This is a genomic window from Virgibacillus oceani (genome assembly GCF_041521345.1).
Classification (GTDB): Bacteria; Bacillota; Bacilli; order Bacillales; family Amphibacillaceae; genus Virgibacillus_N; species Virgibacillus_N oceani_A.
The window spans coordinates 57672-156454 of sequence record NZ_JBGOHB010000007.1 but is presented as its reverse complement, the minus strand read 5'-3'; the positions used below and the strand labels follow the sequence as shown (position 1 = coordinate 156454).

The following is a 98783-nucleotide window of genomic DNA, read 5'->3' as shown; positions in this document are numbered from 1 at the left end:
CATACCGCGCTTCCCATTCTATTCTTTTGTCTTTTAGAGTCATCGCATAACCTCCTGAATTCATTTCTAAGAAGATTATCGCATGGATGACTTTCTGATTCTATGTGTGTTTTATTTGACGCTTACGAATGACTTCAGAATGCTGTTGATCATTGGCCCCATCATTCCCTGTGCAGTAATATCCAAGTTTCCGGTCATTTTTATTTTGGAATCGGATATTTCTTCTGCACTAAAATATCCGTCTCAACGCCTTACACCGCAACCTACATGGCAAGTCAGTTAACGAGGATCTCCACGACTGGACCTTATGTTGAGAACCCTTATAATGTATAGCTGGTGCTAGTGGCTGTCTGAAGATGTTCGATGAGTTCCTTGATGTGATTGTGAATCCAGATTATGAGGGTATGAAACAGCATGCAGAGTTTTGGGGATTTTAAAAATGTAATGGTGCAATAGTGCCAGCAATGTGGCTGCCCGCTACACTGATATTGTAAATGATATGAACAGGCAAAAGCTCACAATCACGTTTACTATTCTTGAAATGGGAGGGTGAGGACAGCATAACTCATTAGTAATGAGGAATAAGATTTAAAGTTATATACAAATCGTTTTACCAATACAAATAGTAAAGCTCAGCAGAATAGCTCTCTGCTGAGCTTTCATTGTTAATGTTCCTTCGAATGCTTTTCTTCTAATTTTCGCTCGATATCATTCAATGCATCTTTGTCTTCAAGCAAAGCCTGTTTATTTTGCTCAATAAGTTCTTCCATATTTCTATGTTGTCCTAGCATTAATATTCACTTCCTTGGTCAGACTATTTCAATTATACTATAAAAATAACTTGAATAAATATGTGATTGTGACAAATATGTGAAAATTCCTCTTTTGTGTATATTTAAAAGAGTTGCTTTTAATTTATTTTAAAACGAGATGACTTGCCGTTTTTGCTAGCTTTGTCATCATATAGGCGGTAATAGTACACCAAGGGGTCTGTCCCCAAATCACCAATAATAGTAACAAGCAGATATACAGATGATATATGAAAGATAATGATTATGACGACTTAATCAAAATTTTCATGGATTTCTTCAAACTCTTTCAGGTTTTGATTCGTTGCAGCATATTGTATGTTATACTTAATATTGCGATAGTTCAGGATAACTCAAGGGTGGTCAGCGCACTCCCAAAAGGGGGTGATGCTGTGACAGTATTCGAGGCTTTAATGTTAGCAATAGCATTTGCAAGCCTAATGTTAGCTCTGTCAGATAACCAAAAAAAATAACCCACCCTTGAGTTAGCAGCCCGGTGGATTATTCTTATCACTTGCGCTGACCCCCTTGAAGGGATCCAAGCTATTGCATGCCGTTAGTGTTGCGAGCACTAGCGGCTTTTTCACATTATATGTTTTTCTTCTTATATTATACCCTAAATCCCTTCATTTGCAAACCGCACCACGATACTGGTTTAATTTGTAGAATATTATAAGAAATTGACAAATTAAATTGTTTACTGTATATTTAAAATCATCAAAATCAACGTGCTGATTGTCGACAATGAATTTTGAGTTTAGTTTTAGATCTTATGTTCAGTGTTCATCTTTATACCAAAATAATAGCGTTGCCATTTAAAAGGCTATTTGTAAACTTGGGGAGGTTTTTTGATGGATCCTTATGTAATGAAAGATATTGTTGAAGAGATAGATCCAGAAGAGGTGGCTGATATAACAGAAAGGTTAATAAAAATTGAATCTCATAAAGAATCCGTTCAGAGAGAAAGCACAGTGGCTTATTGGATCCGAGATTTTTTTATAGATCACGACATTGAAACATGGATAGAAGAAATACAGCCAAACAGGCCAAACGTCTATGCAAGAATAGGAAAGGCCGATGCGTCCTATAAAAGTGTTATGCTTAATGGCCATATCGATACTGTTCCTGCTTATACGATGGAAAATGCTTTTCAGCCTCAAAGGAAGGGGGATAACTTATATGGTAGAGGAGCAGCTGATATGAAAGGGGCTATAGCAGCCATGATGGTCGCAATGGTTACCTTAAAAAAATATCATACAAATTTGTCAGGAGAAGTTATCTTTGCTGGCGTTATTGATGAAGAAGAAACGGTGCAGGGAGCAAAGCAAATTGCGGATGCTGGTGAATTGAAAGCAGACTTTGCCATTGTCGGTGAACCAACAGAACTGAACATAATGCCTGCCCATAAAGGACTGGAGTGGATTGAATTAATATTTATTGGGAAGGCTTCACATGGCAGTACACCGGATGCAGGGATTAATGCTGTCTACCATGCTACGGAATTTATCAGGCTAGTGCAGGAGAACCTTTTGCCGGAATTGGAGAAAAGAGTACATCCGAAATTAGGTTCACCTACGCTTAATCTAGGTAAAATAAGTGGGGGATCTAATCCGAATGTTGTTCCTGACGAATGTATTCTGCAATTTGATCGCAGATGGCTTCCTGAGGAATCAGCGGAATCAATAATTGAAGAGTTTAACAGCTTAATTCAATTACAGAAAAAAACAAATTTATCTCTCGATGTCTCCGTCCGTCGAATGACTGAGGCAACTGGATATCAACCGCCATTGGATACAGCTTTTGACCATTGGGGCGTTAAAGCACTTGAAAAAGGAATAGCAGACTTATTTGATCGAAATGCTGATGTGCAAGTATTTCCAGGCTGGAGCGACGGTGCACAGCTAGCAAATGGTGGAATCACATCCGTTGTTTGCGGACCGGGATTACTGGAAGATGCTCATTCAGGAACAGAAAAAATAAACATACAAGCGTTATTTCATGCTGCTAAGTTATATACTTATGTTGCTCTTGATATAACAGGGAGGAAAAAAGATGAATCAAGCGAATGAAACAAATGATAAAAAAAGCAGATTTAAAATGCCTCATACATATGTTTTGTTATTTGGTGTTATCGTCTTCGCTGGTCTTCTAACGTACGTTTTGCCAGCAGGACAATTTGACAGGTATGAAGACCCGGAAACAGGGCGTGAGCTGGTGGATGCTGCAACTTACGGTACCGTTGAGGCAAACCCGCAAAATTTATTTGATATGTTAATGGCTGTTCCTAAGGGGATGGAAAACGGCGCCTACATTATCTTCTTTGTTTTTATTGTTGGTGGAGCTTTTGGTATTATTCAATCGACGGGTGTCATAGATAGAGGCATTAACGTTTTAATAGAAAAATTGAATGGCAGGGAAATTTGGGCCGTTCCTTTATTTATCATATTATTTTCTTTCACAGGAGCTGTCATGGGATTGGCAGAGGAATTGCTTCCATTCTATCCGATTATGGTGGTGCTGGCAATCCGAATGGGATTTGATTCTATTACTGGGGTATCGCTCGTGTTATTAGGCGCAGGTGCAGGATTTGCAGGTGCATTTTTAAATCCATTTACTGTCGGTATTGCACATGGCATTGCAGAACTTCCATTATTTTCAGGCATGGGATTCAGGATTATAATGTTCGCAACGATGGTTTTGTCAACAGCTATCTATATTATGATTTATGCAAAAAGAGTTAAAAATGATCCAACAATAAGTCCCATGTATGAATTAGATAAAAAACGAGATCTAGCCTTAGAAGATGTTGACGAAGATGCAGGGTTTTCAATACGGCATAAGATTGTGTTAACTGTATTCATCATTGGTCTCTTGTTCATAGCCTTTGGAGTTATTCAACTTGGCTGGTATATACATGAATTATCAGCTGCGTTCTTGTCTGTTGGGATAATTGCAGGCGTTGTCGGAGGGCTCGGTATAAATAAAACGGCAGAGGAATTTATTAAAGGTGCTGCCGGGATAACTTTTGGAGCCCTTGTGATTGGGATAGCAAGTGGGATTATCGTAGTGCTTGAAGAAGGAATGGTGTTAGATACTATTGTCTATTATTTGGCAGAATCAGTATCTGCATTACCATCGTTTATGTCAGCTATAGGAATGTTTTTTGTACAAATGATACTTAATTTCTTTATACCATCAGGTAGTGGACAAGCTGCAGCATCTATGCCGGTAATGGTTCCTGTCGCTGATTTAATAGGGATGTCCAGACAAACAGCGGTTGTGGCTTTTCAGTTTGGTGATGGTATCACAAACGTTATTAACCCTACAAGTGCTTACTTCATGGCAGGATTGGCACTCGCAGGCATACCTTGGGAAAAATGGGCTAAATGGGTATGGCCACTCATTCTGATGTGGATGGGGATTGCCATGATTTTCTTAATCATAGCAAGTATGATTGAGTTTGGACCATTTTAATAGAAAGCTACTATAAGACAAAGTGCCTTATAAAGGATTGTAAACTAAAAAGTGTAAGTGGGGAATTTATGCAGCTTCTACGTCACTATTTAGTTTACAATTCCGTATAATAATTAATCTTTCAATTTACGCCATAATGTGGTGCGATTGATACCTAAGCGCTTAGCGGTTTGTGTGTAATTATGATTTTCTTCTTTAAAGACTTTTTTAATGATTGCCAATTCTATATCTTTTAGCGGTTTATCTATCGGAATGGAATTAATAGTAGGCATAATTAACTCGTGCTCTTCCGAAATTCTTTCAATGTCCATTAAGTTTATAAATGGTCCATTTGATACTAATATCACTTCTTTAATAAATTGCATCAATTCATCTATATTTCGTAACCAAGGTTTTTTTTGCAATTCTTGTAATGCTTCAGGACGAATTCCGGCCACTTCTTTACCATACTCAAAATTAAATTTGTTGATAAATAATTTTACTAAGGTTTCAAAGTCTTCTTTTCGCTCGCGTAAAGGTGGTATTCGCAGTTTCAATGTTCCTAGAATAAGATTTAATTCGTGTGAAAAGTTCCCTTCCACTATCTGTTGCTCAATATTTATAGTAGAGGAAGAAATAATACGTGGTTTTGGTGTATCACTCTCTATAAACTCTAATAGTACTTTTTGTTGTTCTATTGATAGTTTATCAACTTTTTTGAGGTATACAGTTCCATTTAAATTATTATAAATAATTCCATAACCAACGTTTGGCCTTTGAAATATTCGCTTCCAATTATCTGATGATATGTTCTCACAATCAATAATCATCATGGGGTAATCAGATCTTCTGCTTCCTATATGCATTAAACTAGCAAGCCTTTCCTTTCCTGTACCTATTTCTCCATAGATTATTACATTTTCATCTTTAATGGTAAAAGTTTTTGCCTTTGATATGACATCTTTCATTATATTATTGTGAGCTGTAAACCAATTGAATGTTTGTAAAGGGTTGCTGCTTGATGCATCAAGGATCTTTAATCCGCTAATTTGAAGTTTCTCTTGTTTCGTTTCTATTGTGATCTCAAAACAGTTAAGTTTAGCATTATTGAATGATATTAAATAACCTTGTAATACTTGTATTTGGCCATTTTTTTCTAATAATCTTTCTATATTTTTCTTTTTTGATAGTTCATCTACCCACTTTTTAAGTTGCTGATGGCTAATAACATCCCCTAGGTTATAAGCTGATTTATTTTTATAGACAATATTCTCTTCATTGTCTAATACAATTAAAGCCCTATCCTGTTGATCCAACAAAGCTTTTGGCAGTAAATGATTATATTGTTCTGGTACCAAAATCTTTTCAAACTTAACTGCTTCTTCTAAAGCTTTTTGTACACTTTCTTTTCCGGATGTTAATAATAAACCGTTAAGCCCTAGTGTTTCTGCGCGATTTACAGTAATGGTATCTCCGACTATAATCTGATACCCATTTCGTTGTAACTCCTTTAATTTAGGCGTAACATCACTCTCATGTTCAATTGTGTACGAAGATATCTCCATTTCAATAAGATTTGAGATAGTCATTGCACTTTCAACAACATTTTTAAAACCTACTATAGCTTTTTTTTCACTACTGCCCTTTATTAAAGTAAAAACTCTTAAAAGATCATATGCTGATACCTCTATTTCTATTACGGGTATTTTTACATTTTTTTTAATTAATTTTGCAGTTCCGCCACGACTGATTAGAATATTTGCACCATTCATTTCTGCTTCTTTCGCTAATTTAACCCCTTTTTCCAGATCTCCAATTTTAATTTCAATATTTATATCTTTTACTTTTGGTTTTACTGTTTGAATGATTTCTTTCAACCCGTTATATGGAACTATCGCGACAACTTTCATCATTCCACCACCTGTTGCTTATTTAAACACATGAATTTATTATAACAAATTATATTAATTGTAGAAATTGTTTAGTTGATTTTATTGTATCCTAGGGGATAATAAAGGTTTTTAGTCCTTTTTAATACTAGGTAAATTATTTAGTTGTTCATTTTAAATTATATTTTAAATAATACATTTTAAAATTATGGTTGTATTTTGAAACGTTCTATCATATAATATCTGTAAAGAAAGCGCTTTTATTATTATTTTGTTGCAAAAGTAAACAGAGGGGGTATTTGATGTTTAAAGGAATAATACCAGCAATGGTCACACCGTTAGATCATAACCAAGATGTTAATAATCAAGCTGTACCTGAATTAGTAAATAAATTGATTGATGCAGATGTTGCCGGATTATTTATACTAGGCACGAATGGTGAATTTCATTTACTTGATTATAAGGAAAAAATTGCATTTACTAAATATGTTGTAAACGAAGTAAATAAGGATATTCCTGTTATAGCAGGAGTTGGGGGGAATAGTACAAAAGAAGTAATACAACTTTCCAAAGATGTTGAAGAAATCGGAGTAGATGCCTTATCGGTAATTACACCTTATTTTGTTGTACCTAACCAAACTGAAATGATTGAGCACTATAAAACTATAGCAAAAGAAACTTCTTTACCTGTTATGTTATATAATATTCCCTCTAAGACCGGCACTAATTTACATAAAGAAACGGTTGCCGAATTAGCACAAGTTCCTAATATAGTAGGGATTAAAGATAGTAGTGGTAATCTGGATAACATAAAGGGATATATTGAGGCAACACTAGATCAGGAATTTAATGTTATATGTGGAACAGATTCTTTAATTTTAGACGCACTTGAAGCCGGTGCTTCAGGGGCTGTGGCAGCCACTGCGAATATTGTTCCTGGGATCGTGAATTCCATTTATAAAAATTTGGAGGAAGGGTCTTTTGACAAGGCAAGAGAGCAACAAAGCAAATTATCTGAACTAAGGGAAACTTTTCAGTTAGGTACTATACCATCGGTATTAAAAAAATTAATGGAGTTAGCTGGCACACCTGTAGGACCACCGAGACTGCCAGTAAAAGAAGTATCTGGTGATACGATAAATGAGTTAAAAGAAATTCTTAAAATATATTTATAGGTATCGAGAAAAGGAGTGGCTTAATTAATAATGAACAATATACATCAATTCCAAACAGCAAACCATATTATTTTGGGAAATGATTCAATTAATCAAATTAACGAACATTTAAAAGTGATAAATGTTCAAATTCAAAGAGTGCTTATAATAGCTCAGCCATCAATGATAAGAATGGGTTTTGTAGATAGTATAAAAAATCAATTAGAGGCAGAAGAAATTAACATTGATATAACGACTGATATCCTTCCTGAACCAACTGTAGAGAACATTAATAAAGTATATCAAAGTATATCAAAAAATAAATACGATGTTTTAATTGGTCTAGGTGGAGGAAGTGTGCTTGATGCAACAAAAGTACTATCAATTATGTTCACTAATTCAGGTTCTGTTGAAGAGAAATTAGGTGCTAATTTAATTGAGAATAAGGGGATTCCAACAGCTCTCATTCCATCAACCTCAGGGACTGGATCCGAAGTTACCCCGAATGCAATTGTTACATTGCCAAAAGAAGAATTAAAAATAGGGATGGTAAGTAAATACTTACTCCCTGATCTTGTTATTTTAGATCCAAAATTGACTTTAAGCCTACCAGAACATATAACCGCAGCAACGGGCATGGACGCTTTTACGCATTCCTTTGAATCTTTTATTTCCAACAAAGCCAACCCAATCAGTGATATGTTTGCATTAGAATCAATCAGATTAATTTCAAGTAGTATAGTGGAAACATATCAAAACGGATCAAACTTATCTGCTAGAGAAAAAATGTTGGTAGGTTCAATGTACGGTGGGATGGCACTAACCAGTGCCGGTACTGCTGCAGTACATGCTTTGGCATATCCTTTAGGTGGGAAGTTTAATATCTCGCATGGTGTAGCAAATTCCATGTTGCTGCCACATGTAACAGCGTTTAATTTAGACGCTATTATTGACAGAATGTCTCCGGTAGCGAATGCAATGAACATTGATACTGTTAAAGTTAGCAGGGCAGAGGTGGCTAAGGCTGTAATTGATAAAATTAAAGAATGGATTAAAGTATTGGATATTCCACAGGATTTAACTGAATACGGTGTAACTGAATCAGATTTAAAAGATATTTCTATTGCTGCTTCTAAAGTGACACGCCTGTTAAATAATAACCCTAAAGAAATGTACTTAAATGATATAGAAAATATTTATAGAAAATTGTTAGTATGATAAAGAAGGTTTATAAATGAAAATTGCAATCATTGCCGATGATTTAACAGGAGCATGTGACACAGGGGCTCAGCTAGTAAATTATGATATAAAGGTATCAGTTGCCATTCAAAATCAAAATAGGTTTAATGCCGATGCAATTATATATAATACAGATAGCAGATCAATGGAAGAAAAGGAAGCGTATTTAAAGGTTAAAGAGGTATGCCAAGAAATTAAGAATGAACAATTTGATATTATCTACAAAAAAATAGATTCCACAATGCGAGGAAATATTGGTAGTGAACTTAATGCATTATATGATGAATTTTCACCTGACTTTGTATTTATTACACCTGCACACCCCAACAATGGGAGAGTTGTAAGAAACGGAGTACATTATCTTAATGGAATAGAGTTAAGTGAAACAGAGGTATCAAAAGATCCCAAAACACCTGTATATGAAGCAAATATATCGAAGATGATTCATCGTGCTTCTGGCAAGCAGGTGAAACATATAAGTTATGAGAAGTTGAGAAAAGGTGACGAATTTCTTTTAAATCTTTTAGCAAATTGGAAAAAACAAGGAATTAACTATATTACAATTGATGCAACTGTAGAAGAGGATTTGAAGAGGATATTGAATATACTTGATGAGAAATATTCAATCGTTTTATGTGGTTCAGCTGGTTTAATTAATTACTTGCCAGAAAAATATGGATACAAAATGATGAAAGGTAAAAATGAACTATCGGTTAGTAATTCGCCTGCTCTATTTGTAATAGGGAGTATTAGTAGAACTGGGCGAATGCAGTTAAATCACCTTATTAATAATACGGATGTAGTCAGGGTTGAAATGGATGCGGTAGAAATAATAAAAGGAGGAGCTGCTAAGGAGCACGAGCTGAAAAGAATATTTTCAGTAATTAAATTAGCATTAAAGAAAAATAACAGTGTTGCATTATGTTCTTCAAGCAATGTAGAAAGCACTAAAGCAATTGGTTTAGAAAAGGGCATATCAGCAATTGAAATTAGTAATGAAATATCAAATGAACTAGGGGATCTAACTATAGAGGTAATAAAGGAAAATAATATTAAAAATCTATTTTTGACTGGCGGTGACACAGCGCAGCAAGTTTTTGTCAAATTAGGGATAGAAAGCTATCGATTGGTTGGGCAATTAGAGTTAGGAGTACCTATAGGGAAAGCTAATAACTCTTCCTTATTAAACACAATAACAAAGGCAGGAAATTTCGGCACGATAGAGGTAATGACGAAAGCATTTCACTTTTTTAATAATCAAAGAAAGAAAATTAGGAATTAACAGTTAGAAAGGAGGATTTTATGAGACCAATAATAGGGATTACTATGGGAGATGTTGCAGGGATAGGACCAGAAATCATTATAAAAGCATTAAGTAATGAAAAGGTTTATAGTTTATGCCACCCTATTGTAATCGGAGATGTAAGTATATTAGAAAAACATGAAAAAATTATAAATTCCGGCTTGGGTTTTCATTCTATTGAAAATGTGGAAGAAGCTAAGTTTATATACGGTACAATAGACTGTTTGGATCTTAATTTATTTACGGATGATATCGAATTTGGCAAAATCTCCCCACGTGCTGGAAATGCTGCATATCAATATATATATAAAGCTGTAGACTTAACGAAAAAGGGGGAAATTCAAGCAATTTGCACAGCTCCTTTAAATAAAGCAGCATTGGCTAAAGGAGGGCATTCTTATCCCGGGCATACAGAAATTCTAGCAGACCTTACAGAAACTAGTGAATACTCTATGATGTTAAGTTCACCAAATTTAAAAGTCATTCATTTAACTACACATGTAGGTATAAAAGAAGCCATTGATTTAATTACTCCTAAGCGCACGGAGACGATAATTCATTTAGCAGACAGAGTTTTAAAGTCTGCTGGTAACAAAAAACCAAAAATAGCGGTTTGTGGCATTAACCCACATGCAGGGGAGAATGGTTTATTTGGTGAAAGCGAGGAAGAAGAAAAATTAATACCTGCTATTGAGAGAGCCCAAGCAGAAGGTATAGATGTTTCTGGTCCACATGCCGCTGACACATTATTTTTTCGTGCTTTCCGGGGTGAGTTTGATATAGTTATTGCTTGTTACCATGATCAAGGCCATATTCCTATAAAATTACTAGGATTAGAAGAAGGTGTGAATATTACTGTCGGATTAAACCATGGAGTTATTCGAACTTCAGTTGATCATGGCACAGCTTTTGATATTGCAGGTAAGAATATTGCAGATAGCAGAAGTATGATAGCTGCAATAGAAGCTGCTGTTGAATTAGTTCCCAAATAAATAAAAAGGAGCAGGAATAAATGACAAAATTGAAGTCGTTTAAACATGAAGCTAATATCCCTACTATGCACCCACATAATCATGCATCAAACATACATCTTTTGAAGAATGGAGACCTGCTGTGTGTATGGTTTTCTGGTTCAAGAGAGGGAAAACCAGATATTTCGATTATGTGTTCAAGACTAAAGAAAGGAGAAATAGAATGGAGCTCTCCTACTGTTCTATCTAATGATAGAGAAAGGTCTGAGCAGAATCCAATTCTATTTAATAACACGAACGGAGAATTATGGTTAATCTATACTGCCCAAAATAATGTACATCAAGAATCATCTATAGTCCGTTATAGAGTATCAAAAGATCAAGGTCATACATGGAGTGAAATAAGAACGCTGTTTGATAAGCCAGGTACATTTGTAAGAAACAAACCTATCATATTAGAAGACAATACTATAGTCTTGCCAGCCTATTATAGTATTAAATCAAGTAAGGGATTTTTAGGAAATGATTTCAGTGTTGTAAAAATATCAACTGACCACGGAAAAAATTGGGAAGAACATGAAGTTAGTAACAGTAAAGGTTTAGTTCATATGTCAATTGTTCTAGGGGCAAGTAGGGAATTAATAGGGTTTTTTAGAAGTAGGAAATCGGATTATATTTATAAAACGATATCTAGAGATGGAGGAAAAAATTGGTTTGAACCAGAAAAAACAGAGTTAATGAATAACAACTCATCTGTTCAAGCTACTAAGTTAAATAATGGTGACATAGCTATTGTTTTCAATAACGTAAATGCAGAAGTTGCTCCGCCAATTGAAAACAGACCACCTTGGTTTGAAAAGAGTGATATGGATCAAGTTGGCTTAGACAAAAATTTAACAAAACATGAGTCTATTTGGGGAGTTGAACGGAATCCATTATCCATAGCAATCTCCGAAGATGATGGTAAAACGTGGAAATATAAAAGAGATCTTATTGTTAAAAATGATGTATCAGTAGATAAACCGGAGTTTTCCTATCCATCTATCAAACAACTCAGGGATGGTAGTATTCATATCACATTTACTTATTTAAGACAGTTCATAAAACATATAATTATTACTGAAGAAGAAATTAAAAATTAAAAAAGGAGGAAAAAACATGCTTTCAATTAAATCTAATTTGTTCAGAAAAAAAAGTGTCAGTTTGTTCTTTAGCTTGTTTATTATTTTAACAGTAGCAACAGCCTGTGGAGACAGTGATGAATCCGGTGCAAGTTCAGATGGTAATGGAGAAGGTGATACAGTAAATTTGGTGGCAGCTACAATTAACCCTCAAGACACCTTGCTAGGTGAAGCATTACAAGCATTTGCGGATGAGATAGAAAATCAAAGTAATGGAGAGATTGAAGTGGAAGTTCACTTTGATGGAACGCTTGGAAATGCTTCAAGTATATATCAATCAGTAATCTCCGGAGATATTGATTTTATCTATTCTGATACAGGCTGGTTTGCGGAACACCAACCCACATTTGAGGTTTTAAGTAGTTACTATTTATTCAAGGATCAAGAGCATTTTGAATCAGTAGTGAACTCTGAGGATGATCTGTCGTACTTTGAAGATGGACTGTTAGATAGTCCAGGATTAAAGACCTTAATGTATATTGGCGGAATTGAACGAAACATCATGAGCACTTTCCCAATTGAAACTGTTGATGATTTAAAGGGGAGAGAAATGCGTAGCGGAACTGGTGCAACTGAATTAGAATGGTGGGAAAATTTAGGGGCAAATCCAGTAAGTATTGATTTTGAAGAAGTATATTCAGGACTGCAAACTGGTGTAGCAGAGGGGACGCAGAATAGCTTAGACTCCATGATTCATAATAGATTTGGAGAAGTCGGAGATTATGTAGCAAGAACTCAACATGACTTAACATTAGGTTTTGTTGTCATGAATAACGATCGCTACGATCAATTAAGTGAAAGTCATAAAGAAGCAATTGCAAATGCAGCTGAAATAGTACAACCAGAATATATCAAAATAGCATTTGAAAAAGCTGAAGAAGATATGCGTATTCTTGAAGAAGATTTCGGAATTACATTTACTGATGTTGAAGTAGATGGTTTTATTGAAAGATCTAGAATTCAGTTAATGGAATTAGCAGAGGAACATGATGTTGTTGATATTGTTGAGGATGTTTTCGAATAACTATGATTAGCTATTGAACACTTTCTGCTGGGTTATACTAAGTTAGATATCAACATCAAATTTACTAAACTCCAGTAGTGAAGTGTTCAATTTTACATTGATGGGGGTGAATGAAGTGTTTATTAAAAAAGTAATTACTGCTATAACAAAAGTTGCAACTATTATTAGTGTATTTATGATGATTCTTTTAGCTGTCACGCTTTTTGTGGGGGTAATTACAAGATATGTATTTTCAATATCTATACCCGAACTAGAAGTAATCAGAAATTTTTCATTGATATGGATGGTTTTTATAGGATCAGCTTTAGCAGTTAAAGAAAAGCAACATTTAGATATAGATATATTTTCTGAGTATATAAGTAAACGACTAAATAAATTAAGATTAAAATTAGTGCATTTAATTACTTTAATTGGTATAGTTATACTTATTTTTATAGGGATTGCAGCATTTCAATCAGGATTAAATAGAGTAGAGCTTGTTCCAATCAGATTTTTATCTAACCAACCATCGCTAATTTATTATTATTCATCTTTCTTAGTAGGATCAATATTAATGCTACTATTTCATCTGATGAATATTAGAGAGTTGTTTGGCAGAAATGAGGTTGAGAAAAAATGATTCTTTTCTGGATTCTATTAATATTTTTATTATGCTTGCTAATGGGGGTCCCTGTAGCTTTTAGTATTATAATTGCTTCGATAATTCCATTGCTATTTGAGCCGCTGGTAAGTATAACCCAGGTTAGTTCAATTATGATTGAATCATTTTCGAGTTTTACTCTATTAGCTATTCCACTTTTTATACTTTGTGGTGGCTTATTAAATTTAACAAAGGTTACTGATGATTTAATTTATATTTCTAAAGCTTTGGTAGGAAAATTGAAAGGCAGTCTGGCACATATGAATATAGTAACCAGTATTTTTTTTGGTGCTATTTCAGGTTCCTCTGTGGCGGACGTAGCTTCTTTAGGAAGAATTTTAATACCAGCAATGATAAAAGCTGGTTACAGTAAAGAGTTTGCAGCGACAGTTACTGCTGCTTCATCTGCTATCGGCTCTATTATTCCACCAAGTATTTTATTAATAGTTTATGGAGCCTTGGCTCAAACTTCAGTAGCTTCACTATTTATTGCAGGCGTCATACCCGGAATATTAATAGGTCTAACCCAGATGGTTTACGCCTATTTTTATGCGAAAAAACATGATGTAGGAGATATAGAAAATGAATTAATTGGCTTACCTAATGATCAAAAATTGTCTAAATCAGTAGCGTTAAAGAAAAGTATATTTCCGCTAAGTTTATTTTTTGTCGTGATTGTAGGTATAATGTCTGGTGTATTTACTGCAACTGAAGCAGCTAGTATTGCAGTGGTATATGTATTTGTAGTAGCGTTTTTCATAAAAAAACAAAGAAGTTTAAAGGATTACATACAAGTTACTAGGAGAGCCGTTATTGACTCTGCTGTTATCTATATTCTTATTGCAGCCGCTGCTTTAATGTCCTGGGTGCTTTCTTACTATAGAGCATTAGATCCAGCAGTCAATTTTTTGATAGAGAATGATTTTAGTCCAATCATGTTTTTAATTTTAATTATGTTTCTATATGTTTTTTTAGGTACATTTATGGAACCTAACTCTGCCATGTTAATATTTGTTCCTTTATCAGTGCCTGTTATTCAAGGGTTAGGTATTGATCCAGTTGTTGCAGGAATAGTTACTGTAATGTCAATTCGTCTAGGTACCGTAACACCACCATATGGTTTATCGGCTTTATTGGCCTCTAAAATTGCTGGAACTAACATGATTCGTATGATGAAAGAAATCCTTATTTTTGTATTGATTTATATGATATCAATTTTAATGATTATCTTTATTCCTCAAATTGTGACATTTCTACCTAATTTGTTTATGGAATAAGTAGTGTACAAAAATTTAATAGTAATGTCTGACTACCACTTTGGATTGAAAAAACCAATCCATATTTGACTCCAGTATTAAGGAAATCATTGTACCAGAAGAACAGAGCGTTTATTATCGATGAATATTTATTCTAGGGTGCCACCTTATACTACAGATGGAGCAGCAACAATAAGGCAGAGGAAGGACTGTATTCCATACACAGGTACATTAAGAAGAAAATTGATGGATAATTCTATTCAAATGGTTTATACTGCTTAGAGTTGGCGAACCGATCAAGTTTAGTGGTGTCTAGAATATTTCGATTGTTACTAGTTGAGGGAAAAGAGCCACCTTTGGCGAATTGGAGAGCCACTATAGAATAATCTCCTGTATAATAATAGTTGCATACAAACAAGCATGACTTCGAGCTTCATTTTTTATTAGTCTGTAATAAAATGATCGCTCCCAAAAAGCATGATGTTTTGTTTTAAAGCTTTTTTTGGTGATATGTTGGGATTTAGGTATTTTCAAATAGAACTATATTCGAAATGTTCTTAATTAAATTTTACAGATTTAAGCGAAAATATAAGTTGAGTCCTGATGTTACTGTGTAAAAGTATGGGGGGGTGTTCGAATATTAAGAAAGGCGTAACTATTTAAAATAACAGATCATGAGAAATAACAAATGAGATTTTGAAAGTTATATACAAAGCATTTTATCATACATACAACAAAGCTCAGCAGAATCACACTCCTGCTGAGCTTTAATGATTAATGTTCCTTCGAATATTTTTCTTCCATTTTTCGCTCGATTTCATCCAATGCTTCTTTGTCCTCGAGCAAAGCCTGTTTATTTTGTTCAATAAGTTCTTCCATATTTCTGTGTTGTCCTAGCATTAATTTTCACTTCCTTCGTCAGACTATTTCAATTATACTACAAAATCACTTGAATGAACAACACAATTATGACAAATATGTGAAAATTCCTCTTTTGTGTATATTTAAAAGAGTTGCTCTTGATTTATTATACGATGGCTTGCCGTTCTTGCTAGCATTATCATCTTACAGGCAATATTAGGACATGCTGATGGAGAGGTGATATCCGTGGGCAGGCGAGTAAAAAGAAGAAATGTCAATTTGATTTTTATAATAATAATAAGTTTTTCAGTTGTGAAACTTGTTGACTGGTCAACTACATTATCCATGTTTACGTGGGAATTAATCCTTGTAGGTATCATCGGGTTAATTTCTTATAAAAAATATGCAGCACAGCAACGGAAGTTAGAAGAAGCCGAGAGAAGAAAGTTGGAAATTAAAAGACAGGGAAACTTAGATAATTTAAAGAAAATGAATCCAAGAAAATTTGAACACTATATAAGTGAGCTATTCAAACAATTGAAATACGATGCCCACGTGACCAATCCAACCGGTGACGGAGGAAAAGACATATTTGTTTATAAAGAGAATTTTTTTGGTCTCGTTGAATGTAAACGTCTTATTAAATTAAAAGCTATCCGCCCTCAAATTCAAAAGTTTCATAGTGCGATTATCGATTGCAAAGCGGACAAGGGCTATTTTATTACAACAGGAGAATTTACTGCTCAGGCAAGTTCCTATATATTGGATAAATCGATAGAATTGATTGACGGACATAGATTGATTCGATTAATTGAAGAAATAACAAAAGAGGAAAATGAAGATAAACACTTTGATGGTATATTGGAAATCGTTTAGGAGTTACATTCTCTTGGAGCTGCTTGGGCTTCTTAGGCAGGAAATTATCACTGCCTATCATCCTCTGCCAAATTAATTCAAAACAATCCAACCTAAAATGCCACCAACCCTCCTTCTCTTTCGATTGTATTACTGAAAGAACAAAAAAGGAGGTTTTTTTCATGGAAAGAAAATCAATGACCGTAAAGGAAATGGCTGCCTACCTCGGTGTCCACAAAGACACTGTCTACAAGATGGTGCGTCAGGGTGAGATACCACATTACCGGATTCGCGGGAAGATTCTTTTTTCGCCTGACATTGTGGATGCCTGGATTCGGGAGCAGGAACTGCAGGGTTATTACGATATGCCGGCACAAGTAAACAAAGAAAATGAATAAAGGGGATGTAGGTTGAATGAATTATATGAAAGAATTGAATGCGTTTAGGAATTGGCTGCTGTTGCACAAATTATCTAGTGGATCGATTTTATTATGGCATACATTAATGTCCATCAATAATATGGCCGGATGGAAAACGAAATTTAATGCCAATAATACGGTGATCTACCAATTGACTGGCTTAACCAAAAATAATCTTATTACCGCGCGTAAACAGCTTCAGGAACATGATTTAATTGTTTATTATAAAGGAAATAAGAGCAGGGCACCTGTCTATCAAATGGTTTCCGTGAACGGGAAAATGAATCAAATGAAAGGCTGCCAAAGTCAGGATCAATATAATGCCCCATGTGACAACTCTTTTCAAGCTCCATTTGAGGAAGTAAATAAGTACCAACGCCAAAAATTTCTCCAAAACTTGCGATTATTAAATAAAACCATGCCATTTTAGCCCTCACCTTCCCCTGTAGTTAACTGAATTCCAACGACACCGATAATAATAAGTAAGATATACAATCCTTTTGCCAATATAAAAGTTTCTCCCAATAAGGTGAAGTCAATGATAGCAATTGCTGAGCCCCGGAACCTGTAAATGTAGCATATACAGAATCGGATGGAAGCACTTCGCATGCTTTTATAATAAAGTAGAAACTTAAAACGATAGCGATGATCGTTCCCGTCCACATCCAAAAGTTGTCAGCGTATTTTGAGCCACGATAATCGCAGCCCAAAGAACATATATCCAACCGATGAACGAGTCTCCTTTTTGTTATATAAGTCTTAAAACCTTGACGACTAATATCATAACGATAAATAAGCAATAAAGCCATCAAATCATTTTATATCTTTTTATAACACATGATTAATTACGAATAAGGTGAGAATGGAGAACTTTTTCTGAGTGGAAGGTAATGGTTGCTTTCCCTTTTCAAAACAGTTGGCAAGATAATGATGAAATAATGGCAAAGCTCCTGCGGGAAAGCAGTTTAGTTAATTTTATCGAATTAGTTGTGTACATGAGATTGTTTAAGAGGTGATTTTATATAGAGGAAAACATGTAATGATATCATTGATTAGGGTCTTTCTTCCCTTTAATAATCTAGCAAATATTTTCCAGATTAATCCAATTACAAGGGGGCCAGTATCCAAAACGTAAGTTGTTCTCATATGATCTCGATCGTCTTGTATGTAAAACCAAACTGAACACTTTATTAAATGAAAGGTATTTAAATTTTGGGATGACATTGCCTTATAGTGATCTTCCCATAAGTTCTTTAATTCTATTTTATATATCCCGCTAAAATAGTTATCTTTTCTAGGCTTTTAATCTTAAAAACTTAAAATTAGGATTAATTATCCCAAACCAAGAAATATTATATATATGATGTATTGGTCGTACATAAAAATATTACAAGCAGGAGGCAAATTTGACATTTAATTTAACTGTGTTAATGTATCAAATGTAAAATGAATTTAAAACATTAAATTCTATCTTAACAAACTAAATATTATAAGGAGGTGCTAAAATCTATTTTTTAGGGAAAGAAAAGCTTCTATGAAGCACTGTTTCGAATCATAGTAAAAAAACGACCAAAATTCAGGAGGTACATACATGTCAACTTTTCTTCATAAGAATTTTACGAAATTGTTTGTTGCAGCACTTCTAGTTTTCTCATTGGGAGGGACTGCATCTCCTATTAATGCACAGACAGAAGATAATCCGGAAAATTTAAATACAACTTTGGAAGAACCAAATTTGGTTTTTCCTATAATCAGCGACACACAACTCGGTCGAGCTGAAGGTGATCCGGAGAGATTTGAAAATGCTATGAAACAACTGAATCAATTAGTACCAAAACAAGATGCATTCGTTTTTATTGGGGATTTAACCAGTAATGGCTATGAAGAGGAATATGATACATGGTCATCCATCTTTAATAAACATGTTCAGCCTCAAGCGGAACAATTCATAGGTATTGGAAATCATGAGCATAGTAACGACCTCACACCTGAAGAAGCACAACAACGATTTTTAAATGAAACAGGTATGGAATCTCTTTACTATCATAAGAATATCAAAGACTATGACTTTATAATGATGGGTGAAGAGCGTGGTTACTTCTATTCAGAAGAGCAGATTCAGTGGTTAGGAAATCAATTAAAGCAATCAGAGCAGCGCGATCCGAACAAACCGATTTTCGTTTTCATACACCACGGTATGAAAGACACAACTTATGGCACGGAAGATTGGTATATCGAAAATGAGAACCAGAAACTGCTTCAAGAAACGCTTGAAAAATACCCGCAAGTAGTTTTAGTATCCGGTCATACACATTATCCCGTAAGTGATCCAAGATCTATCTATCAAAATGACTACACCGCTGTCAATGCCGGTTCTATATCCTATATGTGGACAGAAAAGGGATATCTTCAAGGTGAAGTTCCCGAGGCAGAGGTTAGTAACGGCCTTGTTGTGAAAGTCTATGATGATGAGGTTATCATCGAGCGCCGTAATTTTACCGGAAACCGATGGATACAGGATCCTTGGGTTATTGAAACACCGGTAAAAAGTAAAGAGGACTTTAAATACACAGATGATCGTGATCAGGAAAGCCCTTATTTTCATAGGGATGCGAATATTTCAGTCAGTCAAATGACGACAGACAGCTTAAACATATCTTTCCCACAGGCATTTGATAATTTGTTGACACATTCTTATCAAGTGACTGCCAAAAATCAACAAAACGGGGAGATCGTTAATCAGTACAAGGCCTTTTCGGAATATTATAAAGGAGAGGTGCCAAGCTCATTAGAATTTCCTGTGAATAATCTTCAACCAGCTACAGCATATCAAATTAATGTACAGGCTATTGATGCATTCGGAAATGTGAGTAATGAATTAACTACAACTGCAGCAACTTTAGCAGAAAGCGTTCCGGAAATGCAGGAAATAGTTATTCATTTTGAGGATGACGGAGCGTTCGTAAACAATGGAATTGTTCAATCATTGAAGGCTCAATTGAATACAGTAAACAGATTTGTAGAAAATAATAGTTCGGAAAAATCTATTAAACACATGAATAAGGTTAAGTCTTTATTGGACCATAGGAAAGAGAAAAATCAAATGTCCGATAATGCATACCACTATCTCATGACGAATGCTGACTATTTAATCAACAAATGGAAATAGTTTAATAAAGTCAAATACAGCTTTTAACCACGAAAAAAAGTGAAGCTAGAGAGGGATTCGTTCCTCTCTCTTTTTCAGTGTGCCAGGCATGCACACATTCTATAGGGTTCGAGTCCCGAATCGTGAAGGCAGTAGTAGCGATTAGCTTAAGACAAGGGTGTCTGGGGCGACCCAGAATCTGAAGGAAGTCAGCGGCAAATCTCCGCCCTTAGGAACACGAACTTCATAGGAGGCTGAGGTGCACTTGGATGAGGCTGCTGAACAAGTCAAAGTCCTTACTGCCGAAGGGTGCATCGGGTAAATGAAGTCGGGACATGGAGAGGAAGAATGTGTGCTTACCCTGGGAGGTCTGATAGAAATGCGGTGCACACGCCGTAACCGGGCATGTAAATGTTCGCTGAACTATCAGAAGTCAGCCGATGCTGTAGTACTGGATACTTCTAGAATATCCGGGAAGGGCTGAATCATTTAAGAAGAATTGTCACTTTGCGTACGCAACACTTGATGAAGCAGAAACATAATAACCTTCCTAATGGAGGAAACGGTGAATCCCGCGGGGGACATTAGAAGGGCTGAAAGTTGTTGCCACACAAGGGGGACGGACAATTCACGCAGGAGTTAGATATCATGTTGGGGAGAATCCTATCACGGGAATACTTAATACTTGCATTAAAGCGTGTTGAACGTAATAAAGGGAGTCACGGTGTAGATGAAATGCCCGTAAAACACTTACGAGCGCATATTATGGAACACTGGACTAGCCTGCGGGAAGAAATTCAAGAGGGAACTTATCAGCCTCAACCCGTAAGTCGTGTCGAAATCCCGAAACCCAACGGCGGGAAAAGGAAGTTAGGCATCCCTACCGTGCTGGACAGATTCATCCAACAAGCAATTGCACAAGTACTCGCAGAATCATATGACCCAACATTCTCAGATCACAGCTATGGTTTTCGTCCAAATAAACGAGGACACGATGCGGTGCGAGAAGCTAAAGGATATATCCAACAAGGATACCGCTGGGTTATAGATATGGATTTAGAGAAATTCTTTGATAAAGTGAACCACGATAGGCTCATGCGACACTAAGCAGGCGAATTCACGAACCCAACCTACTGAACCTGATTCGCAGATACTTGCAAGCAGGTATTAAGGAAGATGGTCTGGTTCGTCCGAACACAGAGGGAGCTCCTCAAGGCGGTTCTCTAAGCCCTTTACTATCCAACATAGTTTTAGACGAGTTGGACAAGGAATTAGAAGCTAGAGGTCTCCGATTCGTCCGTTATGCGGACGACTGTAATATCTATGTTCGCTCGAAAAGAGCTGGTCAGCGTGTGAAGCACAGTATCACAGACTTTATCGAGAAGAAACTAAAACTGAAAGTCAATGAAGAGAAAAGTGCTGTAGACCGCCTGTGGAAACGGAAATTCCTCGGTTTCTCTTTCATATTCCACAAAGGAGAGTTAAAAATACGAATTTCTCCAGGGAGTATCAAACGCTTTAAACAGCGTATCTGACAACTAACTTCCAGAAAGAGATCCATGAACATGAAGGATAGGATTGAGAAATTAAATCAATACCTGGTAGGCTGGCTGGGATATTATCAGTTAGCTGAAACACCTTCTATATTCGGTAGGTTGGATACGAAGAAGACTTCGGATGATACGGTGGAAAGAATGGAAGAAAGTGAAAACCAAGTATAGAAATCTTATGAAACTTGCAATTAAAAGAGGAAAAGCATGGGAATGGGCAAATACGAGGAAAGCATATTGGCGGATAGCCAAAAGCCCAATTCTGAGCCAAGCACTAGACAATCAATACTGGATTGCCCAAGGGCTCAAGAGTTTACATCGCAGATATCAAACTAAGCGTTGGACTTAAATGAAACCGCCGTATACGGATCCGTACGTACCGTGGTGTGAGAGGTCGGAGGTTAGTCACCTCCTCCTACTCGATTGAAAGGGTTTTATCGGATAATTTAAAATCCCTGTCGATTGAGCTGAATTGATGGACGGCAGGTGCTTTAACGATAAGCGTTCTGTGAATAATTTAGGAAGAATATAATTATAGTATTCGTTTTTTGCAGTGTTGCTTCACCATTTTACTGAAAATAGCAAATAAGGTAAAAATGGCAGCCACCCCATCACGGGGTGTCTGCCATTGTACATTCTATGCTAAATTTGATTCAGTTCGTTTATCACCCGGATCACCGCATGCTGACAGACTTTGAACTTCAGTTTTATTAATTAGTAGAGTTTGGCGGATCTTTAGGTAAGAATTCGAAAATTTCTTCTGATCGAATGCTGGATACCAGTCTTTCTAACCATCTATAGTATATTTTCGACCGATCAAGCATGACATAATGTGCATTTGCTTCTTCGCGAATTTCCTCAGCAATAGAATCATCATTTGCAATTTCCAGTAATTCCACTTCAGCCTCTTTGATTGCTTCCATGTTCATTTTTACTTCGCGATCCCACATTTGGCAGTAGAAGGCCATAAATGAATGAAAAAAATTTTTCTCCGCAGCGTACGCATGTTTTCTTGAACCACGCAAATATTTTTTTTTCACCATTTCAATTTCTTGAAGTTTGCGCACGCTTGTACTCATACTTGGTTTACTCATGTTAAGTTGTTCGCGCATTTCATCTAAGGTCATGTGATCATCAAATAACATCGTAGCATATAATTTTCCTGCCGATGGGGTGACGCCATATAAATCCATTGTCTCGGAAATTGCGCCAACTACAGTGTCTTTCGCGTTTTCCAATTTTTCCTTTGCTTTTTCATTTGACTCCATACCATTTCACCGCGCTTTTTATAAGTTTAACATCACTTTATACCTGTTATAAGGATGGTAATGATTTTGACCGATGTGATTAAAAAATATCACCTAAATGACATCGTTCAGTAAACAAAGGTCGTTCATTTCAATATGCTCCTCTATAACTATTTAGACAAAAGTCCTTAAAATCCTTTTTTCATTTATTTTAGTATAAAAGAATTGACAGCACAGCTAAAAATACTACTTAATAATTTAGTCTCTAAGCTTTACTACGAAAATTCCCTATCCTATTCCTTGTTATTTAGATGGGTCAATGAAATGTGGATTCTTTGGCAGTTCCAGCCCAATCTGATCACCTTTTTGATATTGCTTTGCATCGCGTGGATTGAATTCATCCACCATTACTTCTTGTTCACCAATACTAATGAAATAACGTGCAAAATTTCCATTATAAACCACATTGGTTAACGTACCCTGAATAGGGCTTTCCTTATTTATTGTAATTTGTTCTGGTCGAATGAGTACAGTGAATTGCTCATTCTTATTAACTTTAACAGCGTCATCAACTGGAAAACGGATGATATCTGTGTCAAAAAAAGTTTTATTCTCTTCTCGTGATATGCTACCAGTTAAGAAATTTGCATTTCCAACGAAGGTCGATACAAATTCATTTTTTGGATAGTTATAAATCACATCTGGTTTATCTAATTGTTGTATAGAACCGTCTTTTAATACTGCAATACGATCCGAAATACTTAAAGCTTCTTCCTGATCATGTGTTACGAAAATAACTGTTAGATTAAGTTTATCTTTAATTTTACGAATTTCTTCACGTAACACCATACGTAAATTAGCATCCAGATTAGATAATGGTTCGTCTAATAATAGTACTTTTGGTTCTAATACTAGACAACGTGCAATCGCGACGCGTTGCTGTTGGCCACCACTTAGCTCCCCAGGTTTTCGATCAGCATAGCCTTCCAATTCAACTTGTTCTAAAGCGTTCATAATGAGTTCATGACGGTTCTTTTTAATTTTTTTTTGTTTCAATCCATATGCGACATTATTGTATACTGTCATATGTGGGAACAAGGCATAATTTTGAAAAACCATGCCTGTTGCTCGTTTTTCTGGTGGCAACGTATCAACCCGCTCCCCATCCAGTATAATTTCCCCATGATCTTGATCATGGAATCCGCCGATGATTCGCAGCAATGTTGTTTTTCCACAACCACTTGGTCCTATAAATGATACTAGTTCCCCTGCATTAATGGAGATGGATATATCATCGACTGCCTTGACATCATCAAAGTACTTATATAAATTTTTTAACTCTAAAAATTGTTCTGTTGCCACGTAGCAATCCTCCTCATTCTACTATCTGTCGTGACGTTAAATTCGAACTCCACTTCTTCGTTCGATGATTTTCAGTAATACTAAACACATTAATACAATGACGATCATAATAAATGACATTGCTGAGGCTAAGCCAACTTTTCCTTGTTCTGCAAGACTTAAAATATAAACGGCAACCAGATTCGTTCCTGGTGAGATTAAAAAGACTACAGAACTAATAGATACCATCGCTGTCATAAATGCATACACAAAGCCTGCAACAAACGCTGGTGTTAATAATGGTACGACGATTTTTCCAAATGTTTTATACGGTCCTGCACCAAGGTCATTGGAGGCCTCTTCCATAGACGTGTCAATTTGATGCATTTTACTGATTGCTGCTTCCAAACCAACCCCGATTTTTCTAAATGTCATATTTAAGACGAGCAGTATAACCGTACCCGTAAGGAAAAATGGCGGCCCGTTGAAAATCAAAACATAGCCAATCCCCATTACAGTACCAGGAACAGCTAGTCCGAATAAGGTTAGGAATTCCAGCAATTTTTTTCCTGGGACGACTTTTCGAGCAAATAAAAACCCTTGCAATATCCCTAAACCAGCTGCCAATAATGCACTAACAAAGGCCACGATTAAACTGTTATATAATGAGTCCCAGCCAGTCTGGTTATTAAAGTGGTTAAGTGTAAATGTATTATTAACCCCGATAATTTGCACAAATGCACCGAGAACTACCATAACAAACATTAATAAGATGAATCCGGAGAAAATGGTGCTGACCGTTCCAGCAAACGCTTTAACCGGTTTAGACAATGGAACATTTGCAATTCCAGAATCCCCACTAATCGTTGCTAAGTCATTATCCTTCAAAATGTAAGTTTGGAAGATAAAGATAAGTAAACTTGGTAGAATTAAGAATACACCGAGCACAGCTGCTTGTTCTAAATTTTGCTGGCCTACTACTAACAAATAAGCTTCAGAAGCGAGGAAATTTTCCCCGCCGCCAATAATAAGCGGATTCGAGAAGTCAGCAAGTGCCATAACAAACACAAGTAAGCCGGCTTTAATAATGCCTGATTTTGCCAGTGGCAAGGTAATACCACCAAGTGTTTTCCATTGGTTGGCACCCAAGTCTTGTGAGGCGTGTTCCAAATTTGCATTCATATTACGAAATGTACTTTCGACTAGCATAAAGCCGATTGGAAAATAACCAATAATTTGCGCTAGTACTACTCCCCAAAAACCATAAATACTAAATTCCGTTCCAAATAGATCACCAAAGAAGTTTGTGACAACACCACTTCTGCCAAATAATATAATTAAAGCTAGTGAAAAAATAAATGGAGGGGCGACAAGTGGTAATAAAGCAATACCTCTATAAGATTTTGCAAAGATACTATTCGATCTTGTTACATACATAGAGACGATGATACTAATCGTTACAACAATTAATGTTGTAATCGCTGAAGATAGGACGCTATTGTAAAGTGCTTCTAAATAATAAGATCTTTGAAAGAACGCTTTATAATAGTCCAGGGTTAAGCTGCCGCTTCCAATACCAATACTTTTTAATAGTACCGCAAAAACTGGAGCAACAATAAATAATAAAATTGCGAGTGCTAATATAATGGTTAAAATAGCAAACCATGGTTCAGCCCAGAACCGTCTCCATGTTGATAGAGACGGTTTTGGCTGAATATTGGAAGGTTGCATAGATTCCAAAATTATACCTCCTTAGTCAGAAAATCTCTCACGCCATTCACTCATGAGTCGGTCACGGTTCTCTTCTGCCCACTCTGCATCATAATCAATTAAATGTTCTTCAATTCCATCAACCGTTCCTTCGATATCTGGTTTCGTTACCATGGAACGATGTTGAGCAGAACTTTCCATACCTTTTTCTGATCCAATAAAATCAATTACTTCTTCTACTGTTTCACGGTTTTCCGTATCTTTGAACATCCAAATAACATCAAGGTCATATCCAACCCCTTCTGAAGGATAAACGGCTTTTAGTGGGTACCCTTCATCAATACGGTTGTATACGGCTTGGTCCCATGTAATCCCGATTGCATATTCACCTTGGGAAACCATTTGTGCTGGTGCGTCACCAGATTTTGTGTATTGTCCAACATTATTATCAAGTTGCTCCAGGTATTCCCAACCTTCTTCTTCACCCATAATTTGCATAATAGCGGACATAAATAAATAAGATGTACCTGAAGTGCCTGGATCTGGCAGAACAATTTCTCCCTTATATTGCGGGTCGAGTAAATCCTCCCATGACTCCGGAACATCCAGCCCTTTATCTTCAACAATTTCTTCGTTAACAGCTAATAAGTTAAACCAGTAAGACCAGCCATACCATTTTCCTTCCTCATCTTTAAAATGGTCTGGAACATCGTCCCATGTTGGAGATTCATATGGCTCCAAATAATCTTCCTTTTCAGCTCTTAAAGCAATACTGTGTAACATACCCCATTGCATATCAGCACCAAAGTCTGGTGCTTCAGAGTCAATCCTGCTCCAGCCTTCTCCACTGGAAAGACGTAACACGTTCACATCAATTCCTGTTTCTGCTTGTAAATCTGCTACAAAATCTTGCATCTCTTCTGAATCATTATGTGAATAGACATCAATTTCTTTATTCGAGTCGTCTGAACTGCTTTCATCAGTACCTGAACTATCGCCGCAGGCAGCTAACGTAATAGATATCGTTAGGATAAATAGTACAAATAAAAATTTCTTCATTACAATAAAAACCCCTTTTTTATTTTTCTTCAAATGTAATAGAATCATAGTTATGAATAACATGATCAGCGTTAGTTAAATGATCTGTTTCTGAACTTGACTCTGCAGCGATGCCAATACTTGCGACAGTATTACTTTTCATTCCAAGTATCATATCGCCGTTCGAATCGCCTATGATGATTGCACGTTCTGGCTCAATCATCATATCCTTGCAAGCTTTGTACACCATATCTGGAAATGGTTTACCTTGCATTACTTGGTCATGTCCAATAACACTATTAAAATAGGAATCAATTTCCAGTTCCTGCAGGTGACTTAATGCTTGTTGCTGATTATCGGAAGTCACCACGCCAAGCTTCAGGTAGTGACTGTCTGCTTTCTGCAAAAAAGTTCGTAAACCACTAACTGGATTGATCGTTTTCTTCCACTCTTTTAATTGGTCAACTTTCATCTGTGCATTTGTTACTATCTCCAAGCTTTCATTCCACGCAAAACCATTTTGGTATAAATGTAATGCGCCAATGGTGATCAGCTCATCTAAGGAACCAATACATAATGGACCTTTTGGGTCCCATTTCCCCTGATCAAATTGAAATCCAATGGCATCTGCTAATCTGTGTTGATCCTTTTCAGGTAATTTGGCTTTAGACATAATGCTCAGGATAAATTTCTCTGCCCAAGTAACCCATAACGAGCTAAATTCAATAAGCGTTCCGTCTTTATCAAAGAGTATTCCATCAATGTCATATGCTTGTTCATTGATTATACATTTAGCCATTTTCTACCCCCCTTTTCTTATACGTGAAAAGGATTTATTTATGGTCTGATTGTATTGCTGTGCACTAAGATTCAAAACCTAATTCACCCCCTTCAATACAAGGACCATTAACTGGAAGTATATAGCGATGCTCCATGGAAAGTATTTTTGTTAATATTATTAAATAAAAATTTAATGTTATTAACATACTTTATACTTTTACACCATAACGTAAGTAAATGTTATCGTCAAATGAGGATCGTAGATATTTATGGAAAAAAACATGTATACTGAATTGCTTATCGAAAAGCTACATTATTATATAAAAAAATGATTATTTTCTAGAGAAAAATTAAAATAAAAACCTCTTTTTGACAAAAAGGATACTGCATGTTAAATTTAACTTTGTTTGGAACGTTAAGTGTTTTCTTAACAAATTTAATTTAAGTTAAGAGGAGGGATTATGTTGGATATAAAAAAACAATATATTAATGGGCAATGGATAGAAGCAATTTCCAATAAAACGAGAGAAATCATTAACCCCTATAATCAGGAAGTTATTGCGATTGCTGCAGAAGGAAATGAGGAAGATGCTAAAAAAGCAATCGTTGCTGCAAGAGTTGCATTTGATAACGGTGCATGGGCAACAATCCCTGCAATTGATCGGGGGGAAATTGTTCATAAAATCGCGGACTTAATTGAAAGGGATCGTGAAGAGCTAGCACAATTGGAAACATTAGATACAGGAAAAACAATGGAGGAAAGCCGTGGAGATATGGACGATATTGCTGGAGTGTTCCGTTATTATGCGGAAATAGCGGATAAAGACGGTGGCGAGATCATTGACTCACCAATCCCAAACTCCATAAGTAAAGTCGTAAAAGAGCCTGTTGGTGTTTGTGGTCAAATCACACCATGGAATTATCCATTGTTACAAGCATCATGGAAATTGGCTCCAGCATTAGTAACAGGGAATACATTAGTAATCAAACCTAGTGAAATTACACCTTTAACACATGTGAAAGTATTTGAATTATTGGAAGAAGCCGGTGTGCCTAAAGGTGTTGCTAACCTAGTATTGGGTGCTGGGGATACAGTAGGTGCAGAGCTTTCATCGAATACAGACGTTGACTTAATTTCTTTTACTGGTGGTATTCAAACCGGTAAAAAAATCATGCAGGCCTCAAGTGTGAATGTGAAAAAAATAGCACTTGAACTTGGCGGGAAAAATCCAAATGTAGTATTTGCAGATGCTGATTTGGACACTGCAATTGATCAGGCATTAAACGCTGTATTTTTCCATGCTGGACAAATTTGTTCAGCAGGCACACGTTTAATTGTAGAAGAAAGCATTCATGACGATTTTGTTGATGCACTTGTACAACGTGTCGAAAACATCAAAATGGGAAGTGGTTTCGAGGAAGATACCCAAATGGGACCACTTATTTCCGAGGAACACTTAATTAAAGTTGAGAATTACGTAGAAGCAGGAATAAAGGAAGGTGCTACAATCGCAGCTGGGGGAAAACGCCCGAAAGCCCCATCACTGCAACATGGCTTTTTCTACCTGCCAACGATTCTGACAAACTGTTCGACTGAAATGAAGGTGGTACAAAATGAAGGATTCGGACCAGTTATAACGGTAGAAAAATTTAGAACAGAAGAAGAAGCTATTCATCTTGCCAACGATTCTATCTATGGTCTATCCGGTGGTGTTTGGACAAATGACATTGCTAAAGCGGAACGATGTGTTGCGAAAATGCGCATGGGAACGGTTTGGATCAATGAATTTAACCTATACTTCCCGCATGCGCCTTGGGGAGGCTTTAAACAATCAGGAATTGGCCGTGAATTAGGTAAACTAGGTTTGGAAGAATATCAAGAAACGAAACATATCTTCCATAACTTAAAACCTGAACCAATACATTGGTTTTAGGTAAACAGGTAAAATAGGACTTATAAATATAATAATTATAGATAACCAGGAGGATTAACATTATGAGTTTAAACATGAAAGTAGAACATATGCATAAATTTCATACCTTTGAAATTCCAACAACAATCAAACATGGTATTGGATCTATCAAACATATCGGTGAAGAAGTAAAAAACCTTGGTGTTACAAAAGCACTTTTAGTAACAGATCCAGGAATCTATCAAGCTGGTGTTACTGCCCCTGTTGAAAAACATTTACAAGAGGCTGGTGTTGAAGTTATTGTCTTTAATAAAGTAGAACCTAACCCTCCAGTACGTTTGATTGCTGAAGGCGCTAAAGTATTTAAAGAACAAGGCTGTGATGGCCTGGTTGCAGTTGGCGGCGGAAGCTCGATGGATACAGCAAAAGGTATTGGGGTAGAAGCAACACACGAAGGTTCAGTACTTGATTATGAAGCCGCAGAAGGTAAAAAACCTTTAGAAAACCGTATTCCACCATTAACAACAATTCCAACTACTGCTGGAACAGGTTCTGAAGTAACACAATGGGCAGTTATCACTGATGAAGAGCGGGAATTTAAATTCAACACTGGGGGACCATTAATTGCAGCATACTTAACGATTCTTGATCCTGAACTGCATGTATCCATGCCCCCTCATGTAACAGCAATGACAGGTATTGATGCACTAGCACATGCAATTGAATGCTACACAATGCATTATGCTCAACCTGTAACAGATGCGGTTGCATTGTTAGCAATTGAGTATGTAGGCAAATACATTCGTCGTGCGTATGCTGACGGTGGCGACTTAGAAGCACGTTACGGTATGGCACAAGCTGCTATGTTAGCTGGTCTATCATACGGTAGTGAATCTGCTGGTGCGGCACACGCAATGTCCCAAACACTTGGTGGAATTATTCCAGTGGCACATGGTCAAGCTGTAGCAACAATGATGGGACCTGTAATGGAATATAATTGGAAAGGTCATCCAGCTAAATTTGCACGCATTGCACAAGCACTAGGTGTGGATACCTTCCATATGACAACAGAAGAAGCGGCAAAAGCAGCTGTTAAAGAAATGTACAAACTAGAAGAAGACTTAGATATTCCTAATCTGGAAAAACAAGGTGTTTCATCTGACATGATTGATCGTCTTTCAAAAGAAGCAATGAACGATCCGCAAACAGTTGGTAACCCGCGTGATCTTACTGAAAAAGATTACCAATGGATCTACAAACGCTGCTTCAAGTTAGTACCAAAAACAGTTTAATATGTTAAAAAAAGAAGCAGGGGGCCTTTTTAGGGCCTCCTTTTAATAATGGGGTCAGGCCTTCCCCGCCACAAAATTTTCGTAAAGATAGAGGCGTTCGTTAAATGATCAGCTGCGTTGTTTTCAGCATCTCAAGCAATGATTTGATACATCTTAGTCTCCCGCATCATCAATAGTAAGCAAGTCATAATTTACCGTTCTAGCCTGTTTTCCCTTGAAATTGGAAATATTGGAAGAAATGAAGGATTCCCTGATAGAAAAGAAGAATGCAAAAAGAAATAAAGATAGGTTTGTGATAACCAGAATAATGTTCATATAGCACGCCTTTTTTTATATTTTAGGTTTAATTGACGCTTCCCCCCTTAAATGGTATAACAAGCTCATAGGAATTATAATTTTTACATTATGATTATTAAATAAACTAGAATGAAATTGATCATTTGAGGTGGTGGAATGATGAGTGATCAAGTTAATTTATCTGCAAATGATGTTATGGAAGCACGCTTTAGACAATCCTTTCGAGGTTATAATCAATATGATGTTGATGGGTTCCTGGACACGGTTACTAAAGACTATGTGGCATTGAACAAAGAGATTGATCGTTTAAAACAGGAAGTAGAGGAACTAAAAAAGGGTTACGGCTATAAATAACATCATAAATAGAATTTTATTTCTCTATTTCAACTCACAGTTTAGAGACTACCAGAAAACAGCCCTCACAACGCTCCTTCTACTACTAACGATCGAGAGTTATGAAGGCTGAAAATCATTCAATTCCCCTTATGTTTCTTCCATTAACCGCTTGGTCTCAAAATATAAAACTTGAATGAATTTTTTTGTATTAACTCGTATTTGCGGAGATGATAGTGGTTTCTTATTTCCTATTTCATCCATTCTTTTTCGTACTACGGCAAAGTCAAAAAACTTGGATGCATATTTTTCAAATGATGGGTTCATAAAATCATCTAACCCAAGGGAAGCAAAGTGAGTCAATGAATGATAAACAGCCCTGCGGATACGCTGTTCAGAAGCTTTTATCTCGCGTTTTAATTCTTTTTGAGATGATGGTCCTTTTTTTTCTTTTGCCAGCTCTAAAGAAATGTCCTTTAAGTGAGGGAGGCCATGATTCAGTGTTTCTTCTTCTTCATATTTAAAAAGATAATCTAAAATATCCAATAAATCCTGATACCCATTTTCGCCTACTATACCTGCTTCTGATAAAAGCAACTGGGCGTATGATGTGAAATCTTGTGCGAAAGCATTATTTTCTTTTGGTGCAGGATGGCCTGGAAGTGTATCTCCCGCTAACTTATGGATATTATATATTGATTTCTCCAAATGAATGTTTTCTGTCACGTTTTTAATTACTGATAGCACTTCTATTTTATTGATTGGTTTAATGATAAAGTAGGCAATACCATGGGAATATGCCTGCGCAATCAATTCTTTTGATTCAATCTGGGAAATCATAATCGTTTTTCCTTTAAATATGGGCTTTATGTCATGGACAGTTTCAATCCCATCTTTATTCGGCATTAATAAGTCAATTAACAAAATATCTACCTTTCCTGATGTGAAAAGTCGTTCATCGAGCATAGAACCATTCTCTGCCTCACCTATCACTACCCCTAAATCGCCATCTTCTATAATTTCGGTTAACATGGCACGTGTGCCTTCATCATCATCCACGATATAAAATAGCATGATATCACCCGCCTTTCCATGTTATGTTTTTAATGGGTAATCGTATTTTATAGGAAGTTCCACTTCTTTTCCCGACACTGCTTTGCAATGAAATTTCACCCTCAAGACTTTCCACCAATCCCTTTACATAAGTAAGCCCAATACCAGTAAATGATCTGCCATCATGATCATATTTATTTGTAAATCCAGGTTTGAAAACTAAATGTATTTGATTTTGTGGAATACCGGGACCATTATCTTTGATTTGAAATTCAATTACATTTTGTTCCCTGCTTACATGTATAGCTACGCTGCCGGAATCTCTCATAGACTCTATCGCATTTGCGAGTATATTATTTATGATGGAGAGAATCTGATATACATGATAATAGGAATGGTCTTCTTGAATAGATGATGAAATAGTAATGTCTTTTCCTAATGCATTTGCATATTTTCTATTAGATTTTAAGGCGATATCTATTAGTTTGTTTATTTCCATATACTCCGAAAAACTTTTGTCTGTGATAAGCCTGGAGAGTCCGGAATGTATCCTTTGATTATCCTTTTTAATCTCATGTGTCTCGCCGGCAATTTTCAGAGCCTTTTGAGCTAAGTCAGTTTTATTTTCAGGATTCAAAGATGGCATGTTCTTCAGAGTGTAATATAAATGATAGGCGTCTTTTGTAATAGCCTCACTACTTATTAACGTTTTTTGTAAATTAATGGATTCCTCATATAAATTAGAAATAACTAAAGTGAGCTGGTTGTTTTGTTTTTCTATTTCTTCTTGTCTTAAACGCGTTTTATAAAGTATTAATAAATTTAATAAGCCCACCGTAGAGAAGCTCCGAAAAACAGCTATAATGCTTATTTTCTGCATGTCCTCAAACACTATCATTGAGTTAAATGCCAAGTATTGGAATAATAACTCCCCTAAACTGGCTAAAATATCAAATAATGTTCCCAGCATACTAATGAGAATAGATCGATGAATATAATGCTTAGCCCTTGTCATATAAAACAGACAGCCAAAAGTAAAGTAATAATAAAAGGTAGGGTAGTGCTGTTGAAATAAATACAAGAGATCATAATGAAAAGCGTCGAGCAAAATACGAAAAAATACAACAGATATTCCAGCGATAATCCCGGAAAGGATAGCGGGAATTTTTTTATGCGATATAAATAATAAAAAGAAAAATGTCGGCATGCCAAAGCTGACACGAAAAGAGTCGTTAAAAGGATAAAAGTTCAATTCACCTGCTATAGGAATTAATACCAGCATATAAAAAAAGAGATATCTATTATTATTTATAGAAGGAACCAATATATTATTGCCTCCTTAAAAATTCAAAATACGTTTTTTTGTAGTTTTCCGTTTATTGGTGTAGTTTACATTTTATAATAGCAGAAAGAATCTATTAATGTAAATGAATTCCAAATATTTCTAAATATTTAGGCTATCTGAAAAAGTAAGCGATTACTTTTTGATTTTGGAGCGTCTCTATATTTAATAGGGAGGGTAGATGGAACGGGAACGAAGTAATGCTAAGAAAAATTTAATAACAGGGGAAGGGGAATTATGAAGATTTTAAAAGGGAATTTATTGATGCAAATTTTAATTGCATTTGTCATTGCCATCATTCTTGGGATCATTTTTGGTGAATCAATTGAAATATTAGCCCCATTAGGCGATTTATTTTTACGCTTGATTAATTTCATTATTGCGCCATTAATTCTTGCTACGCTTGTTATTGGAATAGCAAGCATTGGTGACATGAAATCATTAGGAAGAGTCGGCTCAAAAACAATTGGTTATTATTTAATGACAACAGCTGTGGCTATTACCATTGGATTGGGTTTAGCGTTTATTATATCACCAGGTGAAGGCTTATCCATCGACGTATCATCAACAGAGGAAGTACAAGTGAATGAATCAGAAGGAGTTATTCAAACATTTCTTAATATCGTGCCTGAAAATCCATTTGGCGCTTTAACAGAGGGTAATATTCTGCAAATTATTTTCTTTGCCATCTTTATTGGGTTGGCCATTACAGTTGTCGGAAAAAAGGCTGATCCTGTTCATCGCTTTTTTGATGGCTTTGCTGAAATCATGTTTTGGGTCACGAGTGTCATCATGCGTTTTGCACCAATTGGGGTTCTAGGGCTTGTTGCACCGATTATTGGGCAGTATGGAGCATCGGTATTGTTGCCGCTTTCAAAAGTTATTTTAGCAGTAGGGATTGCTTGTCTGTTACATGCGATATTCGTTTATTCTTCAGCCGTAAAAGTATTTGCAAAAATGAATCCACTCAAGTTCTTTAAAGGGATTATACCGGCTGCTGTTGTTGCATTCAGTACAGCGAGCAGCGCAGGTACATTGCCAGTAACGATGAAAAATACACAGGAAAATTTAGGCGTATCCAATAAAATAAGTAGTTTCGTCCTGCCATTAGGAGCAACAGTCAACATGGATGGAACAGCTATTTATCAAGGGGTTGCCGTTGTCTTTATTGCTCAGTTCTATGGTCTCGAATTAACGATAATGCAACTTGCTACAGTCGTCATTATGACGGTTCTCGCTTCCATTGGTACGGCAGGGGTGCCAGGTGCTGGAATGATTATGCTTGCAATGGTTTTAACGACGATTGGCATGCCGCTTGAGGGAATTGCTTTAATCGCTGGTATTGATCGTATCCTTGATATGTTCAGGACAACGGTTAACATCATTGGAGATGCTTCTGCTTCCGTAGTTGTAGCAGGTACGGAAGGGGAACTTAAAGGGCAGTCAAGATATGTGGAAGCTGAAGAGGAAGCTAAAAGAAAGGCTGAATAAGATATTCTCGCTCTTTAATCTCAGACTATTTTCAGTCTATTGTATATTTATTTTATTCAAAGTGTATAAACACATCTATGATACTAGGCATAATAGAAACGCTTAAATAACAGGGAGGGAATCTATGAAAATATATTATAGGGATACATCGTAAAACTGCTGTATTTGTTACTAATACACATTTTGTGAAATTTTAAGGAGGATATGATGATGGAGACTATGATGAAGAAAAATATCTGGAAACAATGTATGTTTTTTGCTGCAATTTTCCTGATTGTGTTGGTTCCAGTGAGTGAAGCATCGGCTGATACGGAAAGAGATTGGATGACCAATGATGAATTTCTTCAAAAGCTAGACGACATCGAGGAAGCTAGTGATGGAAGGGTAGAGGTTGATGTTGCTGGGTTTTCACAGCAAGGAAATGAAATAATGTCTGCCCGTGTAGGTACAGGAGACCAAGTAATATATATTAACAGCAGCATCCATGGTAATGAGAAAAGCGGTGCCGAGGCAATTGTGGAAATACTGGATTACCTTGGAACCAGTGATGACTCATTCGCTCAATTAGTTCGTGACGAGGTGACTATAGTTACCCTTCCACGCTTAAACGTGGATGGCCTCGAGATACCGCAAAGACATAGTATCTTTCCGTGGGATGATGTAGTTTCTACTTACCCGCATTTAGAAGGTGCTGATCCTGCCTGGTACTATAATCAAAGGAATGGCGGCTTTGATATCAACCGTGATTTTCATGCTGACTTAGACTATGAAGTTGCAGCAGAAGATTTACCTGGAAACACACTTGATTTTGGATTCTTCATAACGCCAGAGTCTCAAATGATGAGAGATCTTTACGTGGAGCTGCAAGAAGAGTTCGGTGTAGTAGAGCTTTTTATAGATCTTCACCACATGGGGACACCGAAGCTTAATAAATCAAGTGAGGAAGTCACCATTGCGATAGACCCTCCGCCATTAGGACCGGACGATAGCACAAAATATGATGATTATCCATTGGATATGGATAAATCAAAACGTTATGCATTAGCTGCGGCGCTTGGGGTGCAGGAGTTCTCAGATAAAGAGGAGACTGGTGTAGCTCAGTATATCGCTTTTCAGGAACGTGATTTTCCTGGACAAGCCAGATCTTCATTCGCGCTTAATGGTTCAGCAACTGTCCTATTCGAAATGCCTGGTCAACAGCCTCAATATCGCTATGATCAAGACCTGGTAGATCGTGTGGAAAACGGGTTATGGGGGATGATTGCTGCCATGGCTGACGGGTCTATTAATGATTTGAATGGTGATGATTTTGCTACAGAAATCCCCAGGTATTGGACAGACAACATTACTGATATGAGGGATGTTGTGATGGGGCGCTTTACAGAAGAAGGCCAATTTGAGAATGCCAGTGATGCGCGTATATTAGATAACCATTTAGCTGCGCTGGAAATTTATGAACAGCAAGAAGATGCCGGGAAAATGGTCAGGCATTTAAATGGTTTTAAAGTTTTACTTGATCACCAGCAAGATCAAGGCTCCATTGGTAATGAAGCTTATAGAAGACTCAACAGTGATGCAGATCTTTTACTTGATAGGTGGCAAGGCACAACAGAGGCATCCATACTTTCCATTCTAGGTGAAAGTCATTTAATAGATTAGATGAATAGGTGAAGATTACTCATCCATGCATGCAAAATCCATGACGTATATTTATTTAGCCAATTATTAATCGAGAGGTAGTAATATACCTCTCCGTTTTTATTTTATTTTTTGCAAATTGGTACTAGGGAATCTTCATTTCCTCAGAACTTGATGCGCTTGTATTCATACGGGCCAAAAATTATCCTGTTCTAGATTTATTTATTGACGCGTATTTTAAGTTATTCAGAATACATCGAATTTCCGTCAGTGTAAGCCCATTGTGCTTTGCAGTTCTCGTCAATTCAATCCATTCTTCATCAAGATGACGTAACTTTACAGAATCTTGTTGTTTAACCATGTTAATTAACCTCCAAATTGAGGTAGCTCAGCCACCGTGGGAGTAAAGTTAATCCTTTAGGTCTGTAGCTTTGCGTATCAACCTTTCGGAAAAATTGGATTGAGTCAAGTACTTGTGGGAGATTTTTTTAGACCCTTATTTTGTATAATTTGTGTCCTGTTTTACTCCCTTCAGCCAGGCGAATTTTTGTGTCATCAGCCCAATAGGACCACTGCCCAGTACAATGACCGTATCCCCTTTTTAACGTTGCTATGTTCCACGCTCCAACAGGAAGTAGGGATCACGTCAGATAATAATAGCTGTTCATCTTCCAATTCATTTGATGCAGGCACTTTAAATGACGTAAAGTCTGCATAAGGAACGCGTAAATATTCTGCCTGGCCGCCGGGATGATTCCCGAAATCACCGCCAAATCCGAATAAGCCGCCGGGTTCCCCGTGTGGATTGGAGTTATCGCACTGGCTTTCCATCTGGTGGTTGCAAAAGAAACAATCACCGCACCCGTCGTTGAATGGAATAACGACACGATCCCCTTTTTTTGCTTCCTGGCCACTTTTCCTGAAATGTTACAGCCTTCATGTTTATCCCAACCTTCCCATATAATTTGTATAAGGTGTTTCCCCAAACTTGCTTGGGAATGAACGTGGGGCGGAGGAAGGGGTATCATGGCCGTCTTTATCCAGGCACCAAAAAAGTTTAAAGGCACCATTGCATAATTATACATTTTTAGTTATAATTATAATCAACTTTTAATAACGGGAGCGATTGCTATGGAAAGAAAGAATGTTATTATTATTGGCGCGGCAGGCAGAGACTTTCACAATTTTAACACGTATTATCGTGATAATGGGACATATAATGTAGTTGCTTTTACAGCGGCACAAATTCCAGATATCGATGGGCGGAAATATCCGGCTGAATTGGCAGGTGAATTGTATCCGGATGGAATACCAATCTATCCACAGGAGCAATTACCGGAATTGGTAAAAGAACACCAGGTAGATGAATGTGTTTTTGCATATAGTGATGTGAGTTATGATACGGTGATGGGCATGAGTGCGATCGTTAATGCAGCTGGTGCCAGCTTCACATTGCTCGGTCCAAACCAAACGATGTTAAAAAGCAAAAAGCCGGTTATTTCCGTTTGTGCGGTACGAACGGGAACCGGGAAAAGCCAAACATCAAGGAAGGTCATTGAAAATCTCCTGGAGCAGGGCTTAAAAGTAATTGCTGTGAGACATCCAATGCCTTACGGGGATTTAAATGCACAGCGGGTGCAGCGTTTTGCAAATGTCGAGGACCTGAAGAAACATAACTGTACCATTGAAGAAATGGAAGAGTATGAGCCACATGTGGCACGCGGAAATATTGTGTATGCCGGTGTGGATTATGCGGAAATTTTAGCAGCGGCTGAAAATGACCCGGATGGCTGTGACGTTATTTTATGGGATGGCGGGAATAATGATTTCTCTTTCTTTGACGCTGATTTGGCAATTAACGTGCTTGACCCGCATCGCCCTGGTCATGAGCTGAAATATTACCCGGGGGAAGTGAACTTGAGAACAAGTGATGTGAATATTATTAACAAAGTGGATAGTGCAGAAGAAGCAGCTGTTCAAACGGTGGAAAATAATGTTAAGGCCACCAATCCTAACAGCACGATTATAAAAGCAGAGTCGACGATCACGGTAGATCAGCCGGACAGCATTACCGGAAAACGTGTGTTAATCGTGGAAGACGGACCGACCCTGACACATGGGGAAATGAAACTGGGTGCAGGGACTGTGGCAGCGGAACGTCTTGGTGCCAAGGAGATTGTTGACCCGCGTCCATATGCGGCAGGTACACTGAAAAATACGCTGAACAAATACGACCATATCGGTAATGTATTGCCGGCAATGGGGTACGGAGAGCAGCAGCTGCAGGATTTGGAAGATACGATTAACCAGGCAGATTGCGATGCGGTAATTATCGGTACACCAATCGACTTGAGCCGTGTTATTTCCATCAATAAACCGACTACACGGGTGCACTATGATTTAAATGAAATCGATGGTCCGGATCTAAACGAAGTATTGAATGGATTTATGGAGAAACATCAGCTGAGTGGGAAACAGACAGTATAGAAAAAGCACTGTCCCTTCTCAAGTTTAGTATAGCAGTGCCTGGGGCTGCGCTGAATGCTCGCCCGATCGTAAAGATGTCACTTCCCGAAAATTATCGAAGTTTTTTTAATCGAGAATGGGGGGGGTGGCAGCTTTTTACGATAAATTTTTTAAAAACCAGGTATCCATTGTACCATGCTCGGATCCTTCCAGTGCGCTGTCAAGTTCTCGGAAACCTAATTGGCTGTAGAGACGGTTGGATGTCTGGAGCTTCTCCATTGTTTCCAAATAACAGTATGTATAATGATTGCCCGCAAAGTCGAGTGCTGTTTTCATCAATTTTTTAGCAAATCCCCTGCCTTGGTATGCCGGTGTAATATAAAGCTTTTGCAGTTCGCAAGTCTCTGGCTTTCCTGCAAACGGGGCAATACCTACGCCACCTACCACCTCATTTTCATTATTCACTGCAACCCAGTACCTTGCATTTGGCAGTTTTTTGTAAAATTGCCTTAGCCTGCTTAGTTGGGGGTCAAAATAGGCGGTGCCCGGGATATCCAAGGTAAATGACTCCAATGAACGTTTGATGATTTGTTCCATGGCTTGATTGTCCTTTTCATCCATTTCACGAATATGCATTTATTATCCCTCTCATTCTCAGAAACTACACTACTTATGTTTTATAAATTTTAACATACTTTGATTCTTATCCATCGACAAACCTATCTGTTTTTTATGATAGAATAAAGGAAAACTTATAAACGAGGATGTATCATGACCAAACATAAGATTTATACAATGAGTGTCGCAAAAGTTTATCCCCATTATGTGACGAAGGCGGAGAAAAAAGGGCGTACGAAATCAGAAGTAGATGAAATTATCCGTTGGTTGACTGGATATAACCAGGAAGCGTTAGAAACGCAGCTGGAAAAACAGACGGACTTTGAGACCTTTTTTTCAGAAGCTCCCGGGCTGCATCCTTCGAGAGCTTTGATCAAAGGTGTGATCTGCGGTGTCCGCGTTGAAGATATCGAAGAACCAACGATGCAGGAAATTCGCTATTTGGATAAGCTAATCGATGAGTTAGCAAAGGGAAAGACAATGGAGAAGATTTTGCGGAAATGATTGGATGCCTGGGGCTGCGCAAATGCTCGTCCCACCGAAAAGATTTGGGACTGCGTTAAATGCTGAGGAAATAAAACTTTGATTCGGCTTTCACGCTTGCTTTAAATCTATTTTTTGTTGTAAAAAAACATCCCTTGCAGCAATTCACATTCTGCTGCAAGGGATGTTTCTTGTTAAATCTAAATCACTATCCCCATTGTTCAATCAGGCCATCTGCCCCTTTATGAAGGGAGTCATATGCATTCTCTGAAATTAATTCATTCTCTTTCTGCTGTCCCAATAACGTTTTAAAGCCATTCATATGTTTAAGGGCTTTATCTGTTGATCCGGTTTCTTCATAATGACCTACAGAAGTTAAGTGTGTCTGCAAATGCCTGGCTGTTTCCTCATTTGCAATATCTCCATCAGCTGAAAATTCATCAACCTGTGTTTGCATTTGTTCGACAGAAGGTTCAACTGGTTCTTGCGCATCCCCTAAAGAAATATCCATTGCTTCAGCCATTAATTTAGGTATATCCGTGTTATCTAAGAGCCCTGTGAATAAATCAGATTCTTGGCCGTAAGCAAAAAGCGGAACCTCTTGACCGGTGTGGCTATAGCTTGACCAACCCACCCCTGCGTAATTACTGATGATATGGTTAATTTCCAGGTCCGGTGCATCGGAAGTTCTAATGGCTTCCTCTTCATCATTTGTGATTTCAATATTTGCATATTCGATCATAATATCTCTTACATTGCTTCTATCGCTATTCAATTGACCAGCAATATAACCGCCGGTATTTTCTACATCATGGAGGATCTCTAACTGCGTATCCCCTGTGTCATAACCACCTACAGTCATTCCGCCTGTATCATGATCTCCAGCCATCACAATGAGCGTCTCTCCATCCTGATCCGCATACTCGACAGCAGTAGTAACTGCTTCTTCAAAAGCTTCTGTATCACTCATCGCCCAAGCTGCATCATTGGCATGACCCGCCCAATCGATCTGGCTTCCCTCTACCATTAAAAAGAAACCTTCATCATTCTGGTCGAGTGCTTCAATCGCAGATTCTGTCATCTCTGCTAGACTCGGTTCGTCAGTTTGATCACGCTCTAACTCGGGTGCCAAAGCATCATCAGCAAATAAACCAAGCACTTTATCAGACTCATTTTCCAGTAATTCATCCCTATTCTCTACAAACTGATAACCAGCTTCTTTAAATTCATTAATTAAATGGCGCTCATCTTGTTCTCCACCCTCAGAATCAGGAAGAAAAATATTTTTTCCGCCTCCGAAAATAACATCGACTTCATTATCTAAAAATTGGGGTGCAATTAAGTGTTCGTCATTACGTGCTTCCGTATGTGAAGCAAACACTGCCGGGGTCGCATGGGTAATAGTTGAAGTAGCCACTATCCCTGCAGATTTCCCCGCATCTTTAGACGCTTCCAATATGGTTTCCAGTTCTTCACCGTCCGGAGACATACTTATCATGCCATTGTTTGTTTTTTTCCCTGTCGCCATTGCGGTCCCTGCAGCTGCAGAATCTGTAATAGCGTTATCAGCAGAAACAGTTTTCATCATTCCGGTAAGCATGTCATCCCATATTGGTTCATCACCTTCTTTATACAAACGATAATTCGATGAATAACTCGTTGCGTAGCCATCTGGAATCATAAAAATGACATTTTGCACTGCTTCATGGTCATTATCGGAAGATGGGTTCTCTGCCGATGTAAATACAGACTGTAAAGGGGCGATAGACAACGCAAGTATAGATGCTCCTGCAACAATAGACTTTCCAATATTCATTTAAATTCCTCCTTGAGATTCTCAGTTTAATAGACAGAGATAGAATTACAGTACTACTTGCTAATTACTTGGTAATTGTTTCATTTTTTTATCATTGGTTTCATGTACTATATGTTCTAGGTGTTTTCACAATTTTTCAGCTGACTGGCCCGCAACTCGGATATATTTCAATTTCCGGTGGTGGTGCCAGTAAAGATATTTAACCTGGTGTCTGTTTCAAAGACAACACATCTTTTTAGAAAACAGTTTTTCTTATAATTCTTGTCCGTCACCTTGTGTTGCAACAAACGTCCACTCCAGGTTTAAGGAAGCACCTTGGAGATGATTTTGATCTTCTCCGTTGTCCAGGAAGTTAAACTGCACGATGAAATCATGAGATTCCCCTGCAGGCAAGCCATCATCACCAATAGCCGGATAGAAAACATGCTCATTGATTGCTTCCGGTGTCATGTCCTGCAGCTCTGCTAATGTAGTTTGATAAATAACCTCATCGAGATTATCCGCGTTATAGAGAAACTCTACTTCGATATGTTCGCCAAAATCATCGCCTTCCGTATCGCTATAGGTATAACCGGTTTCCAAATATACCGTATCGATGTTGAGTGTACCGTTGTTCTGCAGTTCAAAATCGCGAACCATGGAATCTCCCGGAGCCATATTATCCACTTCAATGATCTCCGTCGGTTCTGCTGATAAATCGAGCGTACCTGCAGCGAATGTGTTGTTTGTTTCCTCGTTGTCACTAAAGTAAGCGAATGTCCCCCCTCCAATTAACGTTAATCCAAGTGCTGCTGTTGCCATGCCCATGCCCAATTGCTTTTTGATGCCCATCATGATTCCTCCCTAAATAAAATTGATATATGTGAACGCCTCATCAAGCTTTGCCTGATGTAGCGATGTCACCAAGACTGTCCGGATGATAGAATGTCTGAGAATCTATTAGTAGATTAACAGAGAAATGATAACTTAATATAAAGCTATAGTTAATATATTGTAAATTTAAAGTCTATTTAGTATAGTTTATTTTTTCTTACTACTATTTACCTAGTTCAAGGTGCCTAAACTGCTGGACATCGTGAGGATAAAGGAGTGCACTGCTTTGTTCAATAATCGCCACTGTCTATTCAAAAGATGGCAGGTTGTTTGATATAGATTATCTGGAATTCATCATATCTAAATGAAATAAGGAGTTTACCGAGGTGTTTTATCATTTTCCCGTGATTGCAGCAAGCACATTTTTCGTTAAATACATGTGGCTTCATGTAAACTGGAGGAAAGGAGCGGGTCAACGATGAAATTAAGTGTCTTGGATCAAGTACCTGTATCCAGTGGTGAGACGCATGAAGAAGCACTGGAGCATACATTGGAGCTTGCGAAGTGGACAGAACGACTAGGGCTTCATCGTTACTGGGTGGCAGAGCATCATAATACGATTGGACTTGCCAGCGCTTCTCCTGAAATTCTGATGACGAGAATTGCCTCGGTTACGAACCGCATACGGGTCGGGTCCGGCGGAATCTTACTGCCGCAGTATAGCCCATATAAAATTGCGGAGAATGCGAAAACAATGGAGGCATTTTTCCCGGATAGAATAGATATCGGTGTAGGACGATCCCTAGGCGGTTCTCCTAAAACGCGCAAAGCATTGATGGATCATCTATATAAAGGTCTTGATGAGTTTCCGAGACAGCTTTTCGACTTACAAGGATTTTTACATCATTCTTTACCGCAGGACCACGAGTTTCGATTAGTAAAGGCCGGGCCGAGAATTGAAAAAGTGCCGCCGCTTTGGGTATTAGGCTTATCAGAACGTGGAGCAAGAAATGCAGCAGAATTAGGGATGGGGTTTGTGTTTGGACATTTTATTGACCCCGCGAATGGTACTGCTGCAATGCGCACTTACCGTGAAAATTTTTCCCCATCTGAAACGATGGAAAAACCTCGATCCTTCGTTTGTATTTTTGTTGTTTGTGCGGAGACAGAGGAAGAAGCGGAAGCATTGGCTTTGTCGCAGGATAAGTGGCTCCTGAATGTAGGAAAGGGAGCGGGTACGGTCGTGCAATCACCTGATCAGGTACGGAAGAAGCCATTTAATAAGTCTGAATTGGACACGATCAGGCATAATAGAAAAAGAGCGATCATTGGTACCCCTGAAACGGTAAAACAAAAGTTATTGCAGCTGCAGGATGAATACCAAACAGACGAGTTTATGATTATCACGAACATCCATGACTTCGAGGCAAAGAAAAAGTCGTATCAACTGGTGGCGGAAGCTATGCTGTAGAAGTGCCTGGGACTGCGCTAAATGCCCAACCCACCGTAAAGATTTGTCACTCCCCGAATTTTGTCGAATTAAAAATTAAAAATGGATTGGAAGGATATATCAAATGAAATTAAGTATATTAGACCAAGCCCCGATAACAAAAGGAAATAAAGCGGCAGATGCATTGAAAAAAGCAGAAGAATTGGCTGTTTTGGGTGATGAGTTAGGCTATCACCGGATGTGGATGGCAGAGCATCATGGCACAAATGACTATGCAAGCTCTGCTCCTGAGATCACAGCAGCTCACTTGGCTGCAAAAACGAAAAATATACGGATCGGTACGGGTGGGGTCATGATGATGCATTATTCCCCGTTAAAACTGGCAGAGGTATTTAAAACATTGAGTGCACTCTCACCTGGCAGAATTGATTTTGGTGTTGGCAGAGCACCTGGGGGAGATAATCATTCCATTTACGCATTATCAGAAGGCCGCCAGCCCATGGTAAATAATATGTATGAAAAGCTGGACACCGCACTGCAGCTAATCAATGATGAAGTACCTGAAGATGCGTTGTACAATAAAACTGTTGCAACCCCGGCCAAAGTGACATTACCTGAAGCTTGGCTGCTTGGTTCAACAGGCAATAGTGCGCTTCAGGCTGGAAGAAGAGGTGTTGGTTATTCATTTGCACAGTTTTTCGCTGGTGCAATGTCTCATGAAATCTTGTTAGCTTATAAAAATAGTTTTCAGCCTTCAGTCTTTATGGAAAAGCCGCAAATCAATGTCAGCTATATGGTGACAACAGCCGAAACAAAAGAGGAAGCAGAATTTGAAGCAAAACCGCAGGATATATGGCGCCTATTATTTATGCAGGGTAAACTATTGCCGGTCTTGACACCTGAGGAGGCGCGTGACTATCCGTTGACGGAAATGGACCGTATGAAGATGAAAGAAAACCGTAAAGTACATGTAGTTGGAGATGCCAAGGAAGTCGCAGCATTTTTAAGAGAACAACAAGCGCAGCATGAATTCAATGAGACGATGATTGTAAGTATCCCTCATTCACAAGAGAAACGTTTGAATGTATACCGGTTATTGGCAAAAGAATTATTGTAGGCCTGGGTTTGGAGGGGGCGGTTAACTGCTGATGTTAACGAGTTTGAATCGTAATATCAATCTATGTTTACTTTAAGCAGAATAAAGAAAGGAAGAAGCGGAGAATTTCCTTGCTTCTTCCTTTTTCTCACCAGATAAACGTCTCTTGTTACAGCTTAATTATTAGATGCTTCTAAGCATCAGTTTATTGATTGAGGGGAGTTTTTGTTAGCAATTGTTAATCCTCTCTTTTTTCCTCCCAAAGCCGGGTACGTTCTTCAAAACTCACTTCTTTGTGAACTTCATGCAGCATCCATTGATAGCCGAAATGATCATTGAAGATGGCATTGGACACGCCGAAATCAGGCAGTTCCGTTACCGGTTGCAGCTCCTTGCAGCCCGCATTCATCGCTTTTTCGTATGTTTCCTTAATGTTAGGGACCGTAATATTAAACCAAATGGTTTGTGGCTCATCCGTACTGGGTGCTTTCAATCCAAATTGTGGATTTTCATCCAGCATATGGAAGTGCACACCATACAGGGAGAAAATCACTTCATTTTCCCCCTTAGGAAAATCCGTTACCTCCACACGCTCGATATCAAATATTTTCTCGTACTGTTCCAGCGCCTTCAAGCTGTCTGAAACGATCAAATCAATTTCTACTCCGGTCATAAGACCACACTCCTTTTATTACAATTTAATATAATTCAACAAAATTCGGGGAGTCCCAGGCACTTACAAATACACGCCGATCCCCGGGCCAAATGGTAAATCCAAGAATACAAATACCAAAAACAGTAAAATCCATACAGTTAGAAATGCGATGGCATATGGCAGCATTAAAGCAATTAACGTACCGATGCCTGCTTTTTTGTCGTATTCCTTCATAAAACCTAAAATGACGACAAAGTACGGATTCATTGGTGTGACTACACCAGTCGATGATTCGGCGAGCCGGTACGCGGCCTGAATAAATGCAGGGTGGTAGCCAAGGAAATAAAACATTTGCAGGAATATCGGCGCCTGCAACGTCCACTGGGCAGCCCCGCTGAAAATAAGCAGATTCATCAGTGCTGAAAATAGAATGAAGGCAATCACGACGCCAATTCCAGTCGTTCCCGCCGATTCAAGGTAATTGGCTCCGGTCACTGCAATCCAGGACCCGATGTTGGTCCAATCAAAATAGGCAATAAACTGTGCCGCGGCAAAAATCAGTACAATAAAACCGGACATATCTTTAATACCCTCGCCCATCAACTGAGCGACGGAACGAGAGTTTTCAATTTTGTTCACGGTCGTTCCATATGCGACAGCTACAGTGATGAAAAACAGCATAATGATCGGTACAATACCTGCTAAAAATGGGGATGGCACCAAATCACCTTCCGGATTGCGAAGCGGTGAATCCGGGAAAAAGAGAACAAACAGCAGCAGTGCAATATAGCCGACAGCGGCAAAAGTGGTATTGCGCAATGCTTTTTTCTCTATCTGCTTGACGGGTTCAAATTCTTTTTCCGCATTGCCTTCATAAGCACCAAGCTGTGGCTCAACAATTTTTTCCGTAACCAATCCCCCTGTAACGGTGAGCAGTAAAACGGATACCAGCATGAAAAAGTAATTATCCACCGGGGTAACAGTTACTGTGGTATTTAGTGTATCCATGACGTCAGCAGATATCCCTGCGAGTACAGCATCTGTATTGGCAATAATGACATTGGCAGTAAATCCCGAGCCAACCCCGGCAAACCCTGCAGCTAATCCTGCGAGCGGGTGGCGCCCTATATTGTAAAAAACCATGGCTGCAAGCGGCGGAACGATAATGAAAGCAGCGTCTGCAGCAAGATTTGCTATAATACCGGTGAAAATAACGGCATACGTGACAAGTGATTTCGGCGCTTTCAAAATCGTGCTTTTGATCACTGCCTCGATCAAGCCGACTTTATTCGCCAGTCCGATACCAAGCATCATCGTCAGCACAATGCCAAGCGGGCCAAACCCAACGAAATTATCAATCATCGACGTAAGCATGAACTGCAAACCTTCCGCTGAAACAAGGTTTTGTATGGCAACTACTTCATCTTCTCCAGGAAGGGTAAACGTAACATCAAATAAAGAAATAATCCAGGATAACACAATGACGATACCAGCTAAAACAATAAACAGCATAAATGGATCCGGAAGTTTGTTCCCTATCCGTTCGATGCCATTTAAAAGGCGATTTACTTTTGAAGTTTTCTTCGTATCATTCCGTCCAGACATTCCCTCACTCCCTTTTAAAATACTGGTACTTCTCATTCATTCTTATCAGAAATAGTACGCTTGATGCATGGAGTACGTCAAGTAAGTGGATTATATTCGATAAGCCACCTTTATCTACAAACATGGGAGAGATTGAGACAGACGTGTTGGGAAGTATTGCGTACAACTCTATTTTCACGCTAATGAATGAAAGTGTTCATTTCATGCAGTGGACATCAGCACTGAAAATTGCATAGTCATTCAAAATGCGGAAATGCTATGGATAATAAGTATAAAGGACAGAGGTGACATACTATGTGGAGTAACGAAAGTAATAAAAGACACATGAAAAATGTGCAAAGGGAAACCGATAATCCTGCTATTTTGAATGATGTGATTGGTGAGAAGGAGCAGTACCCAAGCTATAATGAAGAATTTGCAAAGGACAGACCCCTTGGTCCGCTGCAAGAGATTGTCAGAAATAATACGGACGGTAAGACGTGGCAGAATGTGGAGGAGTGAAGTTTTCCGTTTTAGTTAAAAAGGGACAAGGCACTTTCCCCTTGTCTCTCAATGAATTACAAACTCTCAATACATAACTCAGCACGATTTAAATCCTCTTGCGACCAGCTTGGCACTTTACCGTTTTCCATTGCCAAGTCATGGGAAGCAGGGGTATGAATAAATCCTGTAGGGATGCTCATCCCCCTCTTCCATGTATGGTACAAACCATGATACATGACATTGTTGCATAAATATGTTCCTGCTTTATTTGAAATGTCAGCAGGCAGTCCTGCTTGTTAAACGACTTACCATTTTATCAATAGGCAATGTAGTAAAAGCGCCATCTCCTCCATCTGGAAAAATCTTTTCCCTTTCCAGCCTGTGTTACCCGCTTCTCCGTCATTACCATTAATGGCAATTCGCTCCGGAGTCACTTTATAACGCCCGCCTGCCAAACCTAAAGAAATAATTGCATCTGGCTGTAAATCATCTATTTCCTCCACTAATCGTTTACCGCTTTTAGAAAAGTCTACGGATAAAATCTTACCATGGAATTTGAAATCATTGATTTCTTTGTCGTGAAGGTGTTAATAATCTCTATGGTGGGATTCGTATAATTTAAGTACGGTTCAAAACCGGTTAGTGGTATGTTTTTCACGTGTTTTTTCCCTTTTTGTTTTCGATTGGACTTGCAAGCTCTCGACAACCGGCGGGCCTTTATCAACGCCCCTCTGCTGTCGTCAGTCCAAAGTGTGGTAGAAAACCCGTCCTCATAGCCGGCCTCAGCCAAAAGCTGATGGGGTAGCCTTGAGAGGGTTACCCTATTCTATGATTAACTTTTAATAAGTTTCTGTGTTTGTCAATCTTTCCTATTAATTAGTTCACAACTGTGAACTTAACCCCGTGACTTTGAATATTTTCAGCTTCTTCCTTACTCAAAGGCTGATCGGTGATCAATGTATCAATTTTATCCAAAGGAGCAAAAACCGCACTTGAGGTAGCACCAATTTTGGAAGCATCTATTAACGAAACAACTTTATTTGCTTTTTTAATCATTTCCTTTTTTAAAGAAATTTCGTATAAATTGAAATCCGTTAATCCATTGGATAGGGAAAAACCGTTGGCCGATGTGTACATCGTATCAATATTTAAGCTATCTAAAATTTCCAAACCTAATGTCCCTTCGATAGCACTTGACCCTGATGTCGCTACACCACCGATTAAGATGGTAGTAATATTTGGATTTTCTTTTAATTCGATGGCAGTTTGAATTCCACTTGTGACAACGGTTAAATTAATGGATTGTGCATTTATGTATCGAGCAAGTTCCAATACAGTAGAACTTGCATCAAGTAATATACATTGTTTATCTTCAATCGTTTCAAATGCTTTCTTGGCAATTTTCATTTTTTCTGTTTTATTTTTTCTTTTTCGAACATAGAAACTTGTTTCATTTTCATTTCCATTACCATTATTTAAAACTGCTCCGCCATGAGTCCTAGTTAATTGCCCTACGAGTTCCAAATGGTTTAAATCTGCACGTAAGGTTGCTTCTGATACGCCAATTTCTATAGAGAGTTCTTTAACTGTAATTCTTTTCTTTTCCTTTAATAGTTCCATAATGGTGTTTCTTCTTTCGCTAACAAATAATTTCAACTTTATCCCATCCCCAATAGTATGCTACTTTCCTATCATATGGCAACACGCTTTTAGTTTCACTTTTTTATTAAATATTTTCGTTTCTTCTTTCGTTTATGCTTTATAACATAAAAATAGAAGGATTCGATAAAAATATTGACAAAACGAAAATAAGTGATACTATAAATATATATTATTGTGTAAACGATTACAAGTATTTTTTGGAAAAATTACTATTTGGGAGGCTTCTTTACATGGTTATGGAATTTGGTTGCCAAGGTTCCACTTGGGTATTAGATTATGATATTGAAAAAGATATTATGGATAAAATCATGGATGATATAGAGCGAGGTGGATTTACTGGTCTTGATATGCAAGTTTCCTTGCTAGGTAGATATAAAAATGATCCAAAACGCTTCAAAGAAGAATTGGATAAAAGAGGGCTTAAACTAGCAGCATTAACATTGCCCCATGCATTTGAAGGAGGAAAATCTTCCAATGAAGAAAGAGAATTACAAGATTTCTATTTTGATTTTGTAAAGCATTTTCCAGGTGCCATTTTAAACATTCCTTCTCGTGTGGGACAAAATCGTGATAATTTATTACAACTGCAGAAAGAAATTATTCAAGGTGCAAATGAGCTTGGAAAACGTGCGTATGAAAATGGAATCGTGACATCCTTGCACCCGATTTCCTATAAAACTTCTTATTGGAGATTCAAAGAAGATTATGATGTTCTATTTGATGGACTGGATCCCAAATATATGGGTTACACGCCTGATGTCGGTCATATTATTTTTGGTGGTATGGATCCGGTGGAAATTATAAAAGAAGCATTACCGTTAATTAAACATGTTCATTTTAAAGATGCTACTAAACACCAAGAATGGACGAAAATGGGTGAGGGAGATATTGATATCCCGCAGTGTGTTCAAGTACTTAAAGATTACGGTTATGACGGATGGCTGATTGTGGAAGAGGAAACTCCGGAAGCACAAACTCAAACAAGTGAAACAATTATAGAAATCAGTAAATATATTGAGAAAAATGTCTATCCTATTGTAAAAGGAGAATAAAGATGTCAAAATTTCTCCCATCTTTATTAGTACCAGAAGTCTACCATCCGATAAAAAGAGAAAGAAACTTCACGGCAGATTTAATTGAAACAATTGTACAGTTGAATTTTTATAAGTCCGTTGAGCTGGGAGATGGCTTTGACCGAAAAGAAAGAAGCAGAATCCTCCATGCAACGGAAAAAAATGGGGTAGAAGTTACCCAATGGCTAACCTTTCTAATTGAAGAAAATAATCTGGATATTTCTTCATTAGATGCTGCATTGAGAGCGAAAACAGTTCGAATAATTAAAGAAAATTTACTGTATGCAGCGGAAATCGGCGCAAAAAATATTGCACTTGTTACAGGAGATAACCCGGGCCCTGAACTTTGGGCTGAGGGAATGGAAGGCCTGTATGAAAGTCTTTGTGAAATCGCTGAAGCTGCACAAACGTTCCGGATGAATCTATTAATTGAGCCACTTGACAGCTTTGCGCACAAGAAACGGATAATAGGAACAACGGATGAAACTATTGACCTGTTAACCAGGGTGCAAAAATCCTATCCCAATGTAGGAATTGCTTTTGATACCGCACATGCAGCATTAAATGGGGAAGATATTTTTGAGGCGTTGGAAAAAGGGAAAGACCTGATTCATCAGATTCATTTTTCCAATGCGGTACTTGATAAAACAAGTAAGCTATATGGCGATTTTCATATGGAAATCGGGGAACCCGGTTTTTTAACAGAAGAGACAATGAGTGCGATTTTAGGGAAAGCAGATGAACTTGGAATTCAAGCTAAAAATGGCTTACGTGTTGCAGCGGAAGTTCGTGGAAAAATAGACAAAGAGAACTGCGATAAAAATGAACAACATTTGAGAAGTATATTGACAGAAACATTACAAACAGTAACAACTGTTAAATAATCACGCAAGGTGGCAGACAGAATGAAAGTAATAATTACAGATCACGAATATCCAAATTTAACTTATGAAAAAAAAGTACTCACTCATGATGATATCGAAATAGAAATCCATCAATGTAATACAGAAGATGAAGTGATCGATGCTTGCCGTGATGCAGATGGGATAATTAACCTGTATGCCCCAATCACACGTCGAGTCATTGAATCATTGGAAAAATGTAAAATTATTACACGTTACGGTGTTGGGGTCGATACGATCGATATAGATGCTGCAACGGAAAAAGGAATTTGCATAGGTAATGTTCCCGATTATGGGGTTGGTGAAGTTTCCGACCATGCATTATCATTGATGTTAAGTCTTTTACGGAAAATTACAACGGCAAATAAAACCGTAAAAAATGATGTATGGGATGTCAATACAACGAAACCAATTCGTAGACTAAACACATTAACAATGGGGCTAGTCGGATTTGGAAATATTCCTCGCCGTTTAGCTTCGAAGGTTAAATCACTTGGATTAAGCGTAGTTGTTTCCGATCCATTTTTACCTGAAGAGGTTGCTAAAGAACATAACGTTGAACTCGTATCACTAGAAGATCTATGCAAGCAAGCGGATGTTATCTCTGTACATGCTCCTCTTACGAAATCAACAAGAGGGATGATCGGGAAAGAACAGTTTAAGTTAATGAAAAAAAATACTTACCTCGTAAATACAGCAAGAGGGCCAGTCGTGGATGAAGCTGCATTACTCGAAGCATTGGAAAATGGTACAATAGCTGGAGTGGGTCTTGATGTAATTGAGAAAGAGCCAATTGACCGTAATCACCCATTCTTAACAATGGATAATGTAATACTGACACCTCATATGGCGGGTTATTCCGAAGAATCCGCAGAGGAAATGCGTTCCAAAACAGCCCTGGGAATTATTGATGTATTAGTTTATGGACAATATCCAAAATACCTTGTCAATAAGGAAGTGCAGGAAAAATTAGATTTACAAACCTTTGAAATGAGAGATGAATATAAATTTTAAAAGAAAATGGGGATTTTCACATGATGAAAACGAATTTTCATGGTATTATTCCGCCGGTGTCAATCATTTTGGATAATGAAGGAAAACTGGATAAAAAAGGAATGGAATTAGTTATTGATTTCTTAATCGATGCAAAAGTAGACGGATTATTCTTCCTTGGCAGTGGAGGAGAATTCTCACAGATGTCTGCAGAACAACGGATGGAAATCGCTGAATACACAACAAAATACGTTGCCGGTAGAGTGCCTGTACTGATTGGAACAGGAAGTTCAAGCACAGAAGAAGCTGTTTTATTAAGTCAACATGCAGAAAAAATTGGAGCAGATGGAGTTGTTGTTATTAATCCATACTACTGGGCTCTAACGGAGGAAAATTTATTTAAGCATTTTGGTAATATTGCAGAAGCAGTTAACCTACCAGTATTACTATATAATTTTCCTACGTTAACGGGACAAGATTTGACTCCGGAATTTGTTCTGAAATTAGTAGAACGTTATGATAATATTGTTGGAATTAAAGAAACTATTGATTCCATCGCCCATATCGAAAACATGATTGCAACCGTGAAAAATAAGTGTCCGAACTTTACTGTATTCGCCGGATTTGATAATCATTTGTTCAACACGTTAAGCCTTGGGGGTGATGGTGCAATTTGTGCAAGTGTTAACTTTGCTCCAGAAATTGCTGTTAGATTGTATAAAGCGTTCCGGGAAAATGATTTGGAAACCGCGATGAATTTACATCAGCGGATTGCAGCTTTACCAAGAATGTATAATCTAGACTCACCATTTATCGGTGTTGTAAAAGAAGCAATGAAATTAAGAGGAATTGATATTTCCACTTATGTATTACCGCCAACACGTGAGTTGAATGAAGAGAAGAAGGAACAACTAAAAGCAATTTTACAAGAAGTAAACTTGCTTTAAAAAATAGAAGGACAGGGAGTGAATCCTATGAAAAAGTTAATTAATGACCCAAAAAATGTTGTCGAAGAAATGATCGACGGTTATGTAAAAGCACATCCAGAATATATGAAACGTTTAGAAGAAAGTGACCGTGCATTAGTGTCAGCTAAGCCAAAAGAAGAAGGTAAGGTTGCTGTTTTAATCGGTGGTGGCTCTGGTCACGAGCCAGCATTTATGGGGTATGTTGGAGAAGGAATGGCGGACGGTGTAGCAGTAGGTAATATCTTTGCATCCCCACCACCGGCACCAATTTTAGAAGCAACAAAAGCGATTGATAAAGGTGCAGGTGTTGTTTACCTTTATGGAAACTATGCAGGCGATGTTATGAACTTTGGTATGGCTGCAGAAATGGCTGAAATGGAAGATATTGAAGTGGAAATGGTACTTGCATCCGATGACGTTGCCTCAGCACCAAAAGAAGAAAAAGAAAAACGGCGTGGAATTGCCGGAGAATTTTTCGTTTATAAAATGGCAGGAGCAGCAGCTGATTTAGGATATAAATTGAAAGAAGTGGCAGGTATCGCACGTAAAACAAATGATCAGACTCGTTCCATGGGTGTTGGCTTAGCTCCTTGTTCGTTACCACAAACCGGGGAGCCAAGCTTTGAAATCGGGGACGATGAAATGGAAATCGGCTTAGGGCACCATGGAGAACCAGGAATTCGTAAAGCGCCGTTAGACACTGCGGATAATGTAACAGATGAACTCTTGGCACCAATTTTTGAAGATATGACACTAAATGAAGGGGACGAAGTGGCTGTTCTTGTGAATGGCTTAGGCTCTACACCTCGTATGGAACTTTATATTATGTTCCGTCGTGTCGAACAAGTATTACGTGAAAAAGGAATAAAAATTAATCGCTCATATGTAGGAGATTACATTACTTCTTTAGAAATGGGTGGAGCATCTATTACATTAACGAAACTAGATGATGAAATGAAAAAATTGGTCGATCATCCTGTAGATACACCGATGTTTGTGCAAAAGTAAGGGGGATATCATATGAATATTACTGCGAAAGATTTAATTGGATATTTTAAACAAGTAGTAGATTTAATGGAACATGAAAAAGATTATCTTTGTGATCTTGACCGTAAACTAGGAGACGGAGACCATGGGGTTACGATGTCCATCGGTTGGCAAGCAGTGAATGAACAATTAGATGGAAAACTTGCAGAAGAAACCGATTTTGGAAAAATTAGTTCTACTGTTGGCATGACTTTTCTCAACGCGGTTGGTTCTTCCGTTGGCCCACTTTATGCGACTGGTTTCATGCGTGGAGGTAAAGCGGTAAAAGGGAAAACTGAATTAAATGATGCGGACTTAGCTGCATACTGGATCGCATTCATTAATGGTGTTAAAGAACGAGGGAATGCAAAAGTAGGGGATAAAACGATGATAGATACATTAAGTCCTGCTTTAGAAGCATTAGAAGCAAACTTTGAACAGGAATTTGTTCCTGCCTTTGAAGCAGCAGTAGAAGCCGGAGAAAAAGGAATGAACTCAACAATAGATTTAGTAGCGAAGATTGGACGTTCGAGTCGCCTCGGTGACCGCTCGAAAGGAGCACAAGACCCTGGTGCAACTTCTGCTTACATGATCTTAAAAGCATTCTTAGACTTTGCAAAAGTGCAAGCTTCCTAGGTTGGAAGACAAGTATCTCTGTAAAGAGGGAAAATTTGTATAAAGAATTCATTTTAGTGAATGAAAACATTTATTCACAAAAGGCAACACTAAACTGTCATGTTTCCCATGTAATTAGCACGATCTTACAAAGTTTGAAACAGAAATGGTGGGAATAATTCATAGTGGGAATCATCGATAACAAAAGCAGCTATACATCCAATTGGAATGGTTAGCTGCTTTTTTAATGGAATGCTATTCACAATCGTTTTCTCCTTCGCTGGATCAACCATACTTCCAATCCACCAGAGCCAAAAATCACACCGGAAACAATAAAAATAAGTCCAATAAAATGAGAAAATAAAATCGGTTCATTTAAGAATATTGCTGCTCCAATAATGGAAAAGAACGTATTTAAATTCAAAAATATGGATGTTTCTGCCGGTCCTAATTGACTAATGGCATAATTATAGACCATATGCCCGACCCCGGTTGCAATCACAGCAGAATAAAGAAATACGAGCCATACGGTATAATCAACATTGCTTAAAGAGGTTAAGCCATGAGGTTCCCTCCATAAGCTGATTAAGAATAAAACGACGGAACCAATAATAAACATGTAGCCGGTAAACAGTCTTGGATCCATGGTGTCCGCTGCCTGCTTGATGACAATAAAACTAATTGCCTGGGAAAGAATTGATAGTAAAATATATAAATCACCCAGGTTAATTGTATTTATGCCTCCACTCCCGGCTAAAACAGTGAAACTTATTCCAATAAATCCAAAAATAAAACCGGTATATTGGAGTTTCGAGGGTTTTCTTTTTAAAATTACCGTGGCAAAAATTACGGTTAACACCGGCCCCATTCCTAAAATCAATCCGGTATTGGCAGCACTTGTCATCGTTAGACCGGTTGCTAAAAAATAGTGGTGCAGAACAACGCTGAATACTGCGCCTCCAGTTACATAGTACCATTCTTTATTTTTAGGAAGTCGAACCATCCTGGTGAAAGCCAAAATGGTAAATACAACCAAACCCGCTGTGAGTACTCTAAAGGCAGTAATTGTAATTGGCATAAAGCTTTCCACGATAACTTTAAGTGCAGATACATTCATGCCCCACAAGAGCATGATGAATATAACGATAAGGTAAATGTTACGAGTATTTTTGTTCAACTTTGAAAAGCACCACCTGCTAATCGTTTTACAAATGTGTCGGCAAGTTTTTTTGCAAGCGTTAATCTACATGATAATTTGCCATTTTTTCAAAGAAGTTAAGGATGTAACTATGGTCTTTTTCACCGTTCCCATTGACAATTTCAGAGCCAAAAATCTCTTTTACTAAGTTTGTTACTGGTAAGGGTACACCAAGTGTATTTGCAGAGGATTGGATATTACTCAGGTCTTTGAAGTTTGTTTCTATTTTTCCACCTGGTTCAAAATCTCGATCAATAATGCGCTGCATTTTTGCATCCATCACCGCACTACCAGCTAGTCCGCCACGAACAGCCTCAAATAGTTTATTTAAGTCAATCCCAGCTTTACTTGCATATACAGAAGCCTCTGCCAGTGCTGCTAAATGCGTACTTACAAAAATTTGATTTGCAAGCTTCGTAGCGGAACCATTTCCAGTTGCTCCCATATAAACGATATGGTCCCCCATCACTTCAAATAATGGCAAGACTTGATTGAAACATTCTTCATCTCCACCAGCCATAATCGAGAGAGTACCTTCGATTGCCATTGGCTCTCCGCCACTTACAGGAGCATCAATGAAATGAATGTCATATTCTTTTAATTGATTTGCGAATTCTTTTGATTCCTCTGGTTTAACAGAACTCATATCAACAATGATCGAACCAGGTTTGGTATTTTTAGCGAGACCGCCTTCGGAAAAAAGCACTTGTGATACATGTTTTCCTGCTGGAAGCATTGTAATAATTACATCACTATTTTCAGCTATTTCTTTATTTGAATCACAAGCATGCCCACCTAATGCAACTAATTCATTTACAGCATCAGTATTTAAATCGAAAAGATATGTTTCATGTCCACTTTTTATAAGATGACCTGCCATCGGTTTCCCCATGATTCCTAATCCAATAAATCCCACTTTCATAAAAATTACCCCCATGTTCAAATAAAATGTTTTCTTTCTACATATTAATTCTATATGAAATCAAAAGAAATGTATATAAATAATTATTCGTTTCGTAAATAAACAAAAGAATTATAAAAGTTATTGAAAGTAAACAATAGATTAAATGCTGATGTGAGTTAAAAATAGACTTAAAATCATGTTTTAAAACATAAGGGTCGACACTCCAGTCTTTTAATTTAAAAAAAAATAAAAATAAATACAAATAAAAGTAATAAAAATTCTAAAAAGTACTTGTAAAACGCTTTCAATCATATTATAATATAAAACAACAAGGTTAGTAAATCGGTTTAGAAAAATCTACTTAAAATCCTTATGTGTTGAGATAAGAAGTTTATAAGACTTTTTACCGGTGCATAAGTAAGTGAATACTTTTACTATTTACAATCTTGTTACATCTCTTTTTGAGGTGAATCAATAAATAACCCTAATCTATTAGGGTAATCGGAAAATCTTCCGATAAAATAACAAATTCCAAAGGGGGATTTAAAATGAAGAAGTTTTTATTATTCTTTGCGGTCTTATTGCTAGTACTCTTTCTGGCAGCCTGTGGAGGGGAAGACGCGGAAACATCTGGTGACGATGATTCCGGAGATACAGAGGAAACAGACGAAACAGATGAAGTAGAAGCGGAGGAATCCGAAGAGGAAACTGAAGCGAGTGGAGATGCAGAATTCACCATTCGTGCAAGTATTGGTTTGAATGCCGATCATCCACAATATGATGGTTTGCTTAGGTTTAAAGAACTTGTAGAAGAAGAAACTAACGGGGACGTTGTTGTAGAAACATACCATAGTGGACAATTAGGGGATGATCGTACAGCGATGGAGGCATTACAGCTCGGGTCTCAAGAGGTAACCATTCCTTCTACAGCACCAGTTGCTAATTTTATTCCAGAATATGCAGTATTTGATATTCCTTTCTTAATGCCAAGTGAAGAAGTAGCTGACGAAGTGCTTGATGGGGAAGTAGGACAAGAGCTATTAGATATGTTAGAAGATCAAAACCTTGTAGGACTAGCATATTGGGAAAATGGCTATCGTGATATGTCCAATAGTGTCGGCCCAATTGAAACACAGGCTGATCTTGAAGGATTAACACTTCGTACAATGGAAAATGAGTTACATTTGGATTCATTTAGTGCTTTAGGAGCAAATCCAACACCAATGGCATTTACCGAATTGTTCACAGCTATGCAACAAGGAACTGTTGATGGACAAGAAAATCCGATTGCAACTATTTACCTTGAAGGCTTCCATGAAGTACAAGATTATGTATCTGCAACAAATCATGTATATACACCATTTGTGTTCTTAGTAAGTAAATCTTTCTTTGATGGCTTACCAGAAGAATATCAAGAAATTCTAAGAGATGCAGCTGTTGAAGCCGGTGAATATCAAAGAGAAGTTAACCGTGAAGCAAATGAAAAATATGTACAATCTTTAATCGATGAAGGTGTTAACTTTAATGAAGTATCCGATGAAGCAAAAGATGAAATGCGTGAAACCGTACAGCCAGTAATTGATGAATTTGCAGATAGTCTAGAATCCAATATTGTAGAGGAACTATATGATGCAATCGAAGCAGCACAGGATTAAAGAGAAATAAATTATCTGAAATCAGAGGAAGGTTAGCGGCGTTATTGGCACAACACCTTTCCCAAAGTCAGGTAAACATGAGATAAAAGAAAGAAGGGAGATTAATAGTTAATCTCTCTTCTTTAGAATTTATTTATTGATAAATTCAGAGTAAATTACTTTATTATAAGTAATGTAACCGCTGTCATTGTTCTTGCAACCATTTTTGAAAAAAGTAGATAGTTAGCATTACATATTTTAAAGGTTAGTGTTCTAGAAGCCATGCTATATATTTATAAGCTATGTAAATTAATCCAAATTATGAGTGCCTGAAATTAACATTCAGATCGTCTGAATCCACTTCCGTAGAGACAGAACGGTATAGCGGTTAGGAAAATCAATTTTATAAAGAGGGATATAAGGAACAGTTTCCAATCCAGCTACAGCATAACTTTCCAGATAGTTTTCTGGTAATGGAACCGTACTCTCAGGGTCCGGTAAATAGCTGAAAGATAAAATGAACGTGAAATTTCCGACCTGATAAACCGTACCGACGCTAACGGTTAAAACAAATAGTAATAAAATCCCTGATCGATTTCTAACTTTTAAGGAGTATATAGAAACAACTGGTGAAAGCCAGTTAAATAAAGGTTTTATTTAAAAATTTTGACACTACGTAAACCAGAAGGGGGGTGATATAGACAGGAATGATAACAGACATACATTTTTCAAGGGGGTGCGTGAGTACAATAATGTAGTGGACATGGTGTATTTAGTTTGTATGATCAACCAGAAAATTCACATATAACCAAAATATGATGGGAACATCTAAATTGGTTGTTGTATCAATTAATAATATCCATCAACACACCGAATCACCAAAAAAAGAAGGGATCAAAGTTATGAAAGGAATGAAAATTATTGAAGAAAAAAGCTAGAAATCTATTAACATATTTTTTAGCGCTGGTTTTTATGTTGGTTTTGTTTACCGATACCGCAATGTCGGAAATCAATACTTCATCGGCAGAGAATTTCAATACTTCATCGGCAGAAGTTGTGCCGCTGAAAGAAGTCTACGAGGACTATTTCATGATCGGCAACGTTGTAAGTCCGTTTGACTTAAACAATGAAGAGAAGTATGATTTCATGAAGTTCCACTATAATGCGCTGACACCCGAAAATGCTACGAAGCCGGACTCTATATGGCGCGATTCAACTGGCGAACCGAATTTTACATCAGTCGACAACATGTTAACTCAAGTCAATACCGACGGTTTCTATACGAAAGGGCACGCACTGGCATGGCATAATCAGTCGGCTGGATGGCCACCGAGTGATCTGAATTATGAAGAGGCAAAGGCCAGCTTGGAAAGGTATATTTCGACTGTCGCTGGGCATTTTAGCGAGGGTGATAATAAGCTCGACGCCTGGGACGTTGTTAACGAAGCATTTAGGGATAATCCGGAAAATCCGACTGACTGGCGGAACGCGCTTCGTTCCGGCATTAATCCAATGGAACGGACGGCCAGATGGTATGAAGCCTACGCTGACGGCGGAAATGGATGGGATTATATCTATGATGCATTCTTGTTCGCACGTGAGGCTGCTCCGGATGCAACTCTGTATTACAATGATTTTAACGACGAAGAACTCCCTAACAAAGCAATCGCTATTGCCTCAATGGTCAATGAGCTTAATGAAAGATATGCGAATGAACACCCTGAGGCAAACGGCAGGAAACTGATCGAGGGCATTGGGATACAGGGGCATTACAACACAAGAATCAATATAGATAACTTAGAGGAAGTTTTAAAGATATATAGTGAAACCGGGACAAAAATCAGCATAACCGAACTCGATGTACAACTCAATGGCACTTCGGCCAGCGTTCCCCCTACAGAGGCGCAATTGGAGGAGCAGGCGGTAGTGTATGCCCAGCTGTTCGCATTATATAAGAAGTACTCCGATTATATAGAACGCGTTACATTCTGGGGCGTGGATGATAACAACAGCTGGCGCAGCTCGGGTTATCCAATGCCATTCGACTCCAATCGTGCACCAAAAGAAGCGTATTGGGCTATAATAAATCCGGATGCCTATCTCGGGCTCGATGAGTTGCCGCCAAAGCTCACGTCGTTTGATTTCGGCGACGAAGATTTCAATGTCGCGGACAAAACCGAATTTGATGTTAACGTGCCAAAGGACGTGTCAAACATTGACTTTTCTGAAGCGAACTTCGCATACGAATATCCCGACGATGATGTTGACGTCGAAGTTACGCTCAATCCAGAAAACGGTGCGGTGAACGCTGGGGAGCCAGCCGTGGCGACGATAAAAATAGCTTGGAAGGAATCCCCAAATATATCGACGACGTATACAGTAAACTTTGGGCATATGACCGCCGAATGGGAGAATGATCTAAACTATCCGGATACGGGCTACAGCTCATCAGTCAATATCCGCTTCAGTGACGGTGAAACCGAACCCAAACTGTTTCAAGCGTTCAATAATATAGACGATGGTAAACTGGCAATGCTCAACAGCAAGGAATTTCAGCCCTTACCAAAACATACAAGTGGCACACTCACTATTAATACAGATAGTAGTATAGACGATGATTATTTGAAAACATTGACTTTGAAGAAATCTCTGTGGGATCAGAACTGGGACCCGATTATTCCAACGCGTGTTACAGATTTCAATACGCCAGAAAATTATTATAGAGTGGCAAAAACTATTGAATCCGGTAATACTTATATCGTTGTCCCCGTCAACTCAAGTCTGGCTCTGACCAATATGAACCTAGACTCCGTCGATCCGACTGGCAAACGAGGGCTTGCGGGTACTCCTGTCACCATAGATGACGATATTATTATAGAACCGGAGCTGATCCAGGACAATATGAGATTTATCTTTAATGAGCAAACCAGCCCCGACCCGGGACAATATACTAGCGAGAACGGATATACTGGATACACAATGTTAAGTCTGGTTCACGGTGGCCTTGTCGCCCCATCTATTATGTATCGGGATTTGAGCAGCGACGATACAGCAGCTTTGCGCACAGACTCAACTATTTCAGATAGTGCATTAGACCGAGCGGTATGGTTTAACACGGAAATAGATCCCGATACAGGCGAGACGACACTATTTTCGCATACTGGTTCAAGTGATGATACTTATGCGCTGCACGGAAACGAATACGGTTTCGTGACTCAAAGAGTCGATTCGCCGGAGGACGATGCATCCCTTCGTGTTAAGCTCTATGAGTACGTGTCCGACTATTTAGACGAAGACTTAACGAGTCTGGGCGTAGAAATAAGCCTCTCCCCGGTGGAGCGTATCGTAAGTGAGCGTGACACCAATATTCCCGTCAAGGCGGATGTCCCTGATGGTTCCAAAGCGGTGTTGAAAAAGGACGGCGCTTCATTGGCTTCCACGACATTCGAAGACGGCCAAGCGATAATCAGTGTTAATGGTAACGATGTTGAGGCGGACGCAAATTATGCAGTTGTTGTCTATGAAGGTTCCGAAATACTTGGCGCGGAAATTCTCCCGGTAGTCACTGTCGACAGTGCGACGCCAGCTGCTACGGTAGAGAGACTCAAAGGTAATCAGAACAGGCTGACAGTAATTGTTAAGGAATTATACTCCGATGGTTCGACGGATGAGGCTTTCACTGAAGAGCTACTAATCAGGAACAACGCGGCAGACGTCTATCAGGTGGGACCATATAAGGTTTATGTGGACACTAAGGGCAACGATCAGATCCGTGAATGCTATATTGTGTCGGATTAATTATCAAATGACGAAGCAACTTTTGACGTTGATGATAGACGGTTAACTCCCTTTGTAAGCACATGACAATAACGCCAGCAATAAAAGGCTGTTTTGCGGGAATGAAGTGAACCCGAGAAAATAGAATATAAAGATGCCTGTCGTAGAAATAGAAAGAATTACGAAGCGAGACGCCGTTTCTTAAGCGGCGTCAGCTTTGTTTTGAGCTGAATACGCTCATGAAATTGTAAAAGTAGATATATATTAGACAGAAAACGTTATGATTCCATAGTTCGCAAGCAGTGTACTAAGTTGAAGTTATTAAATTCCATTTATATAGGTGTTAAACATGAAGATGTTAAAACTGTTACATGTACAATATTTGGGGTAACCTAGATTGTAGAAAATGTCAGAGTGCCATGCAAAGCTTCGTCGACGATTAATTGGGATTGGTGGTGTTGACCCAAGATGAAGTAATATGAGTCCTTGTACGGTGTATGGTAACTTTCCCTTTCGAAAGTATTACTCTAGAAGACTCTGTAATAAATCAATTTGGATTAATCCAACGGTTGTCGGTGAGGATGCGACATATCATTGTCCTGGCACAATCAGTATATGAAAGGAAGAAACATATCAACTGATTAATATGTTTCCATGTATTTCATCAAGATGGTGAATACCTAATAACTGAAAGGCCGGGAAATTTGAGAGGAACGCGAATTATTACGGGGATAAATCCCGGAACGAGTGAAAAATAGTTGAAACTTACTTTATCAGAAATTAATCTGATACAAAGAAAAAACTGTGTGTTTTATTATGGACTCCAATAATAAGGGGGAGAAAATGTGATAGATTTATTTTCTTTAAAAGGAAAAGTAGCTGCAATAACTGGAGCTACGAGAGGGATTGGTCGCACTTTAGCAATCGCGTTGGCGGGAGCTGGTGCTGATATCGTATTGCTACAACGAGATGCCTCACAGCTTCATGTCAAAGAGGAGATAGAAACTTTAGGAAGAAATTGTGAAATTATCCCTTGTGACTTATTCGATATGGAACAAGTGAAAAGAGCAGTTCCTTCAGCTATTGAAGTCTATGGAAAATTAGATATTCTAGTCAATAATGCTGGGATTCAGCGCCGTTCTCCTGCTGTGGATTTTTCAGAAGAAGATTGGGACGATGTGATAAATGTGAATTTGAAAACTGTTTGGATGTTATCTCAAAAAGCTGGACAACATATGGTAACAAGAAAAAGTGGAAAAATCATTAACATCGCTTCATTAAATTCTTATCAAGGTGGTATAACTATTCCTGCATATGCGTCAGCGAAGGGGGCAGTTGCTCAACTTACAAAAGCGCTTTCGAATGAATGGGCCGAGCATCAAGTAAATGTTAATGCAATTGTTCCTGGTTATATTGCTACGGATATGAATGAAGCATTGATCCATGATAATACGCGAAGCCGTCAAATAATGGAAAGAATTCCTGCTGGTCGTTGGGGAACGCCAGAGGATTTTAAAGGAGCTATTATTTACTTAGCATCCAATGCGTCTAATTTTGTACACGGACATTTACTAGCTGTTGATGGAGGTTGGCTAGGGAGATAAATACGATATATCAAAATATGCTAGGGGAAATTCTAGGATTTTTTTATTTGTTCATATTTGTTGTTAATTAATGTAAACAAAAAAAGGATGAAAAAAAGAAAAAAAGTGCTTGTAAAACGCTTGCAAAAGAAATATACTGTATTAAGATAAATCGATTTACTAAACTAATTGATTTCTTAGTAAATCGATTAAGATTATCTATAATTCTTTTGTTTATATAGTAGAAAAGTATTGGCGGGGATCGTTTTCTATAGTTGTTCTAAAGATGGTGACGTCTCAGTTGGGGGGGGCTAAATTGATGAAGGCGGTAACAATTGGTGATGTAGCAAAACGTGCTGGTGTTTCTAAAAGTACCGTTTCCCAATATTTAAATGGTAGATATGAATATATGGGAGTAGAAACAAGAGAACGAATAAAAAAGGTAATTGAAGAGTTAGAGTATAGTCCGAATAAGATTGCCAGAAGTTTAAAACAAAAAAAAACAACAACAATTGGTGTTATTTTGGCAAATATTTTATATGGCTTCAATACGAAGGTAGTGCGAGCAATTGAGGATGTATGTAACGAAAAGGGATATCATGTCATTATTTGTAATGCAGACGATAATCCAGAAAAAGAAAAACGTTACATTGAAATGCTTCTATCAAATCAAGTAGATGGTATTATTTCGATGCCTACACAAAGCAATAATGATCTGTATCGAGATTTATGGAAGCGAAATCTTCCACTTGTATTTATCGACCGTATATTATCTGATATACAGGTGAGCTCTTTACTGCTGGATAATAAAAAAGCAGCAAAAATATGTGTAGAGGAGCTTGTGAGCAATGGTTATGAAAAAATTGCCATCATGACAATGGCTCCTACGACGATATCAGCAAGATGGGAACGTCTAGCAGGTTATAAAATAGGGATAGAGGAACACGGTCTTCATTTTGAAGAAAATTACGTAATTGCATCACCAATTAACGAAATGCAGGCAAGATTAACTAAGCTACTGGAATTACCAAATCGACCAGAATCAATTATCGCCACCAATGACTTAATATTTATGGAAATACTGAAATATGTGAGAACAAACAATATGAAGATACCAGAGGAATTAGCACTTATTGGAATTGATGATATTTCATTTGCGGATATTTTCAACCCTGCGTTAACAACGGTTGCCCAGCCTGCTTTTGATATTGGAAGGGAAGCAGCTGAGTTATTAATTGAGAAAATAAAACAAAGTGATTCTAACGTTGGAGATGTTCACCGTTTTGAACCAAAATTAATAAAAAGAGCTTCTTCCACCAAAAGTAAGTTGAAAACCTAAATATCAGATGTCATCTCCACAAAGGAGGGAAAACCGTGGATGTTATAACAATTGGAGAAACGATGGTATTATTTACTCCGAATTCCCAAGGCCATATGCGTTATGCGACAAGCTTTTCACGCAGGTTTGGCGGAGCAGAATCAAACGTTGCTATGGGATTATCCAAACTAGGCCATAAGGCAGGTTGGATTAGCAGAGTAGGTGATGATGAATTTGGGAAAGCACTCGTCTCCTTTTTAAGAGGAGAGGGAGTGGATATTAGTCAAGTTAAATACGATAAAGATGCACCTACAGGACTGTATTTTAAAGAATTGCGAACGATATCTGAGTTTCGGATTCAGTATTACCGAAAAGGATCCGCAGCCAGTAGATTGAACGTAAATGACATTAATGAAGAATACTTGAAGAAGGCGAAGTATTTACATGTTACTGGAATCACCCCTGCTTTAAGTGAATCCTGTTACGAAACAATTTTACATGCAGTAGAATTAGCAAAAAAGAATGGCCTGAAGGTTGTTCTTGATCCAAATCTAAGAATAAATTTATGGCCCGAAGAAAAAGCTAGAAAAGTACTACTAGAACTTATTTCTCATGCAGATATCGTTTTACCAGGGGTAGATGAAGGACATTTCTTATATAATACGAGGGATCCAAACGAAATCGGGAAAAGAATACTACAATCTGGGGCAGAATTAGCAGTGATTAAAACAGGTGCAGATGGTGCTTATTATGTAACAGAAGAAAAGTCAGAACGTGTACCTGTTGTTGCGGTTAGCGATGTTAGAGACCCTGTTGGTGCTGGTGATGGTTTCTGCGCAGGATTTCTTTCTGGTCTACTTGATAAATTATCGATAAATGAAAGTGTTGCACGTGGAAATCTAGTGGGGTCCGTCGTTGTTAAAGTAGACGGGGATGTAGAAGGTTTGCCTGACAGAAGTGAATTAAGTAAATATGCGTCACATATTGAAGATGTCGCTAGATAGCAGGAGGAAGAACGATGGAAGGTATAAGAAGGATTAAAGAAAATGGGGTTGTTGCGATCATCCGGGGACAGCAGCGTGAAAATATCTTATCCATTATTGAAGCTTTATGGAAAGGGGGGATTCGTACAGTAGAAGTTACTGCGGATACACCTGGAGTGACACTGGCTCTTGAAGAAGCGGTAAAAGAATTTGGAGAAGAAATGTATATTGGTGCTGGAACTGTTCTTGATCCTGAGACAGCAAAACTTGTAATTAATAGTGGTGCGAAATTTGTCATATCACCAACGACAAATGTAGAAACAATCCGTTTAACGAAGCGCTATGGAGTACTAAGTATGCCAGCCGCGATGACGCCCACAGAAATACTAAGTGCTTTTGAAGCAGGAGCAGATGTAATCAAACTTTTCCCGGCAAGAAGTTTAGGAGCGAGTTATATCAAAGACGTTCGTGGACCTTTGTCACAAGTTCCGATACTTCCTACGGGAGGTATCAGCCATGAAAATATGGAAGAATTTTTCTGGGCTGGGGCAATTGGTGTAGGAATAGGCGGTTCCTTAGTGAAAGGTAATATGGATGTTACACCAGAAGAACTAACAAATCTAACGGCTCGTGCAAAGATGTATGCAGACACATTTGCAGAAATCAAACAAAAAGGAGCTGTCTCAAATGAGTTTTAAAGTATTATTTTCCGATTTTGAATACGAATCTCTCGAAATAGAAGAAAACTTAATTAGAGAACAAATCCCAGACGTTGAATTTATATACGCACAGTGCAGAACAGAAGAGGAAGTCATTGAGGTTGCGAAAGATGTTGATGCGATTATTAATCAATATGCACCCTTAGGAAAAAAAGTAATTAATAATTTAACAAACTGTAAAGTAATCGCAAGATATGGAATTGGTTTTAATACGATCGATGTTCCTGCAGCAACGAAAAAAAACATTACTGTATGTAATGTAACCGATTATTGTTTAGATGAAGTATCTGACCATGCGATGGCTTTATTGTTATCTTTAGCACGGAAAGTAACTTACCTTAACAATAAAGTAAAAGATGGTACTTGGGATTACAAAGTAGGTTCACCTATTTTTAGGTTTAGCGGCCGTGAAGTTGGCTTACTAAGCCTTGGAAATATTGCACAAAAGGTGGCAAAAAAAGCACAAGCATTTGGTTTAAAAGTAATTGCCTACGATCCTTTTATTCCAGCAGAAGTTGCAAAAGAATTGAATGTAGAACTTGTTGAATTAGAGGATTTATTCCGTCGAAGTAATTATATCTCAGTTCATACTCCGTTAAATGAAGCTACTCGTGGAATGGTAGGAGAAAAACAATTTAAATGGATGAAGAAGGAAGCAGTTATTATTAATACTTCAAGAGGTCCTCTCATTGACGAGAAAGCGTTGGTACAAGCTCTTGACAACGGTGAAATTGCAGGTGCAGGCCTCGATGTACTGGAAATTGAACCTATCGAAGGTGATAATCAATTGCTGAACATGGATCAAGTTATCTTAAATCCTCATGTCGCATGGCATTCAGAGGAATCTGAAAAAGAATTGAAAGCAAAAACAGCACAAAATGTTGCAGACGTTCTTCAAGGCAAAGAGCCAAAGTACGTGGTTCGCGTGAAGAATTAATCAGATTGAATTGACTTTACACATCAAGATTATTTTTACTTACATCAAGGAGGAAACATAAATGAAGAAATCAGTATTACTTTTAGCAGTGATGTTTTTACTACTTGTACTTGTAGCATGTGGCGGAGGAAACGATTCCGCGACGGAGGAACCAAGTACGGACGCAGATAGCACAACAGAAGAATCATCAGATGTAGATACGAGCAATGCAGAATTCACTATTCGTGCAGGTATCGGGCTTAACTCTGAACACCCACAATACAAAGGGTTGCTAGAGTTTAAAGAAATTGTGGAAGAAGAGTCAAATGGAGGAATCGCTGTTGAAACATACCACAGTGGTCAATTAGGTGATGACCGTTCGATGATGGAGGCATTACAACTAGGTTCTCAGGAAGTAACTATACCGTCCACCGCACCAATTGCGAACTTTGTAAACGAATTTTCTGTGTTTGATATTCCATTTTTATTTCCAAATGAAGAAGTTGCTGATACTGTACTAGATGGAGAAGTCGGACAAAAATTATTAGATATGTTAGATGATCAAAACATGGTTGGTTTAGCATATTGGGAAAATGGATTCCGTGACCTATCGAATAATAGTCACGCAGTGGAAACAATGGATGATTTAGATGGATTAACAATTCGAACAATGGAAAATGATTTGCACTTGGATTCATTTAGTGCTTTAGGAGCAAATCCAACACCTATGGCATTTACAGAATTATTTACAGCATTACAGCAAGGATCTGTAGATGGACAAGAAAATCCAATTGCAACGATTTATCTGGAAGGATACCATGAAGTGCAAGAATATGTATCAAGTACCAATCACATTTATTCACCATTTGTATTTATGATAAGTAAACCGTTTTATGACAGTCTACCAACAGAATATCAAGAGATTGTGAGTAATGCTGCGGTAGAAGCTGGTCAATATGAAAGAGAATTAAACCGTGAAGCAAATGAAGAGTATGTAGAAGCTTTAATCGATGCAGGTGTTAACTACACAGAAGTATCGGAAGAAGCAAGAAATGAAATGCAAGAAGCGGTACAACCAGTTGTTGATGATTACGCTGAGAGTATTGGGCAAGATGTAGTTGATGAAATGTACGAAGCAATAGAAGAAGCAGAGTAGTAATAATTAAGGAGAGGTAACAGGTATATGAGTACCTCTCCTTATTAAAAAAATTTACAATTAATATTTTTGGGAAAGTGAGGAAATCATGAAAATACTAAAATGGCTTGATGAGCATTTAGAAGAATCATTGCTAATTATTCTTAGTTCTGTAATGTCCATTGCTATTACGTTACAAGTATTCATGCGCCATGTAATGAACTCGTCCCTTTCGTGGTCAGAAGAATTAGCAAGATATTGTTTCATTTGGTTAGTTTATATAGGTATTAGCTATGCTGTGAAAAAGCAAAGACACATTAAAGTGGATGTAGTATTACACATCCTAAAAGAGAAGCAAAAGATTATCTTGGGAATAATCGCTAATTTAATTTTCTTAGCATTCTCATTGTTGATGATTCGATATGGATATGATATAGCTCAACAATTATTAAATTTTGGGCAAACATCCCCGGCATTGCACATTCCAATGGGCATTGTTTATATGGCCACGCCAGTTGGTTTTGCGTTAACTTCAATCCGTTTAATCCAGCAAATTATTCTGCAAATAAGGGCACTAACTGGTAAAGAGGATTTCGAAGTGAAGACGGAGCATGATATTGCATTTGAAGATATCGAGGGTGAAAATAATTCTAAGAATTAAACTAAGGAGGCTATAGAAATGACAATCGCAGTTTTATTTGGAAGTTTTCTTTTGTTTTTATTGTTAAGTGTACCGGTTGGGATTGCTTTAGGTATAGCTACCTTAGTGACAATTGTGTATACGGGATCTGTGCCGATTGATTTTTTGGCACAAGGCTTAGTTACTTCTGTTGACAATTTCCCAATCATGGCTGTTCCATTCTTTATCCTTGCTGGAGAAATCATGGGTAAAGGTGGTATTTCCGAGAGACTATTTAGGGTTGCTAACTCAATGGTAGGTAATATTACAGGTGGATTTGCAATCGCTACCATTATTACATGTATGTTTTTCGCTGCGATTTCCGGATCAGCTCCAGCAACTGTTGCTGCAATCGGCGGTATTATGATTCCGGCAATGGTGAAGCTTGGATACGATCGGACTTTTTCAGCAGCTGTTGTTGCAGCTGCAGGTTCACTGGGGGTTATTATTCCACCAAGTATCCCAATGGTAATCTACGGAACGTCTTCCTCTTCGTCTATTGGTGATTTATTTATTGCGGGGATTATCCCTGGAATAATAGTAGCATTTGCTTTAAGTGCCTATGCGTATTACTTTTCAAAGAAAAATGGTTATAAAGGAAGTGGTGAGAAATTCTCGTTCAAAAAACTTCTTAAAGCTATTTGGGAAGCGAAGTGGGCAATTTTAATTCCTGTTATTATTTTAGGTGGTATTTATGGAGGAATTTTCACTCCAACAGAAGCTGCAGCAGTAGCTGTTGTTGTCGGACTAGTTGCAGGATTATTTATTTATAAAGAGTTAAAATGGAAGGATTTACCGAGAGTATTAATCGATTCCTCATTAACAACAGCGACGGTATTAGTCATTGTTGGCACAGCGACAGCATTTGGAAGATTACTTACTGTGGAACAAATTCCGAACCAAATTGCAGATTGGATGCTATCCATCTCAGAGAGTCCAATTATTATTATGCTATTGATTCTATTGTTATTATTAATTGTTGGAACTTTCATGGATACACTTGCAGCAATTATTATCTTAACTCCAATCCTATTACCAATTATTACTAGTCTAGGTTATGATCCAATTCACTTCGGTATTATAATGGTTATAGGGTTAGCAGTTGGATTTATTACACCACCAGTTGGGGTAAACCTCTTTGTTGCACAAGGTATTTCCGGCGTATCATTTGAATCGTTAGTAAGAAGGGTTATTCCATTTATCATTGTTATGGCAATCACCCTATTATTTATTACCTTTATTCCAGAATTATCTCTTATATTAATAGGGGATTAATAGTTTAAGGCTGTTTTCGCTTAGTTTGTTGCTATTCCCACCCGCAACCCGAATACACTCCGCTTTCCGGGGGCGGCTGGTGAGCCTCCTCGTGCTGATGCACTCCGGGGTCTCACCGATGCCTTCGCTCCCCCAGGAGTCTACGTGTATTCGGGTTGCTAGTAAGGCAATATATACATTAAGTCTGCTTCAAAACACCAAATGTTTTGATGGGACGAGGAACTACTGTACCGTAGTCCCAAATCTTAACGGTGGGAAGAATAATCGCAATCGCAATCTTTTAGAAAACAGCCTAGTTTAAAGACAGGTAAGGAGAGATCGTATGGAAGTAACAAAAGTTGAATGTTTCTTGGTTCCTCCAAGATGGTGTTTTCTTAAAGTAGAAACAGATGAAGGAATTATTGGTTGGGGAGAACCGGTAATTGAAGGGCGGGCTGCAACCGTAAAAACAGCAGTCGAAGAATTACAAGCTTATATTATCGGAAGGAATCCTCTCCATATTCAAGATACGTGGAATGTTCTCTATCGGGCCGGCTTTTACCGGGGTGGCCCGATCCTTATGAGTGCAATTGCTGGTATTGATCAAGCACTTTGGGATATTAAAGGAAAATATTATGACGCGCCAATCTATGAATTATTAGGCGGCAAAGTAAGAGACAAAATGCGTGTTTACAGTTGGATAGGTGGGGATCGTCCATCCGATGTTGGTGATGCAGCAAAACAGGCTGCGGAAAATGGGTTTACAGCAATTAAGATGAATGCCACTGAGGAACTACATTATATTGATTCTTATAAAAAAGTAGATGAAACAATTGCCAGAGTTGACGCCATTCGACAAGCAGCCGGAACTGATATGGGAATTGGAATTGACTTTCATGGACGTGTTCATAAACCAATGGCGAAAATTCTTATGAAAGAATTAGAAGCGTATCGCCCAATGTTTGTTGAAGAGCCTGTCTTACCGGAAAATAATGAAGCATTGAAAGAATTAGCAAGAATCTCTTCTGTTCCAATCGCAACAGGAGAAAGAATGTATTCGAGATGGGATTTCAAACATGTACTGCATGAAGGTGCGGTAGATATCATTCAACCTGACTTGTCCCATGCTGCTGGTATTACAGAAACAGTAAAAATAGCAGCAATGGCTGAAGCGTATGACGTAGCAATGGCACCACATTGTCCATTAGGGCCAATTGCCTTAGCGGCATGCTTACAAGTGGATGCAGTCTCGCATAATGCCATTATTCAAGAGCAAAGTATGGGAATTCATTATAACAAAGAGAATGATCTTCTTGATTATGTAGTAGATAAACAGGTATTCGAATTTGAAGATGGATATGTGAAACTACCTGAAAAGGCTGGACTTGGAGTAGAAATCGATGAGGAATTTGTCCGACATCGTGCTGAAACTGGACATGCATGGAAAAATCCAGTTTGGCGACATGCAGATGGAAGTGTTGCTGAATGGTAAGTTGTGATCAAAGGGAGTTAATGGTATGAAACAAATGGACGTACAAAAGAAATTAGCCGGAGAAGCGTCTATCGATTTTATTAAAGATGGAATGGTTGTTGGTTTGGGATCTGGTTCTACAGTGAATTGGATGGTTCGTAAATTGGCGGAGCGAGTAAAAGAAGGACTAGATATAAAAGGAATTCCTTCATCGAAGAAGACGGAGCGATTAGCATTAGAAGTTGGTGTTCCACTAACTGATTTTTCCTCTGTTGATCATATCGACATAGCAATTGACGGTGCTGATGAAGTGGATGGAGAGTTTAATATACTAAAAGGCGGCGGAGGATCTTTAGTTCGAGAAAAAATTGTTGATGTCAATGCAAATCAGCTTGTTATTATTGTCGATGAGTCTAAGCTTGTTAAGAAGTTAGGAGAATTTCCTCTGCCAATTGAAGTATTGCAATTTGGTTGGGAAGTCACGGCCAAGAAAATTGCAGAACTCGGTGGTGAACCTGTAATACGTGTTCGAGACGGAGAGCGATTTATCTCTGATAATGGCAACTATATTTTAGATTGTCAATTTGAACGTATCCCAAAACCAGAAGAGCTCCATTCGAATTTAAAACAACTAACCGGTGTAGTGGAAACTGGTATTTTTACGAATATGGCAGATAAAGTAATCATTGCTCGAGATGACAAAGTAGAAATTGTAAAAGTAGATTCATAAATGTTTGGAACTTCAATGTTCCCTGAAAGGGGATGTAAAGATGAAAGATGTGATTACCATTGGCGAGTCTATGATCACACTTAATCCTACGGTGAAGGGACGATTAAAGTTCACTAATACCTTTGAAAAAAAAGTAGGAGGAGCAGAACTCAATGTCGCTATTGGCGGTTCTCGTCTAGGCCTTGATACAGGCTGGATCAGTAGGCTGGGAAAAGATGATTTCGGTGAGTATATTATGAACTTTGCCCGTGGTGAAGGGGTCGATGTTTCCCAAGTCGGTTTGGTAGAAGACTTTCCAACTTCCCTTAATTTTAAAGAAATCCGAGCAGATGGGACGACAAAAACGATTTACTACCGTCATAAATCACCAATATTAACATTAAAAGCGGAAGATTTAGATGAATCTTATATAAAACAAGCAAAGATTTTGCATCTTACGGGAATTTACCCGGCAATTCATCCAGAAAATATTCCGGTAATGGAGCATGCTATAGATCTTGCAAAGAAACATGGTGTAAAAGTCTCGCTCGATCCAAATATACGACTAAGAATGTGGAGTAAGGAAGAAGCCGGGCCAGTGCTCCGAAAATTACTGCCAAAGGTTGATATTTTGCTTGCCGGTGATGAGGAAATGAATATCATCATGGGTGAAAGAGACCCACAAAAAATTATTGCCGAATTGAAAGATATGGGGATCTCCTTTATTGCTATCAAGCAGGGCGATAAAGGATCTGTTGGCTATCAACACGGGAAAATTGTGGAGTCTCCTGCAATAAAAGCGAAGAAAGTTGTAGATACTGTTGGCGCCGGAGATGGATTTGATACTGGTGCTTTGTATGGCATATTACAAAACTGGCCACTGGAAAAGACACTCCGATTTGCCAATGCGATCGGATCAATTGTTGTAAGTGTGAATGGCGATAACGAAGGATTGCCAAGTTACGAAGAAGTTTTAGAAAAACTTGGAGAAAAGGAATTTATTGAAAGATAATATGCAGAAACAATTAGTATGGAAATTCTTGATGAAGTCTACCAAGCAATTAACGAGGCGTAATAAATTTGTTAGTTATATTGTAAGGTAAGTAAATAAATAGTTGTTCCTAATATGAAAAGAGGTATTCGTTTTACGAATGCCTCTTTGTTGCTAATCGATTACCTCAATGTGATAGGAAGCTAATTCTTTTGACCAATCGTCCGAAAGCTTTTCATCCGTAATCAATATATCAATTTGTTCAATGGCGGCGAATGAAGAGATCGAACTTTTTCCTAGTTTCGTGTGATCTATAAGGGCAACAACCTTGTCTGCTTTACTGACCAATTGTTTCTTTAGTTCAACTTCATAGACATTAAAATCTGTTAGTCCATCTTCAATCGTAAATCCGCTAGCAGAAGTAAACATGACATCGATATTAATTTTATTTAAGATGGCGGTTCCAATGAGGCCTTCTAATGCCATAGAACCCATTCTTGCAATACCGCCAAGCATGATAACATTTATATTTGGGTTTTCTTTTAATTCAATGGCAGTAGATAGTCCATTTGTAACCACGGTTAATTTCATATCGGTTTCTTTAAGTCTACGAGCTAATTCCAGTGCAGTAGTACTGGCATCTAATAAAATGCTGTTTTTATATTGAATAAGGTTAATCGCTTTATTTGTGACAGACTGTTTATATTCAATATTTTTCATCGCTCGTTCAGAAAAATTGTTTTTGGGAGGAATACTTTCGTTGAGTACAGCTCCACCATGCGTTCTTGTTAAAAGCCCTTCTTCTTCCATTATATTTAGATCGGTACGTAAAGTTGCTTCTGAAACATTCAAAGATTTTGCTAATTCCTTTACGGCTAACCGTTTTTCCTTTTGAAGTTGCGTTAAGATTAAATTTCTTCTTTCTTCAGCAAACATTTTACCCTTTTTAATCATGAGAATACCTCCAGCGACATATTAACCTATTTAAACATAACATGAAAATAAATGAAAATAAAACAATAAAAAAATCCATATAGCTATTTTAATGGATATAAGGTTAATTTTAAATAATATAGTGTAATTTTTTATATGTATATAACCGTTGATTTCTTTCGTTTTAAAAACAAACGAAGGTAAGTATTGAAAATAAACGAAAAATATAATAGAATTAGAGTATAAATGAAAATAAAAAATTACGGAAGGAGTTTTTTAGCAATGAAATTAGCAATCGGCAGTGACCATAATGCATTTCAATTAAAAGAAACAATTAAAGAATTTTTAGCAGATACAGATCATGAAGTAGTTGACTTTGGATGCCATTCTGAGGATGCAGTAGATTATCCGGATGTAGCATTTGAAGTTTCCGAAGCAGTAAGCGAAGGGAAAGCAGACCGAGGGATCTTAATTTGCGGAACAGGCATTGGGGTATGTATTTCAGCAAATAAGTATCCAGGCATTCGTGCAGGATTAGCACATGATGTTTATTCTGCTGAGAGAGCACAATTAAGTAATAATGCGCATATTCTTACGATGGGTTCACAAATCATTGGGCCTGAAGTTGCGAAAAAAGTTGTGGAAGCCTATTTGAACGTAGCATGGGCTGAAGGTTCAAAGCGCAAAGTGGATAAAATTATAAAAAGAGAGCAGCAATTTGTAAGTCAGAATTATAAAGATGCAGTAGCAGGCAGTGATTGCGATATTAACTAACTTATTAATTGAGGAGAGAAAAACATGCAATCCTTGTTATTAGATTTTTTAAAGGTAACTGAATCAGCAGCAGTCGCCGCAAAGCCGTGGGTTGGCAGTGGCAATAAGATTGCGGCTGATGCGGCTGCTACAAATGCAATGCGAGAGAATTTAAATAAAATGAAGATGCATAGTACCATTGTTATTGGTGAGGGAGAAATTGATGAAGCACCAATGCTATATATAGGGGAAAAATTAGGTGAGGGTGGGAAGCATGAAATAGATATTGCGGTGGATCCAATTGAAGGAACAACACCTACTGTAAACGGACAAGGAAATGCAATAACAGTTATTGCAGCAGCACCAAAAGGAACATTACTACATGCACCAGATATGTATATGAAAAAGCTTGCAGTAGGACCAAAGGCAAAAGGGAAAATTAATGTAGATGCACCCATTGAAGAGAATATTCAAGCTGTAGCAAAAGCGAATGGAAAAGACATTAATGAATTGAATGTTCTTATACAAGATCGACCTAGACATGAAAAGTATATTGATAGAATTCGAAAAATTGGAGCCAAAGCTCAGTTGTTTAATGATGGTGATGTTATTTACGCAACAGCTACTTGTAATGAAAGATTAGGTGTTGATATGTTTTTCGGGGTTGGCGGGGCACCTGAAGGAGTGTTAGCAACAGCTGCGGTTCGTTCTCTAGGAGGAGAAATGCAAGCAAAGCTTTTGCCAAGAAATGATGATGAAGTAAAAAGATGTAAAGAGATGGGGATAACGAATCTTGAAAACGTTTTAACACATAATGATCTAGTAAGCACAGATGATTGTGTGTTTGTTGCCACAGGAATAACAGATAACTTAATTATTGATGGGATTAAAACTGAGTACAGTAACTACATTACCCATTCTATTCTCGTTAATGGAAGAGAAAAGCAAGTAAGGTATGTAAAAAGTTCGTATCCGGTAAAACAACCTGTGTAAAAGCAAAGAAAAGAATACAAGTGAAAACAAAAAATAGGAGGTTTTTGAAATGGATTTTTACTTAGATACAGCAAATATTGACGAGATTAAACGAATTAATCGTTTGGGTCTAGTGGATGGAATTACAACAAACCCTACGATTATTGCAAAAGAAAACAAAGACTTTGAGGAAACAATCAAAAAGATTTGTAGTATGGTAGACGGCCCAGTAAGTGCAGAAGTTATTGGGCTAACTGTAGATGACATGGTCACTGAAGCTAGAAATATAGCAACATGGGCGTCGAATGTGGTTGTGAAAATCCCAATGACAGAAGCTGGACTTGAGGCGGTTAGCATTTTATCAAAAGAAGGAATTAAAACGAATGTTACATTAATTTTCTCTGTTGCTCAAGGGTTAATGGCTGCTAAAGCTGGTGCGACGTATGTCAGCCCATTTGTTGGTAGAGTGGATGATATTGGTGAAGATGGTATTGAACTTATTCAAAACTTAAAAGTGACACTAAAAAACTATCAATACAATACTAAAATTATTACAGCTAGCGTTAGAACCATCAGTCATTTAGAAAAAGCAGCATTAGCCGGTGCGGATATTGCAACCATTCCAGGTTCACTTTTACCTAAGCTATGGAAACATCCTCTAACAGATAATGGTATTACACAATTTCTCACAGATTGGGAAAAGGCTCATAAAAATACCTGAATTGCATTTTTAAGGAAGGGAAGAGAAAAAAAATGACGGTAACAACTACCTCTATTGAACAGTTATCTATCAATACAGTACGTACACTTTCTATCGATGCCATTGAAAAAGCAAATTCAGGACACCCAGGCTTACCAATGGCGGCAGCACCAATGGCTTACACATTATGGACTGAGTTCATGACCCATAATCCTAAGCATTCCCATTGGTTCAATCGCGACCGTTTTGTGTTATCTGCAGGTCATGGTTCCATGCTTCTATATAGTTTACTTCATTTATCAGGTTATGATGTTACCATGAATGATTTGAAAAACTTTCGTCAGTGGGGTTCTAGAACACCAGGACATCCTGAGGTCCATGATACAGATGGTGTAGAAACAACTACTGGCCCACTTGGTCAGGGAGTAGCAACTGCGGTTGGTATGGCAATGGCAGAGGCACAATTGGGTGCAACATATAATAAGGAAAATTTCCCTATTATTGATCATTACACTTTTGCGCTTGTTAGTGATGGGGATTTAATGGAAGGGGTTTCCCATGAAACTGCATCACTTGCTGGTCACCTTGGTTTAGGGAAATTAGTGTTGCTGTATGACTCAAATGATATTTCACTTGATGGTGATTTAATTAGGTCCTTTTCAGAAAATGTTGGTGAACGCTTTAGCTCTTATGGTTGGCAAGTGCTGCATGTAAAGGATGGAAACAATCTGCGCGAAATAAAAGAAGCAATTCAACAAGCAAAACAAAATATTGCACAACCAACGTTAATTGAAGTGAAAACAGTCATCGGTTACGGCTCGCCTAATAAATCAGGTTCTTCCGATTCCCATGGTGCTCCGCTAGGTGAAGATGAAGTGAAACTTACAAAAGAAAATTATAACTGGTCACATGAGCCTTTTCATATACCAGATGAAGTTTATACAGACTTTAATGAAAAAGTAGTTAAAAAAGGTACGCAAGCTGAAGCAACATGGAATAAGTTAGTGGAAAATTATAAGAAAGCCTATCCCGAAGAAGGAAAACAATTGCAATTAGCAATAAATGGAGAGTTACCATCTGACTGGGATAAGGATTTACCAGTTTATGAAGCCGAAAAAGACTACCTTGCTACTCGCGCATCTTCGGGTGAAGTATTAAATGCAATTGCCAAAGCAGTACCAAACTTCATCGGTGGGAGTGCGGATCTAGCTGGGTCTAACAAAACGGCTATTAAGAATATAGCTGATTTTTCAAGGGAAAACTATGCTGGAAGAAATATTTGGTTTGGTGTACGTGAATTTGCGATGGCAGCAGCATTAAACGGAATGGCACTACATGGTGGATTAAAGGTGTTCGGTGGAACGTTCTTTGTATTCAGTGATTATTTACGTCCAGCAGTACGTCTATCAGCACTTATGAAGTTACCGGTTACCTACGTATGGACACATGATTCCATTGCCGTTGGTGAGGATGGACCAACGCATGAGCCAATTGAACATTTGTCATCCTTCCGTACAATGCCAGGTTTATCATTGATTCGCCCTGCGGATGGTAATGAAACACAAGCAGCGTGGAGGCTAGCTGTTTTATCAAAAGATAAACCAACTGCACTCGTCTTAAGTCGTCAAAATCTCCCAACACTTAAAGGTACAAAAGAACTTGCATATGAAGGAGTTAAAAAAGGGGCTTATGTTGTTAGTGAGGCTGAAAATGAAACGCCAGATGCTTTAATTCTCGCAACTGGATCAGAAGTTCAATTAGCAGTAAAAGCGCAACAGGAACTAAGAGACAGGAATATTGATGTTCGAGTGGTTAGTATGCCGTCTTGGGATCGTTTTGAAGAACAAAGCCAAGAATATAAGGATGCTGTTATTTTGCCGCACGTGAAAAAACGCCTTGCAGTAGAGATGGCATCTCCTTTTGGATGGGAACGTTATGTAGGTGCAGAAGGAAAAGTATTAGGAATAAATACTTTCGGTGCATCCGGAAACGGTGAAACTTTAATGGAGAAGTTTGGGTTTACTACGGCAAATGTAATGAAGCATGTGGAAGACTTGTTTAATTAGTATAAGGGGAATTAGCTGTTTTTTTCCTCATAGATAATTTTATGAAAAGGCAACAAAAGCGTAGACAACTACTATTTTTACGAAATGTTAAAAAGGGGAAAGCTTTTAAAAAAGAAATAGAACTATTTAAACCTATACACTAATTTGACTCGGTGGGCTCTATTCGGATAGAGCATGCAATTGCATATTAACCCGCTCCGCAACAATAGGACGAGACTGGTCCTGGTGCTTAGTTAAACTAAATTGATGAGAGCTATTCTTTATAGAATAATTTACTGGATGTATACTGACTACATGGCATGGAATTTAAAAAATTATGAAATTATTGGAAGAGTATAGTTTGGAATGATATAGTGGTATAATGGTACTATTGATGGCATAGAAACCAAATGAAATTACTTGCCAATATGCTCACGTTTTAGGGGAGCTCCCTTCCGAGGATCGGTTATCTTAGAATAATCTCGTATAATGTACCGGTATAATTTGGTAGAGGAAGGAAAGCGCCAAAGGATATGGCACTCTTAGGATCTTATGTTAGAAATATTTGTGATAAAAATGCAAGATGTTTCTTCAAAATATAATCACGTTATAGTAAGTCTGATTGTTGTACAGAACGGTTTCTCTGCAAGCCATTATGAAAAGACTTAGTTGACTTATGCAGATAAAAAGGAATTATTAGCCTATCTGCTTAAGAAAGCAGGCTTAAAGGCATTGTTGAAAGCGTCTTTTGTTTTAGAATCCCTTCATACTTTGGAGTGCTGAGGCCAGTTGGCGAAATGCATAGTAATCCCTATACGAACAGGGAATTTTATATTTTCATATCTGATGAAGAAAGGAAATGACTATGGCAAAACAACAAATTGGTGTTATAGGTTTAGCAGTAATGGGAAAAAACATTGCATTAAATATTGAAAGCAGAGGATATTCTGTTGCGGTGTTTAACCGTTCTTATAAGAAAACGCAAAGTTTCTTGGAAAATGAAGCAAAAGAAAAGAACTTCACCGGAGCCGAAACGATTGAAGAATTTGTGAATGCATTGGAAAAACCTCGTAAAATTCTGTTGATGGTTAAAGCGGGACCGGCAACGGATGCGACGATTGAATCTTTACTGCCACATTTGGAAAAAGGTGATATTTTAATTGATGGCGGAAACACATTGTATGAAGAAACGATTCGCCGAAATAAAAAATTAGATGAAGCGGGTATACATTTTATTGGCACAGGCGTTTCCGGGGGAGAAGAAGGCGCATTGAACGGCCCTTCAATGATGCCGGGAGGTCAAAGGGAAGCATATGAATTGGTTGCGCCGATTTTTGAAGCTGTTTCTGCGAAAGTCGATGGGGACGCATGTGTTTCCTATATTGGTCCGGATGGCGCCGGTCACTTTGTGAAAATGGTGCATAACGGCATCGAATATGGGGACATGCAATTAATTGCTGAAAGCTACTACATCCTGAAGCATGTGCTAGGTATGGATGCTCAAGAGCTCCATGAAGTGTTTGCAGAATGGAATGAAGGGGAATTGGATAGCTACCTTATCGAAATCACGGCGGAAATTTTCACGAAAACAGATGATGAAACAGGCAAGCCGATTGTGGATATCATCCTGGATAAAGCTGGTCAAAAAGGGACAGGTAAATGGACTAGCAAAAATGCACTTGATTTAGGAGTACCACTTCCGCTTATTACGGAATCTGTGTTTGCCCGATTTATTTCCTCATTGAAAGATGAGCGTGTTGAAGCAAGTAAAGTATTAAATGGACCTAAAGCAGAAGCATATGATGGAGATAAAAAAGAACTGATTGAAGCAGTCAGAAAAGCATTATATATGAGTAAAATTGTTTCTTATGCCCAGGGTTTTGCACAAATGCGCGTAGCATCTGAAGAAAATAACTGGGGACTTCAATATGGTGACATTGCCATGATTTGGCGCGGTGGATGTATCATCAGAGCGAAATTCTTGCAAAAAATTAAAGAGGCCTATGATCGTGAACCAGCCTTGTCAAATCTGTTACTGGATCCTTATTTTAAGGAAATTGTGGAAGGATATCAATCTGCACTCAGAGAGGTAACAGCTGTGGCAATTAAAAACGGCATAGCAGTACCAACCTTTTCAAGTGCAATTGCTTATTATGACAGCTACCGTTCAGAAGATCTACCAGCAAATCTCGTTCAAGCACAGCGCGATTATTTTGGTGCACATACGTATGAGCGCAAGGATAAAGAAGGCGTGTTCCATACGAAGTGGTTTTAAATAGAAGGTTGATAAAGCTGTTAATAGTAGAAGCATTTTAAGTTGCCCTCCCTATGGGAAGTTAATACGGGTAGGTACGAGAAGCTCTAGCCTTAGAAGTATTATAGCTGACAAATAAAATAGAACTCCCTTGATTTGGGGGTTCTATTTTATTTTAAGTGTAAATTTTTTTGCAAAAATAGGCAGCGACGGAAGATTCCGTGTAAAACTCACAACAAGCCGTAAAAAAGTACAATCAAAACAAATGCAAAGAATGGTTCCAGGGAAACTGTACCACTAAGGAACGAATAATACAGTCTCTGTAAGGATATTACAACTAATACTGTATCATAGACAAACTAATATGCAGAAAAGTAAGTAAACTTTTTTAGAGGCTAAATCGTATAATCCAAAAAAATCATATACATGGGAAAAGTCTAATTTAATTATTAGTTAATTCCCTTTATCAAGTGCAAGAGCTAAAGTGAACATATGTGAACTTAGTGGTCACATATGTTATATTAAGTGAAAGAAGGTTGAGAGGAGCCGCACAATAATACCGCATATTCAGTTCTGCAAGAGGGATATGAACGTGATTCACTTTGCTTTACAAAAATCACCTCTACCATAGTGTTATTCTTTTGTAGTATCTTTAAAATATATGAAGAAAGCTTTTTAAAGCATATATTCTTTAAGCATAGCTCTTTATATACTAGTGTAAAGGTTCTCAGTTTTACAGATTGAAATGATGGATACCTCCAGTGCCCCTAAATAATATTTCATCTGTTTCCATTCAAAAGTCTTTACGATTCCGTTTTTAAAAAAACTAGAGTAAATAGTCTGATACACTATTTGGCAAACGAATTTGTAACATATGACATTCGGATAAATACTTTAACTCCGGTTTTTCCTTGCTGAACAAAACCTAGTGGTGGGGAATAATTAATTTTAACAAAAGGTAATAATATTATAAGGAAGAGATAGCGATGCTAAGAGAATTAGTCATTGGGCTAGATTTAGGGACAACAAATGTCAAAGCAGTAGTTTTTAATATAAACGGAAAGTTGATTGGAGAGTCAGAACGAACAATAACAACGAATTATCCATACCTAGATTGGGTAGAACAAGATCCTGAGAAAATTGTACAATTATCCAAACAAGCGCTGAAAGAAGTAATTAAAAAGGCAAATGTGCAAAACAATGAATTACTAGCAGTTGGAATTTCCAGTGCAATGCATTCCCTGGTATGTGTTGATGATAACAATGAAGCCATTTCAAATATGCTTATATGGTCTGACAGAAGAAGTAGTGAACAGGCGGAAGCACTAATACTGACAAGGGGGATGGACATCTATTCAAGGACAGGCACCCCCATTCATCCAATGTCTCCACTAAATAAATTGCTCTGGATGAAAGAAAAAGACTATGAGCCCTACCATCGTGCAGCATATTTCATGTCGATGAAGGAATTTTTGCTAGTAAAATGGTTTGGTAAGCGTATAATTGATTATTCAATGGCTTCGGCAACAGGGATGTTTAATTTAGAAACACAGGATTGGGACGAGGAAGCGTTGGAAATAACGGGTGTCAGAAAGGGACAATTATCAAAAATTGTTTCCCCAACGGAAGTGATAAGTGGTTTAGACAGAGGAATTGCTACAGAAATTGGTTTGCCTCTTGAAACGCCGTTTGTTATCGGAGCGGCAGATGGACAACTTGCAAACCTCGGGAGTGGATCTATTTCTCCGGGTGAAGTAAATATTTCTGTTGGTACAAGTGGCGCAATCAGACAATTTATTACAGGAGCAATGGTAAATAAAAAACAAGAAACATTTACATATGCTTTTACGAAACATACATCCATTATCGGCGGATCTACAAATAATGGTGGAATAATATTACAGTGGCTAAAAGACCTGTTGGATTTCCAGGGAAATCATGACGAGCTAACTGCTTTAGCCGATCATATAGAACCAGGTGCGAATGGAATCATTTTTCACCCCTATGTGAATGGAGAAAGAGCCCCAATATGGAACGGGCGAGCAAAAGGGAACTTTTACGGGCTTGGTATTGGCCATAAGAAGGAGCATCTAGTTCGTGCAGTGCTTGAAGGAATAACATTTAATATTTATCAAATCGGAAAAGCACTGGAGGAGATATCAGGGCAGCCTAAAAAAATAAGTGTTAATGGTGGTTTAGCAAAGTCTCCTTTATGGGTACAAATTTTGGCGGATGTATTTGGTGAAGAAATACATCTTTCCGACACTCACCATAATGCAGCATGGGGTGCGGCATGGACAGCATTAGTAGGAATCGGTAAAGCCAATTCCTTCGAAGACATCAAAAAAAATATGCCTGCTGAGAAAGTTGTTGAACCGAATCTAGAAGATCATGAAGTTTATCAGAGGATATATAAGAAGTATCAAGGAATAACTAAGGACTTAGCGAAATATTTTAATTAATGGAATAATCCATCAGTAGAAATCTTTTCTGCTGATGGATTTTTAGTGGAAGAATTCAGCAGCTCCCTATTATAGATCATAAATAGCAAAGGAAAAATTGGGAAGGATGTTTTCTATGACTAAAAAGAAGGGCATAAATAACGTAAAATACGTTTCCTTTGATTAACAGGTATATGAAACTAGCTCAAATATGATATAATAAATAAAGTTATATTTTTTCGCATATCCTTCCTTATATGCATATGTGCAACTTAGGCATTCGCCGAAAAGCTTGCATTCCAAAGTATAAGGACTTCTAAGAAAGAAAAAATGCTTTTAAGTAGAAAAGGTGTGTTCACACGGCACGCCTTACCTTAGTGTGATTTCTAATTGAAACACTTGCATTAGTACTTAAATTTCAGAATACAGAGGTAGATAAACATGAAAACGGAACAAGTCAGCACAGATGTTATCTTAATCGGCGCAGGCATCATGAGTGCTACGCTGGGTACACTCCTGAAGGAACTTGCACCAGATTGGAAAATTACAGCCTTTGAGAAGCTGGAGAAAGCAGGAGAGGAAAGCTCCCATGAAATGAATAATGCCGGAACAGGGCATGCTGCATTATGTGAACTAAACTACACCAAACAAAATCCGGATGGATCTGTAGATATTGAAAAAGCAAAAAAAATAAATGAACAATTCCGTGTTTCCATGCAGTATTGGTCTTATCTCGTAAATAAAGACCTGCTTCCCAATCCGGAAGAATTTATTATGCCATTGCCGCATTTAAGCATGGTACAAGGTGAAGCCAATGTAGCATTTTTGAAAAAACGCTATGAAGCAATGTCCAATAATCCTTTATTTGAAGGGATGGCGTTTTCCGATGATCCGGAAACGCTTAAAGAATGGATGCCGCTTATTATGGAAAACCGCACATCAGCAGAACCGATTGCAGCAACCAAAATCGACACAGGTACGGATGTCAATTTTGGTGCTTTAACGCGTAAAATGTTTGCCCATTTAGAGGAGACGGATGTAGAGGTAAACTACCAGCATAGTGTGGAAGATATTAAAAGTACCAGTGACGGCGCCTGGGAAGTCAAAGTGATTGACCACGCCAATGGTGCGATTGAATACCATACAGCCAATTTTGTCTTTATTGGCGGCGGTGGCGGCAGTCTTCACCTGCTGCAAAAAACAGGCATTCCTGAGAGCAAGCATATTGGCGGATTCCCTGTAAGTGGTGTTTTCATGGAATGTAACAATCCCGAAGTCGTGGCACAGCATCACGGGAAAGTGTACGGGAAGGCAAAAGTCGGTGCACCGCCAATGTCTGTACCGCATCTTGACACCCGTTATATCAACCATAAAAAATCGTTGTTATTTGGACCATTTGCCGGATTCTCGCCGAAATTCCTGAAAACCGGTTCGCTGTTTGATTTGGTCACTTCCGTAAAACCGAATAATGTGTTCACCATGCTGTCGGCAGGAGCAAAAGAGCTGCCACTCACAAAATATCTCGTTCAGCAGGTGATGCAATCCAAAGAACAACGTATGGAGGAGTTACGCGAGTTTATCCCAAGTGCAAAATCGGAGGATTGGAATTTAGTCGTAGCTGGCCAACGTGTGCAGGTGATCAAGGATACGGAAGACGGCGGCAAAGGAACGCTTCAATTTGGAACAGAGCTTATTACCGATGCGGATGGCACTGTTGCAGCCTTGCTTGGTGCCTCTCCAGGTGCTTCGACTGCGGTTAACGTGATGATTGATATCATGAATAGATGTTTCCCGGAATATATGGAAGCATGGGAGCCGAAATTAAAGGAAATGATTCCTTCTTACGGCAAGTCGCTGGCGGAAAATCCGCAGCTATTGAGAGAAATTCATGCTTCTAATTCCCAAGTGCTTGGGTTGGATGAAAAGACGGAATTGGTTGTGTAGAAAATTAAAACAAAGGAACCTTTGATCCATCTTGGATTGAAGGTTCTTTTTAGGGTGGAGTAAAAAATGAAATACGGAAAAATGGTACATGGCATACTGAAAAGACGCATGAACAGATTTATTGCAGAGGTTTCTGTCGATGGTATAACAGAAAGCGTACATATAAAAAACACAGGACGCCTGAAGGAACTGCTTAAGCCTGGAGCCGACGTTCTGTTGGAATTCAGTGACAATCCAAACAGAAAAACAAAATATTCGCTGATTGCAGCGGGAAAAAATGGTAAGTGGGTAAATACCGATTCCCAAGCACCGAATACGGTTGTTTTTGAAGCGCTTAAAAATGGGGACATACCCGAATTTAGAGAGTTGCAATTGGTCAAAAGAGAAATCACTTATGGCGCTTCTCGCTTTGATATTTATTTTGAAAAAGGGGAGAAAAAAGGCTTTATCGAGGTGAAAGGTGTAACACTGGAACAGAATGGTATTGCTATGTTTCCGGATGCGCCAACAGCGCGGGGAACAAAGCATATATTGGAACTGATTAAAGCTGCACGTGAAGGCTATACTGCTGCCATCTTTTTTCTCGTGCAAATGAAAGGCTGTCGTACTTTTATACCACACGCAGAAATGGACGCAGCTTTTGCAGACGCTGTACATAAAGCGTCTCGGGAAGGTGTGCAGATTTTAGCATACGACTGTATTGTGAAAGAAAATGAACTGGTTTTGGATCAACCTATCCCAGTGGAGCTGCCGTAAATACAGAATTTTTCAAATTGCGGGCTCAGACCCCTAGATGATATAATATGAAAAAGGGCAGTAAGCCAAGACCATACAATTTGAGGTGAAGGCATGTTTGAATCGGTATTATTTTATACAAATAAAGTGAAACAAATGAAGCGATTTTATGCAAATGTATTGGAATGGGATATGAAAGAATCCAACACCGAACAGTTCACTGTGAATGTAGGAGGTACGGATATAACATTTAAACATTCGGAAAATCCGGCTTTTTATCATTTTGCCATTAATATTCCAGGAAATCAGTTTGTGATTATGAAACAATGGATAAGGGATAGAATGCCGTTACTACAGAGCCAGGGGGTTACAGAAACCTATTATCAAAGTCTCGGAGCAGATTCCATGTACGTTGAAGATCCTGCCGGAAATACGGTAGAGTTAATTGCCCGAAGAAATCGGGATCTTTTTGGCCCTTTGACCAAAGAGGCTTTTTTCGATGTGAGCGAAGTCGGCATAACGACACCTTATGTTTACGAAGCTGGAGAAGAACTGCAGGACATGGGGATCCCGCTCCGGCACGGGGCAGAAGTGAACACAAAGGGAATGAACTACCTGGGCAGGGGCGATGCGTACATCGTTCTCGTACCACCGGAATGGAAATGGGAGTTCTCAAAGAAGAAGGCAGAGACACATCCACTTGAGATCACGTTTACAGATGGGCGGCATATTGCGATGAGTAAGGAAGGACTCATAGTGGTATCAGAAGAAAAGACAGATTAGCGTTATACGAGATTCATTGACAGTTTTTTTACTGCTAATAGCAAAAATGAATGAGGGAGTATCATAAATTATGTTTTTTTCCCGTTGGACTTTATTCCAGGGAGTTATTATTGCTTTACTGGCAGTTGTGGCATTTATAGCAGATATATTTAAAAAAGATATCGCAGTACCAATAAATTCAAGCACCGGGACAAGTGGCCAAATGTTAATGACATTTTTGTTTATTGTAGTGGTCATTGGTTTGCTAAGTTTACTCATGTATTTTCAAACGGAGAAAAGTGACACATTTTTAAAGCATCCGTTATGGGATAAAATGTATATCCTAATGCCAATTTTATTCGCTATATCATTAGTTGTTATTTTAAGTATCCTACTGATCGAACCGTTGAATCATTTTGTGCAAAATAATCGGTGGGTTTTATACGTATTCATTTATTATGTTTTATTCTTATTACATGTAGCCGTTTTGGCGTTGATACATAAGGCAAAAAAGAATATAATCACGAACCAGAATAAAATTAAATACTCATTTATTTGGACAACATTTGCTCTATTTGTCATACTTTTTATGTTGTAGTGTTGCTTGATAAATGGGTGCTGGCTTTTACCTAAGAATTAGGAGCAGCTTTTTGGGCGGTTGGAACCTGTTTCATAGTTAATAAGTATAGTTGAAATATCCATAATACATATGGTTTTAAGGGGACGAGCAAATGAAAAATAACCGGAAGTTTTTAATGATAATATTAACAGCAGCAATAGTGATAGTAAGTGCTTGTGGACAATCTTCTGCTGAACCGGATGACCAATCACCGAATCGTGATTCGGCCCAAGAAACAAATGATAACGCTACAGATGAAGATACAGCAAACGAATCTGAAGATCCAATTGAAAATGCTTCTGAGGAAGCTGATACCCAGTCAGATGCCGAAGAAGAAACTGCTAATCAATCAGCTGAAAATGAGGAAGGCTCATCAAAGTCAAATAGCAGCAACAATGAAGTCACGGAAAGTAAAAAGGATGAATATGTCCAAAAGCTTGCTGATACGAAGGAAATAACGGAAGAACTGGAAGCATCCGATTCATCAACATACGCTTTAAAAGAAGTGGAAAACGAAAGATGGGATATATGGGATGAATTGTTGAATGAAATATACGGCGTTTTAGAGGAGCAACTGTCCTCAGGAGAGATGGACCAGTTAAGAGAGGAACAACGGGAATGGATAGAATTGAGAGATGAAAGTGCATTGGAAGCATCGCTAGAATATAAAGGTGGCACCCAGGAGCATTTAGAATATGTGAGTGTGCTGGCAAATATGACAGAAGAAAGATGCTATGAGTTAGTGGAAGATTATATGAAGTAAATTTGCAGGCTAACTTTTAAGTGGATGTACCGGATAAATCGAACGCTGAGGTAATGAAATTTAAGATAAGAAGCAAGGCTTAGAATGAAAATTATTCTAAGCCCTTTTAACACAGAGATAAAAATAGCCTTTTGCAACTGGCAAGTAAACCCTTTGTTTATGAAGGCATGTTTTATCGTTATCCAAATTATTACTCTCTTACTATGCCATCTCCCGTAACGAAAAATTTGCTCGATGTCAGTGCAGGCAATCCCATCGGTCCTCTGGCATGGAGTTTTTGGGTGCTGATCCCGATTTCTGCACCATAGCCAAATTCAAATCCGTCCGTGAATCTGGTGGATACATTATGATAGACTGCAGCTGCATCGACCTTTTGCTGGAATAACGCAGCAGCCTTTTTATCCTCCGTGATGATTGATTCAGAATGTCTCGTCCCATATTTATTTATATGCTGGACAGCTTCGTTCACATCATCAACCAGTTTCACACTAATAGTCAGTCCAAGGTACTCTGTATGCCAATCTTCCTCTGATGCCGGTTTTGCTTTGGGGTAACTCTGAACTATTTTTTCATCTGCAATAACTTCCACACCTTGCTCACTCAACTTCTCCAAAAGGCCGGTTCCATATTGATCAAACCACGACGTCTGGATCAACAGCGATTCAATTGCGTTACAAACAGAGGGACGCTGCAATTTCGCATTTAATATAATCGCCTCTGCCATTTCCTGTTTGGCCGATTCATCCACATACACATGACAATTTCCCGCTCCGGTTTCAATTACCGGAACCGTAGATTCACGTACAACCGTGTCGATCAGATTTTTACCGCCACGTGGAATAAGCACGTCCAGATATTCGTTAAGCCGGAAAAGCTCTTTTGCCGTTTCCCTGCTCGTATCCTCAATCAATTGCACGGCATCTACAGGGACATTGCTTTTAACCAAGGCGGTATGGATCGACTTCACGAGTGCCATATTAGAATATTTGGCAGAAGAACTTCCGCGTAATATAACAGCGTTTCCTGTCTTCACGGAAAGCGTTGCAGCATCAATCGTTACGTTTGGTCTTGCTTCATAAATCATGCCGACTACGCCAATCGGAACGCGCTTTTTTTCCACAAATAAACCATTCTCTTTTTCAATGGTCTCCAGTGTCTCTCCTATTGGGTCCGTCAGTTCGATAATCTGCTCGATTCCTTGTGCCATGCTTTCTATTCGTTCCGCCGTGAGCAGGATCCGGTCCAGAATCGCCTCCGATACTTCCTTATTCCTGCCCGCTTCAATATCTCTTTGATTTTCTTCCAAAATAAGCCCTTGATCTTCTACAATTTGGTCAGCAATTAATTTTAATGCGTTGTTTTTCTGTTCTGTCTGTAATGCTGTCATTTCGTAGCTTGCTTCCTGTGCCTTTTTACCCTTTAACTGTACTTCGCTCACCTTCGAATTCCTCCCTTTGTATTGTCAAATCAACCCAATGGTCTCCGCGTATGACCTTCAAGGCTGGTTTGCTTGAATTTTCTTCTTTCTTACGGTTTTCGATCCATTGTTTTAATTCAATGGATGAACAACGGACCTGCCCTTTTCCGAGCAAGCCATTTTTACTTAAAACCTCCACGACATCGCCTTCTTCAAACATTCCCTGTACTTTGAACACGCCGGCGGACAACAGACTTTTGCTGTTAAAGCGAATCGCTTCCTCTGCCCCTTGGTCCACGTAAATTTTGCCTGCTGGCTTGGAGTGAAGGCCAATCCATTGCTTTTTAGTGTTGACCCAATGCAGTTCAGGGTTAGCGATGTAAGTACCATTGCCATCCCCTTTTATGACATCCAGCAGCTTATTTCTTCCTTCACCTTGACCTACAAAAACGGGAACACCTAAAGAAAGTGCAGTTTTTGCCGCAAGCAGCTTGGATTTCATACCGCCGGTGCCTAATTTCGAACCGTTTTCGTCAGCAAATTGAACCATGGCATCCGTGATATCTTCCAGGTAATGCATCTTTTTTGCATCTGGATTGGTTTTCGGATTGCCGTCATAAATACCATTAATATCGGTTAAAATGATTAAGCGATCCGCATGGACAAAGCCGCTTACCAGCGCAGAAAGCATGTCATTGTCTCCAAAGGTTAATTCATCTACGGCAACTGTGTCGTTTTCATTGATAATCGGGAGAACGCCGCGATCCAGCAGTTCGCTGATGGTGCCAAAAGCGTTCTGATATCGTTCCCGATTGGAAAAGTCCGATCGTGTCAGCAGTAGCAGGGCTGCTGTCACATTATAAGCATGCAGTTTTTCCAAATAGGTTTGGATTAACAGGCTTTGCCCTACTGCAGCAGCTGCCTGTCTTCCTTTTAAACTACCCGGTCTGGAAGCATAACCAAGTTTTTTAAAGCCGGCAGCAACGGCCCCGGATGATACCAAAATCACGTCATGCTTTTGTTTTCGTAATGCTGCAATTGCATGCACATGATCTGCTAATTTTTCATGGTTAATTTCCCCTTTTTCATTTGTCAGCGAGCTGCTGCCAATTTTTACGACAACCCGTTCTTTTGCCATTTGCATTACTCCTGTTTTATATAGTTATGTAAAAAATGTCCAAACTCTCTGTGGGATAGTGTTGTTTCTTGGTTTTTCATATTTATAAGTAATTATGAATTATTATGCATCATGTTGAATAAATATTCAAGAGGAGAAGCCATTTTATTTTATAAATTTTTAACTAAATTGTTAGATTAGCGAAGGGGGGCTCACGAAGCGAGAAAAGAGGGATATAACTGAGGATCGTTTCTCTGTTCCTGAACATATATATCCAATTGTCAAATAGGCTGATGTTGCCCCTGCTGCCGTTCAAAATGGACTTTAACATCGAATAGTTCCTTCCAAACGCGATAAATTATTGATGATCCCTTAATCAACAAAGAAGGGATGAAAGCAGAATGAAAAGCGAAATGAGTATCCTAAAAAATTCATGCACTATCTACCTCAATCAATCCCGCACTCTCCAGCCAGATAAGTGTCATCAGCATTCTTCCAAGTGTATTCATATGTACACCATCCGTTGTGAGTTTGTTGCCAGGATATGCTCGGATATATGCAATAAATCGATGATGCATCGGCACATGAATGGCATCAAATTCTTTGCTCAGCATGCTTGTAATCGCTATGTATTCCTTCAGCAGCAAATTCCCTTCAGACTGCTCATCTTCTTCAATAACAGTAGGTTCCAGAATGATTAGATTTGCATTTGTTCTATCTTTGACAGACTTAAGCAATTCTCTATAAACATCCATAAATTCAGCAGGATGAATCTGCTCGATATTTGGCCGATCCAATTGTCGCCATACATCATTTACGCCAATCGAAACAGACAGCCAGTCCGGTTTTTCCTCAATCACGTCTGTTTCCCAGCGCGCTTTCAAATCTACGACTCTATTTCCGCTGATTCCTTTATTCACAATCTGCAATTTTAATTCTGGATGAAGCAAAGCAAAATAGTCATGGATATGACGGACATACCCTGCTCCTAACCCGGCTTCATCCTGGAAACGATTGTCTTCTGTAATGCTGTCTCCAATGAATAGTATTTTTTCTCCAGCTTCAAATCTCATTGAGCTCCCTCCAATTATAGTTACGTTTATTAGCTATCATAACATACCTTTTGTAAAGAGATGGTTATGTTTGTAAAGTTAATATTAAGCTACCCCTAATATTATGTAAAGTATCCGCAAACCCTCTTCACATGGTTCCATCCGTCTGTTTAAATGTAGTTTGCAAGCCGTTTTTACACAAAAGATTACGGGAGGTGAGCACGGTTATTTAATTCCATACATAGAGGAGTGAGTCTCGCCTTGGGTAAAAATAACAGAACAACCGGAAAGCGCGGATACCACAACCAGAGAAAAATATTTGGAGAAGGTATGCTTTACATCTCCCTGGCACTGGTACTCTTGGCTGTATTCCTGTTCTACCCGATGATCATGACACTGTATTACAGCTTCTTTGAAGTAAGTGGTGGAGGGGAAGTCGGTGATTTTGTAGGCTGGGATCACTATAATGATTTATTTCAGTCATCTGAATTCCGGAAAAGTATGGTAGGTACATTTTTATTTGTCCTCTATACGGTCCCTGCAGAAATCGTTATTTCTTTATTCCTGGCCGTCATTGCCAGTGAGAAATTAAAAGGAATTGGTTTTTTCAGAACGATCTTTTCATCCACATTAGGTATTTCTGTAGCAGCAGGTGCAACCATTTTCTTGTTTTTATATCACCCGAGTTTAGGCGTATTGAATAATATGCTTGCATTCTTCGGAATAAATGGGGTCGATTGGCTGACAAATTCAAACTGGGCACTGTTCTCTGTTGCTTTAACCACCGTTTGGATGCACATTGGGATAAATTTTATCATTCTATTAGGCGGACTGCAAAATATCTCAAGAGATCTTTACGAGGTTGCTGACATTGATGGTGCTGGGTATTGGTCAAAATTATTTAAAATTACGATTCCGTTACTTTCTCCGGTATTATTTTTTGTCACTATTATCGGAATCATCGGGGCGTTCCAGACATTTGGTCAAATTGATATATTAACCGGTGGCGGACCGGCCGGGTCAACCAATATTATTGTTTATTCGATTTATCAGGAAGCATTCTCTTACGGTAACTTTGGCTATGCAAGTGCGCAGGCGATTATATTATTTATCATTATCTTGATCGTAACAATCGTCCAATTTAAATTCGGGGAAAAGAAGGTGCATTATCAATGATGAAAAAAGTAACTCTGTACGTATTATTATCCATTTCAGCATTGATTCTTTTCTTCCCTGTTTTGTACGCCATTTCAGCAAGTTTTATGCAGCCGCAGGAAATATATGCTGGAAAAATGTTTCCTTCCAGCATAAACTTTGACGCCTATAAAGAAGCATTTGACAGCATTCCGCTATTGCATTTCCTATCTGTAAGTTTCTGGGTGTCATTTATCGTTATGATTGGGCAATTAGTAGTTTGCAGCTTAGCGGCATATGCCTTTGTGTTTATTCCATTCAAGGGCAGAAATTTTATTTTTTTCTTATTTTTAGCAACGATGCTGATTCCGTGGGAAGCAACAATTATTCCTAACTTCCTGACGATTTTAAACCTGGATATGATTAATACATACCCGGGGTTGACATTGCCGTTCTTTGCACTGCCTTTTGGTATCTTTCTGTTAAGACAGCATTTTTTAACGATACCAAAAGAGCTTTGGGAATCGGCGCAAATGGATGGATGCTCCAGGTTTCGTTTTTACTTAAAATTTGCATTGCCATTATCCAAATCATCACTGATTGCATTAGGCCTGTATGGTTTTCTGACAACATGGAACCAGTATTTGTGGCCCCTGCTTGTAACAAATGATGATACCGTCCGAACGGTGCAGATTGGTTTAAAAATGCTGATTGCGAATGAAAGTTCATCATCATGGCACATCGTGATGGCAGCTGTAGTGATAATTCTTCTGCCAACGCTATTACTCTTATTTTTAGGGTTGAAATATATTAAACAAGGCTTAACTTCCGGTGCAGTCAAAGGTTAACGTCTTGAAAGGGGAAATGGAAAAAATGAAAAACTTATTGAAAGGTTTAGCATTTGGTTTAGTTCTTATACTTCTGTTGGCAGCTTGTGGTAATGGAGAGGAAGATGACGATGCTTCAAATACCGAAACCGAAGAAACCAGTGGAGAGGTAGCAGGTAGTTCACAAGAGGCTAATGAAGAAGAAGGTTCTGGCGAAAAAAAGGAAATTACTTTTTGGCACTCCATGAGCGGGGACAATGGAGAAGCGATTGAAGATGTTGTGGATCAGTTTAATGAACAGTCGGATTCCGTAGCTGTTGAAGCCATTTTCCAGGGTAGTTATGAAGATTCATTGACGAAGCTGCGTGCGGTTGGCGGATCTGAAGAGGCTCCGGCGATCGTACAGGTTTTTGAAGGTGGCACAAAGTATATGAGTGAAAGTGGTTTTATTACGCCAATGCAAGAGTTTATGGATGCGGATGGATTTGACGTATCCATCCTTGAGCCTAACATTCTATCGTATTATGAATTGGACGGCCAATTATATTCTATGCCGTTTAATACATCCAATGCGGTAATGTACTACAACAAGGATATGTTTGCAGAAGCCGGCCTTGATCCGGAAAATCCTCCGCGCACTTTTAGTGAAATGAAAGAAGCTGCTGAAGTCATGACAACAGATAACACACAGGGATTTTCATTTGCAACGATCAGCTGGTTTTTCGAAGAGTTAATGGCGAACAATGGCGGATTAATCATTAACAATGACAACGGCCGCAGCGGAGATGCAACAGAAGCACTGGTAAATTCTGAGGTTGGTGCGGAAATTGTCAGCTGGGTAAAAGAAATGAATGATGCAGGCACATTCAGAAATTATGGTGCAAGCTGGGATGACCCGCGTGGGCCTTTCTTTGCAGGAGAGCTTGGCATGTATTTTGACTCCACTGCTAACTTAGCTCAAGTAATAGAAAACTCGCCACATGAAGTTGGAACAGCACCAATGCCGCATGCGGATGATACTGATCCCCAAGGTGCGGTAGTTGGTGGAGCATCTGTCTGGATTACAAACCAGGTATCCGAGGAAGAACAGCAAGCTGCATGGGAATTTGTTAAATTTACGACGGAACCAGCTGTCCAAGCAGAATGGGCGGCAGCAACCGGCTATTTCCCAATTACACCAGCAGCTTATGAAGAAGATGTTTTAACAGAAGTATATGACGCAAATCCACAATATTTAACAGCGGTAGATCAATTGGAAAACACGATTCAAAGTCCTGCCACTGCCGGCGCATTATTCTCCATCATGCCTGAAGCAAGGGTCATCATTGAAACAGCTTTAGGTGAAGTTTACGAAGGACGCGATGTACAAGAAGCAATGGATGATGCGGCAGCAAACATTACTGATGCATTAGAATAATATTTTCATGCAAGAGGCTGTCTTACGGGGCAGCCTTTTATAAAGTGAGGGAAATCATTTGGTTCTAAACTTTGCACACAGGGGCTCTCTTACAGAGGCCCCTGAAAATACATTAACGGCAATGAAAAAAGCATTGGAGCATAAATGTCAGGCTATTGAACTTGATGTTCAACTGACGAAGGATCACCAGTTAGTCGTGATTCATGATCAAAAATTGACACGATACAATAAAAAACAACCAGGGTTCGTTAAAGATTACACGCTTAATGAAATCAAACAAATTAAGGTTGGCTCATCCTTTTCATCAGCATTTAATGATACCCGATTAGCAACATTAGATGAGGTGTTGGAAATCGTTCCTAATGATATTTTGTTAAATATTGAAATCAAAAATATCCCCGTCATCTATGAAGGAATTGAAAAAATTTTGCTCGATTGTATACAAAACCACCGTCGTGAAGAGAATGTCATCATTTCATCGTTTGATCATGCGGCCTTACAAAAAATCCAACAGGAAGCACCAGGGTTATCTATCGGATTGCTATTCTATTATCGTCTGCTGCAGCCATGGGAATATGCTAGAAATTGCGGTCTTGATATATACAGCATTCATCCCATGCATACCTGGACAGATGAAGAATTAATAGAGGCAAGTCACTTCCTTGGCTACAAAGTCTTTCCCTTTACGGTAAATAGTGAACAGCGATATGAACAGTTGCTGGAGTTGGGTGTAGATGGTGTTTTTTCCAATAACCCGGCTATTTTTAGTGAAAGCAAGAATGTAACAAAGGAGGGGGAATATGCAAATTAGACTGTTATTTTTATCGGGATTCATTTTACTTTTACTTAGTGCATGCACCGTAGAAGCACAGGAAGAAGTCCGTGAAGTTGATCCGTCAGCCGTATTTTCTGCCGAAGAATTTACTGATGAACTGCAAGTTCGCTTCTTTCATTTAGAACTGGATGAAACGGGGAAAACTGGGGAATCCATTCTCATTACCACACCAGGCGGGCAGCATATTTTAATAGACGCCGGGATACCTGAGGTTGGGCCGTTGGTTGATAACTACCTGACCGCATTAGGTGTTGAAACCATTGATATCGCAATGCCTTCCCATCCGCATAGCGATCATATCGGAGGATATCTAACACTTTTTGAGACAAAAGAAATTGGGAAGGTCATCTCCACAGGCTTTCCATTAGAGGATTCTAATATTTATCAGGATTACAGGCAATCCATTGAAGAAAATAATATTCCAGTAGAACTCGTTGAAAAAGGCGATGTGATTGAAGTGGAAGAAAATCTGACCATGGAAATTTTACATCCGACAAACGAAACAATTGAAAATTATCTTGTATTGTATGATGAATTTTCGGCCGGGATCGTAAATGACCTGTCCATGGTGGTGAAGCTGGAGTATAAGGATAAAAGCTTCCTGTTTACCGGTGACATATACACCGCGGTAGAGAGCCAGCTCATTGATGCATACGGCGAAGAAATGGATGCTGATGTGGTTGTTGCTCCGCATCATGGCCAGCATACCTCTTCATCAGGGGAATTTTTGGAGGCAGTTAGTCCAGAAGTCACTATAATACCGATTAATCTTCTATATAGTCGTTCCGTATATGATAATTATGCAGAGCAGGGAAGTGATGTATATGCTTCCCAGTTTGAC

General features: G+C 38.3%; 83 protein-coding genes, 3 pseudogenes and 1 riboswitch (1 of these 87 only partly in view). Of the genes and pseudogenes, 60 read left to right on the top strand and 26 right to left on the bottom strand.

Annotated elements, in window-relative coordinates; genetic code table 11:
* Nucleotides 1–665: 665 nt before the first annotated feature.
* Nucleotides 666–791, bottom strand: coding sequence for an FbpB family small basic protein (locus ACDX78_RS07590; protein WP_486026672.1), 126 nt, complete (start codon nt 789–791; stop codon nt 666–668).
* Between the two features lie 869 nt (nt 792–1660).
* Between ACDX78_RS07590 and ACDX78_RS07585 the strand changes: the two genes are divergently transcribed.
* Entirely contained in the window at nt 1661–2878 is a 1218-nt protein-coding gene (locus tag ACDX78_RS07585) for a M20 family metallopeptidase (protein WP_486026670.1), read from the top strand.
* The gene (locus ACDX78_RS07580) at nt 2862–4283 is read left to right on the top strand and encodes a YfcC family protein (protein WP_486026668.1); all 1422 of its coding nucleotides are present in this window, start codon (nt 2862–2864) and stop codon (nt 4281–4283) included. The genes ACDX78_RS07585 and ACDX78_RS07580 overlap by 17 nt, the downstream gene beginning before the upstream one ends.
* Nucleotides 4284–4396: 113 nt before the next feature.
* On the opposite strand, the gene ACDX78_RS07575 is transcribed toward ACDX78_RS07580, so the two are convergent.
* The gene (locus ACDX78_RS07575; protein ID WP_486026667.1) at nt 4397–6172 is read right to left on the bottom strand and encodes a PrpR N-terminal domain-containing protein; all 1776 of its coding nucleotides are present in this window, start codon (nt 6170–6172) and stop codon (nt 4397–4399) included.
* A 278-nt stretch (nt 6173–6450) separates the two neighbouring features.
* On the opposite strand from ACDX78_RS07575, the gene dapA reads away from it, so the two are divergent.
* The 8 genes from dapA to ACDX78_RS07535 all read left to right on the top strand — a co-directional run bounded on the left by dapA (nt 6451) and on the right by ACDX78_RS07535 (nt 14940).
* Complete coding sequence (gene dapA, locus ACDX78_RS07570) at nt 6451–7326, top strand: 4-hydroxy-tetrahydrodipicolinate synthase (protein WP_486026665.1); 876 nt, start codon at nt 6451–6453, stop codon at nt 7324–7326.
* Between the two features lie 30 nt (nt 7327–7356).
* Nucleotides 7357–8523 carry an iron-containing alcohol dehydrogenase gene (locus ACDX78_RS07565; protein ID WP_486026663.1) on the top strand — a complete coding sequence of 389 codons (1167 nt, stop codon included), beginning with the start codon at nt 7357–7359 and terminating at the stop codon, nt 8521–8523.
* A gap of 16 nt (nt 8524–8539) precedes the next feature.
* Nucleotides 8540–9826: a four-carbon acid sugar kinase family protein gene (locus ACDX78_RS07560; RefSeq protein WP_486026661.1), complete on the top strand. Its 1287-nt coding sequence runs from the start codon at nt 8540–8542 to the stop codon at nt 9824–9826.
* Between the two features lie 20 nt (nt 9827–9846).
* A complete protein-coding gene (gene pdxA / locus ACDX78_RS07555) occupies nt 9847–10839 on the top strand; it encodes a 4-hydroxythreonine-4-phosphate dehydrogenase PdxA (protein ID WP_486026660.1) in 993 nt (330 codons plus the stop codon).
* 20 nt (nt 10840–10859) lie between these two features.
* Nucleotides 10860–11960 (top strand): sialidase family protein, encoded by a 1101-nt coding sequence (locus ACDX78_RS07550; protein ID WP_486026659.1) that lies wholly within the window; start codon nt 10860–10862, stop codon nt 11958–11960.
* 16 nt (nt 11961–11976) lie between these two features.
* Nucleotides 11977–13023, top strand: a complete 1047-nt coding sequence (locus ACDX78_RS07545) for a TRAP transporter substrate-binding protein (protein WP_486026657.1) — start codon at nt 11977–11979, stop codon at nt 13021–13023.
* Nucleotides 13024–13138: 115 nt separating this feature from the next.
* A complete protein-coding gene (locus ACDX78_RS07540; RefSeq protein ID WP_486026655.1) occupies nt 13139–13642 on the top strand; it encodes a TRAP transporter small permease in 504 nt (167 codons plus the stop codon).
* Nucleotides 13639–14940: a TRAP transporter large permease gene (locus ACDX78_RS07535; protein WP_486026653.1), complete on the top strand. Its 1302-nt coding sequence runs from the start codon at nt 13639–13641 to the stop codon at nt 14938–14940. The genes ACDX78_RS07540 and ACDX78_RS07535 overlap by 4 nt, the downstream gene beginning before the upstream one ends.
* 753 nt (nt 14941–15693) lie before the next feature.
* Here the strand turns inward: ACDX78_RS07535 and ACDX78_RS07530 are convergent.
* Entirely contained in the window at nt 15694–15819 is a 126-nt protein-coding gene (locus ACDX78_RS07530; RefSeq protein WP_486026651.1) for an FbpB family small basic protein, read from the bottom strand.
* 207 nt (nt 15820–16026) lie between these two features.
* On the opposite strand from ACDX78_RS07530, the gene ACDX78_RS07525 reads away from it, so the two are divergent.
* From ACDX78_RS07525 to ACDX78_RS07515, 3 genes are all read left to right on the top strand, one after another.
* Complete coding sequence (locus tag ACDX78_RS07525) at nt 16027–16656, top strand: restriction endonuclease (protein WP_486026650.1); 630 nt, start codon at nt 16027–16029, stop codon at nt 16654–16656.
* 161 nt (nt 16657–16817) lie between these two features.
* On the top strand, nt 16818–17033 hold the full coding sequence (locus tag ACDX78_RS07520; protein ID WP_486026649.1) for a helix-turn-helix domain-containing protein: 216 nt from the start codon (nt 16818–16820) through the stop codon (nt 17031–17033).
* Between the two features lie 16 nt (nt 17034–17049).
* A complete protein-coding gene (locus ACDX78_RS07515; protein ID WP_486026647.1) occupies nt 17050–17484 on the top strand; it encodes a hypothetical protein in 435 nt (144 codons plus the stop codon).
* A 19-nt stretch (nt 17485–17503) separates the two neighbouring features.
* On the opposite strand, the gene ACDX78_RS07510 is transcribed toward ACDX78_RS07515, so the two are convergent.
* Nucleotides 17504–17719 (bottom strand): SMR family transporter, encoded by a 216-nt coding sequence (locus ACDX78_RS07510; RefSeq protein WP_486026682.1) that lies wholly within the window; start codon nt 17717–17719, stop codon nt 17504–17506.
* Between the two features lie 926 nt (nt 17720–18645).
* Between ACDX78_RS07510 and ACDX78_RS07505 the strand changes: the two genes are divergently transcribed.
* Together ACDX78_RS07505 and ltrA are read left to right on the top strand one after the other, a co-directional pair.
* Nucleotides 18646–20223, top strand: coding sequence for an FIMAH domain-containing protein (locus ACDX78_RS07505; protein ID WP_486026645.1), 1578 nt, complete (start codon nt 18646–18648; stop codon nt 20221–20223).
* A 624-nt stretch (nt 20224–20847) separates the two neighbouring features.
* Nucleotides 20848–22101: pseudogene (gene ltrA, locus ACDX78_RS07500) on the top strand (group II intron reverse transcriptase/maturase).
* Nucleotides 22102–22462: 361 nt separating this feature from the next.
* On the opposite strand, the gene cudC reads toward ltrA, so the two are convergent.
* The 5 genes from cudC to ACDX78_RS07475 form a co-directional block, all read right to left on the bottom strand.
* On the bottom strand, nt 22463–23020 hold the full coding sequence (cudC, locus tag ACDX78_RS07495; RefSeq protein ID WP_486026643.1) for a choline uptake/conversion transcriptional regulator CudC: 558 nt from the start codon (nt 23018–23020) through the stop codon (nt 22463–22465).
* A 282-nt stretch (nt 23021–23302) separates the two neighbouring features.
* Nucleotides 23303–24361, bottom strand: a complete 1059-nt coding sequence (locus tag ACDX78_RS07490) for an ABC transporter ATP-binding protein (RefSeq protein WP_486026642.1) — start codon at nt 24359–24361, stop codon at nt 23303–23305.
* Nucleotides 24362–24397: 36 nt separating this feature from the next.
* A complete protein-coding gene (locus ACDX78_RS07485; protein ID WP_486026680.1) occupies nt 24398–26071 on the bottom strand; it encodes an ABC transporter permease in 1674 nt (557 codons plus the stop codon).
* Nucleotides 26072–26092: 21 nt separating this feature from the next.
* Entirely contained in the window at nt 26093–27109 is a 1017-nt protein-coding gene (locus tag ACDX78_RS07480) for an ABC transporter substrate-binding protein (RefSeq protein ID WP_486026640.1), read from the bottom strand.
* A gap of 19 nt (nt 27110–27128) precedes the next feature.
* Nucleotides 27129–27887: an HAD family hydrolase gene (locus tag ACDX78_RS07475; protein ID WP_486026639.1), complete on the bottom strand. Its 759-nt coding sequence runs from the start codon at nt 27885–27887 to the stop codon at nt 27129–27131.
* Between the two features lie 442 nt (nt 27888–28329).
* On the opposite strand from ACDX78_RS07475, the gene betB reads away from it, so the two are divergent.
* Together betB and gbsB are read left to right on the top strand one after the other, a co-directional pair.
* A complete protein-coding gene (gene betB / locus ACDX78_RS07470; protein ID WP_486026637.1) occupies nt 28330–29802 on the top strand; it encodes a betaine-aldehyde dehydrogenase in 1473 nt (490 codons plus the stop codon).
* 62 nt (nt 29803–29864) lie between these two features.
* Nucleotides 29865–31073 carry a choline dehydrogenase gene (gbsB, locus tag ACDX78_RS07465; RefSeq protein ID WP_486026635.1) on the top strand — a complete coding sequence of 403 codons (1209 nt, stop codon included), beginning with the start codon at nt 29865–29867 and terminating at the stop codon, nt 31071–31073.
* Nucleotides 31074–31226: 153 nt separating this feature from the next.
* On the opposite strand, the gene ACDX78_RS07460 is transcribed toward gbsB, so the two are convergent.
* Nucleotides 31227–31388 (bottom strand): hypothetical protein, encoded by a 162-nt coding sequence (locus ACDX78_RS07460; RefSeq protein WP_486026633.1) that lies wholly within the window; start codon nt 31386–31388, stop codon nt 31227–31229.
* A 141-nt stretch (nt 31389–31529) separates the two neighbouring features.
* Between ACDX78_RS07460 and ACDX78_RS07455 the strand changes: the two genes are divergently transcribed.
* On the top strand, nt 31530–31724 hold the full coding sequence (locus tag ACDX78_RS07455) for a DivIVA domain-containing protein (protein ID WP_486026631.1): 195 nt from the start codon (nt 31530–31532) through the stop codon (nt 31722–31724).
* Nucleotides 31725–31853: 129 nt separating this feature from the next.
* Here the strand turns inward: ACDX78_RS07455 and ACDX78_RS07450 are convergent, their stop codons facing one another.
* On the bottom strand, nt 31854–32777 hold the full coding sequence (locus tag ACDX78_RS07450) for a response regulator (RefSeq protein ID WP_486026629.1): 924 nt from the start codon (nt 32775–32777) through the stop codon (nt 31854–31856).
* Between the two features lie 4 nt (nt 32778–32781).
* Nucleotides 32782–33591 (bottom strand): sensor histidine kinase, encoded by an 810-nt coding sequence (locus ACDX78_RS07445; RefSeq protein ID WP_486026627.1) that lies wholly within the window; start codon nt 33589–33591, stop codon nt 32782–32784.
* A gap of 744 nt (nt 33592–34335) precedes the next feature.
* On the opposite strand from ACDX78_RS07445, the gene ACDX78_RS07440 reads away from it, so the two are divergent.
* A complete protein-coding gene (locus ACDX78_RS07440) occupies nt 34336–35589 on the top strand; it encodes a dicarboxylate/amino acid:cation symporter (RefSeq protein WP_486026626.1) in 1254 nt (417 codons plus the stop codon).
* Between the two features lie 210 nt (nt 35590–35799).
* Nucleotides 35800–37248 carry an FIMAH domain-containing protein gene (locus ACDX78_RS07435; protein ID WP_486026625.1) on the top strand — a complete coding sequence of 483 codons (1449 nt, stop codon included), beginning with the start codon at nt 35800–35802 and terminating at the stop codon, nt 37246–37248.
* Nucleotides 37249–37606: 358 nt separating this feature from the next.
* A riboswitch (cyclic di-GMP riboswitch) is annotated at nt 37607–37697 on the bottom strand.
* A gap of 47 nt (nt 37698–37744) precedes the next feature.
* On the opposite strand, the pseudogene ACDX78_RS07430 reads toward ACDX78_RS07435, so the two are convergent.
* Nucleotides 37745–38136 (bottom strand): annotated as a pseudogene (locus ACDX78_RS07430) (alcohol dehydrogenase catalytic domain-containing protein); the annotation flags it as partial.
* Nucleotides 38137–38358: 222 nt separating this feature from the next.
* Here ACDX78_RS07430 and ACDX78_RS07425 point away from each other — a divergent pair.
* A complete protein-coding gene (locus ACDX78_RS07425) occupies nt 38359–39714 on the top strand; it encodes a cyclic 2,3-diphosphoglycerate synthase (RefSeq protein WP_486026623.1) in 1356 nt (451 codons plus the stop codon).
* 135 nt (nt 39715–39849) lie between these two features.
* On the opposite strand, the gene ACDX78_RS07420 is transcribed toward ACDX78_RS07425, so the two are convergent.
* On the bottom strand, nt 39850–40329 hold the full coding sequence (locus tag ACDX78_RS07420) for a GNAT family N-acetyltransferase (protein ID WP_486026621.1): 480 nt from the start codon (nt 40327–40329) through the stop codon (nt 39850–39852).
* Nucleotides 40330–40464: 135 nt separating this feature from the next.
* Between ACDX78_RS07420 and ACDX78_RS07415 the strand changes: the two genes are divergently transcribed.
* Nucleotides 40465–40815 (top strand): DUF2200 domain-containing protein, encoded by a 351-nt coding sequence (locus ACDX78_RS07415; protein WP_486026619.1) that lies wholly within the window; start codon nt 40465–40467, stop codon nt 40813–40815.
* Between the two features lie 187 nt (nt 40816–41002).
* On the opposite strand, the gene ACDX78_RS07410 is transcribed toward ACDX78_RS07415, so the two are convergent.
* Both ACDX78_RS07410 and ACDX78_RS07405 read right to left on the bottom strand, forming a co-directional pair.
* Nucleotides 41003–42610 (bottom strand): alkaline phosphatase, encoded by a 1608-nt coding sequence (locus ACDX78_RS07410; RefSeq protein WP_486026618.1) that lies wholly within the window; start codon nt 42608–42610, stop codon nt 41003–41005.
* 252 nt (nt 42611–42862) lie between these two features.
* Nucleotides 42863–43441 (bottom strand): TasA family protein, encoded by a 579-nt coding sequence (locus ACDX78_RS07405; RefSeq protein WP_486026616.1) that lies wholly within the window; start codon nt 43439–43441, stop codon nt 42863–42865.
* A 460-nt stretch (nt 43442–43901) separates the two neighbouring features.
* Between ACDX78_RS07405 and ACDX78_RS07400 the strand changes: the two genes are divergently transcribed.
* Together ACDX78_RS07400 and ACDX78_RS07395 are read left to right on the top strand one after the other, a co-directional pair.
* The gene (locus tag ACDX78_RS07400) at nt 43902–44894 is read left to right on the top strand and encodes an LLM class flavin-dependent oxidoreductase (RefSeq protein WP_486026615.1); all 993 of its coding nucleotides are present in this window, start codon (nt 43902–43904) and stop codon (nt 44892–44894) included.
* Between the two features lie 103 nt (nt 44895–44997).
* Entirely contained in the window at nt 44998–45990 is a 993-nt protein-coding gene (locus tag ACDX78_RS07395; protein ID WP_486026613.1) for an LLM class flavin-dependent oxidoreductase, read from the top strand.
* 217 nt (nt 45991–46207) lie between these two features.
* On the opposite strand, the gene ACDX78_RS07390 is transcribed toward ACDX78_RS07395, so the two are convergent.
* Together ACDX78_RS07390 and ACDX78_RS07385 are read right to left on the bottom strand one after the other, a co-directional pair.
* Nucleotides 46208–46642, bottom strand: coding sequence for a VOC family protein (locus ACDX78_RS07390; protein ID WP_486026611.1), 435 nt, complete (start codon nt 46640–46642; stop codon nt 46208–46210).
* Between the two features lie 63 nt (nt 46643–46705).
* The gene (locus ACDX78_RS07385) at nt 46706–48229 is read right to left on the bottom strand and encodes an AbgT family transporter (protein ID WP_486026610.1); all 1524 of its coding nucleotides are present in this window, start codon (nt 48227–48229) and stop codon (nt 46706–46708) included.
* 294 nt (nt 48230–48523) lie between these two features.
* Between ACDX78_RS07385 and ACDX78_RS07380 the strand changes: the two genes are divergently transcribed.
* Entirely contained in the window at nt 48524–48730 is a 207-nt protein-coding gene (locus ACDX78_RS07380) for a hypothetical protein (RefSeq protein ID WP_486026608.1), read from the top strand.
* Nucleotides 48731–48786: 56 nt separating this feature from the next.
* Here ACDX78_RS07380 and ACDX78_RS07375 read toward each other — a convergent pair.
* Both ACDX78_RS07375 and ACDX78_RS07370 read right to left on the bottom strand, forming a co-directional pair.
* Nucleotides 48787–49254: pseudogene (locus tag ACDX78_RS07375) on the bottom strand (pyroglutamyl-peptidase I family protein).
* 334 nt (nt 49255–49588) lie between these two features.
* Nucleotides 49589–50368: a DeoR/GlpR family DNA-binding transcription regulator gene (locus ACDX78_RS07370; protein ID WP_486026607.1), complete on the bottom strand. Its 780-nt coding sequence runs from the start codon at nt 50366–50368 to the stop codon at nt 49589–49591.
* Nucleotides 50369–50604: 236 nt separating this feature from the next.
* Between ACDX78_RS07370 and ACDX78_RS07365 the strand changes: the two genes are divergently transcribed.
* Genes ACDX78_RS07365 through dhaL form a run of 6 tightly spaced genes read left to right on the top strand, consistent with a single transcriptional unit; the run spans nt 50605 to nt 55972 of the window.
* On the top strand, nt 50605–51426 hold the full coding sequence (locus ACDX78_RS07365; protein WP_486026605.1) for a sugar phosphate isomerase/epimerase family protein: 822 nt from the start codon (nt 50605–50607) through the stop codon (nt 51424–51426).
* A 2-nt stretch (nt 51427–51428) separates the two neighbouring features.
* Nucleotides 51429–52331: a sugar phosphate isomerase/epimerase family protein gene (locus tag ACDX78_RS07360; protein WP_486026603.1), complete on the top strand. Its 903-nt coding sequence runs from the start codon at nt 51429–51431 to the stop codon at nt 52329–52331.
* Nucleotides 52332–52352: 21 nt separating this feature from the next.
* Nucleotides 52353–53363: a C-terminal binding protein gene (locus ACDX78_RS07355; protein ID WP_486026602.1), complete on the top strand. Its 1011-nt coding sequence runs from the start codon at nt 52353–52355 to the stop codon at nt 53361–53363.
* A gap of 20 nt (nt 53364–53383) precedes the next feature.
* Nucleotides 53384–54289, top strand: coding sequence for a dihydrodipicolinate synthase family protein (locus tag ACDX78_RS07350; protein WP_486026600.1), 906 nt, complete (start codon nt 53384–53386; stop codon nt 54287–54289).
* A 27-nt stretch (nt 54290–54316) separates the two neighbouring features.
* Nucleotides 54317–55318, top strand: a complete 1002-nt coding sequence (gene dhaK / locus ACDX78_RS07345; RefSeq protein ID WP_486026599.1) for a dihydroxyacetone kinase subunit DhaK — start codon at nt 54317–54319, stop codon at nt 55316–55318.
* Nucleotides 55319–55330: 12 nt separating this feature from the next.
* Nucleotides 55331–55972, top strand: a complete 642-nt coding sequence (gene dhaL / locus ACDX78_RS07340; protein ID WP_486026598.1) for a dihydroxyacetone kinase subunit DhaL — start codon at nt 55331–55333, stop codon at nt 55970–55972.
* A gap of 238 nt (nt 55973–56210) precedes the next feature.
* On the opposite strand, the gene ACDX78_RS07335 is transcribed toward dhaL, so the two are convergent.
* Together ACDX78_RS07335 and ACDX78_RS07330 are read right to left on the bottom strand one after the other, a co-directional pair.
* On the bottom strand, nt 56211–57128 hold the full coding sequence (locus ACDX78_RS07335) for a DMT family transporter (protein ID WP_486026597.1): 918 nt from the start codon (nt 57126–57128) through the stop codon (nt 56211–56213).
* Nucleotides 57129–57189: 61 nt separating this feature from the next.
* Nucleotides 57190–58077: a 2-hydroxy-3-oxopropionate reductase gene (locus tag ACDX78_RS07330; protein ID WP_486026678.1), complete on the bottom strand. Its 888-nt coding sequence runs from the start codon at nt 58075–58077 to the stop codon at nt 57190–57192.
* A 524-nt stretch (nt 58078–58601) separates the two neighbouring features.
* On the opposite strand from ACDX78_RS07330, the gene ACDX78_RS07325 reads away from it, so the two are divergent.
* The 13 genes from ACDX78_RS07325 (at nt 58602) to ACDX78_RS07265 (ending at nt 75243) form a co-directional block, all read left to right on the top strand.
* A complete protein-coding gene (locus ACDX78_RS07325; RefSeq protein WP_486026595.1) occupies nt 58602–59708 on the top strand; it encodes a TRAP transporter substrate-binding protein in 1107 nt (368 codons plus the stop codon).
* 900 nt (nt 59709–60608) lie between these two features.
* A complete protein-coding gene (locus ACDX78_RS07320; protein WP_486026593.1) occupies nt 60609–63485 on the top strand; it encodes an endo-1,4-beta-xylanase in 2877 nt (958 codons plus the stop codon).
* 824 nt (nt 63486–64309) lie between these two features.
* The gene (locus ACDX78_RS07315; protein ID WP_486026591.1) at nt 64310–65068 is read left to right on the top strand and encodes a glucose 1-dehydrogenase; all 759 of its coding nucleotides are present in this window, start codon (nt 64310–64312) and stop codon (nt 65066–65068) included.
* A 298-nt stretch (nt 65069–65366) separates the two neighbouring features.
* The gene (locus ACDX78_RS07310) at nt 65367–66386 is read left to right on the top strand and encodes a LacI family DNA-binding transcriptional regulator (protein ID WP_486026589.1); all 1020 of its coding nucleotides are present in this window, start codon (nt 65367–65369) and stop codon (nt 66384–66386) included.
* 35 nt (nt 66387–66421) lie between these two features.
* Nucleotides 66422–67369: a sugar kinase gene (locus ACDX78_RS07305; RefSeq protein ID WP_486026587.1), complete on the top strand. Its 948-nt coding sequence runs from the start codon at nt 66422–66424 to the stop codon at nt 67367–67369.
* A 14-nt stretch (nt 67370–67383) separates the two neighbouring features.
* On the top strand, nt 67384–68046 hold the full coding sequence (locus ACDX78_RS07300) for a bifunctional 4-hydroxy-2-oxoglutarate aldolase/2-dehydro-3-deoxy-phosphogluconate aldolase (protein WP_486026585.1): 663 nt from the start codon (nt 67384–67386) through the stop codon (nt 68044–68046).
* Entirely contained in the window at nt 68036–69004 is a 969-nt protein-coding gene (locus ACDX78_RS07295) for a C-terminal binding protein (protein ID WP_486026584.1), read from the top strand. The genes ACDX78_RS07300 and ACDX78_RS07295 overlap by 11 nt, the downstream gene beginning before the upstream one ends.
* A gap of 61 nt (nt 69005–69065) precedes the next feature.
* Complete coding sequence (locus tag ACDX78_RS07290) at nt 69066–70139, top strand: TRAP transporter substrate-binding protein (RefSeq protein ID WP_486026582.1); 1074 nt, start codon at nt 69066–69068, stop codon at nt 70137–70139.
* A gap of 88 nt (nt 70140–70227) precedes the next feature.
* Nucleotides 70228–70779 carry a TRAP transporter small permease gene (locus ACDX78_RS07285; RefSeq protein WP_486026581.1) on the top strand — a complete coding sequence of 184 codons (552 nt, stop codon included), beginning with the start codon at nt 70228–70230 and terminating at the stop codon, nt 70777–70779.
* 18 nt (nt 70780–70797) lie between these two features.
* Nucleotides 70798–72072, top strand: a complete 1275-nt coding sequence (locus ACDX78_RS07280; protein ID WP_486026580.1) for a TRAP transporter large permease — start codon at nt 70798–70800, stop codon at nt 72070–72072.
* 322 nt (nt 72073–72394) lie between these two features.
* A complete protein-coding gene (dgoD, locus tag ACDX78_RS07275) occupies nt 72395–73543 on the top strand; it encodes a galactonate dehydratase (protein ID WP_486026578.1) in 1149 nt (382 codons plus the stop codon).
* 25 nt (nt 73544–73568) lie between these two features.
* Nucleotides 73569–74252: a ribose-5-phosphate isomerase RpiA gene (rpiA, locus tag ACDX78_RS07270; RefSeq protein ID WP_486026577.1), complete on the top strand. Its 684-nt coding sequence runs from the start codon at nt 73569–73571 to the stop codon at nt 74250–74252.
* Between the two features lie 40 nt (nt 74253–74292).
* Nucleotides 74293–75243, top strand: a complete 951-nt coding sequence (locus ACDX78_RS07265) for a sugar kinase (protein ID WP_486026575.1) — start codon at nt 74293–74295, stop codon at nt 75241–75243.
* A 153-nt stretch (nt 75244–75396) separates the two neighbouring features.
* Here the strand turns inward: ACDX78_RS07265 and ACDX78_RS07260 are convergent, their stop codons facing one another.
* On the bottom strand, nt 75397–76176 hold the full coding sequence (locus ACDX78_RS07260) for a DeoR/GlpR family DNA-binding transcription regulator (RefSeq protein ID WP_486026573.1): 780 nt from the start codon (nt 76174–76176) through the stop codon (nt 75397–75399).
* Nucleotides 76177–76437: 261 nt separating this feature from the next.
* Between ACDX78_RS07260 and rpiB the strand changes: the two genes are divergently transcribed.
* From rpiB to ACDX78_RS07205, 11 genes are all read left to right on the top strand, one after another.
* Complete coding sequence (gene rpiB / locus ACDX78_RS07255) at nt 76438–76929, top strand: ribose 5-phosphate isomerase B (RefSeq protein ID WP_486026571.1); 492 nt, start codon at nt 76438–76440, stop codon at nt 76927–76929.
* A 24-nt stretch (nt 76930–76953) separates the two neighbouring features.
* Nucleotides 76954–77901, top strand: a complete 948-nt coding sequence (glpX, locus tag ACDX78_RS07250; RefSeq protein ID WP_486026569.1) for a class II fructose-bisphosphatase — start codon at nt 76954–76956, stop codon at nt 77899–77901.
* Nucleotides 77902–77950: 49 nt separating this feature from the next.
* The gene (gene fsa / locus ACDX78_RS07245; RefSeq protein WP_486026567.1) at nt 77951–78601 is read left to right on the top strand and encodes a fructose-6-phosphate aldolase; all 651 of its coding nucleotides are present in this window, start codon (nt 77951–77953) and stop codon (nt 78599–78601) included.
* A 32-nt stretch (nt 78602–78633) separates the two neighbouring features.
* Complete coding sequence (gene tkt / locus ACDX78_RS07240; RefSeq protein WP_486026565.1) at nt 78634–80646, top strand: transketolase; 2013 nt, start codon at nt 78634–78636, stop codon at nt 80644–80646.
* 844 nt (nt 80647–81490) lie between these two features.
* Entirely contained in the window at nt 81491–82900 is a 1410-nt protein-coding gene (gene gndA / locus ACDX78_RS07235) for an NADP-dependent phosphogluconate dehydrogenase (RefSeq protein ID WP_486026563.1), read from the top strand.
* Nucleotides 82901–83865: 965 nt separating this feature from the next.
* Nucleotides 83866–85341 (top strand): gluconokinase, encoded by a 1476-nt coding sequence (locus tag ACDX78_RS07230; protein ID WP_486026561.1) that lies wholly within the window; start codon nt 83866–83868, stop codon nt 85339–85341.
* A 420-nt stretch (nt 85342–85761) separates the two neighbouring features.
* Nucleotides 85762–87264: a malate dehydrogenase (quinone) gene (mqo, locus tag ACDX78_RS07225; protein ID WP_486026560.1), complete on the top strand. Its 1503-nt coding sequence runs from the start codon at nt 85762–85764 to the stop codon at nt 87262–87264.
* A 66-nt stretch (nt 87265–87330) separates the two neighbouring features.
* Nucleotides 87331–88020 (top strand): DNA/RNA nuclease SfsA, encoded by a 690-nt coding sequence (gene sfsA / locus ACDX78_RS07220; protein ID WP_486026558.1) that lies wholly within the window; start codon nt 87331–87333, stop codon nt 88018–88020.
* Nucleotides 88021–88113: 93 nt separating this feature from the next.
* Nucleotides 88114–88782, top strand: a complete 669-nt coding sequence (locus tag ACDX78_RS07215; protein ID WP_486026556.1) for a hypothetical protein — start codon at nt 88114–88116, stop codon at nt 88780–88782.
* Nucleotides 88783–88852: 70 nt separating this feature from the next.
* Nucleotides 88853–89359, top strand: coding sequence for a hypothetical protein (locus tag ACDX78_RS07210; protein ID WP_486026554.1), 507 nt, complete (start codon nt 88853–88855; stop codon nt 89357–89359).
* Nucleotides 89360–89492: 133 nt separating this feature from the next.
* Nucleotides 89493–90143, top strand: coding sequence for a lysozyme inhibitor LprI family protein (locus ACDX78_RS07205; protein ID WP_486026552.1), 651 nt, complete (start codon nt 89493–89495; stop codon nt 90141–90143).
* A gap of 190 nt (nt 90144–90333) precedes the next feature.
* On the opposite strand, the gene ACDX78_RS07200 is transcribed toward ACDX78_RS07205, so the two are convergent.
* The 3 genes from ACDX78_RS07200 to ACDX78_RS07190 form a co-directional block, all read right to left on the bottom strand.
* Nucleotides 90334–91581, bottom strand: a complete 1248-nt coding sequence (locus tag ACDX78_RS07200; protein WP_486026550.1) for a glutamate-5-semialdehyde dehydrogenase — start codon at nt 91579–91581, stop codon at nt 90334–90336.
* Nucleotides 91556–92698, bottom strand: a complete 1143-nt coding sequence (proB, locus tag ACDX78_RS07195) for a glutamate 5-kinase (RefSeq protein WP_486026548.1) — start codon at nt 92696–92698, stop codon at nt 91556–91558. Before proB ends, ACDX78_RS07200 begins: the two co-directional genes overlap by 26 nt.
* 410 nt (nt 92699–93108) lie before the next feature.
* Nucleotides 93109–93750, bottom strand: a complete 642-nt coding sequence (locus ACDX78_RS07190; RefSeq protein ID WP_486026547.1) for an SGNH/GDSL hydrolase family protein — start codon at nt 93748–93750, stop codon at nt 93109–93111.
* Between the two features lie 309 nt (nt 93751–94059).
* Between ACDX78_RS07190 and ACDX78_RS07185 the strand changes: the two genes are divergently transcribed.
* The 5 genes in view from ACDX78_RS07185 to ACDX78_RS07165 are tightly spaced (at most 58 nt apart) and all read left to right on the top strand, a layout consistent with a single transcriptional unit that may run on beyond the window.
* Nucleotides 94060–94905 carry a carbohydrate ABC transporter permease gene (locus ACDX78_RS07185; RefSeq protein ID WP_486026677.1) on the top strand — a complete coding sequence of 282 codons (846 nt, stop codon included), beginning with the start codon at nt 94060–94062 and terminating at the stop codon, nt 94903–94905.
* Nucleotides 94902–95711: a carbohydrate ABC transporter permease gene (locus ACDX78_RS07180; RefSeq protein ID WP_486026545.1), complete on the top strand. Its 810-nt coding sequence runs from the start codon at nt 94902–94904 to the stop codon at nt 95709–95711. The genes ACDX78_RS07185 and ACDX78_RS07180 overlap by 4 nt, the downstream gene beginning before the upstream one ends.
* A gap of 25 nt (nt 95712–95736) precedes the next feature.
* Nucleotides 95737–97107: an ABC transporter substrate-binding protein gene (locus ACDX78_RS07175; protein WP_486026543.1), complete on the top strand. Its 1371-nt coding sequence runs from the start codon at nt 95737–95739 to the stop codon at nt 97105–97107.
* A 58-nt stretch (nt 97108–97165) separates the two neighbouring features.
* Nucleotides 97166–97918: a glycerophosphodiester phosphodiesterase gene (locus ACDX78_RS07170; RefSeq protein ID WP_486026542.1), complete on the top strand. Its 753-nt coding sequence runs from the start codon at nt 97166–97168 to the stop codon at nt 97916–97918.
* On the top strand, nt 97908–98783 hold the 5' portion of the coding sequence (locus tag ACDX78_RS07165; RefSeq protein ID WP_486026541.1) for a ComEC/Rec2 family competence protein. It continues 81 nt past the right edge of the window; only the first 876 of its 957 coding nucleotides appear in the window; the start codon lies at nt 97908–97910; its stop codon lies beyond the right edge, outside the window. Before ACDX78_RS07170 ends, ACDX78_RS07165 begins: the two co-directional genes overlap by 11 nt.

What these genes read in the sequence shown, in the direction of transcription:
- ACDX78_RS07590 (WP_486026672.1), bottom strand. Translation starts at nt 791, where the DNA reads ATGCTAGGACAACATAGAAATATGGAAGAACTTATTGAGCAAAATAAA.
- ACDX78_RS07585 (WP_486026670.1), top strand. Translation starts at nt 1,661, where the DNA reads ATGGATCCTTATGTAATGAAAGATATTGTTGAAGAGATAGATCCAGAA.
- ACDX78_RS07580 (WP_486026668.1), top strand. Translation starts at nt 2,862, where the DNA reads ATGAATCAAGCGAATGAAACAAATGATAAAAAAAGCAGATTTAAAATG.
- ACDX78_RS07575 (WP_486026667.1), bottom strand. Translation starts at nt 6,172, where the DNA reads ATGAAAGTTGTCGCGATAGTTCCATATAACGGGTTGAAAGAAATCATT.
- ACDX78_RS07565 (WP_486026663.1), top strand. Translation starts at nt 7,357, where the DNA reads ATGAACAATATACATCAATTCCAAACAGCAAACCATATTATTTTGGGA.
- ACDX78_RS07560 (WP_486026661.1), top strand. Translation starts at nt 8,540, where the DNA reads ATGAAAATTGCAATCATTGCCGATGATTTAACAGGAGCATGTGACACA.
- pdxA (WP_486026660.1), top strand. Translation starts at nt 9,847, where the DNA reads ATGAGACCAATAATAGGGATTACTATGGGAGATGTTGCAGGGATAGGA.
- ACDX78_RS07550 (WP_486026659.1), top strand. Translation starts at nt 10,860, where the DNA reads ATGACAAAATTGAAGTCGTTTAAACATGAAGCTAATATCCCTACTATG.
- ACDX78_RS07545 (WP_486026657.1), top strand. Translation starts at nt 11,977, where the DNA reads ATGCTTTCAATTAAATCTAATTTGTTCAGAAAAAAAAGTGTCAGTTTG.
- ACDX78_RS07535 (WP_486026653.1), top strand. Translation starts at nt 13,639, where the DNA reads ATGATTCTTTTCTGGATTCTATTAATATTTTTATTATGCTTGCTAATG.
- ACDX78_RS07530 (WP_486026651.1), bottom strand. Translation starts at nt 15,819, where the DNA reads ATGCTAGGACAACACAGAAATATGGAAGAACTTATTGAACAAAATAAA.
- ACDX78_RS07520 (WP_486026649.1), top strand. Translation starts at nt 16,818, where the DNA reads ATGGAAAGAAAATCAATGACCGTAAAGGAAATGGCTGCCTACCTCGGT.
- ACDX78_RS07515 (WP_486026647.1), top strand. Translation starts at nt 17,050, where the DNA reads ATGAATTATATGAAAGAATTGAATGCGTTTAGGAATTGGCTGCTGTTG.
- ACDX78_RS07510 (WP_486026682.1), bottom strand. Translation starts at nt 17,719, where the DNA reads ATGTGGACGGGAACGATCATCGCTATCGTTTTAAGTTTCTACTTTATT.
- ACDX78_RS07505 (WP_486026645.1), top strand. Translation starts at nt 18,646, where the DNA reads ATGTCAACTTTTCTTCATAAGAATTTTACGAAATTGTTTGTTGCAGCA.
- cudC (WP_486026643.1), bottom strand. Translation starts at nt 23,020, where the DNA reads ATGGAGTCAAATGAAAAAGCAAAGGAAAAATTGGAAAACGCGAAAGAC.
- ACDX78_RS07485 (WP_486026680.1), bottom strand. Translation starts at nt 26,071, where the DNA reads ATGCAACCTTCCAATATTCAGCCAAAACCGTCTCTATCAACATGGAGA.
- ACDX78_RS07480 (WP_486026640.1), bottom strand. Translation starts at nt 27,109, where the DNA reads ATGAAGAAATTTTTATTTGTACTATTTATCCTAACGATATCTATTACG.
- ACDX78_RS07475 (WP_486026639.1), bottom strand. Translation starts at nt 27,887, where the DNA reads ATGGCTAAATGTATAATCAATGAACAAGCATATGACATTGATGGAATA.
- betB (WP_486026637.1), top strand. Translation starts at nt 28,330, where the DNA reads ATGTTGGATATAAAAAAACAATATATTAATGGGCAATGGATAGAAGCA.
- gbsB (WP_486026635.1), top strand. Translation starts at nt 29,865, where the DNA reads ATGAGTTTAAACATGAAAGTAGAACATATGCATAAATTTCATACCTTT.
- ACDX78_RS07460 (WP_486026633.1), bottom strand. Translation starts at nt 31,388, where the DNA reads ATGAACATTATTCTGGTTATCACAAACCTATCTTTATTTCTTTTTGCA.
- ACDX78_RS07455 (WP_486026631.1), top strand. Translation starts at nt 31,530, where the DNA reads ATGAGTGATCAAGTTAATTTATCTGCAAATGATGTTATGGAAGCACGC.
- ACDX78_RS07450 (WP_486026629.1), bottom strand. Translation starts at nt 32,777, where the DNA reads ATGCTATTTTATATCGTGGATGATGATGAAGGCACACGTGCCATGTTA.
- ACDX78_RS07440 (WP_486026626.1), top strand. Translation starts at nt 34,336, where the DNA reads ATGAAGATTTTAAAAGGGAATTTATTGATGCAAATTTTAATTGCATTT.
- ACDX78_RS07435 (WP_486026625.1), top strand. Translation starts at nt 35,800, where the DNA reads ATGGAGACTATGATGAAGAAAAATATCTGGAAACAATGTATGTTTTTT.
- ACDX78_RS07425 (WP_486026623.1), top strand. Translation starts at nt 38,359, where the DNA reads ATGGAAAGAAAGAATGTTATTATTATTGGCGCGGCAGGCAGAGACTTT.
- ACDX78_RS07420 (WP_486026621.1), bottom strand. Translation starts at nt 40,329, where the DNA reads ATGCATATTCGTGAAATGGATGAAAAGGACAATCAAGCCATGGAACAA.
- ACDX78_RS07415 (WP_486026619.1), top strand. Translation starts at nt 40,465, where the DNA reads ATGACCAAACATAAGATTTATACAATGAGTGTCGCAAAAGTTTATCCC.
- ACDX78_RS07410 (WP_486026618.1), bottom strand. Translation starts at nt 42,610, where the DNA reads ATGAATATTGGAAAGTCTATTGTTGCAGGAGCATCTATACTTGCGTTG.
- ACDX78_RS07405 (WP_486026616.1), bottom strand. Translation starts at nt 43,441, where the DNA reads ATGGGCATCAAAAAGCAATTGGGCATGGGCATGGCAACAGCAGCACTT.
- ACDX78_RS07400 (WP_486026615.1), top strand. Translation starts at nt 43,902, where the DNA reads ATGAAATTAAGTGTCTTGGATCAAGTACCTGTATCCAGTGGTGAGACG.
- ACDX78_RS07395 (WP_486026613.1), top strand. Translation starts at nt 44,998, where the DNA reads ATGAAATTAAGTATATTAGACCAAGCCCCGATAACAAAAGGAAATAAA.
- ACDX78_RS07390 (WP_486026611.1), bottom strand. Translation starts at nt 46,642, where the DNA reads ATGACCGGAGTAGAAATTGATTTGATCGTTTCAGACAGCTTGAAGGCG.
- ACDX78_RS07385 (WP_486026610.1), bottom strand. Translation starts at nt 48,229, where the DNA reads ATGTCTGGACGGAATGATACGAAGAAAACTTCAAAAGTAAATCGCCTT.
- ACDX78_RS07380 (WP_486026608.1), top strand. Translation starts at nt 48,524, where the DNA reads ATGTGGAGTAACGAAAGTAATAAAAGACACATGAAAAATGTGCAAAGG.
- ACDX78_RS07365 (WP_486026605.1), top strand. Translation starts at nt 50,605, where the DNA reads ATGGTTATGGAATTTGGTTGCCAAGGTTCCACTTGGGTATTAGATTAT.
- ACDX78_RS07360 (WP_486026603.1), top strand. Translation starts at nt 51,429, where the DNA reads ATGTCAAAATTTCTCCCATCTTTATTAGTACCAGAAGTCTACCATCCG.
- ACDX78_RS07355 (WP_486026602.1), top strand. Translation starts at nt 52,353, where the DNA reads ATGAAAGTAATAATTACAGATCACGAATATCCAAATTTAACTTATGAA.
- ACDX78_RS07350 (WP_486026600.1), top strand. Translation starts at nt 53,384, where the DNA reads ATGATGAAAACGAATTTTCATGGTATTATTCCGCCGGTGTCAATCATT.
- dhaK (WP_486026599.1), top strand. Translation starts at nt 54,317, where the DNA reads ATGAAAAAGTTAATTAATGACCCAAAAAATGTTGTCGAAGAAATGATC.
- dhaL (WP_486026598.1), top strand. Translation starts at nt 55,331, where the DNA reads ATGAATATTACTGCGAAAGATTTAATTGGATATTTTAAACAAGTAGTA.
- ACDX78_RS07325 (WP_486026595.1), top strand. Translation starts at nt 58,602, where the DNA reads ATGAAGAAGTTTTTATTATTCTTTGCGGTCTTATTGCTAGTACTCTTT.
- ACDX78_RS07310 (WP_486026589.1), top strand. Translation starts at nt 65,367, where the DNA reads ATGAAGGCGGTAACAATTGGTGATGTAGCAAAACGTGCTGGTGTTTCT.
- ACDX78_RS07300 (WP_486026585.1), top strand. Translation starts at nt 67,384, where the DNA reads ATGGAAGGTATAAGAAGGATTAAAGAAAATGGGGTTGTTGCGATCATC.
- ACDX78_RS07295 (WP_486026584.1), top strand. Translation starts at nt 68,036, where the DNA reads ATGAGTTTTAAAGTATTATTTTCCGATTTTGAATACGAATCTCTCGAA.
- ACDX78_RS07290 (WP_486026582.1), top strand. Translation starts at nt 69,066, where the DNA reads ATGAAGAAATCAGTATTACTTTTAGCAGTGATGTTTTTACTACTTGTA.
- ACDX78_RS07285 (WP_486026581.1), top strand. Translation starts at nt 70,228, where the DNA reads ATGAAAATACTAAAATGGCTTGATGAGCATTTAGAAGAATCATTGCTA.
- ACDX78_RS07280 (WP_486026580.1), top strand. Translation starts at nt 70,798, where the DNA reads ATGACAATCGCAGTTTTATTTGGAAGTTTTCTTTTGTTTTTATTGTTA.
- dgoD (WP_486026578.1), top strand. Translation starts at nt 72,395, where the DNA reads ATGGAAGTAACAAAAGTTGAATGTTTCTTGGTTCCTCCAAGATGGTGT.
- rpiA (WP_486026577.1), top strand. Translation starts at nt 73,569, where the DNA reads ATGAAACAAATGGACGTACAAAAGAAATTAGCCGGAGAAGCGTCTATC.
- ACDX78_RS07265 (WP_486026575.1), top strand. Translation starts at nt 74,293, where the DNA reads ATGAAAGATGTGATTACCATTGGCGAGTCTATGATCACACTTAATCCT.
- ACDX78_RS07260 (WP_486026573.1), bottom strand. Translation starts at nt 76,176, where the DNA reads ATGATTAAAAAGGGTAAAATGTTTGCTGAAGAAAGAAGAAATTTAATC.
- rpiB (WP_486026571.1), top strand. Translation starts at nt 76,438, where the DNA reads ATGAAATTAGCAATCGGCAGTGACCATAATGCATTTCAATTAAAAGAA.
- glpX (WP_486026569.1), top strand. Translation starts at nt 76,954, where the DNA reads ATGCAATCCTTGTTATTAGATTTTTTAAAGGTAACTGAATCAGCAGCA.
- fsa (WP_486026567.1), top strand. Translation starts at nt 77,951, where the DNA reads ATGGATTTTTACTTAGATACAGCAAATATTGACGAGATTAAACGAATT.
- tkt (WP_486026565.1), top strand. Translation starts at nt 78,634, where the DNA reads ATGACGGTAACAACTACCTCTATTGAACAGTTATCTATCAATACAGTA.
- gndA (WP_486026563.1), top strand. Translation starts at nt 81,491, where the DNA reads ATGGCAAAACAACAAATTGGTGTTATAGGTTTAGCAGTAATGGGAAAA.
- ACDX78_RS07230 (WP_486026561.1), top strand. Translation starts at nt 83,866, where the DNA reads ATGCTAAGAGAATTAGTCATTGGGCTAGATTTAGGGACAACAAATGTC.
- mqo (WP_486026560.1), top strand. Translation starts at nt 85,762, where the DNA reads ATGAAAACGGAACAAGTCAGCACAGATGTTATCTTAATCGGCGCAGGC.
- sfsA (WP_486026558.1), top strand. Translation starts at nt 87,331, where the DNA reads ATGAAATACGGAAAAATGGTACATGGCATACTGAAAAGACGCATGAAC.
- ACDX78_RS07215 (WP_486026556.1), top strand. Translation starts at nt 88,114, where the DNA reads ATGTTTGAATCGGTATTATTTTATACAAATAAAGTGAAACAAATGAAG.
- ACDX78_RS07210 (WP_486026554.1), top strand. Translation starts at nt 88,853, where the DNA reads ATGTTTTTTTCCCGTTGGACTTTATTCCAGGGAGTTATTATTGCTTTA.
- ACDX78_RS07205 (WP_486026552.1), top strand. Translation starts at nt 89,493, where the DNA reads ATGAAAAATAACCGGAAGTTTTTAATGATAATATTAACAGCAGCAATA.
- proB (WP_486026548.1), bottom strand. Translation starts at nt 92,698, where the DNA reads ATGGCAAAAGAACGGGTTGTCGTAAAAATTGGCAGCAGCTCGCTGACA.
- ACDX78_RS07190 (WP_486026547.1), bottom strand. Translation starts at nt 93,750, where the DNA reads ATGAGATTTGAAGCTGGAGAAAAAATACTATTCATTGGAGACAGCATT.
- ACDX78_RS07185 (WP_486026677.1), top strand. Translation starts at nt 94,060, where the DNA reads ATGCTTTACATCTCCCTGGCACTGGTACTCTTGGCTGTATTCCTGTTC.
- ACDX78_RS07180 (WP_486026545.1), top strand. Translation starts at nt 94,902, where the DNA reads ATGATGAAAAAAGTAACTCTGTACGTATTATTATCCATTTCAGCATTG.
- ACDX78_RS07175 (WP_486026543.1), top strand. Translation starts at nt 95,737, where the DNA reads ATGAAAAACTTATTGAAAGGTTTAGCATTTGGTTTAGTTCTTATACTT.